The organism is Micromonospora sp. LZ37 (assembly GCF_059359015.1).
The window spans coordinates 55,488-170,330 of record NZ_JCADBL010000016.1 but is presented as its reverse complement, the minus strand read 5'-3'; the positions used below and the strand labels follow the sequence as shown (position 1 = coordinate 170,330).

99 protein-coding genes (2 of these 99 running past the window's edge) are annotated in these 114,843 nt (G+C 73.5%); 63 read left to right on the top strand and 36 right to left on the bottom strand.

The window, feature by feature from the left end; translation table 11 throughout:
• The 3 genes from AC5L3Z_RS27430 to ilvA form a co-directional block, all read left to right on the top strand.
• Positions 1-668, top strand: partial view of a cystathionine gamma-synthase gene (locus AC5L3Z_RS27430; protein WP_494846061.1) — the 3' portion only. Its footprint begins 475 nt before the window's first position; 668 of the gene's 1,143 nt are visible here — the last part of the coding sequence; the start codon falls outside the window, past its left edge; its stop codon occupies positions 666-668.
• A 16-nt stretch (positions 669-684) separates the two neighbouring features.
• On the top strand, positions 685-2,094 hold the full coding sequence (locus tag AC5L3Z_RS27425; RefSeq protein WP_494846060.1) for an amidase: 1,410 nt from the start codon (positions 685-687) through the stop codon (positions 2,092-2,094).
• A 103-nt stretch (positions 2,095-2,197) separates the two neighbouring features.
• On the top strand, positions 2,198-3,418 hold the full coding sequence (gene ilvA / locus AC5L3Z_RS27420; protein ID WP_334519894.1) for a threonine ammonia-lyase: 1,221 nt from the start codon (positions 2,198-2,200) through the stop codon (positions 3,416-3,418).
• A gap of 71 nt (positions 3,419-3,489) precedes the next feature.
• Here ilvA and greA read toward each other — a convergent pair whose 3' ends face one another.
• Both greA and AC5L3Z_RS27410 read right to left on the bottom strand, forming a co-directional pair.
• Positions 3,490-3,990: a transcription elongation factor GreA gene (gene greA, locus AC5L3Z_RS27415; RefSeq protein WP_494846058.1), complete on the bottom strand. Its 501-nt coding sequence runs from the start codon at positions 3,988-3,990 to the stop codon at positions 3,490-3,492.
• Positions 3,991-4,134: 144 nt separating this feature from the next.
• Entirely contained in the window at positions 4,135-4,569 is a 435-nt protein-coding gene (locus tag AC5L3Z_RS27410) for a DUF4307 domain-containing protein (protein WP_494846056.1), read from the bottom strand.
• A gap of 203 nt (positions 4,570-4,772) precedes the next feature.
• Between AC5L3Z_RS27410 and mca the strand changes: the two genes are divergently transcribed.
• The 3 genes from mca to AC5L3Z_RS27395 all read left to right on the top strand — a co-directional run bounded on the left by mca (position 4,773) and on the right by AC5L3Z_RS27395 (position 8,703).
• A complete protein-coding gene (mca, locus tag AC5L3Z_RS27405; protein WP_494846054.1) occupies positions 4,773-5,654 on the top strand; it encodes a mycothiol conjugate amidase Mca in 882 nt (293 codons plus the stop codon).
• 48 nt (positions 5,655-5,702) lie between these two features.
• Positions 5,703-5,996, top strand: coding sequence for a hypothetical protein (locus AC5L3Z_RS27400; protein ID WP_494846053.1), 294 nt, complete (start codon positions 5,703-5,705; stop codon positions 5,994-5,996).
• Between the two features lie 238 nt (positions 5,997-6,234).
• Positions 6,235-8,703, top strand: coding sequence for a putative bifunctional diguanylate cyclase/phosphodiesterase (locus AC5L3Z_RS27395; protein ID WP_494846090.1), 2,469 nt, complete (start codon positions 6,235-6,237; stop codon positions 8,701-8,703).
• A 140-nt stretch (positions 8,704-8,843) separates the two neighbouring features.
• On the opposite strand, the gene AC5L3Z_RS27390 is transcribed toward AC5L3Z_RS27395, so the two are convergent.
• Positions 8,844-9,875, bottom strand: a complete 1,032-nt coding sequence (locus AC5L3Z_RS27390; RefSeq protein WP_494846052.1) for a phosphatidylinositol-specific phospholipase C domain-containing protein — start codon at positions 9,873-9,875, stop codon at positions 8,844-8,846.
• Between the two features lie 133 nt (positions 9,876-10,008).
• On the opposite strand from AC5L3Z_RS27390, the gene AC5L3Z_RS27385 reads away from it, so the two are divergent.
• The 3 genes from AC5L3Z_RS27385 to purE all read left to right on the top strand — a co-directional run bounded on the left by AC5L3Z_RS27385 (position 10,009) and on the right by purE (position 13,909).
• Positions 10,009-12,045: a thioredoxin domain-containing protein gene (locus tag AC5L3Z_RS27385; protein ID WP_494846051.1), complete on the top strand. Its 2,037-nt coding sequence runs from the start codon at positions 10,009-10,011 to the stop codon at positions 12,043-12,045.
• A gap of 158 nt (positions 12,046-12,203) precedes the next feature.
• Positions 12,204-13,364, top strand: a complete 1,161-nt coding sequence (locus tag AC5L3Z_RS27380; RefSeq protein ID WP_494846049.1) for a 5-(carboxyamino)imidazole ribonucleotide synthase — start codon at positions 12,204-12,206, stop codon at positions 13,362-13,364.
• A 53-nt stretch (positions 13,365-13,417) separates the two neighbouring features.
• Positions 13,418-13,909 carry a 5-(carboxyamino)imidazole ribonucleotide mutase gene (gene purE, locus AC5L3Z_RS27375; protein ID WP_494846047.1) on the top strand — a complete coding sequence of 164 codons (492 nt, stop codon included), beginning with the start codon at positions 13,418-13,420 and terminating at the stop codon, positions 13,907-13,909.
• Between the two features lie 380 nt (positions 13,910-14,289).
• Here the strand turns inward: purE and AC5L3Z_RS27370 are convergent, their stop codons facing one another.
• Both AC5L3Z_RS27370 and AC5L3Z_RS27365 read right to left on the bottom strand, forming a co-directional pair.
• Positions 14,290-19,200: an SCO7613 C-terminal domain-containing membrane protein gene (locus AC5L3Z_RS27370; RefSeq protein ID WP_494846046.1), complete on the bottom strand. Its 4,911-nt coding sequence runs from the start codon at positions 19,198-19,200 to the stop codon at positions 14,290-14,292.
• 159 nt (positions 19,201-19,359) lie between these two features.
• Positions 19,360-20,787 (bottom strand): UDP-glucose dehydrogenase family protein, encoded by a 1,428-nt coding sequence (locus tag AC5L3Z_RS27365; RefSeq protein ID WP_494846044.1) that lies wholly within the window; start codon positions 20,785-20,787, stop codon positions 19,360-19,362.
• A gap of 248 nt (positions 20,788-21,035) precedes the next feature.
• Here AC5L3Z_RS27365 and AC5L3Z_RS27360 point away from each other — a divergent pair, with 248 nt between their 5' ends.
• On the top strand, positions 21,036-22,199 hold the full coding sequence (locus AC5L3Z_RS27360; protein WP_494846043.1) for an acyl-CoA dehydrogenase family protein: 1,164 nt from the start codon (positions 21,036-21,038) through the stop codon (positions 22,197-22,199).
• Positions 22,200-22,308: 109 nt separating this feature from the next.
• Here AC5L3Z_RS27360 and AC5L3Z_RS27355 read toward each other — a convergent pair whose 3' ends face one another.
• Together AC5L3Z_RS27355 and AC5L3Z_RS27350 are read right to left on the bottom strand one after the other, a co-directional pair.
• Positions 22,309-22,449 carry a hypothetical protein gene (locus AC5L3Z_RS27355; protein ID WP_494846042.1) on the bottom strand — a complete coding sequence of 47 codons (141 nt, stop codon included), beginning with the start codon at positions 22,447-22,449 and terminating at the stop codon, positions 22,309-22,311.
• 385 nt (positions 22,450-22,834) lie between these two features.
• A complete protein-coding gene (locus tag AC5L3Z_RS27350; protein ID WP_494846040.1) occupies positions 22,835-23,407 on the bottom strand; it encodes a TetR/AcrR family transcriptional regulator in 573 nt (190 codons plus the stop codon).
• 153 nt (positions 23,408-23,560) lie between these two features.
• Between AC5L3Z_RS27350 and AC5L3Z_RS27345 the strand changes: the two genes are divergently transcribed.
• The gene (locus tag AC5L3Z_RS27345) at positions 23,561-24,520 is read left to right on the top strand and encodes an SDR family NAD(P)-dependent oxidoreductase (RefSeq protein WP_494846039.1); all 960 of its coding nucleotides are present in this window, start codon (positions 23,561-23,563) and stop codon (positions 24,518-24,520) included.
• Between the two features lie 85 nt (positions 24,521-24,605).
• The gene (locus AC5L3Z_RS27340; RefSeq protein ID WP_494846038.1) at positions 24,606-25,535 is read left to right on the top strand and encodes an SDR family NAD(P)-dependent oxidoreductase; all 930 of its coding nucleotides are present in this window, start codon (positions 24,606-24,608) and stop codon (positions 25,533-25,535) included.
• A gap of 52 nt (positions 25,536-25,587) precedes the next feature.
• Here AC5L3Z_RS27340 and AC5L3Z_RS27335 read toward each other — a convergent pair whose 3' ends face one another.
• On the bottom strand, positions 25,588-26,247 hold the full coding sequence (locus tag AC5L3Z_RS27335; RefSeq protein WP_494846036.1) for a hypothetical protein: 660 nt from the start codon (positions 26,245-26,247) through the stop codon (positions 25,588-25,590).
• A 23-nt stretch (positions 26,248-26,270) separates the two neighbouring features.
• Here AC5L3Z_RS27335 and AC5L3Z_RS27330 point away from each other — a divergent pair, with 23 nt between their 5' ends.
• Positions 26,271-26,789, top strand: a complete 519-nt coding sequence (locus tag AC5L3Z_RS27330) for an acyl-CoA thioesterase (protein ID WP_334519843.1) — start codon at positions 26,271-26,273, stop codon at positions 26,787-26,789.
• A gap of 156 nt (positions 26,790-26,945) precedes the next feature.
• Positions 26,946-28,937 (top strand): acetoacetate--CoA ligase, encoded by a 1,992-nt coding sequence (locus tag AC5L3Z_RS27325; protein WP_494846035.1) that lies wholly within the window; start codon positions 26,946-26,948, stop codon positions 28,935-28,937.
• Positions 28,938-29,049: 112 nt separating this feature from the next.
• Here the strand turns inward: AC5L3Z_RS27325 and AC5L3Z_RS27320 are convergent, their stop codons facing one another.
• A complete protein-coding gene (locus AC5L3Z_RS27320) occupies positions 29,050-29,730 on the bottom strand; it encodes a TIGR03089 family protein (protein ID WP_494846033.1) in 681 nt (226 codons plus the stop codon).
• 151 nt (positions 29,731-29,881) lie between these two features.
• Between AC5L3Z_RS27320 and AC5L3Z_RS27315 the strand changes: the two genes are divergently transcribed.
• Positions 29,882-31,027, top strand: a complete 1,146-nt coding sequence (locus tag AC5L3Z_RS27315; RefSeq protein WP_494846031.1) for a glycosyltransferase family 4 protein — start codon at positions 29,882-29,884, stop codon at positions 31,025-31,027.
• Between the two features lie 64 nt (positions 31,028-31,091).
• The gene (locus AC5L3Z_RS27310) at positions 31,092-32,183 is read left to right on the top strand and encodes a mannose-1-phosphate guanylyltransferase (protein WP_494846029.1); all 1,092 of its coding nucleotides are present in this window, start codon (positions 31,092-31,094) and stop codon (positions 32,181-32,183) included.
• Positions 32,184-32,243: 60 nt separating this feature from the next.
• Here AC5L3Z_RS27310 and AC5L3Z_RS27305 read toward each other — a convergent pair whose 3' ends face one another.
• Positions 32,244-32,792 (bottom strand): NUDIX hydrolase, encoded by a 549-nt coding sequence (locus AC5L3Z_RS27305; RefSeq protein WP_494846089.1) that lies wholly within the window; start codon positions 32,790-32,792, stop codon positions 32,244-32,246.
• 141 nt (positions 32,793-32,933) lie between these two features.
• Between AC5L3Z_RS27305 and AC5L3Z_RS27300 the strand changes: the two genes are divergently transcribed.
• Both AC5L3Z_RS27300 and AC5L3Z_RS27295 read left to right on the top strand, forming a co-directional pair.
• The gene (locus tag AC5L3Z_RS27300; protein ID WP_494846028.1) at positions 32,934-33,971 is read left to right on the top strand and encodes a hypothetical protein; all 1,038 of its coding nucleotides are present in this window, start codon (positions 32,934-32,936) and stop codon (positions 33,969-33,971) included.
• A gap of 266 nt (positions 33,972-34,237) precedes the next feature.
• The gene (locus tag AC5L3Z_RS27295; protein WP_494846026.1) at positions 34,238-35,242 is read left to right on the top strand and encodes an ArsR/SmtB family transcription factor; all 1,005 of its coding nucleotides are present in this window, start codon (positions 34,238-34,240) and stop codon (positions 35,240-35,242) included.
• Positions 35,243-35,319: 77 nt separating this feature from the next.
• Here the strand turns inward: AC5L3Z_RS27295 and AC5L3Z_RS27290 are convergent, their stop codons facing one another.
• The gene (locus AC5L3Z_RS27290; RefSeq protein ID WP_494846025.1) at positions 35,320-36,408 is read right to left on the bottom strand and encodes a coenzyme F420-0:L-glutamate ligase; all 1,089 of its coding nucleotides are present in this window, start codon (positions 36,406-36,408) and stop codon (positions 35,320-35,322) included.
• Positions 36,405-37,352: a 2-phospho-L-lactate transferase gene (cofD, locus tag AC5L3Z_RS27285; RefSeq protein ID WP_494846024.1), complete on the bottom strand. Its 948-nt coding sequence runs from the start codon at positions 37,350-37,352 to the stop codon at positions 36,405-36,407. Before cofD ends, AC5L3Z_RS27290 begins: the two co-directional genes overlap by 4 nt.
• A gap of 97 nt (positions 37,353-37,449) precedes the next feature.
• On the opposite strand from cofD, the gene AC5L3Z_RS27280 reads away from it, so the two are divergent.
• The 6 genes from AC5L3Z_RS27280 (at position 37,450) to AC5L3Z_RS27255 (ending at position 44,179) form a co-directional block, all read left to right on the top strand.
• Complete coding sequence (locus tag AC5L3Z_RS27280; RefSeq protein WP_494846023.1) at positions 37,450-38,319, top strand: hypothetical protein; 870 nt, start codon at positions 37,450-37,452, stop codon at positions 38,317-38,319.
• 337 nt (positions 38,320-38,656) lie between these two features.
• Positions 38,657-41,188, top strand: coding sequence for a bifunctional FO biosynthesis protein CofGH (locus AC5L3Z_RS27275; protein WP_494846021.1), 2,532 nt, complete (start codon positions 38,657-38,659; stop codon positions 41,186-41,188).
• Between the two features lie 127 nt (positions 41,189-41,315).
• Entirely contained in the window at positions 41,316-41,594 is a 279-nt protein-coding gene (locus AC5L3Z_RS27270) for a hypothetical protein (RefSeq protein ID WP_334519810.1), read from the top strand.
• A 97-nt stretch (positions 41,595-41,691) separates the two neighbouring features.
• Positions 41,692-43,089 (top strand): DUF4331 domain-containing protein, encoded by a 1,398-nt coding sequence (locus AC5L3Z_RS27265; protein WP_494846020.1) that lies wholly within the window; start codon positions 41,692-41,694, stop codon positions 43,087-43,089.
• Positions 43,090-43,105: 16 nt separating this feature from the next.
• Entirely contained in the window at positions 43,106-43,450 is a 345-nt protein-coding gene (locus AC5L3Z_RS27260; protein WP_494846019.1) for a phospholipase, read from the top strand.
• Between the two features lie 471 nt (positions 43,451-43,921).
• Positions 43,922-44,179, top strand: a complete 258-nt coding sequence (locus tag AC5L3Z_RS27255; RefSeq protein ID WP_007455784.1) for a WhiB family transcriptional regulator — start codon at positions 43,922-43,924, stop codon at positions 44,177-44,179.
• Positions 44,180-44,260: 81 nt separating this feature from the next.
• On the opposite strand, the gene AC5L3Z_RS27250 is transcribed toward AC5L3Z_RS27255, so the two are convergent.
• Complete coding sequence (locus AC5L3Z_RS27250) at positions 44,261-44,710, bottom strand: metallopeptidase family protein (RefSeq protein ID WP_088963879.1); 450 nt, start codon at positions 44,708-44,710, stop codon at positions 44,261-44,263.
• Between the two features lie 153 nt (positions 44,711-44,863).
• Between AC5L3Z_RS27250 and AC5L3Z_RS27245 the strand changes: the two genes are divergently transcribed.
• Both AC5L3Z_RS27245 and AC5L3Z_RS27240 read left to right on the top strand, forming a co-directional pair.
• The gene (locus tag AC5L3Z_RS27245; protein ID WP_334519803.1) at positions 44,864-45,232 is read left to right on the top strand and encodes a DUF3499 domain-containing protein; all 369 of its coding nucleotides are present in this window, start codon (positions 44,864-44,866) and stop codon (positions 45,230-45,232) included.
• A 241-nt stretch (positions 45,233-45,473) separates the two neighbouring features.
• The gene (locus AC5L3Z_RS27240; RefSeq protein ID WP_494846017.1) at positions 45,474-48,146 is read left to right on the top strand and encodes a hypothetical protein; all 2,673 of its coding nucleotides are present in this window, start codon (positions 45,474-45,476) and stop codon (positions 48,144-48,146) included.
• Between the two features lie 30 nt (positions 48,147-48,176).
• Here the strand turns inward: AC5L3Z_RS27240 and AC5L3Z_RS27235 are convergent, their stop codons facing one another.
• The 4 genes from AC5L3Z_RS27235 to AC5L3Z_RS27220 all read right to left on the bottom strand — a co-directional run bounded on the left by AC5L3Z_RS27235 (position 48,177) and on the right by AC5L3Z_RS27220 (position 52,272).
• Positions 48,177-49,556, bottom strand: a complete 1,380-nt coding sequence (locus tag AC5L3Z_RS27235) for an NAD(P)/FAD-dependent oxidoreductase (RefSeq protein ID WP_494846016.1) — start codon at positions 49,554-49,556, stop codon at positions 48,177-48,179.
• Positions 49,550-50,248, bottom strand: coding sequence for a pyridoxamine 5'-phosphate oxidase family protein (locus AC5L3Z_RS27230; RefSeq protein WP_494846015.1), 699 nt, complete (start codon positions 50,246-50,248; stop codon positions 49,550-49,552). The genes AC5L3Z_RS27235 and AC5L3Z_RS27230 overlap by 7 nt, the downstream gene beginning before the upstream one ends.
• Positions 50,233-51,579, bottom strand: a complete 1,347-nt coding sequence (locus tag AC5L3Z_RS27225; RefSeq protein ID WP_494846013.1) for an aspartate aminotransferase family protein — start codon at positions 51,577-51,579, stop codon at positions 50,233-50,235. The genes AC5L3Z_RS27230 and AC5L3Z_RS27225 overlap by 16 nt, the downstream gene beginning before the upstream one ends.
• A 180-nt stretch (positions 51,580-51,759) precedes the next feature.
• Positions 51,760-52,272, bottom strand: a complete 513-nt coding sequence (locus tag AC5L3Z_RS27220) for an Lrp/AsnC family transcriptional regulator (protein WP_494846012.1) — start codon at positions 52,270-52,272, stop codon at positions 51,760-51,762.
• A 209-nt stretch (positions 52,273-52,481) separates the two neighbouring features.
• Between AC5L3Z_RS27220 and AC5L3Z_RS27215 the strand changes: the two genes are divergently transcribed.
• From AC5L3Z_RS27215 to AC5L3Z_RS27175, 9 genes are all read left to right on the top strand, one after another.
• Entirely contained in the window at positions 52,482-53,666 is a 1,185-nt protein-coding gene (locus AC5L3Z_RS27215) for a polyamine ABC transporter substrate-binding protein (protein ID WP_494846011.1), read from the top strand.
• A 5-nt stretch (positions 53,667-53,671) separates the two neighbouring features.
• Entirely contained in the window at positions 53,672-54,823 is a 1,152-nt protein-coding gene (locus AC5L3Z_RS27210) for an ABC transporter ATP-binding protein (protein ID WP_494846087.1), read from the top strand.
• Positions 54,820-55,731 carry an ABC transporter permease gene (locus AC5L3Z_RS27205; protein ID WP_494846009.1) on the top strand — a complete coding sequence of 304 codons (912 nt, stop codon included), beginning with the start codon at positions 54,820-54,822 and terminating at the stop codon, positions 55,729-55,731. Before AC5L3Z_RS27210 ends, AC5L3Z_RS27205 begins: the two co-directional genes overlap by 4 nt.
• Entirely contained in the window at positions 55,732-56,574 is an 843-nt protein-coding gene (locus AC5L3Z_RS27200; RefSeq protein ID WP_494846007.1) for an ABC transporter permease, read from the top strand. It begins immediately after the preceding gene.
• Entirely contained in the window at positions 56,571-57,992 is a 1,422-nt protein-coding gene (locus tag AC5L3Z_RS27195) for an NAD(P)/FAD-dependent oxidoreductase (RefSeq protein WP_494846006.1), read from the top strand. Before AC5L3Z_RS27200 ends, AC5L3Z_RS27195 begins: the two co-directional genes overlap by 4 nt.
• Positions 57,992-59,194, top strand: a complete 1,203-nt coding sequence (locus AC5L3Z_RS27190; RefSeq protein ID WP_494846005.1) for a saccharopine dehydrogenase family protein — start codon at positions 57,992-57,994, stop codon at positions 59,192-59,194. The genes AC5L3Z_RS27195 and AC5L3Z_RS27190 overlap by 1 nt, the downstream gene beginning before the upstream one ends.
• Positions 59,191-60,204: an agmatinase gene (gene speB, locus AC5L3Z_RS27185; protein WP_494846003.1), complete on the top strand. Its 1,014-nt coding sequence runs from the start codon at positions 59,191-59,193 to the stop codon at positions 60,202-60,204. The genes AC5L3Z_RS27190 and speB overlap by 4 nt, the downstream gene beginning before the upstream one ends.
• 155 nt (positions 60,205-60,359) lie before the next feature.
• On the top strand, positions 60,360-60,977 hold the full coding sequence (locus tag AC5L3Z_RS27180) for a hypothetical protein (protein ID WP_494846001.1): 618 nt from the start codon (positions 60,360-60,362) through the stop codon (positions 60,975-60,977).
• Between the two features lie 150 nt (positions 60,978-61,127).
• Positions 61,128-63,062, top strand: a complete 1,935-nt coding sequence (locus tag AC5L3Z_RS27175) for a HEAT repeat domain-containing protein (protein WP_494845999.1) — start codon at positions 61,128-61,130, stop codon at positions 63,060-63,062.
• Here AC5L3Z_RS27175 and AC5L3Z_RS27170 read toward each other — a convergent pair.
• The 3 genes from AC5L3Z_RS27170 to AC5L3Z_RS27160 are packed head-to-tail and all read right to left on the bottom strand — an operon-like array spanning position 63,030 to position 66,287.
• On the bottom strand, positions 63,030-63,464 hold the full coding sequence (locus AC5L3Z_RS27170) for a DUF779 domain-containing protein (protein WP_494845998.1): 435 nt from the start codon (positions 63,462-63,464) through the stop codon (positions 63,030-63,032). The genes AC5L3Z_RS27175 and AC5L3Z_RS27170 overlap by 33 nt on opposite strands.
• Positions 63,464-64,969: an aldehyde dehydrogenase gene (gene adh / locus AC5L3Z_RS27165; RefSeq protein WP_494845997.1), complete on the bottom strand. Its 1,506-nt coding sequence runs from the start codon at positions 64,967-64,969 to the stop codon at positions 63,464-63,466. The genes AC5L3Z_RS27170 and adh overlap by 1 nt, the downstream gene beginning before the upstream one ends.
• Positions 64,970-65,009: 40 nt before the next feature.
• Positions 65,010-66,287, bottom strand: coding sequence for a GAF domain-containing protein (locus AC5L3Z_RS27160; protein WP_494845996.1), 1,278 nt, complete (start codon positions 66,285-66,287; stop codon positions 65,010-65,012).
• 155 nt (positions 66,288-66,442) lie between these two features.
• Here AC5L3Z_RS27160 and AC5L3Z_RS27155 point away from each other — a divergent pair, with 155 nt between their 5' ends.
• The gene (locus tag AC5L3Z_RS27155; protein ID WP_494845994.1) at positions 66,443-66,634 is read left to right on the top strand and encodes a hypothetical protein; all 192 of its coding nucleotides are present in this window, start codon (positions 66,443-66,445) and stop codon (positions 66,632-66,634) included.
• Between the two features lie 203 nt (positions 66,635-66,837).
• Entirely contained in the window at positions 66,838-67,539 is a 702-nt protein-coding gene (locus AC5L3Z_RS27150; protein WP_494845993.1) for an RlpA-like double-psi beta-barrel domain-containing protein, read from the top strand.
• 97 nt (positions 67,540-67,636) lie between these two features.
• On the opposite strand, the gene gabT is transcribed toward AC5L3Z_RS27150, so the two are convergent.
• Together gabT and AC5L3Z_RS27140 are read right to left on the bottom strand one after the other, a co-directional pair.
• Positions 67,637-68,905: a 4-aminobutyrate--2-oxoglutarate transaminase gene (gabT, locus tag AC5L3Z_RS27145; protein ID WP_494845992.1), complete on the bottom strand. Its 1,269-nt coding sequence runs from the start codon at positions 68,903-68,905 to the stop codon at positions 67,637-67,639.
• 66 nt (positions 68,906-68,971) lie between these two features.
• Positions 68,972-70,408 carry a gamma-aminobutyraldehyde dehydrogenase gene (locus tag AC5L3Z_RS27140; protein WP_494845991.1) on the bottom strand — a complete coding sequence of 479 codons (1,437 nt, stop codon included), beginning with the start codon at positions 70,406-70,408 and terminating at the stop codon, positions 68,972-68,974.
• 140 nt (positions 70,409-70,548) lie between these two features.
• On the opposite strand from AC5L3Z_RS27140, the gene AC5L3Z_RS27135 reads away from it, so the two are divergent.
• A complete protein-coding gene (locus AC5L3Z_RS27135) occupies positions 70,549-71,994 on the top strand; it encodes an aldehyde dehydrogenase family protein (protein ID WP_494845989.1) in 1,446 nt (481 codons plus the stop codon).
• A gap of 13 nt (positions 71,995-72,007) precedes the next feature.
• Here AC5L3Z_RS27135 and AC5L3Z_RS27130 read toward each other — a convergent pair whose 3' ends face one another.
• Entirely contained in the window at positions 72,008-73,240 is a 1,233-nt protein-coding gene (locus AC5L3Z_RS27130; protein WP_494845988.1) for an SUKH-3 domain-containing protein, read from the bottom strand.
• A 74-nt stretch (positions 73,241-73,314) separates the two neighbouring features.
• Here AC5L3Z_RS27130 and AC5L3Z_RS27125 point away from each other — a divergent pair, with 74 nt between their 5' ends.
• Genes AC5L3Z_RS27125 through AC5L3Z_RS27110 form a run of 4 tightly spaced genes read left to right on the top strand, consistent with a single transcriptional unit; the run spans position 73,315 to position 78,975 of the window.
• Positions 73,315-73,746, top strand: a complete 432-nt coding sequence (locus tag AC5L3Z_RS27125) for a YbaB/EbfC family nucleoid-associated protein (protein WP_494845987.1) — start codon at positions 73,315-73,317, stop codon at positions 73,744-73,746.
• On the top strand, positions 73,739-74,083 hold the full coding sequence (locus AC5L3Z_RS27120; RefSeq protein WP_494845985.1) for a hypothetical protein: 345 nt from the start codon (positions 73,739-73,741) through the stop codon (positions 74,081-74,083). The genes AC5L3Z_RS27125 and AC5L3Z_RS27120 overlap by 8 nt, the downstream gene beginning before the upstream one ends.
• Before the next feature lie 18 nt (positions 74,084-74,101).
• Positions 74,102-78,532 carry a toxin glutamine deamidase domain-containing protein gene (locus AC5L3Z_RS27115; protein WP_494845984.1) on the top strand — a complete coding sequence of 1,477 codons (4,431 nt, stop codon included), beginning with the start codon at positions 74,102-74,104 and terminating at the stop codon, positions 78,530-78,532.
• Positions 78,533-78,537: 5 nt separating this feature from the next.
• A complete protein-coding gene (locus AC5L3Z_RS27110) occupies positions 78,538-78,975 on the top strand; it encodes a hypothetical protein (RefSeq protein WP_494845983.1) in 438 nt (145 codons plus the stop codon).
• 182 nt (positions 78,976-79,157) lie between these two features.
• Here AC5L3Z_RS27110 and AC5L3Z_RS27105 read toward each other — a convergent pair whose 3' ends face one another.
• Both AC5L3Z_RS27105 and AC5L3Z_RS27100 read right to left on the bottom strand, forming a co-directional pair.
• On the bottom strand, positions 79,158-79,532 hold the full coding sequence (locus AC5L3Z_RS27105) for a hypothetical protein (RefSeq protein ID WP_494845982.1): 375 nt from the start codon (positions 79,530-79,532) through the stop codon (positions 79,158-79,160).
• A gap of 104 nt (positions 79,533-79,636) precedes the next feature.
• Entirely contained in the window at positions 79,637-79,864 is a 228-nt protein-coding gene (locus tag AC5L3Z_RS27100) for a winged helix-turn-helix domain-containing protein (protein ID WP_494845980.1), read from the bottom strand.
• A gap of 181 nt (positions 79,865-80,045) precedes the next feature.
• On the opposite strand from AC5L3Z_RS27100, the gene AC5L3Z_RS27095 reads away from it, so the two are divergent.
• The 10 genes from AC5L3Z_RS27095 (at position 80,046) to ahcY (ending at position 90,615) form a co-directional block, all read left to right on the top strand.
• Positions 80,046-80,621: a DinB family protein gene (locus AC5L3Z_RS27095; protein ID WP_494845979.1), complete on the top strand. Its 576-nt coding sequence runs from the start codon at positions 80,046-80,048 to the stop codon at positions 80,619-80,621.
• Positions 80,618-81,262 carry a tetratricopeptide repeat protein gene (locus AC5L3Z_RS27090; RefSeq protein ID WP_494845978.1) on the top strand — a complete coding sequence of 215 codons (645 nt, stop codon included), beginning with the start codon at positions 80,618-80,620 and terminating at the stop codon, positions 81,260-81,262. The genes AC5L3Z_RS27095 and AC5L3Z_RS27090 overlap by 4 nt, the downstream gene beginning before the upstream one ends.
• 184 nt (positions 81,263-81,446) lie before the next feature.
• Positions 81,447-82,145, top strand: a complete 699-nt coding sequence (locus AC5L3Z_RS27085) for an endonuclease V (RefSeq protein WP_494845977.1) — start codon at positions 81,447-81,449, stop codon at positions 82,143-82,145.
• A 220-nt stretch (positions 82,146-82,365) separates the two neighbouring features.
• Complete coding sequence (locus AC5L3Z_RS27080; protein ID WP_494845975.1) at positions 82,366-83,454, top strand: hypothetical protein; 1,089 nt, start codon at positions 82,366-82,368, stop codon at positions 83,452-83,454.
• Between the two features lie 269 nt (positions 83,455-83,723).
• The gene (locus AC5L3Z_RS27075) at positions 83,724-85,106 is read left to right on the top strand and encodes a phosphomannomutase/phosphoglucomutase (protein ID WP_494845974.1); all 1,383 of its coding nucleotides are present in this window, start codon (positions 83,724-83,726) and stop codon (positions 85,104-85,106) included.
• Between the two features lie 62 nt (positions 85,107-85,168).
• Positions 85,169-85,354, top strand: a complete 186-nt coding sequence (locus AC5L3Z_RS27070) for a Trm112 family protein (protein WP_334519725.1) — start codon at positions 85,169-85,171, stop codon at positions 85,352-85,354.
• On the top strand, positions 85,351-86,547 hold the full coding sequence (locus AC5L3Z_RS27065) for an SIS domain-containing protein (RefSeq protein ID WP_494845973.1): 1,197 nt from the start codon (positions 85,351-85,353) through the stop codon (positions 86,545-86,547). Before AC5L3Z_RS27070 ends, AC5L3Z_RS27065 begins: the two co-directional genes overlap by 4 nt.
• Before the next feature lie 76 nt (positions 86,548-86,623).
• On the top strand, positions 86,624-87,631 hold the full coding sequence (locus tag AC5L3Z_RS27060) for a cation diffusion facilitator family transporter (RefSeq protein ID WP_494845971.1): 1,008 nt from the start codon (positions 86,624-86,626) through the stop codon (positions 87,629-87,631).
• Positions 87,632-87,633: 2 nt separating this feature from the next.
• The gene (manA, locus tag AC5L3Z_RS27055) at positions 87,634-88,812 is read left to right on the top strand and encodes a mannose-6-phosphate isomerase, class I (RefSeq protein ID WP_494845970.1); all 1,179 of its coding nucleotides are present in this window, start codon (positions 87,634-87,636) and stop codon (positions 88,810-88,812) included.
• 315 nt (positions 88,813-89,127) lie between these two features.
• Positions 89,128-90,615: an adenosylhomocysteinase gene (gene ahcY, locus AC5L3Z_RS27050; RefSeq protein WP_334519713.1), complete on the top strand. Its 1,488-nt coding sequence runs from the start codon at positions 89,128-89,130 to the stop codon at positions 90,613-90,615.
• Between the two features lie 181 nt (positions 90,616-90,796).
• Here ahcY and AC5L3Z_RS27045 read toward each other — a convergent pair whose 3' ends face one another.
• Complete coding sequence (locus AC5L3Z_RS27045) at positions 90,797-91,108, bottom strand: hypothetical protein (RefSeq protein WP_494845968.1); 312 nt, start codon at positions 91,106-91,108, stop codon at positions 90,797-90,799.
• A 253-nt stretch (positions 91,109-91,361) separates the two neighbouring features.
• On the opposite strand from AC5L3Z_RS27045, the gene efeO reads away from it, so the two are divergent.
• Entirely contained in the window at positions 91,362-92,495 is a 1,134-nt protein-coding gene (gene efeO, locus AC5L3Z_RS27040) for an iron uptake system protein EfeO (RefSeq protein ID WP_494845967.1), read from the top strand.
• Between the two features lie 23 nt (positions 92,496-92,518).
• The gene (efeB, locus tag AC5L3Z_RS27035) at positions 92,519-93,823 is read left to right on the top strand and encodes an iron uptake transporter deferrochelatase/peroxidase subunit (RefSeq protein WP_494845966.1); all 1,305 of its coding nucleotides are present in this window, start codon (positions 92,519-92,521) and stop codon (positions 93,821-93,823) included.
• Between the two features lie 16 nt (positions 93,824-93,839).
• Here efeB and AC5L3Z_RS27030 read toward each other — a convergent pair whose 3' ends face one another.
• Entirely contained in the window at positions 93,840-94,844 is a 1,005-nt protein-coding gene (locus AC5L3Z_RS27030) for an RDD family protein (protein ID WP_494845965.1), read from the bottom strand.
• A 41-nt stretch (positions 94,845-94,885) separates the two neighbouring features.
• On the opposite strand from AC5L3Z_RS27030, the gene AC5L3Z_RS27025 reads away from it, so the two are divergent.
• Entirely contained in the window at positions 94,886-95,941 is a 1,056-nt protein-coding gene (locus AC5L3Z_RS27025; protein ID WP_494845963.1) for a stage II sporulation protein M, read from the top strand.
• 85 nt (positions 95,942-96,026) lie between these two features.
• Here the strand turns inward: AC5L3Z_RS27025 and AC5L3Z_RS27020 are convergent, their stop codons facing one another.
• From AC5L3Z_RS27020 to AC5L3Z_RS27000, 5 genes are read right to left on the bottom strand one after another with little or no spacing between them, the layout of a single operon-like run.
• The gene (locus AC5L3Z_RS27020; RefSeq protein ID WP_494845962.1) at positions 96,027-97,334 is read right to left on the bottom strand and encodes a DUF58 domain-containing protein; all 1,308 of its coding nucleotides are present in this window, start codon (positions 97,332-97,334) and stop codon (positions 96,027-96,029) included.
• A complete protein-coding gene (locus AC5L3Z_RS27015) occupies positions 97,331-98,260 on the bottom strand; it encodes an AAA family ATPase (RefSeq protein WP_494846086.1) in 930 nt (309 codons plus the stop codon). The genes AC5L3Z_RS27020 and AC5L3Z_RS27015 overlap by 4 nt, the downstream gene beginning before the upstream one ends.
• 56 nt (positions 98,261-98,316) lie before the next feature.
• The gene (locus AC5L3Z_RS27010) at positions 98,317-99,714 is read right to left on the bottom strand and encodes a DUF4350 domain-containing protein (protein ID WP_494845960.1); all 1,398 of its coding nucleotides are present in this window, start codon (positions 99,712-99,714) and stop codon (positions 98,317-98,319) included.
• Entirely contained in the window at positions 99,711-100,391 is a 681-nt protein-coding gene (locus AC5L3Z_RS27005) for a DUF4129 domain-containing protein (protein WP_494845958.1), read from the bottom strand. Before AC5L3Z_RS27005 ends, AC5L3Z_RS27010 begins: the two co-directional genes overlap by 4 nt.
• A 2-nt stretch (positions 100,392-100,393) precedes the next feature.
• Positions 100,394-101,245 carry a hypothetical protein gene (locus tag AC5L3Z_RS27000; protein ID WP_494845956.1) on the bottom strand — a complete coding sequence of 284 codons (852 nt, stop codon included), beginning with the start codon at positions 101,243-101,245 and terminating at the stop codon, positions 100,394-100,396.
• Between the two features lie 221 nt (positions 101,246-101,466).
• Between AC5L3Z_RS27000 and mtrA the strand changes: the two genes are divergently transcribed.
• From mtrA to hpf, 5 genes are all read left to right on the top strand, one after another.
• Entirely contained in the window at positions 101,467-102,156 is a 690-nt protein-coding gene (gene mtrA / locus AC5L3Z_RS26995; protein ID WP_494845954.1) for an MtrAB system response regulator MtrA, read from the top strand.
• Positions 102,157-102,228: 72 nt separating this feature from the next.
• Positions 102,229-103,923, top strand: coding sequence for an MtrAB system histidine kinase MtrB (gene mtrB, locus AC5L3Z_RS26990; protein ID WP_494846085.1), 1,695 nt, complete (start codon positions 102,229-102,231; stop codon positions 103,921-103,923).
• Complete coding sequence (locus AC5L3Z_RS26985) at positions 103,920-105,743, top strand: LpqB family beta-propeller domain-containing protein (protein ID WP_494845952.1); 1,824 nt, start codon at positions 103,920-103,922, stop codon at positions 105,741-105,743. Before mtrB ends, AC5L3Z_RS26985 begins: the two co-directional genes overlap by 4 nt.
• 7 nt (positions 105,744-105,750) lie before the next feature.
• On the top strand, positions 105,751-106,455 hold the full coding sequence (locus AC5L3Z_RS26980; protein ID WP_494845950.1) for a ComF family protein: 705 nt from the start codon (positions 105,751-105,753) through the stop codon (positions 106,453-106,455).
• Positions 106,456-106,704: 249 nt separating this feature from the next.
• A complete protein-coding gene (gene hpf, locus AC5L3Z_RS26975) occupies positions 106,705-107,343 on the top strand; it encodes a ribosome hibernation-promoting factor, HPF/YfiA family (protein ID WP_494845949.1) in 639 nt (212 codons plus the stop codon).
• Between the two features lie 120 nt (positions 107,344-107,463).
• Here the strand turns inward: hpf and AC5L3Z_RS26970 are convergent, their stop codons facing one another.
• Positions 107,464-108,666, bottom strand: a complete 1,203-nt coding sequence (locus tag AC5L3Z_RS26970) for a GNAT family N-acetyltransferase (RefSeq protein ID WP_494845947.1) — start codon at positions 108,664-108,666, stop codon at positions 107,464-107,466.
• A gap of 168 nt (positions 108,667-108,834) precedes the next feature.
• On the opposite strand from AC5L3Z_RS26970, the gene secA reads away from it, so the two are divergent.
• Entirely contained in the window at positions 108,835-111,753 is a 2,919-nt protein-coding gene (gene secA / locus AC5L3Z_RS26965; protein WP_494845946.1) for a preprotein translocase subunit SecA, read from the top strand.
• Between the two features lie 96 nt (positions 111,754-111,849).
• Here secA and AC5L3Z_RS26960 read toward each other — a convergent pair whose 3' ends face one another.
• Both AC5L3Z_RS26960 and AC5L3Z_RS26955 read right to left on the bottom strand, forming a co-directional pair.
• Positions 111,850-112,443 (bottom strand): Rv3235 family protein, encoded by a 594-nt coding sequence (locus AC5L3Z_RS26960; RefSeq protein WP_494845944.1) that lies wholly within the window; start codon positions 112,441-112,443, stop codon positions 111,850-111,852.
• A gap of 102 nt (positions 112,444-112,545) precedes the next feature.
• A complete protein-coding gene (locus AC5L3Z_RS26955; protein ID WP_334519641.1) occupies positions 112,546-112,773 on the bottom strand; it encodes a helix-turn-helix domain-containing protein in 228 nt (75 codons plus the stop codon).
• Between the two features lie 183 nt (positions 112,774-112,956).
• Between AC5L3Z_RS26955 and AC5L3Z_RS26950 the strand changes: the two genes are divergently transcribed.
• Complete coding sequence (locus tag AC5L3Z_RS26950) at positions 112,957-113,466, top strand: DUF6912 family protein (protein WP_494845943.1); 510 nt, start codon at positions 112,957-112,959, stop codon at positions 113,464-113,466.
• 23 nt (positions 113,467-113,489) lie between these two features.
• Here the strand turns inward: AC5L3Z_RS26950 and AC5L3Z_RS26945 are convergent, their stop codons facing one another.
• Positions 113,490-114,503 (bottom strand): hypothetical protein, encoded by a 1,014-nt coding sequence (locus tag AC5L3Z_RS26945; RefSeq protein ID WP_494845941.1) that lies wholly within the window; start codon positions 114,501-114,503, stop codon positions 113,490-113,492.
• Between the two features lie 339 nt (positions 114,504-114,842).
• Between AC5L3Z_RS26945 and pruA the strand changes: the two genes are divergently transcribed.
• A protein-coding gene (gene pruA, locus AC5L3Z_RS26940) for an L-glutamate gamma-semialdehyde dehydrogenase (protein ID WP_494845940.1) crosses the window boundary here: on the top strand, position 114,843 shows a 1-nt sliver of it. The gene runs 1,628 nt beyond the window's last position; only 1 of the gene's 1,629 nt is visible here; the start codon is cut by the window's right edge — 1 of its three bases falls inside, at position 114,843; the stop codon falls past the right edge of the window.

Sequence of the window (114,843 nt, the reverse complement as noted above, 5' to 3'; positions counted from 1 at the left end):
CCACCCTCGCCGCCATCGCGCACGACGCCGGCGCGCTCCTGGTGGTGGACAACACCTTCGCCTCGCCGTACCTGCAGCAGCCGATCGCGCACGGCGCGGACGTGGTCGTGCACTCCACCACCAAGTACGTCGGCGGGCACTCCGACGTGGTCGGTGGCGCCCTGATCGCCGCCGACGCCGGTCTCGGCGACGAGCTGCGCTACCACCAGAACGCGATGGGCGCGATCAACGGTCCGTTCGACGCCTGGCTCACCCTGCGCGGCATCAAGACCCTCGGGGTACGGATGGACCGGCACTGCGACAACGCCGAGCGGATCGCCGGCTACCTGGACGGGCACGCCAAGGTGGGCCAGGTCCTCTACCCGGGCCTGCCCTCGCACCCCGGTCACGAGGTGGCCGCGAAGCAGATGCGCCGGTTCGGCGGCATGATCTCCTTCCGCGCGGCCGGCGGTGAGGAGCACGCGGTGGAGATCTGCAACCGGACGAAGCTCTTCGTGCTCGCCGAGTCGCTCGGTGGCGTGGAATCCCTGATCGAGCACCCGGGCCGGATGACACACGCAAGTGCTGCCGGCTCGCCGCTTGAAGTACCCGGCGATCTCGTGCGACTGTCTGTCGGCATTGAGACGGTCGACGACCTGTTGGCCGATCTGGAGCAGGCGTTGGGCTGACCGCTGCTGAGGGAGGGTGGCCGTGCAGGACATCATGCCGACCTGGGTGGGGGCGACCGCCAGGCAGATCGCCCGGGGCGTACGCCGCGGCGACGTCTCCGCCACCCAGGTCGTGGCCGACCACCTGGACCACATCTCCCGGGTCGACGCCGACCTCGCCGCGTTCCGCGTGGTACGCGGCGGGGAGGCGATCACCGAGGCCGAGAAGGTCGACGAGCAGGAGGATCTGGCCAACCTCCCGCTGGCCGGGGTGCCGGTCGCGGTCAAGGAGAACACCCCCGTCGCGGGCCTGCCCACCTGGAACGGCTCGGCGGCGGTGCGTACCCCGGTGGCCGAGGCCGACCACGAGGTGGTCCGCCGGCTGCGCGGCGCCGGGGCGGTGATCCTCGGGGCGACCCGGATGCCGGAGCTCGGCCTCTGGGGCAGCACCGACGACGAGACCGCCGTCACCCGCAATCCGTGGGACACCCGGCGCACCCCCGGCGGCTCCTCCGGCGGGGCCGCCGCCGCGGTGGCGGCCGGGCTGGTGCCGATCGCGCACGGCAACGACGGTCTGGGCTCGGTCCGCATCCCGGCGGCCTGCTGCGGGCTGCTCGGGCTCAAGCCAGGTCGCGGCGTCGTCCCCTGCCAGCTCGGCGCGGAGGACTGGTTCGGCCTGACCGAGCACGGGATGCTCACCACCACGGTCGCCGACGCGGCGGTCGGCTTCCAGGTGCTCGCCGGCCGTCGCCCGGAGAAGCTGGTCCCGCCGCCCCGGCTGCGGGTGGGCGTCTCGCTGCGATCCCCGGTGCGGGGCGTCTCGCCGGACGAGCCCAACCGGGACGCGGTGGCCGCCGCCGGCCGGCTGCTCGCCGCCGCCGGACACGACACGGTCCCCGCCGACCCGGTCTACCCGACCGCGCTCGGGTTGCAGGGCATCGCCACCTGGTTCGCGGCTGCCGCCGCCGACGTGCGCGCCGCCGGCCTGGACCGGCGCGGCCTGCAACGGCGCAGCCGCCGCCACGTCGCCCTCGGCGAGTGGGCGCAGCGGCGCGGCTACGTCCGGGAGTCCGACCGGGCCGCCTGGCGGGACCGCTCGATCGGCTTCTTCGCCGACCACTCGGTCGACCTGCTGCTCACCCCGGCGCTGGCCGGCCCGCCGCCGGAGGCGGCCAGCTGGTCCAACCGCTCCTGGCTGGCGAACGTGAAGGCCAACATCCGGTACGCCCCGTACGCCGCGCCGTGGAACATCGCCGGCCTGCCGTCGATGGTGGTGCCGGTGGGTCGCCGACCGGACGGTCTGCCGGTCGCCGCGCAGCTGATCGGCCCGCCCGGCTCGGAGCTGCTGCTGCTCGCCGTCGCCGGGGAGTTCGAGCTGCAGGCCCCGTGGTCGCGGCACGCCCCCGGCTATCCCCGCGTCGGCACGGGGTCGCCGGCGATCGCATGATCGTCGGGCAGCAGCCGGTGACCGTACCGTCGCCGCGGGTGCCGGCCGGCGCGCCCCCGGCGTCGCCGCCGGTCCCACCGGGGGCGGATGGCACGATCGGGGCATGACGGAACTGGTCGGTCTCGCCGACGTACAGGCCGCCCGGGAGCTGCTCGCGGGCGTCACCCGGACCACCCCGCTGGAGCCTTCCCGGCCGCTCAGCGCCGCGCTCGGCGGCCCGGCCTGGCTCAAGTGCGAGAACCTGCAACGCGCCGGGTCGTACAAGGTGCGCGGCGCGTACGTGCGGATCTCCCGGCTGTCGGCGCAGGAGCGCGCCGGTGGCGTGGTCGCGGCGAGCGCCGGCAACCACGCGCAGGGGGTGGCGCTCGCCGCCGGCCTGGTGGGCACCCACGCGACCGTCTTCATGCCGGTGAACGCGCCGCTGCCCAAGGTGGCCGCCACCAAGGGGTACGGCGCCCAGGTCGAGCTGGTCGGCAACACCGTGGACGAGTCCCTGGTCGCCGCGCAGACCTTCGCCGAGCGCACCGGCGCGGTCCTGATCCACCCGTTCGACCACGCCGACGTCATCGCCGGTCAGGGCACGGTGGCGCTGGAGATCCTCGAACAGTGCCCGGACGTGAGAACCATCATCACCGGTGTGGGCGGGGGTGGCCTGATCTCCGGCATGGCGGTGGCGGCCAAGGCGCTGCGCCCCGACGTACGGATCGTCGGGGTGCAGGCGGCCAGCGCGGCGGCCTTCCCGCCCTCACTGGTCGCCGGCGAGCCGGTCCGACTGCCGGCCTTCTCGACGATCGCCGACGGTATCGCCGTCGGTCGGCCCGGGGAGATCACCTTCACCCACGTCCGCAAGCTGGTCGACGAGATCGTCACGGTCTCCGAGGAGGACATCTCGCGGGCGCTGCTGATGCTGTTGGAGCGCGGCAAGCAGGTGGTGGAGCCGGCCGGCGCGGTCGGTGTGGCGGCGCTGCTGGCCGGGGTCGTCGAGGTGGAGGCGCCGGTGGTCGCGGTGCTCTCCGGCGGCAACATCGACCCGCTGCTGATGCTGCGCGTGATCGAGCACGGGCTGGCGGCGGCCGGGCGGTACCTGCGGGTCACCGTCCGCTGCTCGGACCGGCCCGGCCAGCTCGCCTCGCTGCTCACCGAGATCGCCGAGCACCGGGCGAACGTGGTCGACGTGGAGCACCAGCGGGCCAACCCGCACCTGCGGCTCGGTGAGGTCGAGGTGGCGCTGTCGGTGGAGACCCGCGGCGTGGAGCACTCCGACACGCTGATCAGCGCCCTGCGGGCCAGCGGCTACCAGGTGGTCTTCGCAGCCGAGGCGTGACACCCACGGGTGCCACGCCTCGGTCGTACGCGACGGGGGCCCGCCGGGTCGCGGACCCGGCGGGGTGGGGCTCAGCCGGAGAACGGCTCGAAGCTGACCACGGTCACCTTGATGTCGGCGCCGCTGGGCGCCGTGTAGGTACAGGTCTGGCCGGCGCGGCCGCCCAGGATCGCCTTGCCGAGCGCCGACTCGGGGCTGTAGACGGTCAGCTCGGTGGTGGCGGCGATCTCCCGGGAACCGAGCAGGAACGTCTCGGTGTCGTCCTTGTCGTCGTCGAAGTAGATCGTCACCACCATGCCCGGCGACACCGCGTCGGCGGTCGGCGCCTCGCCGACCTTGGCCGTGCGCAGCAGCTCCTTGAGGTAGAGGATGCGGCCCTCGGCCTTGCCCTGCTCCTCGCGAGCGGCGTGGTAGCCACCGTTCTCCCGCAGGTCGCCTTCCTCGCGCCGGGCGTTGATCTCGGCGGCGATGACCGGCCGGTTGGCGATGTGCTCGTCGAGCTCGGCCTGTAGGCGGTCGTACGCGTCCTGGGACAGCCAGGTGGCGGGCGCCTTGTTGTCATTGGTGGACACAGGCGTACTCCTCGGTTGTGCGGGACTGGCTGACAGGTGAGTTACCAAGTTACCAGTGCGGCACACCCGCAGGTGTCGTCGATCACCAGGGGGGTGGGTGCCCGCACCGGTCGTATCGGGCGTTTCCGCTGCTCGGCGCGGGGATCAGCCGGCCGGCCGGCAGCGCAGCACCTCGCCGATGAAGGGCCGCTGCGTGGTGGTGACCCGGTGTCGGGCGACCACCTGCCGCTCGCCGGCCGCCGCGCTGACCGTCACCTCGGCCCGGCCCACCTCGGCCCCGTCGTGCGAGCGGGCCCGCAGCAGGCACACCCCCGACCCGCCCTCGGGCAGGGTGACCCGGAAGTCCACCCGCACGCCGGAGTCGTCGATGTCGGTGTAGGTGATCACCTGGGCGTCGTACGTCGGATCGCCGTAGCGGGCGTAGAGCTGCGCCGCGGCCAGGCCCAACCCGGCGACCAGGGCGGCCACCAGGAGCCCGACCAGCAGCGGCCGGCGGCGTCCGGGTTCGCGGCGGCGGCCGTACCGACCGGGCGGGAACACCGGCGCGCCGGAGGGAATTGTGGCGTGCGTCTCGGTCACCGGCGGGTATCTCCTGGCGTTGTCGTCGGCGGCATCGGCAAGAATGGCAGAGTCCATCTTCCCAGCCCGGAGCTGAGCCAAGAATGGCAGGTCGGCGGCCACGCCGACAGGTCACCCGGTAACCGGCTACCCGCCGGGGAGATATTTCGGCAGTGCAGCCGGGCGGCCCGGGTCGGGCCGTCAGCGGGGGAGGAGCGCCCAAGTTGGCAGAGCAGCTGCGTCTGATGGCCGTGCACGCGCACCCGGACGACGAGTCGAGCAAGGGCGCCGCGACCACGGCGAAGTACGTCGCCGAGGGAGTCGACGTACTGGTCGTGACGTGCACCGGGGGCGAGCGCGGCAGCGTGCTCAACCCGAAGATGGACCGGCCGGACGTGTGGGCCAACATCGCCGACATCCGCCGCGCGGAGATGGACGCCGCGCGCGCCATCCTCGGCATCGAGCAGGCCTGGCTCGGCTTCGTCGACTCGGGGCTGCCCGAGGGCGACCCGCTGCCCCCGCTCCCGGAGGGCTGCTTCGCCCTCCAGGACGTCGAGGTGGCGGCCGGGCCGCTGGTGCGGCTGATGCGCGAGTTCCGCCCACACGTGGTCACCACGTACGACGAGGAGGGCGGCTACCCGCACCCCGACCACATCATGACCCACAAGATCAGCGTGGCGGCCTTCGAGGCGGCCGGTGACCCGGAGCGGTACCCCGAGCTGGGCGCGCCCTGGCAGCCGCTGAAGCTCTACTACGACATCGGCTTCTCCAAGGGCAAGATCCTGGCCCTGCACGAGGCGATGCTCGCCGCCGGCCTGGCCTCGCCGTACGCGGAGTGGCTCGAGCGCTGGGAGGACCGCCCCGACAAGGGGCCGCGGATCACCACCCGGGTCGAGTGCGCCGAATACTTCCCCGTCCGCGACGACGCGCTGCGGGCCCACGCCACCCAGATCGACCCGGACGGCTTCTGGTTCCACGTGCCGATGGAGCTCCAGCGGCGCGCCTGGCCCACGGAGGACTTCCAGCTGGTCCGTTCGCTGGTCGACAGCCCGCTGCCCGAGTCGGACCTCTTCGCCGGGGTCCGCGAGACGGCCCATGCCTGCTGAACGTGGCGAGGGCTACGCTGAAAGCCCACCGCACATCGGAGAAACACCATGCTGACCGTCGCCCAGGTCCTCGCGGAGAACAACTTCGGTGACACCCGCACGGGTGGGCTGGCCGGACCGACGGGCCTGTTCCTCATCCTGCTCCTGGCCACCGCCACCGTCCTGCTGATCCGCAACATGAACTCCCGGCTGCGCCGGCTGCCCGACCGGTTCCCCGCGCAGGGGTCGGCCGACGACCTCGACCGGGCCGACACGTCGACCGTCGATCCGGCCGACGGCCCCACGCCGCAGGAATCGCCTACGAACGCCCCCAACGGCCGCCAGCAGCGCCGGAACGGCTAGTCGGAGCCTGAATCACGTCGATCCGGGTCGTCGCCCCCTGTTGCGGCCACCCGGATTGGCTTAGCCTTCCGCCGGGGGGACCGAAAGTCCCTGAGCCGTGCGCGGGAGGGGGCGCCATGACCGTCGCGACAGCGCGCGTCCCCGGCACCGGTCGGACGGCGGACGGAGCGGGCCGGTGACCTCCGGCAGGGCCGGCGACGCCGTCGGCCCGCCCGACACCCGTGACACGCCGCCACGGGTGCTCCTGCTCACCGCCGCGGTCACCCTCACCGCCGTGGCGGCGGTGGCGCTCGGGCTGAGCGTCCCGGCCGTCCTGCCCCCCGACGACCCGCTTCCGGCGCCGGCCCGGTTCGGCATCGCGGTCGCGGCCTTCTCGGTCGCCCAACTGGCCCGGCTGCGGTTCCGCACCGCCACCGGCATGGTCAGCATCACCTGGGGCGAGGCCGCGCTCATCGTCTGTCTCTACCTGGTGCCGGCCGGCTGGCTGCCGGCCGCGGCGCTGCTCGGCGTCGGGCTCTCCTGGACGGCGATGTCGGTGGTGGCCGACCGCCGGCCCCCGGTCGAGGTGCTGCGGATCGCGGCGTCGATCACCGCCGCCACCGCGCTCGGCGTCGCCGTCGCCTCCGCGCTCGGCGAGCCGCTGCTGGCGGCGCCCACCCCCGGGCTCGCGTCGGCCCTGATCGCCGGCTCGGTGGCGTACCTGCTCGCCACCGCCGGGCTCGGCGGCGCCACCCTGGCGCTGCGGCACGGGGTGGCGCTCGGCCCGCCGGTGCTCACCGCGCTCCGCGGCAAGCTGCTGATGTTCGTGGGCAACGTGGCGGTCGGCCTCGCCGTGGTCGCGCTGCTCGAGGTCGACGGCCGGTGGCTGCTCCTCCTGCCACCGCTGCTCTGGCTGCTCCAGCAGACCTACCGGCACCGGCTCCGCGCCGACCAGGAGCGGCGTACCTGGCGGGCGTTCGCCGAGGCGACCGCGGCGCTCAACCAGCTCGACGAGCGGGGCGTGGCGACCGCCGCGGTGGCCGGCGCGCTGACCCTCTTCGGCGCCGAGCTGGTCGACGTCGACGTGGCCCGCGGCGACGGCCGGTGGCGGCGCTACCGGGGCGACGCCTCCGGCCAGGTGCGCGACCGGGAGGTGGGACCGCCGGCGCTCGCCCCGACCGGGGAGCACGAGCTGGTCCGCCGGCTCGCGGTCGGCGACGTCGAGGTGGGCGAGCTGCGGGTCCGGTTCCCCGCCTCCGCGCCGCCGAGCGCCCGCGAACGCGACGGCGTGGCGGCCTTCTCCGACGCTCTCGCCGCCGCGCTGCACGACGCCGCCACCCACCGGGAGCTGCGGCTGGTCAACGCGCGCTCGTCGTACGAGGCGGTGCACGACGCGCTGACCGGGCTGGTCAACCGGGCCGCCATGCTCGGCAAGGGCGACCAGGCGCTGCGCCAGCTCCCGCACGACCACCCGGTGGCGCTGCTGCTGCTCGACATCGACCAGTTCAAGGAGGTCAACGACACGCTCGGGCACGCCGCCGGCGACCAGCTGCTCCGGTTGACCGCCAACCGGCTGGGCACCCTGGCCCGCCCCGGTGACCTGCTCGGGCGCCTCGGCGGCGACGAGTTCGCCCTGCTGCTGACCTCGGTGCCGGTGATCGGCGACCGGGCCGCCCCGATGGCGTACGCGCTGCGCCAGGCACGGGAGATCGCCGAGCGGCTCGCCGCGCCGACCGAGGTGGCCGGGGTGCGGATGTCGGTCGAGGTCTCGGTGGGGGTGGTGGTCGCCGACGCGGGCACCGCCGACCTGACCGAGCTGCTGCGCCGGGCGGACATCGCCATGTACCAGGCGAAGGAGGGCGGCGGCAACGTCGCCGCGTACGACAGCTCCCGGGACGCCGCCAGCACCGACCAGCTGGCCCTGCTCGCCGAGCTGCGGGAGGCCCTCCAGGCCGACGACCAGCTGGTGCTGGCGCTGCAACCGGCGGTGGACCTGGCGACCGGGGCGCCGACCGGCGTGGAGGCGCTGATCCGTTGGCGGCACCCGCGGCGCGGCTGGCTGAACCCGGCGGACTTCATCCGGCCGGTGGAGAACAGCGAGCAGCTCGGCACCTTCACCCGGTACGTCCTGGACAAGGCGCTCGCGGTGGCCGCCGAGTGGGCCCGCGACGGCCTGGACGTGCCCATCTCGGTGAACCTGTCGGCGCGCAGCCTGCTCGACCCCCGACTGCCGAGCGAGATCGCCGAGGCGCTGCGCCGCCACCAGGTGCCACCGCGCCGGCTGGTCCTGGAGATCACCGAGACGGTGGTGATGAGCGAGCTGGAGGTCATCGACGAGGTGCTCGCCACGCTGCGGTCGATGGGGGTGCAGTTGGCCGTCGACGACTTCGGCACCGGCTTCTCGTCACTGACCTTCCTCACCCGGATCGCGGTGGACGAGCTGAAGGTGGACCGGTCGTTCGTGATCCGGATGGCCGACTCGCCGGAGGCGGCGGCGATCGTCCGGACGACGGTGGGGCTCGCCCACGAGCTGGGCCTGCGGGTGGTCGCCGAGGGCGTCGAGACCGCCGAGCAGCGGCTCGCCCTGACCGAGCTGGGTTGCACCGCCGCCCAGGGCTACCACTTCTTCAAGCCGATGCCCGCCGACAAGATCGGCGCGGTGCTCGGCTCGCTGCGCGGCGCCGCCGGCTCGAACGTCTTCCCGCTGCGCGCCGACGGCGCCTCCTGACCGCCGGGCCCGCTCCGCCCGCCCGGCGGGATGCTGCGCCCCCCGGGCTGCCCACCACGCGAGATGCGGCGTGTCGCGGTGTCCCGGCGGCGACACACCGCGACACGCCGCAAACGGTGACCCAGCGGCCTGGCTGGGGGTCAGCCGCGGGGGAGGACCTCGCCTACCACGGCGGGCAGGGCCGCCCAGTCGGCCGAGGCGACGCTGGCGTGCGCCGCCGCGAGTTCGGCGACGCGGGCGCGGGCGGCGTCCGGGTCGGTGGTCCCCACCGCCGGCGGGACGCTCTGCGCGTCGGTCATCACCAGCAGGTAGTGGTTGGCGTGGTACCAGGCGGTGTCGATGCCGCCGGTCACGTAGGCGCCGGCGTCGCCGTCGAAGACGACGAACCAGGGCCGCAGGCCGGTGTCGGCGTAGCGGGTGCGGGGGTCGCCGGCCTGGGCGTTGTGCACGGCCGGGAAGGCCTGCGCCCGGACCAGCGTGCCGGCCGCCGCCAGGGCGGACAGGTGGCGCGCGTACTCGACGTCGGTGCGCAGCGTGTCGGTCGGGTTGCCCTCCTCGACCGTGCCGGGGATCAGCTCGACGATCACCTTGCCGGCGAGCTGCTGCCGGGTCGGCCAGGCGTCCGCCCGGGCGGCGGCGTCCAGCGACGCGTACCCGCCCCTGAGGTCGGCCGGGCGGAACACCCGGTCGCCCAGGCGGGCGGCGAGCAGCGCGTCGAGCTGCGCCGGCCCCTGCCCGGTACGGGAGCTGAAACCGGTCTTCAGTTCGAGCTTCAGGATCAGTGGCCCGGCGTCCGGGTGGGCCCCGAGCCAGAGCCGGATGTCGTCCAGGCAGTGTTCGAGGTTCTTGTTGCGGGTGCCGGTGTAGAGCTGGGCGGCGCTGGTGGCGGCGACACAGTTGTTGTCGTTGCCCACCGGGTTCGAGTGGCTGACCCGCCACTGTCGAGCGAACACGTCCGGCCAGACGTCCAGCTCGATCAGGCCGGGCCGGGCGTCGAGCGACTGCGCCAGGTAGGTGTAGGTGCCCTTCTCGTAGGCGTTGTGGGTGCCGACGACCGTGGTCGCGGAGACCCGGACGGTCGGCTCCACGGCCGCCGACGCCGGTTGGCCGGTGAGCACCGCTGCGAGCACCGCGGTGCAGGTGAGGGCTGACAGGGGACGGGATCCGCGCATGTGTGCCTCCTCGGGCGCCGGCGGTCGTCGCCGAACATGCACAGATATAAATGCAGGAACGTGAACGGGGGAAGGCCCCGGGATGCCGCCGGTCCGACCGGTGGGCGGACGCGGAGCTGGATATGGTCGTCGGGTGAACCGACTCGCTCAGGCCACCTCGCCGTACCTGCTCCAGCACGCCGAGAACCCGGTCGACTGGTGGCCGTGGTGCGACGAGGCGTTCGCCGAGGCGAAGCGGCGGGACGTGCCCGTGCTGATCTCGGTGGGCTATGCGGCCTGCCACTGGTGCCACGTGATGGCGCACGAGTCGTTCGAGAACGAGCACGTCGGCGCCCTGCTCAACGACGACTTCGTGGCGATCAAGGTGGACCGTGAGGAGCGGCCGGACGTCGACGCGATCTACATGACCGCCACCCAGGCGATGACCGGGCAGGGCGGCTGGCCGATGACGGTCTTCGCCACCCCGGACGGCACCCCGTTCTTCTGCGGCACCTACTTCCCGCGGGCCAACTTCGTCCGGCTGCTGGAGTCGGTGGCGACCGCCTGGCGGGACCAGCGGGAGGCCGTGCTGCGCCAGGGCGCCGCGGTGGTCGAGGCGATCGGCGGCGCCCAGGCCGTCGGCGGCCCGACCGCCCCGCTCACCGCCGAACTGCTCGACACCGCCGCCGACCAGCTCGCCGGGGAGTACGACGCGACGAACGGCGGCTTCGGCGGGGCGCCGAAGTTCCCGCCGCATATGAACCTGCTCTTCCTGCTGCGCCACCACCGGCGCACCGGCGCGGAGCGGAGCCTGGAGATGGTCCGGCACACCTGCGAGGCGATGGCCCGCGGCGGCATCTACGACCAGCTCGCCGGGGGCTTCGCCCGCTACTCGGTGGACGGGCACTGGACGGTGCCGCACTTCGAGAAGATGCTCTACGACAACGCGCTGCTGCTGCGGGTCTACACCCAGCTGTGGCGGCTGACCGGTGATCCGCTGGCCCGGCGGGTGGCCCGGGACACCGTCCGGTTCCTCGCCGACGAGCTGCACAAGCCGGGGGAGGGCTTCGCCTCCGCGCTCGACGCCGACACCGAGGGCGTCGAGGGGCTCACCTACGCCTGGACGCCGGCCCAGCTGGTCGAGGCGCTGGGCGAGGAGGACGGCCGGTGGGCCGCGGACCTCTTCGCCGTGACCGAGGCGGGCACCTTCGAGCACGGCATGAGCGTGCTGAGGCTGGCCCGGGACGTCGACGACGCCGACCCCGACGTGCGCCGCCGCTGGCAGGAGGTCGTGGGGCGGCTGCTGGCCGCCCGGGACGCCCGGCCCCAGCCGGCCCGCGACGACAAGGTGGTGGCCGCGTGGAACGGCCTGGCGATCACCGCGATCACCGAATTCCTCCAGGTCGCCGCCCTGTACGCGTCCCCCGACGACGAGGACGCGAACCTGATGGAGGGCGTCACCATCGTCGCCGACGGCGCGATGCGGGACGCCGCCGAGCACCTGGCCCGGGTGCACCTGGTGGACGGACGGCTGCGCCGCGCCTCCCGCAACGGCGTGGTCGGCGAGCCGGCCGGTGTGCTGGAGGACCACGGCAGCGTCGCCGAGGCGTTCTGCGCGATGCACCAGCTGACCGGCGAGGGACGCTGGCTGGAGCTGGCCGGGCAGCTGCTCGACACCGCGCTGGACCGCTTCGCCGCGCCGGACGGCGGCTTCTACGACACCGCCGACGACGCCGAGCGGCTGGTCGCCCGTCCGGCCGATCCCACCGACAACGCCACCCCGTCCGGCCGCTCGGCGATCGTGGCGGCGCTGGTGACGTACTCCGCGCTGACCGGGGTGAGCCGGTACCGGGAGGCGGCCGAGGCGGCCCTGTCGACCGTCGCGCCGATCGTCGGCCGGCACGCCCGGTTCACCGGCTACGCGGCCGCCGCGGGGGAGGCGCTGCTCTCCGGACCTTACGAGATCGCGGTGGCGACCGACGACCCGGCGGGGGATCCGCTGGTCGCCGCCGCCCACCGGCACGCCCCGCCGGGCGCGGTGGTGGTGGCCGGCCGGCCCGACCAGCCAGGGGTGCCGCTGCTGGCGGACCGGCCACTGGTAGACGGGCGGCCCACCGCGTACGTCTGCCGGGGTTTCGTCTGCCAGCGGCCGGTGACCTCGGTCGACGACCTGGTCGCCCAGCTCACCTGAATCGCCCTCAAGATCGCGCTGAAACCAGGAAAGAGGGGCCTCCTGTCGCCGTGGAGGCCACTACTTCCGTGACCCAGCACGATCTTGAGGGACGGCCGGGCCGGGGTGCCGGCCCTCCGGGTCGGGGCCGTCGACCGCCCGGATAGGCTGGCGGCGCTATGGATTCCCGTACCGGTCTGCCCGTCGTCGGCATGGTGGGCGGCGGCCAGTTGGCCCGGATGACCCACCAGTCCGCCATCGCCCTCGGCCAGTCGCTCCGCGTGCTGGCGCTCGCCCCCGACGACGGCGCGGCCCTGGTCGCCGCCGACGTCCAGTACGGCGACCACACCGACCTCGCCGCGCTGCGCACCTTCGCCAAGGGCTGCGACGTGGTCACCTTCGACCACGAGCACGTGCCGACGGAGCACATCCGCGCTCTCGCCGCCGAAGGGGTGAAGCTCTTCCCGCCGGCCGACGCGCTGCTGCACGCCCAGGACAAGCGGGTCATGCGGGAGCGCCTGGCCGAGCTGGGCGCGCCGAACCCGGCCTGGCGCCCGGTCGCCACCCCCGAGGACCTGGTCGCGTTCGGCGACGAACAGGGCTGGCCGGTGGTGCTCAAGGCCGCCCGCGGTGGATACGACGGCCGGGGTGTCTGGATGGTCGACGACGCGGCCCAGGCCGCCGAGCTGGCCGCCACGCTGCTCGCCGGCGGCACCCCCCTGATCGTCGAGGAGCGGGTGGCGCTGCGCCGGGAGCTGGCCGTGCAGGTGGCCCGCTCGCCCTTCGGGCAGGTCGCCGCGTACCCGGTGGTCGAGACGGTGCAGCGCGACGGCATCTGTGTCGAGGTGCTCGCCCCGGCTCCCGGCCTGTCGGAGGAGCTGGCGGTCGCCGCCCAGCAGCTCGCCATCGACCTGGCCACCGCGCTGGGCGTGGTCGGTCTGCTGGCGGTGGAGCTGTTCCAGACCGACGCCGGTCTCGTCGTCAACGAGCTGGCCATGCGGCCGCACAACTCGGGGCACTGGACCATCGAGGGCGCCCGTACCTCCCAGTTCGAGCAGCACCTGCGGGCGGTGCTCGACTACCCGATGGGGGACACCTCGCTGACCGCGCCCGTCGTGGTGATGGCGAACGTGCTCGGCGGCGAGCCGGGCGGGATCTCCATCGACGAGCGGCTGCACCACCTCTTCGCCGCCGAGCCGGGCGCCAAGGTCCACCTCTACGGCAAGCAGGTCCGGCCCGGCCGCAAGATCGGGCACGTCACGGTCCTCGGAGACGACCTGGCGGACGTACGGGCCCGGGCGGCGCGGGCCGCCCGCTGGCTGCGGGAGGGACAGGCGTGAGCACGGGGAGTGAGCTTGCAAGCCCCCCGGTCGCGAACGAAGGGAAGCCGCGCGTGAGCACCGTCGGACTGATCATGGGCAGCGACTCGGACTGGCCGGTGATGAAGGCCGCCGCCGAGGCGCTGGACGAGTTCGAGGTGCCCTACGAGGTCGCGGTGATCTCGGCGCACCGGACCCCGGTCAAGATGATCGAGTACGGCCGCGACGCCGCCGACCGGGGCCTCAAGGTGATCATCGCCGGGGCGGGTGGCGCGGCCGCCCTGCCGGGCATGGTCGCCTCGGTGACCCCGCTGCCGGTGATCGGCGTGCCGGTGCCGCTGAAGCACCTCGACGGGATGGACTCGCTGCTCTCCATCGTGCAGATGCCGGCCGGCGTGCCGGTGGCCACCGTGTCGATCGGCAACGCCCGCAACGCCGGGCTGCTCGCCGTCCGCATCCTGGCGGCCGGCGACCCGGCGCTGCTCAAACGGATGACCGCCTACCAGGCGAGCCTGGAGGAGCTGGTGGCCGAGAAGGACGCCGCCCTCCGCGCCTCCCTCGCCTGACCGCTCCGCACGACGACGGCTCTCACCGTCGGTGATTCCAGGCGGAGTCACGCAGCGTATCGGGCTGTGGTGCCCCTCGGCTCCCAGGATGGCTCCCTTTGCTCTGCTGCCCCGCAGGCAACACCGCCTTGAACAGCCGGAATGCGCTGTGCCCGGGGCTCGACCACTCGCCGGGTCGTCACTCGCCGTCAGTGTTGCGTGGAGTGCAGCAGAGCAAAGGCTGTGTGGGGTGAGGCTTGCGTCGGGGTCGACCTCACTCGGGGTAGCGGCCACTTCTTGTCATGCCGGGGGATCAGCCGGGCCGGTCCCCGACCACCCGCACGCCGACCACCCCGCACGCTCTGCGCGACAGGGCACCGACGCCGCAGGGCCCCTCCGCTTCACCTCATGCCGCGCAGCGCGGTCTGCAACCGTTCCTGGGCGCGGCGGCGGCGCTCGTTGCTCGCCCCCAGCACCAGCAGGACCAGCCCGACCGGGATCAGCACCAGCCACGGGCCCAGGCTGAAGAGCGCGTGCACCGCGGCGATTGCGGTGACCGTGGCGCCCACGATCACCGGCGCCTGCTGACGGCTGCTCGACCCGAAGATCAGTACCGCCACCGCGCCGAGCAGGAGCAGCACCTGCCGCAGTGTGCTGGACTCGGTGGCCAGCACGATCGCCAGGGTGGGCACGAACGCGGCGACCAGCGCCGGCCCGTACGCCACCCAGCTCGACAGGTCCGGCCGGTGCCGCAGCTCGATCACCCCGACCAGCAGGGCGAGCGCCGCGAACGGCAGCGTGTACGCCTCGGGCAGCGCCACGTCGGCCACCCGCATCAGGATCCACCAGGCGGTGATCTCGCAGGCCACCACGGCCCAGAACAGGATCTGCCGCTCCACCGGCCGGCGCCCGGGCCGCGCCGCCGCCACCCCGAGCACGGCGCCCCAGGCGGCCAGCAGGGCGGCGATGTGCCGTGGCGAGTCGAAGGCGAGCGCCAGGGCGATCAGCGCGGCGGCGTACCCGCTCCACTCCACGGTGGCCGCCTCGCGTTGCGCCTCCGGCCGCCGCAGCCGGGGCAGCGTCGCCGCGAAGACCTGCAACGCCGCGCCGACCGCGAGCACCCCGAACGCCGACCAGACCGCGGCCAGCCCGGCCACCAGGCCGACGGTGAGCACGAAGAGCTGGGCCATCAGCGAGGCGAAGAGCCAGCCGAGGATGCGGGCCCGCTGGGTGCTGCCGAAGATCGCGGCGACCGCGCCGACGCCGACCGCGCCACCGAGGGTGAACAGGGTCAGGCCGCGGTCGGGGAGGCCGCCGGCCAGTCCGGCGCCGCCGGCGGCCAGCCCGACGAGGAAGACCAGCACCCGGGCCACCCGCAGCGAGCGGGCCCGCTCGGCCAGCGGCGGCGGCGCGGTCAGCGCGAGCCCCAGCATCGAGATCGTGAAGACCGAGAGCGCGGCCAGCGCGTTCTCCGGCCAGGCCCGGCCGAGGGCGATCGGGGTGATCAGCAGGGTGACCGCGAGCCCGGGCAGCACCACGGGTACGGCCCGGGACCGCCGCCCGCCGCTGAACCCGGTGGCGGCGAGCGCCGCGGTCGCGGTGAGCAGCAGCGCGGTCAGCACGTGCGTCGCGTCGACCGCCTCGGGGGGCGGGGTGCGCAGCTCCGGGGGTGGTCCCTGCCAGACGTGCGCGAGCATCCGGTGCGGCTCGACCAGGGCGATGTAGAGCAGCGGGGCGAGTGAGGCCAACGCCAGCAGGGTCGGCAGGGCCGCCGCGGCGAGCGCCCCGGCCGCCGGGCTGACCCGCCAGCGGCGTTCGGTGCCGTCGTCGGGCAGCCGGCGCAGCGCCCCGTCCAGCAGCACCGACCAGCGCCGCACCGGCTGCGCGGAGCCGGCGGGCGGGACGGTGGCCGCCCGGACCAGCTCGGCGAGCACCCCGAGCAGCGCCGCCGCCGCGGCGTACACGCCGGAGGGGAGTCGGGCGAAGATCGCGGCGAGTGCGCTCACGGTCGCCGCGCCGACGATCGCCGCGCTCGCATACGGCAGGTACTGCGGCACCTGCCGGCGGACCGCGGCGACGGCGGCCAGCGTGACACTGGACGTGGCCAGCGCGGCGGTCAGCACCACCTGGGCGGAGTGACCGAACTCGGCGGCCAGGGCGGCCACCGCGCCGGGCAGCGCCAGCAGGGCCGCGCCCGCCGCCGCGCCGCCGATCTGCACCAGGTGCGGCGGCATCCCCTCGGTCTCGACGTCCTCGACCAGCGACGGGGCCAGCGTCCGGGCCAGGCCGGCGACCGCCAGCCCGATCAACGCGATGCCGCCGAGCGCCAGCGCGGTGGTCCAGGGCCGGACCAGGCCGGCTCCGGCCGCGTGCAGGGCCACCGCCCCGGCGACGGTGGCCCGGGACAGCCCGGCCCGCGGGTCGACCGAGGCCACCGCGGCCGTCCCGAAGGCCGTGGCGACGGTCAGCCCGACCAGCACCGGGGACCACCAGGGCAGGTCGAACGCGGCGGGCGCGCCGATGGTGGCGAGCACCACGGCCGCGCCGGCGACGTCGTACCTCCAGGGCGTCGCCAGCAGGATCCCCGCGGCCACCGCGAGCAGCACCAGCGTGACCGGGGCCTGCCAGGTGTCGCCGCCGGTCGGGGCGGCCGGCCAGCCGGTCAGGTCGCCGGCCCAGATCGGGCCGGGCGTCGCCAGCGCGCCGATCCCGCCGCGCAGGGCCGACGCGCCGGCGAGCAGGCCGATCAGGGTGCCCCCGACGGCGATCCCGAGGACCGGCCCGCGGCGCCACTCCTCGGGCATCGCCCGCGCAGCGACCGCGACCAGCAGCACCAGCGCGGCGGCCACCACGAGCTGCCCACCGGGGGAGATCACCGCGGCGATCCGGGCCAGCGTGGCGATCAGGGCGGCGGTGACCGCGGCGGCGGCCAGGTCGGAGCCGTCGAGGGTGGCGTCCGAGCGGCGTCCCGCGTCGACCTGGCCGGCGAAGACCACCAGCAGGGTGGCGACCAGCAGCAGCGCGCCCACCCAGGCGTCGGCGGCGGTCCGGCCCGGCGCGAAGAAGGCGGCGCCGACGACGGCGAGCGCGCCCAGCCCGGTGCCGACCGCGTGCGGCAGGGTGAGGTGCCGTTGGGAGACCTGCACCAGGGCGGCGTAGCCGAGGGTTACGCAGACGGCGAGGAAGCTCGCCGCGAGGATCGGGACGGTCAGCTCCCGCAGCACCGCCGGGGTCGGCGCCGGACCGGCCGGCTCGGTGGCGGCGACGAAGGCGGCCACCGCCCCGGGCAGCGCGAACGCCGCCCCGCCGGCGGCCCAGGCGGAGAGCGTGTCGGCCGCCGCCGGGGCGATCCGCACCCGGGGCGCGAACGCCGCGAACGCCCCCGCCACGGTCAGCGTGATCAGCGCGGCGGCGGTCAGCGCGGGCCGGCTCAGCGCCGCCCCGGCACCGATGACGCCGACGACCGTCGCGGTGACGGCGTGCACCAGCGCGGTGCGGGCGGTGGGTGCGGCGAGGCCGAGCACCCCGATACCGACCGCCGCCAGCACCATCGGCCAGGGCGCCGCCGCCCAGCCCAGGCCGAGGGAGGCCGGCACGGCGAGCGCGGTCAGCCCGGCGCCGACCACCGCGAACTCCCGCCGGATCTCCGGGGGCAGGGCCAGCACCGCCGCGACGGTGAGCAGCAGGGCGCTGGCCGCGAGTTGCCAGCCCGCCGGGCCGGCCGCCGCGGCGAGTTCGGCGGGGAACCGGCTCAGGTCGGCCGACCAGGCCGGCAGCGCCGCCTGGGCCGGGGCCAGGCCGGCGCGGAGCGCGCCGCCGGCCACCACGAGGCCGCTGACCGTCAGCGCCGCCGCCGAGGCGAACTGCGGCCCGCGCCGGGCCGCCTCGGGTACGGCCCGCACGGCCAGCCCGGTCAGCGCGATGACCGCCGCGATCAGCAGCAGCGCCCGGCCGGGAAGGGCGACCGAGGCGATCCGTCCCAGCGCGCCGATCACCGCCAGGGTGAAGATGCCGGCGCCCACGTCGGGCAGCGGCGGGCGGCGCAGCACCAGCGTCCCGGCCAGCGCCACGGCGGCGGCCAGCAGCAGCACCGCGCTCGCCCCGACGGCCGCCGGTACGGTGCTCGCGCGCAGCAGCGCGGTGACCGCGTACGCCAGGGCCAGCGCCACCGCCGCCCCGTGCAGCAGCCAGGTCAGCTGGGGCAGCCACGGCACCGGGCGTACGACGTCGGTGGGCGTCGGGGCGGTCGGGGCGGCGTCGACCACCTCGCCGGACTCCTCCGGCGCCGCCTCGGGCCGGCTCTCGGTGGCCGTACGCTGCCGGGGCGCGCTCGGCGGGCCGGGCGGGGTCGGGGGGAGGTCCTCCCGGACCGGATGTTCCAGCACCACCGTGGAACGGACCAGCCAGAGGTCGAGCACGGCGACCGCGGTGAGCGCGAGCGCCCAGCCGCCGGGGCCGGTGACCCGCTCGTAGGCGAGCAGCGGCACCACCGGCTGGGCGGCGAGCACGGCGGCGAAGCGGGGTGCGCGCAGCCCCGTGCCACGGGCGTAGCCCAGCGCCACGGCGGTGGTGATCGCGAAGATCGCGGCGGAGAAGAGCGCGCCGGAGGCCCCACCGTCGCCGATGGTGTCCACCGCCCAGAGGGCGTAGCCGGCCAGCGGCACGAGCAGGAGGCCGACCGTGGCGATCGTCTCGGCCGTCGAGGTGAGCCCGCGCCGGGCCAGCACCGGCGGGGCGAGCAGCAGCAGCACGGTGGCGACCAGCAGGATGCCCAGCCGGGCCAGGGCGTCCATCGAGCTGGTCGCCACGGCGGCGAAGACCACCGCCGAGACGGCCAGCAGCAGCGCGCCCAGCCCGAGCGGGATGTTCTGCACCTCCCGGGAGGACGCCTCCGGCGGATGCTCCGGGTCGTCCGCGTCCAGCCAGGTGGCGGTGGCCCGCGGCGGCGGCGGGTCGGCGGGCCCGGGGGGCGGGGTGCCCTGCCGGGGCACCCGGGGTGGGGCGCCGGTGGTCGCGGTCGGCGGACGGCGGCCGGGCCGTCGGCGCAGCACCCGGCGGGGACGGGTGGCCTGCCGGACCCGTTCCTCACCGGCGTGGGCGAGGATGTCCCGCTGGAAGAGGGCGGCCTGCATCTTGGCGGCGATCTGCCGCTGCTCGCGGGCGATCTCGGCGTCGCGCGCCTTCATGTCCGCGATGGAGCGCTCGATCTCCGCGAGGTGCTCGCGCCACTGCGGCTGCTCGGCGCCGCAGTGCGGGCACCGTACGGCCGGCTTGATCTCCTGGCCGCACGAGGAGCACTGAAAGCTTTGCACGACACCCCTCCACCCGGCCGCCCGCGCTGTGGACTCCCACTCCTGGCAGCATGCCTTGAGCCGGCGCGGATTTCGACACCTGGCGCTCCGTCGGGGCAACAAAAAAGCGCCGGCCGGGAAGTGGTGCTTCCCGGCCGGCGCCGCAGCGCGTCGTCGTCGTCAGGGGCGGCCCATGCCCCGGTACTCCCAGCCGGCCTGCGTCCACAGTGTCGAGTCGAGGCAGTTGCGCCCGTCGACCACCTTGCGGCCGGCGGCCAGCTCGCCGAGGGCGATCGGGTCGGCGTTGCGGAAGTCGGCCCACTCGGTGAGCACGCAGACCAGGTCGGCGCCGGTCACCGCGTCGTTCATGCTGGCCTCGTAGGTCAGCTCGGGGGCCACCCGGCGGGCGTTCTCGGTGCCCTGCGGGTCGTACACCCGCACGTCGGCGCCGGCCTTGGCCAGCAGCGCGGCGACGGCGAGCGCCGGGGCGTCGCGGACGTCGTCGGTGTTGGGCTTGAAGGTGGCGCCCAGCACGGCGATCCGGGTGCCGGAGAAGTCCGGGCCGGCCGGGCCGGAGCGGCGGCCGAGCAGGTCCGCGGCGAGCTGCAGGACCCGGGTACGGCGGCGCAGGTTGATCAGGTCGACCTCGTGCAGGAAGCGCAGCGCCTCACCGGCGCCCAGCTCCTGCGCGCGCGCCTGGAAGGCGCGGATGTCCTTGGGCAGGCAGGCGCCGCCGAAGCCGAGGCCGGCCTGGAGGAACCGGTTGCCGATGCGCGGGTCGTACCCGATGGCCCGGGCCAGCTGGGTGACGTCGCCGCCGGAGGCCTCGCAGACCTCGGCCATCGCGTTGATGAACGAGATCTTGGTGGCCAGGAAGGCGTTCGCGGCGACCTTGACCAGCTCGGCGGTGGCGAAGTCGGTGACCACCAGCGGGACCTCGCGGTCCTCGGTGGCGGCCAGGTCGAAGACGCCCTTGTGGGCGGCGTAGAGCATGCCGTTGGCCCACTCGCTCTTGACGCCCACCACGATCCGGTTGGGGCGCAGCACGTCGTCGACGGCGAAGCCCTCCTGGAGGAACTCCGGGCTCCAGGCCACCTCGACGCCCAGGTCGGCCGGGGTGTGCTTGCCGACCAGCTGCTCCACCCACTCGGCGGTGCCGACCGGGACGGTGGACTTGCCGACGATCAGCGCCTTGCGGGTCAGCTGCTGGGCCAGGGCGGTCACCGACGCCTCGACGTACGACAGGTCGGCCCCCATGCCGTCGGCGCGCTGCGGGGTGCCCACGCAGATGAAGTGCACGTCGCCGAACTCGGCGGTCTCGGCGATGTCGGTGCTGAACCGCAGCCGGCCGGCGGCCAGGTTGCGCTTGAGCAGCTCGTCGAGGCCGGGCTCGTGGATCGGCACCTCGCCGGCGTTGAGCTTGGCGATCTTCTCGGCATCGACGTCGAACCCGAGGACCTCGTAGCCCAGCTCGGCGTAGCAGATGGCGTAGGTCGCGCCGAGGTAACCGGTGCCCAGGAAGGTCACCCGGGGGCGGGGCGCACCCGACGGGGGCGTCACCGGGGTGATGGCCGGCACCGGCTGGATGTTCGGGTACGGGATCGTCACGCCTGTCTTCTCCGCTCGCACTGGCGTCGCTTCGTTGCGTCGCAATCGCTGGGGCGCCATGGCCGGGCACCGAGGGAACTTCATCGTCTGGTGTGAGGGTAGTTGTGCCGGGTCGACGGCGTTCGGGCGCGAGCCTACCCGCCGGTAGGGTCGGCTCTGACCGTGGTCGCTATCCTCAAGTCTGCGGCAGTCGGCGGCCTTCGGGCGCCACAGACTGCGCATGATAGCGGTGGAAGGGGAGGGCCGACATGGCCGCAGAGCAGTCGTTCGACGTCTACCGGTTGCCTGAGGAACACGAGGCGATCCGCGAGGCGGTCCGTGAGGTCTGTGCCGCGAAGGTGGCCCCCAACGCCGCCGAGGCGGACGAGACCGGCGAGTTTCCCAAGGCGTCGTACGAAGCCCTGCGGGCCGCGGACTTCCACGCCCCGCACATTCCCGTCGAGTACGGCGGTGCGGGCGCGGACGCGCTGGCCACGGCCATCGTGATCGAGGAGGTGGCGCGGGCGTGCGCCTCGTCCTCGCTGATCCCGGCGGTCAACAAGCTCGGCACCATGCCGCTGATCCTGGCCGGCTCCGAGGAGCTCAAGCGGAAGTACCTGAGCCGGGTCGCCGCCGGTGACGCGATGTTCTCCTACTGCCTCTCCGAGCCGGAGGCCGGCAGCGACGCCGCGTCGATGACCACCAGGGCGGTCCGGGACGGCGACCACTGGGTGCTCAACGGCGTCAAGCGCTGGATCACCAACGCGGGCGTCTCGGAGTACTACACCGTCTTCGCTGTGACCGACCCCACAGCGCGCTCGCGCGGCATCTCCGCCTTCGTGGTGGAGAAGGGCGACGCCGGGGTCAGCTTCGGCGCCCCGGAGAAGAAGCTCGGCATCAAGGGTTCCCCGACCCGCGAGGTCTACCTGGACAACGTCCGGATCCCGGCGGACCGGATGATCGGCGCCGAGGGCACCGGCTTCGCCACCGCGATGAAGACCCTGGACCACACCCGGGTCACCATCGCCGCGCAGGCCGTCGGCATCGCGCAGGGCGCGCTCGACTACGCCAAGGGGTACGCGGCCGAGCGCAAGCAGTTCGGCAAGGCGATCGCGGAGTTCCAGGGCATCCAGTTCATGCTCGCCGACATGGGCATGAAGCTGGAGGCGGCCCGGCAGCTGACCTACGCCGCCGCCGGCCGGTCCGAGCGCGGCGACGCCGACCTGACCTACTTCGGGGCGGCGGCCAAGTGCTTCGCCTCGGACGCCGCCATGGAGATCACCACCGACGCGGTGCAGCTGCTCGGGGGCTACGGCTACACCCGCGACTACCCGGTCGAGCGGATGATGCGGGACGCCAAGATCACCCAGATCTACGAGGGCACGAACCAGGTGCAGCGGATCGTCATGGCACGTCAGCTCCTGAAGGGTTGATCGGAGCTCTTTCCCAGCTCGTCGCGGAGGTGGCCGGGCCGGTCGGCCCGGCCACCTCCGTAGCTATGCGCTCACCTGGCGGCTTGGCAGCCTGGCGGCGGCTTGGCGGTCAGGCGCCGGCCGAGCTCATGAAGATGTCCTGCTGAACCCATTCGCCGCCATACGCGTCGGTGGATGACGCCATGCGTTCCTCCAACTGATTCCGCCTTGCTCGGGCCCGGTCACGCCCTGCGCCGGCCGTGAGCTGCACGAACGGATCTTGGACGGTTGCCGTTCGCAGCGAACGACAACTGTCCAAGATCTGCGACTGTTCGGGCGGCGCTCGAGCGGCCGGAGACCGGTAGGTGCGGCGATCGAGGCCAGAGCCTCACCGCGGCATCTTGAACGGCAGCAGGTTCACCGATCATCGGCGGCTGGCTGAACAGGTCCGCGTTGTCCTTCAGGGCCTGGCCCACCTGGTGCCGGGTTCCGTCTCCACGAGGTTCTTCGCCTGTCGTAGCAACTCCGCGACTTCGCCCTCCTTGTCGGGCTTTACCCTGCTCCCCACCGCTCCTTCCCGGCTGTACCTGCTCCATGCCTGCCGCCTTCCTCAGGTGGTCCTGGCGCTGCCGGCGCGTCGGAGTGGCGGCCACCGCCTAGTGGCGGTGGCGCAGTCCGTCCAGGAGGAGGTCGAGCAGGCGGCCCGCCTGTCCGCGTCGGGTGGGTTCGCCCGTGGCCAGGGCGATTCCGGCGAGGGCGAAGACGACGTCTTCGGCGCTGATGTCCGTGCGTACGGTGCCGGTGGCGGCGGCTGCCTGGAGCAGTGTCCCGACCGCTGAGACCAGTCGGTCGAGGCTCTCGGCGTACGGGTCGACGCCGGATGCGATGACGGCGCGCAGCGCGTCGGCCATGCCGAACTTGGTGGTCGCGTAGTCGTAGAAGCGGTCCATCCAGGCGCGGAGCGCCTGCTCGGGTGGGAGTTCGGCGAGCAGGCCGGGGGCTGCGTCGCAGACGGCGGTCAGTTCGTTGCGGTAGGCGGCCTCGATTAGGGCTTCGCGGGTGGGGAAGTGCCGGTAGAGCGTGCCGATGCCGACGCCAGCGTCCTTGGCGATCGCGTCGAGGGTCGCGTCGAGGCCCTGTTCGGTGAAGAGCCGCACTGCGGCGGCCAGTAGGAGATCGCGGTTGCGCTTGGCATCCGCCCTCAAGGGTCGATCACTGCTTACCGCCATGCGGGCTCCTTTCCTGGCCGGGCCGGCGAAGTGACCCGGGACTCATTGGCAAGCGGAGACTCCTCCGCTTACGCTCGGTTGCGTCAGCGGAGGTTCCTCCGCTTAAAGCGTAGCGGTGTGGCCGCAGGTCGCGCCGCCGAGGATCGGAGCAGCATGGATACGCAGAACCGCGTCACCACCCCGTTCAATCGCGAGAGCACCGCCGACGAGGTCATCGCCGGGGTCGACCTGACCGGCAAGCGCGCCATCGTCACCGGCGGCGCGTCCGGCATCGGCGCCGAAACGGCCCGCGCGCTGGCCGCCGCCGGAGCCGAGGTGACCCTCGCGGTACGCAACGTCGAGGCCAGCCGGCGCGTCGCCGCCGAGATCACCGAGCGGACCGGCAACGCCAACATCCTGGTCGCCCCGCTCGACCTGGCCGACCGGGCCAGCATCGAGGCGTTCACCACCGCCTGGCAGGGCCCGCTGCACATCCTGGTCAACAACGCCGGGATCATGGCCCTGCCGCAACTGCAGCGCACCCCCGAGGGCTGGGAGATGCAGTTCGCCGTCAACCACCTCGGCCACTTCGCCCTCACCCTCGGCCTGCACGACGCCCTGGCCGCCGCCGGCGACGCCCGCATCGTCGCGGTGAGCTCCAGTGGTCACCTGCAGTCCCCGGTCGTGTTCGACGACATCCACTACCAGAACCGCCCCTACGACGAGTGGTCGGCCTACAGCCAGTCGAAGACCGCCATCGTGCTGTTCGCCGTCGAGGCGACCCGGCGATGGGCCGCGGACGGGATCACCGCCAACGCCGTCATGCCCGGCGGTATCCGGACCAACCTGCAGCGCCACCAGACCGGCGACCACGTCGACCCGGCGATCAGGGAGATTTTCGACAACTACCCGTGGCGGACGGTGGAGCAGGGTGCGGCCACCTCGGTGCTGCTCGCCGCGTCCCCACTGGTGCAGGGCATCGGCGGTCGCTACTTCGAGAACTGCAACGAAGCCAAGCCCGCCGGCTCCGCCGACGTCTCCGGCGACGAGGCCGGCGTCGCCCCGCACGCGCTCGACCCGGAAGCCGCCGAGCGGCTGTGGCAGGCCTCCCTCGACATGCTCGGCCGCCGGTAACCCACCGTCGCTACCGCCTCCCCGTACAGCAGTACCGACCGCTGGGCACCCGCGCCTACCGGCGGACCGCCAGAAAGGACGGAACATGACAGGCAGATTTCGGACGCCCTTCGGCTTCGCCTCGACCGCGGACGAGGTGCTCGCCGGAGTCGACCTGACCGGCCAACGCGCGATCGTCACCGGCGGCGCGGGCGGGATCGGGATCGAGACCGCTCGCGCGCTGGCCCGTGCCGGCGCCGAGGTGGTGCTGGGCGTGCGCCGGATCAGCGCCGGCGAGCAGGCCGCGGCGGACATCGCGGCCAGCGTCGGCGCGGACCGGGTCACCGCCCGCGAGTTGGATCTGGCCGACCAGGAGTCGGTACGCCGGTTCGTCGCCGGCTGGGAGCAGCCGCTGCACATCCTGGTCAACAACGCTGGGATCATGGCGGTGCCGGAGTTGGAACGCACCGCCGAGGGGTGGGAGATGCAGTTCGCCACGAACTTCATGGGCCACTTCGCGCTGACCGTGGGACTGCACGACGCGTTGGTCGCCGCCGGCGGCGCCCGCGTGGTGTCTGTCAGCTCCAGCGGTAACCTGCTGTCCCCGGTGATCTTCGACGACCTGCACTTCGCGTTCCGGCCGTACGATCCGCTGCTGGCGTACGGGCAGTCGAAGACCGCCGAGGCGCTGCTCGCGGTCGAGGTGACCCGCCGGTGGTCGGGCGACGGCATCTACAGCAACGCGCTGAATCCGGGTGCGATCGCCACCGGCCTGCAGAAGCACATCGGCGGTCTGCGCAGCCCCAGAGAGAAGCACAAGACCCCGCAGCAGGGTGCCGCCACCTCCGTGCTGCTCGCCGCGTCCCCACTTCTGCAGGGCGTGGGCGGCCGCTACTTCGAGGACTGCGCCGAGGCGGCGGTGGTCACCGAGCGTACGGCCGAGTGGGTCGGTGTCGCGCCGTACGCCATCGACCCCGGCAACGCCGAGCGGCTGTGGGAGGTCGCGTCGGAGCGGGTCGCCGCGGCCAACCGCTGACCTGGCGTACGGGTAGGGCGGGCGGGCCGGTCTCCCGGCCCGCCCGCGGCCGTCAACGGTTCTCGGTGCTCTCCGGCTTGGCCCCGTAGCGCGGCGGCGCCGACCACGGCGACTCGGAGTCACCGCGCCGGGGCAGCGGCTCGGTGGCGGGCTCCGGGTAGCCGAGGCTGAGCGGAGCGGTGTCCTGCTCGCTCCGTCCGCCGGCCGGCGGCCAGTCACCGAGGGTGAAGCTGTTCTCCTGCGTGGTGTCGTCGGCCGGGGTCAGCTCCGCCCCGGTCGTCGCGGGCGCCGGCCAGGGCCGCCACCGTTGCACGCTGAAGACCGCCATCAGCAGCAGCAGGCCGATCAGGAACAGGGTGCCGTCCTGCACCGGCTCACGCAGCGGCAGCGGGTCCCCGAGCACCTTCCACCCGTCCGGGATCCGGTCGAGCACGGTGAACGGGGCGATGAACATCCCGACGTACGGGGTGATCAGCAGCAGCCCCGCGATGAGGGGGCCGAGCGGGGAGATGCGCAGCGTGCCGAGCAGGCCGAGCAGGATGCCGGCGACGCCGAGGTAGACGGCCGGCTCGATCAGGTTGGGCGTGCTGTACGTGCCGATCTCCACCCAGCGGTTCACGGTCCGGCCCGACCCGTCCTGCCCGAGGGTGACCAGCACCCAGGTGATCGGCGCCACCACCAACCCGGCGAGGAAGCTCCAGAGATGTCGCATCCGCGCACCGTACCGTTTCCGTCATGACCGAGCACCCCTCCACCGCACTGCCGGGCAAGCCGACCTCGTACTCCCGGGTCACGCTGAGCCGCATCATGACCGCCGTCGATGTCAACCTGTACGGGACCGTGCACGGCGGGGTGCTGATGAAGTTCGTCGACGACGTGGCCGGGGCGGCCGCGGCCCGGCACAGCGGCGGCACGGCGGTCACCGCCTCGATCGACGAGATCGTGTTCTCCGAGCCGGTGCGGGTCGGTGACCTGGTGCACGCGCACGCGCAGGTGAACTGGACCGGGCACACCTCGATGGAGATCGGGGTGCGGGTGGTCGCCGAGCGCTGGGACTCCGCCGAGGAGGAGCCGGTCCGGGTGGCCACCGCGTACCTGGTCTTCGTCTCCGTCGACCTGGGTGGGGCGCCCCGCCCGGTCCGGCCGGTGCTGCCGGAGACCCCGGACGACGAGCGCCGGTTCCGCGAGGCGGAGATCCGCCGGGCGCACCGGCTCGCCCGGCGTCGCGCGATCCAGGCCCACCGCGCCGGCTGAGACGTACGCCGGCCCACACAGCCGACCCGTCGGGCGTGTGGGCCGGCCACGCCCCGTCACCGGCGGCCGGTGCGGAGAATGGCGCTTCGAGGTAGGGCAAGATGGCGCCACGGCCCAGGCACAGTGTGGTGCGGGCCCTCAGGGAGGGGTGGAGCAGTGGGTGACGTGCTGTGGACGCCGCCGGCGGACGTACGCGAGCGGTCCCGGATCGGGAGCTACCTGCGCTGGCTGCGGGAGCACCGGGGGCTGGACTTCACCGACTACGACGCGCTGTGGCGCTGGTCGGTCACCGACCTGGACGCGTTCTGGCGGTCGATCTGGGACCACTTCGAGGTGGTCGCGCACACCCCGCCGACGGCGACCCTGACCGACCCGGCGATGCCCGGCGCCCGCTGGTTCCCCGGCGCCACCCTCAACTACGCCGAGAACGTGCTGCGGATGCCCGGCCGGGCCGACGACGACCCGGTGGTGGTCGCGCACGGCCAGACCCGCCCGCCGGTCACCCTGACCGCCGCGCAGCTGCGCGAGCAGGTCCGCCGGGTGGCGGCCGGGCTGCGCCGGCTCGGCGTGACCGCCGGGGACCGGGTGGCGGCGTACGCCCCGAACATCCCCGAGACGTACGTGCTGCTGCTCGCCACGAGCAGCCTCGGCGCGATCTTCTCGTCCTGCGCGCCGGAGTTCGGCACCCGCAGCGTGACCGACCGCTGGCAGCAGATCGAGCCCAAGGTCCTCGTCGCCGTGGACGGCTACCGGTACGGCGACAAGCCGGTGGACCGGCGGGCCGAAGTGGCCGCCATCCGGGCCGCCCTGCCGTCGCTGGCGCACACCGTCGGCATCGCGTACCTCGACCCGGCCGGCGCCCCACCGGCGGGCGTGCTGTCCTGGGACGAGCTGGCCGCGGCGACCGACGAGCCGTTGACCTTCACCCCGGTCCCGTTCGACCACCCGCTCTACGTGCTCTACTCCTCCGGCACCACCGGGCTGCCCAAGCCGATCGTGCACGGACACGGGGGCATCCTGCTGGAGCACCTGAAGATGCTGGCCCTGCACCACGACCTGGGCCCGGCCGACCGGTTCTTCTGGTTCACCACCACCGGCTGGATGATGTGGAACTTCCTGGTCTCCGGGCCGGCGGTGGGCGCGACGATCGTGCTCTTCGACGGCAACCCGGGCCACCCGGACCTGGGCGCGCTCTGGCGGCTGGCCGAGGAGACCGGCACCACGTACTTCGGCACCTCCGCGCCGTTCCTGCTGGCCTGCCGCAAGGCCGGCCTGGTGCCGAGGGAGATCGCCGACCTCTCCGCGCTGCGCGGGGTGGGCTCGACCGGCGCCCCGCTGCCCGCCGAGGGCTTCGCCTGGGTGTACGAGACGGTCGGCGACGACCTCCAGCTCCAGTCGCTCTCCGGCGGCACCGACGTCTGCACCGGTTTCGTGGGCGGGGTGCCGCTGCTGCCGGTGCACGCCGGGGAGATCACCTGCCGGGCGCTCGGGGCGAAGGTGGAGGCCCGGTCGGCCGACGGCTCCCCGGTCATCGGCGAGCTGGGCGAGCTGGTCATCACCGCGCCGATGCCGAGCATGCCGGTGGGCTTCTGGAACGACCCGGACGGCCGCCGTTACCGGGAGGCGTACTTCGAGGTCTACCCGGGCGTCTGGCGGCACGGTGACTGGATCACCATCAACTCCCGGGGCGGCTGCGTGATCACCGGCCGGTCGGACGCCACCCTGAACCGGGGCGGGGTGCGGCTGGGCACCGCCGAGTTCTACTCCGTGGTGGAGGGGCTGGACGAGGTCGTCGACTCGGTGGTGGTGCACCTGGAGGACGACGAGGGCGGCGCCGGTGAGCTGCTGCTCTTCGTGGTGCTCGCCGAGGGCCGGGAGCTGGACGACGCGCTGCGGAAGAAGATCAGCCGCGAGCTGCGTACCGCGCTCTCGCCGCGGCACGTCCCCGACGAGATCCACCAGGTCAGAGCCGTCCCGCGCACCCTGTCGGCGAAGAAGCTGGAGGTCCCGGTCAAGAAGATCCTCACCGGCACCCCGGTGGACCGCGCCGCCGCCAAGGGCGCCCTGGCCAACCCCGACTCCCTGACCGCCTTCGCCGCTTTCGCCCAGCGCCGCGCCACCGACCAGGACACCCCCACCCCCGCCTGACCCGCCCGCGGCCCCCTGCCCGCGTCGATCATGCAGTTGTGGTGCCTGACAATAGGGACTAACCCGTCCAACCCGCCCACCACAACTCCATGATCGACCCTCGGGTGGGGGGTCAGCTCAGGGTGTGGGTGGCTTTTTCGGTGGCGGTTCTGGCGGTCAGGCGGGCGGGGTCGAGGTTGGCGCAGAGGACGATGGTCGCGCCGGCGGTCAGCGGGGCGAGCAGCCACTCGATCGGGTCGGGGTGGCGCGCCGCGTCGACCAGGACGCGGTCGCCGGGAGCGAGGCCGAGCTCGTCCGCGCGCCGCCGCGCCCGCGCCACCAGCTCCTCGCCGCCCGAGGCGTACGGGGTGAAGTGGTCGCCGTGGGCGCGGACCTCCGACACGTAGTCGGCGAAGCCGGCCGGCACCTGCCGCATCGGCAGGGCGAACGGATCCAGCGCCAGCACGTACCGCTCGCCGGCCGACCAGGCGTCCGCCCCGGCCACCCGCGCGGCGGCGGCGAAGAGCACGTCCACGTCCCCCGGGACGTCGGTCACCGTCAGCCCGGCCGACCAGCAGCCCAGCAGCACCCCGGCGGTCTGCCAGTGCGGCGGGAGCGACACGCCGGCCGTGTCGCCGGGGGAGAGGGCCAGCTCGTCGACGAGGAGGTTGGCCGTCTTGGCCACCCAGTTCGCCAGCGTCGCGCCGGAGAGTTCGGTGCGCTCGCCGGTGGCGTCGTCGTACCAGGTCAGCAGGGGGCGGGTCGGGTCGGTCGCGATCGCGTCGGCGAAGACCCGGGCAATGTTGTCGGCCATCGGGGCGAACGATACGCCGCTGCGACCCGTACTCGATGACGATGACAAGTCGGCGTACCGTCGGGTCGCAGTCAGCGTCACGACCGGGCTCCGGCGTAGGCTTGCCCGGAGTGTTGTTGCCCACAGACCCGCCAGTTCAAGGAGTTGCCCCGTGACCGCCGGTCGCCCGCCCCGCGTGCTCATCGACGCCACGAGTGTCCCCGCCGACCGTGGCGGCGTCGGTCGCTACGTCGACGGTCTGCTCGGCGCCCTCGGCGCAGTGGCCGGTCAGGGGGTCGACCTGGTCGTGGTCAGCCTCCGGACCGACCTGGAGCGCTACACCCGGATGCTGCCGGGCGCCGAGGTGATCCCCGCCCCGGCCGCCGTCGCGCACCGCCCCGCCCGGCTCGCCTGGGAGCAGACCGGCCTGCCGCTGCTCGCCCAGCAGGTCGGCGCGGAGGTGCTGCACTCGCCCTTCTACACCTGCCCGCTGCGCGCCGGCTGCCCGGTCACGGTGACCGTGCACGACGCGACCTTCTTCACCGAGCCGGAGCACTACGACAAGTCCCGGCGCACCTTCTTCCGCAGTGCGATCAAGACGTCGCTGCGCCGCGCCAACCGGGTGATCGTGCCGAGCAAGGCCACCCGGGACGAGCTGATCCGGCTGCTCGACGCCGACCCCACCCGCATCGACGTGGCGTACCACGGGGTCGACCACGGAGCCTTCCACGCGCCCGGCGAGGAGGAGAAGGCCCGGGTCCGGGCCCGCCTCGGGCTTGGGACCAGCAGCTACATCGCCTTCCTCGGGGCGAAGGAGCCGCGCAAGAACGTACCCAACCTGATCCGCGGCTGGGCCCGCGCGGTGGGTGACCGGACCGACCCACCGGCCCTGGTGATCGCCGGTGGCCAGGGCCACGACGACGACATCGACCGCGCGGTGGCCGAGGTCCCGTCGCACCTGCGGCTGCTGCGCCCCGGCTACCTGCGCTACGCCGACCTGCCCGGCTTCCTCGGTGGGGCGCTCGTCGCGGCCTACCCGTCGTACGGCGAGGGCTTCGGACTGCCCATCCTGGAGGCGATGGCCTGCGCCGCCCCGGTGCTGACCACGCCGCGGCTGTCGCTGCCCGAGGTGGGCGGTGACGCGGTCGCCTACACCAGCGAGGACCCGGACCAGATCGCCACCGACCTGGCCGCCCTGCTCGACGACGAGCAGCGCCGGTTGTCGCTGGCGAAGGCCGGCTTCGACCGGGCCAAGGAGTTCACCTGGGAGTCCAGCGCCGAGGTGCACATCGCGGCGTGGACCCGGGCCCGTTCCTGAGGCGCGACCCGACCCGGGGGACGACCTGTCGTCCGAGCTGGAACGGGTCGGGCATGATGTGCTGATGCTCTACGCCGTGATCCCGGCGGGTGGCAGTGGCACGAGGTTGTGGCCGCTGTCCCGTGCGGGGCATCCCAAGTTCCTCCACCCGCTCACCGGGACCAGCGCCTCGCTGCTCCAGGCGACCGTCGACCGGTTGGCGCCGCTGACCACACCGCAGCGCACCCTCGTGGTGACCGGGGCCGCGCACGCGGCCGCGGTGGCCCGGCAGCTCACCGGGCTGCCCGAGGAGAACATCCTGGTGGAGCCCTCGCCCCGGGACTCCTGCGCGGCGATCGCCCTGGCCGCGGCCGTGATCGCGCTGCGCGACCCGGAGGCGGTGATGGGTTCGTTCGCCGCCGACCACCTGATCGGGGACCCCGATTCCTGGGTGGAGACGGTGCGCGCGGCGGTGCGCGGCGCCGAGCAGGGCCTGCTGATGACGGTCGGGATCACCCCGACCCGTGCCGAGACCGGGTACGGCTACCTGGAGACCGGTGAGCCGACCGGCGAGGGGCCGCTGCGCCCGGTCACCGAGTTCAAGGAGAAGCCGGCCGCGCCGGTGGCCGAGGCGTACCTGCGGTCGGGCCGGCACCTCTGGAACGCCAGCATGTTCGTCTGGCGGGTCGACGTCTTCCTCGCCGAGCTGGCCCGCCAGCAGCCGGCGCTGCACGCCGGGGTCACCGCCATCGCCGCCGCCTGGGGCACCCCCGAGCAGGACGAGATCCTCGGCGCGATCTGGCCCACCCTCCAGAAGATCTCCGTCGACTACGCGGTGATGGAGGGCGCGGCGACCGCCGGCCGGGTCGCCACCGTGCCCGGTGACTTCGGCTGGAACGACGTGGGGGACTTCCACACCCTCGGCGAGGTCCTCCCCGCCGACCCGGATGGCAACGTGGTGCTCGGCACCGACGCCAAGCCGGGGGTGCTGCTGCACGACACCAGCGGGCTGGTGGTGGTGCCGCAGTCCGGCCGGCTGGTCGCCGTCCTCGGCGTACGGGACCTGATCGTGGTGGACACCCCGGACGCGGTGCTGGTCTGCCCCCGCGACCGGGCGCAGGACGTCAAGACCCTGGTCGACCAGCTCAAGGCGCGCGGCGAGGAGGGCCTGGTCTGACCGCTGCCCGCCGGTGGCCGGTCAGCCGGCCGCTGCGCGGCGGTGGTCGGGGTGGCCCGGTCAGCCGACCGAGGACCGGCGGCGCAGGGCGGCCAGCCCCGGCGCGACCAGCTGGGCGGTGCCACCGGCCAGCGGCTCGGGCAGCCGGTCCGGCGGGAACCAGCCCAACGCCTCCGACTCGTCGCTGACCTGTTCCCGCGCGCCGGCCGGGGCGAAGACCGCGAACCGCACGTCGTGGTGCAGCGAGCCGCCCTGGCAGGCCACCGGGTGGATGTCCACGTCGATCGGCACGGGGTCGACGACCAGACCGGCGATGCCGGACTCCTCGGTGGCCTCCCGCAGCGCGGCGCCGGCCAGCGTCCGGTCGGTCCGCTCGCAGTGCCCGCCCAGCTGCACCCACTTGCGGAACTTGCCGTGCAGGCAGAGCAGCACCCGGGTGCCGGTGGCGTCGAGCACCAGCGCGCTGGCGGTGACGTGCCCCGGCCGGTGCGTCCGCTGCATCGCCACCGGACCGGCGGCCAGCAGCTCGACCGTGCGGTCCCGCGCCTGCGCGGCGGCCGGGCTGGTCGCCGTCCAACCGCGCAGCACCGCGAGCGCGTCGGCGTGCAGCGCGGCGACCCCGGCGGCCCCCGCCGGTCGCGCGGGTGAGCTGTCGACCTGCCCCGGTACGACGCCGGGCGTCGACAGGGGTCCCTTCCGTCCGTTCGGCACGCCGCAACTGTACGGGCGGGGGGTCCCTACGCTGACGTGGTGACGCTGCGACTCGTCGAGTTCGTGGTCGCCGGCAACGAGGCCAGCGACCTGCTGCCGGTGCGTTCCCCGGCGTTGCTGCGCCGGCACGGCGCCCGGCGCGGCTTCTGGACGGTGCTGGACGAGGGCCCGGTGGAGCGCTGCCTGGCGCTGCTGCTGGAGCGTGCGGACGGCGACTGGGTCGCCCACCACGTGCCCGCCGACGCCGGGGCGGAGAACGGCCGCACCGAGGACGGTGAGGCGCTCGCCCACCACGACGGCTGGGTGTACGTCTTCGGCTCGCACTTCGGGTCCAAGGCCGGTCCGCTGCGGCCCCGGCGGGCCTTCGTGGCCCGGTTCCGGGAGGACGACGCGGCGGCGGAGACCCTGCCCGTGCAGGTGGTGCGCAACCGGTTCCGGGTGCACCGGGCGGCCAACGACGCCCTGCTCAAGGCGCCGTTCACCGCGCTGCCGCCCGGCGACCGGGTGCGCCGCCGGTTCATCGTCGAGACGCTGGCCCGGGGCACCGGCCGGGCGAAGAGCTGGGTGAGCCGGCTCTCCGAGGACGACCTGCCGTTGAACGTGGAGGCGGCGGCCTTCACCCCGGCGGGCACGGTGCTGCTGGGGTTGCGCTTCCCGGTGACCGCCGACGGCGAGCCGATCCTGGTCGAGCTGGCCGGCGTGCCGGAGATGTTCACCGCGGGCGGTGGATGGCCCCGCGCCGGCCGGGCGTACGCGCTGACCGGGGTGACCCCGCCGGGCGCGCTGACCGGCTTCCGCGCGGTCACCCCCACCCCTGACGGCGGGTACGCGGCGGTGACCGGCTCGATCGACGCCCTCGGCAAGGGGTCCGTGCTCCTCGACGACCACCCGACGGGCGGCGACGTCACCTCCCGGCACGTACGGTTCCGCTGGGCGCCGACCGACGACCAGCGGATCGCCGGCGAGGTGGTGGCGGAACTGGCCCCGTTCCACCACGTGGAAGGGCTGGCCGAGCTGGACGGGCGGTGCTACTACGTCACCGACGAGGACCACCGGGTCGCGCTCTGGATCGGCTGACGGGGCGACCGGAGGCACCTCTGCGGAGGTGAAGCCGCAGACCCTCGTGGTGCCGCCCGGTCGACCCGGCGCCGCCCCGGTGTCCGGGGCACCCGTGGCGTGACCGGCAGGGGACCTGCCATCACGTCCGGGCTGTTGCAGCATGCCAACCGGCGCCACGGGCGTCGAGGCTTTTCATCCCACGCTTAAAAGTGGAGGTAAGTGCCGGCCGGGTACAGTGCGAACGGTCGGTGGGCATCCCCTCTGCCCGTCACAGGAGCGTCGCCATGCTGACCATTCACTTCTCCCGGGAGGACATCCTCCGGACCCGGGTGGCCCCCGGGGCCGACCCGGTCTGGGAGCTGGTCCTCAGCCTGCACCTGCTCCAGGGACGCAGCCGCGACCCGCTGATGGCGCACTGGCGTCGGGGGGTCGCCGGCGAGCTGCGCCGCGACCCCGGCTCCGCCCAGCTGCGGCTGCTCTTCGCCCTCAACCCGCCCCGCGGCTACTTCCCCGACTTCCTCACCCCGTACGACAGCGTGCAGGGCTTCGACGCCGGCCTGGAGGCGGTCCGCTCCACCCCGGCCGAGCGGCTGCACCGGGACCTGACCGTGCTGGCCGGGGAGCACGTCCTGCCCTCGGGGGCGGCCGGGCTGGCCCGCGGCGAGCCGGAGGTGCTGCGGCAGCTGACCGACTCGATGTCGCAGTACCGGTCGATGGCACTCGAACCGTACTGGGAACGGATCGAGGCCGCCGTGGAGGCCGACCGCACCCGCCGGGCGCGGGCCCTGCTCGACGGGGGTGTGGAGGGCCTGTTGGCCAGCCTGCGGCCGGCGATGCGGTGGGAGTCGGGCGTGCTGGAGGTGCGCGACTACCCGTACAGCAGGGAGCTGCACCTGGACGGCCGGGGGCTGCTGCTGGTGCCGTCGTTCTTCTGCGCGGGCACCCCGGTCGCCCTGGTCGACCCGGCGCTGCCCCCGGTGCTGGTGTATCCGGTGGATCGGCTGGGCGGCCTGGTGCCGGCGCCCGGCGGGGGCGTCGCCCCGGCCCGGGACGGGGCCGGGCGGGAGGCGCTGGCCGCGCTGATCGGCCGAACCCGGGCGGCGGTGCTGGAAGCCACCGACGAGGGCTGCACCACCGGCGAGGTGGCGCGCCGCCTGCGCATCTCGCCGGCCGCCGCCAGCCAGCACACCACCGTGCTGCGCAACGCCGGTCTGCTGGTCAGCCAGCGGGACCGCAACCGGGTGCTGCACACGCTGACCCCGCTCGGCCGGGCCGTCCTGGACGCCTGAGCACCGGTGACGCGGCGCGCCCCCTCCGGTCCGGTTCGGTCGGGACGCCGGGCGACCGGGGCCGGGGCGGGCCGGGATCAGATCGCCAGCGCGGCGCTGGCCGTGCTCCCCGCCGGGGGCGGCAGCAGCGCGGAGCCGACCCCCTCGGCGGCCAGCGCGGCCCGCAGCCGCTGCACGTCGGCGCCGAAGCGCACCAGGTCCGCCCGGTCGACCGGGGTGGGCGCCGCGCCCAGGACCAGGCCGGTGGCGTGCTCCGGCCAGCCGGGCACGGTGGCCACCAGGCCGGCGCGTACCTCGTCGTCGGTGACGTGGGTGAAGGCCGTGCCGGGGGCGACCACCTCGGCCACGGCGGCCACCGCCCGGCCGACCGCGGCCGGGTCCACCGGGCCGTCACCGGGCCGGTCGGCCAGGGTCGCGGCGGCGCGCAGGCCGGCCACCCTCGCCTCGGCGGTGCCCAGCGAGAAGAGGTCCATGCTGGCGTCGCGGATCAGCGCGGCCGCCCCGAGACCGTCGTCCACCCGGGCGGCGGGCAGGTAGCCGCGGACCACCGCCACCGGCACCTGGTCGCGCTTGCCCTTGATCAGCTCGCCGGCGGCGGCCAGCTCGTCCACCACGGCCATCTGGGTCAGCTGGAGCTCGTTGCCGTACGGGTCGATCTCGCCCCGGTGGTCGCGGATGGCGGACATGCCGGCCACTCCGAGCGCCACGTCGGTGAGTCCGTTGCGCCACGGCCGGCCCATGGTGTCGCTGATGATCACCGCCACGTCCAGCTGGAAACGTTCGCGCAGCGCGGCGCGGAGCGCCCGGGCGGAGGCGTCCGGGTCCCGGGGCAGCAGCACCAGCCGGGTCTTGTCGACGTTGGAGGCGTCGATCCCGGCGGAGGCCATCACGAACCCGTGGTGGGTCTGCACGATCCGGGTCGGGCCGCGGCTGGCCACCACCCGGGCCGTCTCCGCCGCCAGCACCTCGTCCCGGGCGGCGAGCCGCTCCGGCCCGTCGGCCGGCACGTCCACCAGCCGACCCTCCGCCTTCGAGACGATCTTGCTGGTGACCACCAGCACGTCGCCGTCGCGCAGCCACGGCGCGGCGGTGGCGATGAGCGCCGCCAGGTCGTCGCCCTCGGTCACGTCGCCGATGCCCGGCACCGGCAGGATCTCCAGCCTCACATCAGCTCCATCGCGGCGCGGACCATCGCCGTCGTCGCCGCCTCGTCGGTCATCCGCAACGGCGCGGACCGGACCGTCACCCCGGGCACCTCGGTGCCCGCGTCCTCCGGCGCGACCAGCCAGCCGTCGAGCAGGCCGCCCTCGCCGCGCCCACCGTAGAGCCGGCCCACCCCGGTGGCGCTGCACTCGACGCCCAGCACCGACAGGCAGCGGTCGGCCATGCCCCGGACCGGGGCGCCGCCGATGATCGGCGAGATCCCCACCACCCGGGCCGGCCCTTCGGCGACCGCCTCGCGCAGCCCCGGCACGGCCAGCACCGGCGCCACGCTCACCACCGGGTTGCTCGGCGCGATCAGCACCACGTCGGCCCCGGCCACCGCCTCGGCGACACCCGGAGCGGGCTTGGCCGTCTCCGCGCCGACGAAGACGAACCGGTGGGTGGGGATGTCCGCGCGGTGGCGCACCCACCACTCCTGGAAGTGGATCGCCCGCTGTCCGCCGTCGGCGTCCACGACCACGTGCGTCTCCAGGCGGTCGTCGGTCGCCGGGAGCAGGCGTACGCCGGGCTGCCAGCGGGTGGCCAGCGCCTCGGTCACCGCCGACAGCGGGTAACCGGCGTTCAGCATGGTGGTGCGGACCAGATGGGTGGCGATGTCCTTGTCCCCGAGCCCGAACCAGGTGGGCTCGGCGCCGTACGCGGCCAGCTCCGCCTTGACCGTCCAGCTCTCGCCGACCCGGCCCCAGCCCCGCTCCGGGTCGGCGCCGCCGCCCAGGGTGTACATGACGCTGTCCAGGTCGGGGCAGACCTTGAGTCCGTGCAGGTGAAGGTCGTCGCCGACGTTGACCACGGCGGTCACCTCGGCGCCCACCTCCCGGGCGTACGCCCGGACGCCGAGCAGGAACCGGGCGCCCCCGATGCCGCCGGTCAGAACCACGATGCGCATGTCGTCCATCCTCGCGCACGCGCCGCCTGCGGTCCGCCGCCGCCCCGGGAGACTAGGCTCACGTCGGCACCTGTCCGTTTCGCCCTGAGGAGCGCCCGTGACCAGCCCCGCCGATCCCGCGTCCACCGACGCGGCGAAGGCCCGCCAGCTCACCGGACCGTTGCGGGAACTCGCCGCGCTGGTGCTGCTCGGCGCGAACGCCGTACTGCTCTTCGTCGGGTTGGTCCGGCTGCTCGCGCCGGGTGCCGGGGCGGGGCGGGCCGGCAGCGCCTACTTCTCCTTCATCGGCCTGGAGTCCGCGCTGCTGCCGCTGCTGGCCGTGCTCCTGGCCACGCACGTCTCCCCGGTGCTGCCGCGGGCGAAGCAGATCACCCAGGTCGCGGTCGGCGAGTACGCGGTCGGCGCCCTCTTCGGCGTGCTCTCCCTCCTGGTCTGGCTGGTGAGCCGGCTGGCCGAGGCGGAGCTGCTGGACGCGTTCCTCGGCATGCTGGCCCGGGTCGCCTGGCTGGCGCTCTTCGCGATCGCCGCCTTCGCGGTGTACCGGGTCTGGCGCACCCTCTACCACGTCCCGAAGCCCGCACCCCAGCCCGGCGTGTACGGCCAGCCCCAGCCCGGCTGGCCGCAGCCGGGCCCGGGCGGCTACCCGTCCGCGGGGGGTTACCCGTCGGCCGGCAGCTACCCGTCCGCGAGCCAGTACGGGCAGTCGGCTCCGCCCTTCGGCGCCGCGCCGTCCGCGCCGCCGTTCGGGGCCGTCCCGCCTCCGGCGCCGCCGTTCGGGTCAGTCCCGCAGTCCGCGCCGCCGTTCACCGGGCCGAACACCGCCCCGCCGTTCGGGCAGCCGCCGTCGGCGGACCCGACCCAGGCCATCCCGCGCCAGCCGGGCGAGGGCGGGGCGCCTCCCGCACCGCACGACGACAGCGACCGGACCCAGCGCTTCCACCGGGACGACCCGAACTCCCCCCGCTGACCCTCGCCACAAGCACCGGCCGGGCGTCTGCCCGGCCGGGTAGCGGGCGCGCGCCGACCCCCGACGCCCGCACCGGCCGGGGTTGCGCGCCGGCCGGGCAGCGGCCCACGGGAAGCGGATTCCACCGCGAGCGTGATACCGCACAGGCATCTTGATGCCTCTCAGGTATCACGCTCGCGGTGACATGTCTCCCCAGCGTGGTCACGCTGCGTGCTCGGCCCTGGCGGCAGCACCGCGCGGTACCCGGCCACCGCCCCGGTGTCGGCACTCGCGGCGCCGGTCCCACCTGCCGTCCGCTGCTCGGACGATCGGCCGGACCAACGCATAGGCTGGGCGGATGGCTGATCGCACCGACCCCGGTCCGACGACGGCGAGCATCGAGCGCGCGTTGCGCCGGGCGGCCACCGGGCGCGCCCTCGACGTGGACGAGGCCAGCGCGTTGCTGGCCGCCCGCGGGCCCGCGTTGGACGAGCTGCTGCGCCTCGCCGGCGAGGTCCGCGACGCGGGGCTGCGCGACGCCGGCCGACCAGGTGTGGTGACGTACTCCAAGAAGGTCTTCATCCCGCTCACCCGGCTGTGCCGGGACCGCTGTCACTACTGCACCTTCGCCACGGTGCCGCACCGGCTGCCGGCCGCCTTCCTCGAGCAGGACGAGGTGCTGGCGATCGCCCGGGAGGGCGCGGCGCTGGGCTGCAAGGAGGCCCTGTTCACCCTCGGCGACCGGCCGGAGGAGCGCTGGCCGGCCGCCCGGAAGTGGCTGGACGAACGGGGCTACGACTCCACCCTGGACTACCTGCGCGCCTGCGCGGTGGCGGTGCTGGAGGAGACCGGACTGCTGCCGCACCTCAACCCGGGGGTGCTCTCCTGGTCGGAGCTGCAACGGCTCAAGCCGGTCGCGCCGAGCATGGGGATGATGCTGGAGACCGCGGCCACCCGGCTCTGGTCCGAGCCGGGCGGCCCGCACTTCGGCTCCCCCGACAAGGAGCCGGCGGTCCGGCTCCGGGTGCTCGACGACGCCGGCCGGGTCGGCGTGCCGTTCACCACCGGCATCCTGATCGGGATCGGGGAGACCCCGGCCGAGCGGGTCGACGCGATCTTCGCGATCCGCCGGGCCCAGCGGGAGTACGGCCACCTCCAGGAGGTGATCGTGCAGAACTTCCGCGCCAAGCCGGACACCGCGATGCGCGGCATGCCCGACGCGGAGCTGCACGACCTGGCCGTCACCGTGGCGGTGACCCGGCTGCTGCTCGGCCCCAAGGCCCGCATCCAGGCCCCGCCGAACCTGATCGAGGGCGAGTACGACCTGCTGCTGCGCGCCGGCATCGACGACTGGGGCGGGGTCTCCCCGCTCACCCCGGACCACGTCAACCCGGAGCGTCCCTGGCCACAGCTCGACGAGCTGGCCCGGCACACCGACAAGGCCGGTTTCACCCTGCGTGAGCGGCTGACGATCTACCCGGAGTACGTCCGCGCCGGTGACCCGTGGCTCGACCCGCGGCTGCTGCCGCACGTCACCGCCCTGGCCGACCCGGAGACCGGTCTCGCGGTGGAGTCCGCCCGGCCGGTGGGCCGCCCCTGGCAGGAGCCGGAGGAGGTCTTCGGCGGGCGGACCGACCTGCACGCCACCATCGACACCACCGGTCGTACCGACGACCGGCGGGGCGACTTCGACAGCGTCTACGGCGACTGGTCGGAGGTCGCCGGCAAGGTCGCGCCGGAGGCGGTCGGCGTACCCCGGAGCGGGGCCGGGATCGGCGCGGACGCCGACCTGCGGGCGGGCCTGCGGTTGGCGGCCGACGACCCGGCCGCCCTGCTGGAGCCCGGCAACGCCGACGCGGCGCTGGCGCTCTTCGGCGCGGACGGCCCGGCGCTGGACGAGCTGTGCCGGCTCGCCGACGACGTCCGGCGGGACGTGGTCGGCGACGACGTGACCTACGTGGTCAACCGCAACATCAACTTCAGCAACGTCTGCTACGTGGGTTGCCGGTTCTGCGCCTTCGCCCAGCGGGAGCGGGACGCCGACGCGTACCGGCTCTCGGTCGAGCAGGTCGCCGACCGGGCCGAGGAGGCGTGGGCGGCCGGCGCGAGCGAGGTCTGCCTCCAGGGCGGCATCGACCCCAAGATGCCGGTGACCGGCTACGCCGACCTGGTCCGGGCGATCAAGGCCCGGGTGCCGGGGATGCACGTGCACGCGTTCTCCCCGATGGAGATCGTCACCGCCGCCGCCAAGGCCGGCGTGCCGGTGCGGGAGTGGCTCACCCAGCTGCGCGAGGCCGGGCTGGACACCATCCCCGGCACCGCCGCGGAGATCCTCGACGACGACGTGCGTTGGGTGCTCACCAAGGGCAAACTGCCCGCCGCCGCCTGGGTCGAGGTGGTCGGCACCGCCCACGAGCTGGGCATCCGGTCCAGCTCCACGATGATGTACGGCCACGTCGACCACCCGCTCCAGTGGCTCGGCCACTTCCGGGTGCTCGCGCAGGTGCAGGACCGCACCGGCGGGTTCACCGAGTTCGTGGCGCTGCCGTTCGTGCACACCAACGCCCCGATCTACCTGGCCGGCATCGCCCGGCCCGGCCCCACCTGGCGGGAGAACCGGGTGGTGCACGCGATGTCGCGGCTGCTGCTGCACGGCCGGATCGACAACATCCAGTGCTCCTGGGTGAAGCTGGGCGACGAGGGCACGGTGGCGATGCTCAACGGCGGCTGCAACGACCTGGGCGGCACGCTGATGGAGGAGACGATCTCCCGGATGGCAGGCTCCGGCAACGGTTCGGCCCGCTCGGAGGAGCAGTTGCGGGCCATCGCGACGGCCGCCGGACGCCCGGCGCGCAAGCGGACGACCGCGTACGGTCACGCCCGGAGATAGCGTCGAACCTTTCCCGGGCGCCGGCCGTACCACTGGACGCCGGCGGCGGTTGAGGCGAGGACCGCCGCCGGTGACCCCTCGCGAGCCACCCGCGGGCGCTGTGGCGCCGCCGGAGGAAAGGTGCCCCATGACGAGTGAAGAGCGGAAGCGGCCCTGGCCGCGACTGACCCGCCGGCAGACGTTGACCGCCGCGGCGAGCGCCACGCTCGGCGCGGCGGCGCTCACCGTGCCGGGCCTGTCGGCCGCGCAGAACACGTCGTCCGCCGGCGCGAAGGACGATCCGATCGTCGTCCACCTGCGCGATGCCGCCTCCGGGACGATGGACGTCTTCGTCGGCGCCTCCCGGATCGAGGTACGCGACCGCGGCCTGGCGGACCGGCTGCGCCGCGCCGCCGGCCGGCCCTGAGCCGGCCGGTCCCGCCTTCCCTCCGGCCCGGCGCGGGCTCCCGGCGCCCGGCCGTGCTCACCCGACTCCGTCCTGATCCCGCAAAGGTTGGTCCGCCATGTCCTCCCACCGCGAAGCACCGGAGATAGCCAAGGACCCGGTCGCCGACAGCTCCGACCTGTACGCCTTCGTCAGCCCCGACAAGCCCGACTCGGTGACGCTGATCGCGAACTACGTGCCGTTGCAGCTCCCCTCCGGCGGGCCGAACTTCTTCGAGTTCGGCGACGACGTGCGCTACGAGATCCATATCGACAACGACGGTGACGGCCGTCCCGACGTGACCTACCGCTTCGAATTCACCACCGAGATCACCAATCCGAACAGTTTTCTTTACAACACCGGCCCGATCGAGTCGTTGGACAGCAAAAACTGGAATCGGCGGCAGTTCTACCGGCTGACCCGGGTGGCCGACGGACGGGAACACGTGCTCGCCCACAAGCTGCCCTGCCCGCCGTGCAACGTCGGGCCGCTCTCCACTCCGCGCTACGCCGACCTGGTGCGCCAGGCGACGTACTCGCTCTCCACCGGGGAGCGGGTCTTCGCCGGGCAGCGCGCCGACGGCTTCTTCGTGGACCTCGGGGCCATCTTCGACCTGGGCACCCTGCGGCCGTTCCAGCAGCTGCACGTGGCCGGGAAGAAGGTCTTCCGGACCGAGGGGGAGCCGGTCAACGCGCTGGACCGGATGAACGTGCACAGCATCGCGGTGCAGGTGCCGCTGAACAGGGTGCGCCGCAAGGCCAACCGGTACGGCGCCGGCGACCGCGCGTCGATCATCGGCGTGTGGACCACCGCCTCCCGTCAGCAGGTCCGGGTGCTCGGCGACAAGGTGGCCGCGGACACCGCCGCCGGACCGTGGACGCAGGTGTCCCGGCTCGGCAATCCGCTCTTCAACGAGGTCATCGTGCCGATGTCCAAGAAGGACCTGTGGAACTCGCTGCCGCCGTCGGAGGACAAGCGGTTCGCCCGGTTCGTCGAGCAGCCCGAGCTGGCCGCCCTGCTCCCCGCCCTCTACCCGGGCGTCTTCCCCAACCTGGACGCGCTGAACAAGTCGCGGAAGCCGCGCGCGGACCTGGCGGCGATCCTGCTCACCGGCATCCCGGCCGGGCTGATCGACGGCTTCACCAACGCCACCGGGGACATCCAGGCCGACATGCTCCGGCTGAACACGGCGATCAGGCCGAGCGCCGAACCGGACCGGTTCGGGGTGCTCGGCGGTGACCTGGCCGGCTTCCCCAACGGCCGGCGGGTCGGCGACGACGTGGTGAGCATCGCACTGCGGGCCATCGCCGGGGTCACCGTCCCGCTGGTGGACCGGACGTTCACCCCGGACGCGGCCGCCGGCGCGGTGACCCCGGGGCTGAGCGCCGCCGACGTGACGGCGCCCTTCCTGCGCAACTTCCCCTTCCTGGGCACGCCGTACGACGGGTTCAACAATCCGCCGTCGGCGCGGTCCTGAGCGGAGGGAGTCGGGAATGCACGGATATCGACACGCGTACGGGCCGACGGAGAGCGGCACCGTCCTGCTCGATCTCGGTGGCGACACGGGTGCGTTGATCATTCACACCGGACGCGACCTGCTCGGCCGGGAAATCGAGATCGGTCGCGCCGACCGGGCCGCCGGGCCGCGCACCCACTCCGCGGTCCGTGAGCGGATCGTCCGGGACGGGGTGTTCCACAGTGCTGTCTACCCGGACCTGCCGGCGGGCCTCTATACCGTCTGGTGGGACGACAGTACGCCCGCGGGAGCGATCTCCGTCACGGGTGGCGCGATCGCCGAATTCACCTGGCCGACCAGCGCTCCACCGGGGGCGGGCTGATCGTCGCACCCCGGTCCGTCGCCGCGCCCCGTCCACATTGTGGACGGGGCGCTGTCGGCATTTCCGGCTCGACGGGCAGCCTCGACCGAACCGCGTTAACCTGTGCCCCACCGAAATCCTGATCTTGGTGGCCGGTCCACCGGAGCCTCCGCCGGCGTGCCTCGGCGGTGTCCACGATGGCGACGCCACAGCAGAAATCTCGGGCAACTCGCCGGAGAGGGCGTTACTCCTCAGGGGTCTGAATCGATAGGGCAGGTTGCGAGGCCGGGTGGTCCGAGTGGCCGTCCGGAAGCGTGTCGGGAGGGCGACTCCATTATCAAGTTCGGCTTGACGGCGCACGCATTACACGCGTGTAATTTGAATGGGGTTGTTCGCGCGGAACGCAACAAATTTGGACCGGACGGACAAGCACGCCTTTCGCGTGGGGGGTTGCAGCGGCGATGACGCCGGTGCGCGACAAGGAGGCATCTGATGGACGGCCAGCTTGAAGTGGCCGACCTGCTCGGGAACGCGCCGGAGTGGCAGGAGCGGGCGCTCTGCTCGCAGACCGACCCGGAGGCTTTCTTTCCCGAGAAGGGCGGCTCGACCCGCGAGGCGAAGCGCATCTGTTCGCGGTGCGAGGTCAAGACGGAGTGCCTCGAATACGCTCTCGGCCACGACGAGCGGTTCGGGATCTGGGGTGGGCTCTCCGAGCGGGAGCGGCGCAAGCTCAAGCGGCGGGCCGCCTGAGCTGACGCGGAGCCGGGGCGGTGGGGGCCGCCCGGCTCGCGCCCGATGGTCGGTCGCGGGGGCGGCCGACCCGGGGGTCGGTCAGGCCAGCTCGTCCGGGTCGACCCCGAGCAGGTTCGCCACCTGCTCGATGATCACGTCGTGCACCAGGTCGGCGAGGTCCTCGCGGTCCATCGCGCGGAACTCCAGCGGCCGGCGGTACAGCACGATCCGCGGCGGCACCTCCTGCCGGCCGGGACGGCCCGGCAGGAGTCGGGCCAGCGGGACCTCGCCGTCCTCCAGCACGTCGGAGTCGTAGACGTTCAGGTCCGGCGGGACGTCCTCCACGGCGAATTCGACGCCGGCCAGCTCCTTGGCGAAGCGGCGTTCCAGGGTCTCGACGGTGTCCAGCACCAGGTCGTCGAAGACCTCCGCCTTGGTCCGGGCCAGCGGGACGGTCGCCGGCACCAGCCGCCCCCGCAGGCCGCGACCGTGGCGGTCGCGGTGGGTGCGCCGGCCGGAGCCGGGGCGGCGGTGTTCCGGGCTCGTCATGAGGCCAGGGTAGCTGCCGCGCGGGCCCGGCCTGCGGCACCGCCGCCTCCGGGCGCGCCGGGATGCGACAGGCGCGAATTGTGATCACCGTGACGGGCGTGTCGGAACGCGAACCGGTGCGCCGTACCCGGTATTGGGGATACCCTGCCGCACGTGAGGTCACCACGGCGCTGCTCCCGTAACGGCTGCCCCCGGCAAGCGGTCGCCACATTGACCTATGTCTACAACGAGTCGACAGCCGTGGTCGGCCCGCTGGCGGCCTTCGCCGAGCCGCACACGTACGACCTCTGCGAGCCGCACGCCCGGAGCCTGACCGCCCCCCGGGGCTGGGACGTCGTCCGGCACGAGGGCGAGTTCGAGCCGCCCCCGCCCACCACCGACGACCTGGTCGCCCTCGCCGAGGCCGTCCGCGAGGCCGCCCGCCCGGTGGCCCCCCGGCCGCCCGAGGACGACCAGCCCGTCCACCAGGGCAACCAGACCGGCCGCCGCGGCCACCTCCGCGTCATCCCGCCCAACCACTGACCGGCGCCGGGTAGCACGTCCCGGTACCCCGCGGTCCCGACTGTCCGGAACGAGACGGATCGGGTTCTCCGCAGGCGGCCCGCACTAGGCTCCGGCGTCAGGCGGACGTGAATCACGCGCCGCCGCCCGTAACCGACGCGGCGTTCGCCCCGATGGGCGGTCACCGGCATGAGGTCGACCTGCCGTCCGCCGTCGCGTTCCCGCGGGCGCCGATGTCGACGCCGAGCCGGAGGTGCCTGGGGTGGACAGCGCCGGCGACTCGATCTTCGACCAGGCCGTGGAAGAGGCCCTGGGCCTGGACGAGGTGAGCGGCGCTTCCGTACGGGTCGGCCTGGGACCGGAGCAGATCAAGCGCCATCTCCAGCAGCTCCGTCCCCGCCTGTTGCAGCCCCATGGAGCGGAACTGGCCCAGCTGGCTGAGCTGGAGCAGGAGCGGGTCTTCATCACCACCGCGATCCGCAACGTCGTCGACCCCTTCTGGCGGGCCGTCTACCGCCGAGGCAAGGTGCCCTACGACGTCATCGACCGGGTGCTCGAGCCGCTGTGGTTCGTCGCCTGGGGCATACCGGCCGACTGGCGGCGCGGCCTCCACCCCGCCCTGGCGAAGCCGCTGGGAGTCCTGCACCTCCTCCTGCTCGTCGGGCTGTTCACGGTCCCCGTGTGGCTCGCCCAAGAGGAACTGTTGCCGACGTCGGCCGCCGTCGTGCCGATCGCGGTGGCCGGTCTCCTCGGTGCCGTGCTCGTCGTCGGCCTGGTCGTGCGGGTGCTGCGCCGACAGCGCCGCCAGTCGGAACCGAACATCCTGGACCGCCGGGCCATCGACGCCCGGGTCGCCCGGATCATCGACGACGACGTCGACTACCGCGACGTCGTCTCCCGCATCGAGGAGCTGGAGCTGCGGATCCGCCGTGCGGTCCTGGAGCAGCAGGTGCTGCCGCAGATCCGTACCTACCTGAACGAGCGGGCGAGCGGGTCGGCGGCCGCCGGACCGGTGGACCCCCGGGAGTTCACGGTCATCAGCGCGCCCGGCCTCGGGGAGGTCGACGACCAGCGGTTCGAGATCGCGACGGGGTCGATGAACCGGCTGGTCCGACTGTTGCGGCAACTGCCGGGCGGCAGTGTCGGGCTCTCCGGTCCCCGAGGGGTCGGCAAGACCACCATCCTCCGGGCACTGACCGACGAGGGTTTCGCCATCTGGGACGAGCCGCTTTTGCGGATCTACCTGTCCGCTCCGGTCCGGTACGTGGCGGTGGACTTCTTCACCCACCTGGCCCTGGAGGTGTGCACCGCGATCGGCCCGCCCGCCGGCCCGGAACCCGCTCGCCCCGGGCCGTCGCTGGCGGAGACGGGGCGCTCGGCCGACCGGCGGGTACGCCGCCTGTTCACCTCCGCGCCGGCCGGTCGGATCGCCGCCTATCTCCTCGTCGGCGGAACCGCGGTGGCCACCATCGCCGCGCTGCGGGCGACCCTGCCGGCGGCGGAGTTGCGCATCCCGCTGTCGATCGTGGCCGTGGTGGCCGCGGCGGTGGCGCTCGTGGTGCAGCTTGTCCCGGAGCGGTTGCTCGGCGCGGTGCTGGTCGTCCGCCACCTGCATCTTCATCTGGCGGTCGCCGCCGCCGCGCTCGTCGCCGTGGCCCACCAGCACTGGTGGCAGGTGGTGGTGGAGCTGCGCGAGCCCGTCCTGCGGTGGGCGCCGACCGTGGCCGGCCTCGCCCTCATCCTCGCGCTGGTCGCGGCCGGAGTCCGTCGGGCGCGGCGCACCGCCGACCGCCGGCTCGACGCGGAACTGGTCGACGCCAGCGCCCGTACGGCTGCCACCGTCCCCGACTCGCCGTGGGCACCGCTGTACGCGGACGCGGAGGCGTTGCGTAACGTGCTGGTGTACGACCAGTCCGACTCGGTGGCCCGGGCGGCCAAGGTGAGCGCCGGCGCGGGCGCCGCGGTGAAGCTCGCCGCCGAGTTGTCCCAGACCGACTCGACCCTGCTCGCGCGGCGCGCCATCACGATGCCGGAGATGGTGGCGCGGCTGCGCAGCCTGATCGAACGCGCCACGGCGCGCGGCCGGGTCGTCATCGCCATCGACGAGCTCGACAAGATCGGGGACAAGGACGACGCGCGGCAGTTCATCAACGACCTGAAGGCCATCTTCGGGGTCTACCGCAGCTACTTCATCGTGTCCGTGTCCCAGGACGCGATGATCGACTTCGAGCGGCGGGGGTTGACCGTCCGGACCGAGGTCGACAGCGCGTTCGACGAGGTCGTCTATGCCCTGCCGATGTCGCTGGACGAGACGCGTGAGCTGTTGCAGCGGCGGGTCCTCGGCCTGTCCGAGCCGTACATCCAGCTCTGCTACTGCCTGTCCGGCGGCATCCCCCGCGACTCCATCCGGGTGATGCGCTCGATCATCAACGCCGGCCTGGAGACGACCGGCAAGGCGTGGATCAGCGCGGTGACCGAGCGGGTGCTCCGCGAAGAGCTGGCCCGCTACGCCGGGGCGACCCTGGCCGGCACCCCCGGCGAGGAGGAGTGGCCGGCGGACCTGTTCGCCGTCTTCGCCCGGCTGCGTACCCGGGCGGTGCCGCCCGACCGGTTCGCCACCGAAGCGGTCGGCGTGGCGGACGACGGCTCACGAGCGGAGCCGGCAGCCGACGACCGGGTCGCCTCCGTACGCCGGGAGGTGCGCGTGGTGCTCGCCTTCCACGCCGAGGTGTGGCGGATCTTCTCCACCACCGCGTCGAGCATCGGGTCGGCCGAGGTGGAGCGGTTGGCACAGGCGCGACGCGATCTCGCGCTGAACCTGTCCTTCGTGCTGCTGTCGATCACCGACGCCCCGGCCGCTCCCCGGCCGAGGCCGACGCCGCAGGGCCGGGTGCCCGCTCCGGCGACGGAGAACGGGACGACGGACCCCGGCTGAGCCGGTCGCCGATGCGCTCGCGGGCGCCGGTCAGTGGCCGAGGAGGCGGGAGAAGGCGGCGGCGCGGCGCGAGGGGCGGCCGGAGCGCGCCTCCGCCCGGTCGGCGGAGAACATCAGCTTCAGGCCGGCGTTGACGGCGAGCCAGCGCAGCGGCTCCGGTTCCCACCGGGGGGAGCGGTGGTTCACCCAGGGGAGCCCCACCAGGTCGCTCTCCTCGCCCCGGATCAGGTCGGCCAGGGTACGGCCGGCGAGGTTGCTGGTGCCCACGCCGTCGCCGACGTAACCGCCCGCCCAGCCCAACCCGGACCGGTCCAGCCCGACCGAGGCGGACCAGTCCCGGGCCACCCCGAGCGGCCCGCCCCAGGCGTGGCTGACCGGCACCTCCGGGCCGAGCACCGGGAAGAGTTCGCCGAGCACCCGACGCAGCGCGGCGAAGACCCGCGGCTCCCGGTCGTGGCCGGGGGTGACCCGGGAGCCGAAGTGGTAGGGCGCGCCGCGCCCACCGAAGGCGAGCCGCCCGTCGGCGGTGCGCTGGCCGTAGATGATGACGTGCCGGTAGTCGGAGAAGGTCTCCCGCCCGGCCAGCCCGATCCGCGCCCAGGTCTCCTCCGGCAGCGGCTCGGTGGCCACCATCAGCGAGTAGACCGGGGCGAGCACGCGGCGCTGCCCGGGCAGCCCCGGCGTGTACCCCTCGGTGGCGCGGACCACGACCGGCGCCCGGACGGTGCCGTGCGGGGTCACCGCCGCACCGGGCCGGACCGCCGTCACCGGCGTCCGCTCGAACACCGTCACCCCGCGGCGTTCCACCGCCTCGGCCAGCCCGCGGACCAGCCGGGCCGGGTGCACGGCGGCGCAGTGCGGGGTGTACGTCCCACCGCGTACCCCCGCGGCGGCGCACCGGCCGGCGGCCCCGGCGGCGTCGAGCAGCACCAGGTCGTCGTCGTCCAGGCCGTGCTCGCGGGCCTCGGCGACGGCGGCCCGGGCCCGGCCGAGCTGGGCCTCGGTGCGGGCCAGCACCACCGTCCCGCCGGGCTGCCAGTCGCAGTCGATGCCCTCGGCGGCGACCACCCGGCCCACCTCGCGGACGGTCTCGTGCATGGCCCGCTGCATGGCCAGGGCCCGGTCCCGGCCGTGCCGGCGGGCCAGCGCGGGCAGCGAGGTGGGGAAGAGCGCCGAGCACCAGCCGCCGTTGCGGCCGGAGGCGCCGTACCCGGCGATCTCGGCCTCCAGCACGGTGATCCGCAGCGTCGGGTCGGCCACCGCCAGGTAGTACGCCGTCCACAGCCCGGTGTAGCCGGCCCCGACGATCACCACGTCCGCGTCGCGGTCACCGGGCAGCGCGCCGCGCGGGGTCAACGGCCCGTCCACGCTGGACAGCCAGTACGACAGCTCCCGGTAGCCCGTCACCATCGCGGCGCGGGCAGGTCGTGGCGCAGCCGTGGATCGGGCTGCGGAGCGCCGAGCGTCTCGACGACCGGCACCACGCCCGCCCAGACCGGCTGGTCCAGGTCGTCGTCCGGGTCGTCGGGCGGCCCGGCGCTGACCTTCACCGAGCACTCGTCCAGCGGCAGGGCGAGCACCAGCGTGGCGGCCAGCTCCTTCGCCGACGGCGGCCGGATCTCCGCCCAGCGGCCGGGCAGCAGGTGGGCGGTGAGCCGTTCCAGCGCGGCCAGCTTCTCCTCGCCGTCGAGCGCGGTCAGCGCGCCGAGCACCATGGCGCACCGGTAGTTCATCGAGGACGCGAAGGCGCTGCGGGCCAGCACCAGGCCGTCGAGCAGGGTCACGGTCAGGCAGGCCGGCGCGCCGGCGAGGAGGTGCCGGAAGAGCCGGCTGCCGGTGGAGCCGTGCACCAGCACCCGGTCGCCGTCGCGGGCGTACGACACCGGCAGCGCGTACGGCTGCCCGGCGTCGGCGATGGCCAGGTGCCCGACCCGGCCGGCGTCGAGCACGGCGTGCAGGACGGCCCGGTCCGCGACGGCGAGTTCGGGCAGCCGGCGTACCCGGGTGCGGTCGGTGGCCCCGACGGCGCGGGGCCGGTGCTCGCCGTCGCGAGACCCGGCCCCGTCCGACGTCGGCCCGTCTCCGGTCACAGGCGCGCCCATGCCTCGGTCAGCACCGCGCGCAGGATCTGCTCCATCTCGTCGAACTGCTGCTGCTCGGCGATCAGCGGCGGGGCGAGCTGCACGACGGGGTCGCCCCGGTCGTCGGCCCGGCAGTAGAGCCCGGCGGAGAAGAGCGCGCTGGAGAGGAAGCCGCGCAGCAGCCGCTCCGACTCGGCCTCGTCGAAGGTCGCCCGGGTCGCCTTGTCCTTGACCAGTTCGATGCCGTAGAAGTACCCGTCGCCCCGGACGTCGCCGACGATCGGCAGGTCGTACAGCTTCTCCAGGGTGGACCGGAAGGCGTCCTCGTTGGCGCGGACGTGCCCGATCAGGTCCTCGCGGGCGAAGACCTCCAGGTTGGCCAGGGCCACCGCGCAGGAGACCGGGTGACCGCCGAAGGTCACCCCGTGGGCGAACATGCCGGTCTCGGTGAGGAACGGCTCCATCAACCGGTCGCTGGCGATCATCGCGCCGAGCGGGGCGTACCCGGAGGTGATGCCCTTGGCGGTGGTGATGATGTCGGGCTGGTAGCCGTACCGGACGGCGCCGAAGTACTCGCCGAGCCGACCCCAGGAGCAGATCACCTCGTCGGAGACGAGCAGCACGTCGTAGGCGTCGCAGATCTCCCGGACCCGCTCGAAGTAGCCGGGCGGCGGCGGGAAGCAGCCGCCGGAGTTCTGCACCGGCTCCAGGAAGACCGCGGCGACGGTGTCGGGCCCCTCCCGCTCGATGGCCCGGCCGATCTCCTCGGCGGCCCAGCGGCCGAACGCCTCCGGGGAGTCGCCGTGCTCGGGGGCGCGGTAGAAGTTGGTGTTCGGCACCTTGATGCCGCCCGGGACCAGCGGCTCGAAGTCGCTCTTGATGCCGGGCAGCCCGGTGATCGACAGCGCGCCCATCGAGGTGCCGTGGTACGCGATGTACCGGCTGACCACCTTGTGCTTGTTGGGCTGTCCGGTGCGCTTGAAGTAGGCCCGGGCCAGCTTCCAGGCCGCCTCGACGGCCTCGGAACCGCCGGTGGTGAAGAAGACCCGGTTCAGGTCGCCGGGGGTGAGCGAGGCGATCTTCTCGGCCAGCTCGACGGCCTTCGGGTGGGCGTACGACCAGAGCGGGAAGTAGGCCAGCTCGCCGGCCTGCTTGGCGGCCGCCTCGGCCAGCTCGGTGCGGCCGTGGCCGGCGTTGACGACGAAGAGCCCGGCGAGCCCGTCGAGGTAGCGGCGGCCCTGGGAGTCCCAGACGTACGCGCCCTCACCGCGGACGATGGTCGGTACCTCGCCGGCGGAGTAGCTCGCCATCCGGGTGAAGTGCATCCAGAGGTGGTCGGTGGCGTTGGCCATGTCAGCCCCATCGGGTCTCGGGCCGGATCAGGGGGTGGCACCGGCCGCTCTGCCCACGGTTATCGCACAGTCCGACGGCGCAAAGCAAGTGGGATCGGCAGTGAATCGTCTCCGAGGCAACGAATTCGGCGACCGCCCATGGCTACCGCCACGGAATCCGTACAGGCCGGCGGCCGTCGGTCAGGCCGTGCCCCAGCTGTAGGTCTGCTTGCGCAGCTTGAGGTAGACGAACGCCTCGGTGGCCAGCACCCCTTCGACGGCGCGCAGCCGTTGCAGGATCTCCAGCAGGTGGGCGTCGTTGCGGCAGACCACCTCGGCCAGCAGATCGAACGAGCCGGCGGTGATCACCACGTAGTCGATCTCGTCGAACTCGGCCAGCCGGTCGGCCACCGCCTCCAGGTCGCCGTCGGTGCGCAGGCCGATCATGGCCTGCCGGGGGAAGCCCAGTTGGAGCGGGTCGGTCACCGCGACGATCTGCATCACCCCGGCGTCGAGCAGTCGCTGCACCCGCTGGCGTACCGCCGCCTCGGAGAGCCCGACCGCCTTGCCGATGCTGGCGTACGGCCGCCGGCCGTCCTCCTGGAGCTGCTCGATGATCTGCTTCGCCACGTCGTCGAGCAGAGCGTGACTCGCGCCCTCACGCACGGTGACGCGGCGCGCGCCGTTGCCGTTCTCCTGCTGCCGGTTGGTCATCGACCGCTCCCCATGTCCGTTTCCAGGGCTGAGCCTAGTGCCACCGCGCAGTCTGGCGTAATTCGTCGTGTGAAGCTATTCCCGCAACGGAATCCCTTGTAAGGAAGGTCACCTCATGTCAGGATCAGTCGTCCCTGGCCCCTGACCTCCCCCGCCGGCGCGTCACCCCCCTTCCCCGCCGCCGACGGACGACCCCCTAGGAGTCGTCAATGCGTACTCCCCTGAAGCCCCTCACCCGGCGCGGGCTGCTCACCGGCACCCTCTCCTCGGCCGCCCTGCTCGCCGCGGGCGGCGCGCTCGCCGGCTGCGGCACCAAGGCCGCGACCCAGACCGAGGAAGGCTGCAAGAGCGAGGACCTCTCCGGCACCGAGAAGAAGCTCGCCTTCTCCAACTGGCCGCAGTACATGGACGTGGACGAGAAGGACGAGTCGAAGCGGCCCAGCCTGGACGCCTTCATCGCCAAGACCGGCATCCAGGTCACGTACACCGAGGACATCAACGACAACAACGAGTTCTTCGGCAAGGTGCAGAACCAGCTGGCCGGCTGTCAGGCCACCGGGCGGGACATCATCGTCCTCACCGACTGGATGGCCGCCCGGATGATCCGCCTCGGCTGGATCCAGAAGCTCGACCCGGCGAAGATCCCGAACGTCACGGCCAACCTGCTGCCGTCGCTGCTCAACCGCCCCTTCGACCCGGAGAACCGGATCTCCATCCCGTGGCAGTCGGGCCTCGCCGGCCTGGCCTACAACGGCAACGTCACCAAGGAGATCCGCACCGTCGACGAACTGCTCACCCGCCCCGACCTCAAGGGCAAGGTGACCGCGCTGAGCGAGATGCGGGACACCATGGGCCTGCTGATGCAGTCCAACGGCCACGACCCGGCCAACTTCACCCCCGCCCAGTTCGACGACGCGCTCAACAAGCTCAAGAAGGCCGTCGACTCGGGGCAGATCCGCAAGTTCACCGGCAACGACTACGCCCCCGACCTGGCCAAGGGCGACATCGCCGCGTGCATCGGCTGGTCCGGCGACGTCATCCAGCTCACCGGCGAGGACGAGAAGATCAAGTTCGTGGCGCCGGAGTCGGGCGTGATGCTCTTCAGCGACAACATGATGGTGCCGAACAAGGCCACCCACAAGGGCAACGCCGAAGAGCTGATCAACTACTACTACGACCCGGCGGTCGCCGCGAAGCTCGCCGCGTACGTCAACTACATCTGCCCGGTCAAGGGCGCCCAGGCCGAGATGGAGAAGATCGACCCGGAGCTGGCCGCCAACCCGCTGATCTTCCCGGACGAGACCCTGCTGTCGAAGTCCAAGGTCTTCATGGCCCTGGACGAGAAGCAGGAGAAGGAGTACGAGTCCAAGTTCCAGCAGGTCATCGGGGCGTGAGGACGATGGGACACGAGTCACCGGCCGGCGACCTGAGGCTGGCCAACCTGACCAAGCGGTTCGGCGTCTTCACCGCGGTGGACGACCTCAGCCTGACCATCCCGCAGGGCTCCTTCTTCGCCCTGCTCGGCGCCTCCGGCTGCGGCAAGACCACCACCCTGCGGATGATCGCCGGCCTGGAGGAACCGACCAGCGGTCAGGTGCTGCTCGGCGACCGGGACATCGCCCGGTTGCGGCCGTACCGACGGCCGGTGAACACCGTGTTCCAGAGCTACGCGCTCTTCCCGCACCTCGACATCGCGGAGAACGTCGCCTTCGGACTGCGCCGGCGCGGCATCCGCAAGGTGGACGACCAGGTCCAGCGGATGCTGTCGCTGGTGCAGCTCGACGGCTACGGCCGGCGCCGCCCGGCCCAGCTCTCCGGCGGGCAGCAGCAGCGGGTCGCGCTGGCCCGCGCCCTGATCAACCACCCGCAGGTGCTGCTGCTCGACGAGCCGCTCGGCGCGCTCGACCTGAAGCTGCGCCGGCAGATGCAGATCGAGCTGAAGCGGATCCAGACCGAGGTCGGCATCACCTTCGTGCACGTCACCCACGACCAGGAGGAGGCCATGACCATGGCCGACACGGTCGCGGTGATGAACGCCGGGCAGATCGAGCAGCTCGGCGCACCGGCCGACCTCTACGAGTACCCGGCCACCGCGTTCGTGGCGAACTTCCTCGGCCAGTCCAACCTGCTCGCCGCCGAGGCCGCCGGCCCCGCCGGGTCCGAGGTGCCGGTCACCGCCCACGGCGCCCGTCTCTCCGTGCCCGCCGACCGCGCCCGCGTCGACCGGGGCCCGGTCTACCTGGGGGTACGCCCGGAGAAGCTGCACCTGGTCGGCTCCGCCGATCAGGTTCCCAGTGGCCACCAGCACGTCACCGGGGTGGTCACCGACGCCTCCTATGTGGGGGTCAGCACCCAGTACCTGGTGCGCACCGGCTGGGGGAGCGAGCTCTCCGCGTTCGCGGCCAACAGCGGGCTCGGCGGCCAGCTCCCGGTGGGCACCTCGGTGGTGGCGCACTGGGACCCGCGGCACGCCTTCCTGCTGCCCCGCGAGCCGGGCCAGCAGGACCGCACCACCCCGCTGCTCGACGAGCCGGTCGGGGCGTCGTCGTGACGGCTCTCGCCCACGTACCCACCCCGTCGGGCCCGGCGGCCCCGGCGCCACCACCCCGGCGGGGGCGGCACCGGCTGCTGCCGTACCTGCTGCTGGTGCCCGGCGCGGCCTGGCTCTTCGTCTTCTTCGCCGTGCCGCTGTTCCAGCTCGCCGCCGCCAGCCTCTACGACCCCAGCGGCTCGCTCTCCACCGGGTACGCGCTGACCTGGGCGTTCGGCAACTACCCGGAGGCGTTGCAGGCGTACTGGCCGCAGTTCGCCCGGTCCTTCGCCTACGCCGGGATCGCGCTGGTGCTGGCCCTGCTGATGGGCTACCCGCTGGCGTACGCGATCGCCCAGAGGGCCGGCCGGTGGAAGAACCTGCTGCTGGTCTGCGTGATCGCCCCGATGTTCACCAGCTTCCTGGTCCGCACCCTGGCCTGGAAGACCATCCTGTCGGACAACGGCGCGCTGGTCGGGTTGCTGCGCGACGTGCACCTGCTCGCCCCGGACGGCCGGCTGCTGGCCACCCCGATCGCGGTGGTGCTCGGCCTGACGTACAACTTCCTGCCCTTCCTGGTGCTGCCGCTGTACGCGAGCCTGGAACGGCTGGACCCCCGGCTGCTGGAGGCGGCCAGCGACCTGTACGCCAGCCCGGTGCAGGCGTTCCGCCGGGTCACCCTGCCGCTGTCGATGCCCGGCCTGATCGCCGGCACGCTGCTCTTCTTCATCCCGGCCACCGGTGACTACATCAACGCGGAGCTGCTCGGCACCCCCAACGAGTACATGATCGGCAACGTCATCGACTCGGCGTTCCTGGTCCGGCTCGACTACCCGCAGGGCGCGGCGCTGTCGTTCCTGCTGATGGCGGCGATCCTCGCGGTGGTCTTCGTCTACCTGCGCCGGGCCGGCACGGACGAGGTGGTGTAAATGAGGCTGTCCCGTTGGCTCGCCGACCGCTGGGTGATGGGTGTCGCCCTGCTGGTCCTCGGCTATCTCGCCCTGCCGATCCTGGTGGTCGCCGGCCTCTCCTTCAACCGCCCGTCCAGCCGCCTGTCGTACGACTTCCACGAGTTCACCCTGGGCAACTGGCGGCAGCCCTGCGCCAGCTCGGAGATGTGCGACGCGGTGCTGCGCAGCGTGCAGATCGGCTTCATCGCCACGCTCGTCGCCACCGTGCTCGGCACCCTGATGGCCTTCGCCCTGGTCCGGCACCGGTTCCGCGGCCGGTCCGGGCTCAACGTGCTGATCTTCCTGCCGATGGCCACCCCGGAGCTGGTGATGGGCACCTCGCTGCTCGCCCTCTTCGTCTCCGCCGGGGTGCCGCAGGGCTTCTGGACCATCGTCATCGCCCACGTCATGTTCTGCGTGTCGTTCGTGGTGGTCACGGTCAAGGCCCGGCTCGCCGGGATGGACCGGCGGCTGGAGGAGGCCGCGATGGACCTCTACGCCAGCGAGTGGCAGACCTTCCGGCGGATCACCCTGCCGCTGGTGCTGCCCGGGATCGTGGCCGCCGCGCTGCTGGCCTTCTCGCTCAGCTTCGACGACTTCATCATCACGAACTTCAACGCCGGCACCACCGTCACCTTCCCGATGTACGTCTGGGGCGCCGCCCAGCGGGGCATCCCGCCGCAGGTCAACGTCATCGGCACGGCGATGTTCGGCATCGCGCTGCTGCTGGTCGGGGTCAGCTCGCTGCGCGGCCGGCGGACCCGGCGCGGCCACCTCGCGGCCGTCCCGGCGCCCGGCCAACCGGCGAAGAGCCCGTCATGACCCTCCCGCATACCGGCCGGGCGCTCGCCGACGCGGCGCCCGTACCCTACTGGCTCGACCGCCCGGAACGGCCCGACCCGCTGCCGCCGCTGCACGGTACCCACACCGCCGACCTGCTGGTCGTCGGCGGCGGCTACAGCGGACTCTGGGCGGCGCTGCTCGCCAAGCAGGACCACCCCGACCGGGACGTGCTGCTGGTCGAGGCGGGCACCTGCGGCTGGGCGGCGTCCGGGCGCAACGGCGGCTTCTGCGCCGCCTCGTTGACGCACGGGCTGGCCAACGGGGTGGACCGGTTCCCCGACGAGATCGACCGGCTGGAACGGCTCGGCCGGGAGAACCTGGACGCGATCGGGGAGACCGTCGCCCGGTTCGGCATCGACTGCGACTTCGAGCGCACCGGCGAGCTGGCGGTGGCCCTCGCCCCGTACCAGCTCGCCGGGCTCGCCGAGGACGCCGAGCTGGCCCGCCGGTACGGCCGCCGGGTCCGGCTGCTCGACGCCGACGAGGTGCGCGCCGAGGTCGACTCGCCGACGTACCTCGGCGGGCTGTGGGACACCGACCGGGTGGCCATGCTCGACCCGGCCCGGCTGGCCTGGGGCCTGCGGCGGGCCTGCCGGGAGCTCGGCGTGCGGATCCACGAGCACACCCGGGTCACCGGCCTGCGCCGCGAAGGGTCCGCGCTGCGCGCCAGCACGGCCGGTGGACCCGACGGCGCCCCCGGGTCCGTGCGGGCCCGACAGGTGGTGCTGGCCACCAACGCCTTCCCGCCGCTGCTGCGCCGGCTGCGCGCCTGGATCGTGCCGGTGTACGACTACGCGCTGATGACCGAGCCGCTCACCGCCGCGCAGCGGGACGCGATCGGCTGGCGGAACCGGCAGGGCCTCGCGGACACCGCCAACCAGTTCCACTACTACCGGATCACCGCCGACGGGCGAATCCTCTTCGGCGGCTACGACGCGGTCTACCACTACGGCAACCGGATGGCGCCGGAGCTGGAGCAGCGCCCGGCCACCTTCACCGCCCTCGCCGACCACTTCTTCACCACCTTCCCGCAGCTCGCCGAGGTGCGCTTCAGCCACCGCTGGGGCGGGGTGATCGACACCTGCACCCGGTTCTGCCCCTTCTTCGGCACCGCGTACGACGGCCGGCTGGCGTACGCGGCCGGCTTCACCGGGCTCGGCGTCGGCGCCACCCGGTTCGGCGCCCGGGTGATGCTCGACCTGCTCGGCGGCGCACCGACCCCGCTCACCGGGCTCGACCTGGTCCGCAGCACGCCGCTGCCGTTCCCGCCGGAGCCCGTCCGGGCCGCCGGCATCAACCTCACCCGCTGGTCGCTGGCCCGCGCCGACGCGCGCGACGGCCGGCGCAACCTGTGGCTCCGTACTCTCGATCGTCTTGGTTTGGGGTTCGATTCCTGATGCGCATCCTGCTCGTGGGCGCCGGCGGCGTCGGCTCCGCCGCGGTCGCCATCGCCGCCCGCCGCTCCTTCTTCGAGACCATGGTCGTCGCCGACCACGACCTGAGCCGCGCCGAACGCGCCGTGGCCGGGCACGGTGACCGGTTCGTCGCCGCGAGGGTCGACGCCTCCTCGGCCGACGCGGTCGCCGCGCTCTGCCGGGAACACCGGATCACCCACGTGCTCAACGCGGTCGACCCGCGCTTCGTCATGCCGATCTTCGACGGCGCCTTCGCCGCCGGGGTCGACTACCTGGACATGGCGATGTCGCTGTCCCACCCGCACCCCTCGCGGCCCTACGCCGAGATCGGGGTGAAGCTCGGCGACGAGCAGCTCGCCGCCGCCGACCGCTGGTCCGCGGCCGGGGGCCTGGCGCTCTGCGGCATCGGCGTCGAACCAGGCCTGTCGGACGTCTTCGCCCGCTACGCCGCCGACGAGCTGTTCAGCGAGATCGACGAGATCGGGGTACGCGACGGCGCGAACCTCACCGTCGACGGGTACGACTTCGCGCCGTCCTTCTCCATCTGGACCACCATCGAGGAGTGCCTCAACCCGCCGGTGATCTGGGAGGAGGGGCGGGGCTGGTACACCACCGAGCCGTTCAGCGAGCCGGAGGTCTTCGACTTCCCGGCGGGAATCGGCCCGGTCGAGTGCGTCAACGTGGAGCACGAGGAGGTGCTGCTGATACCGCGCTGGGTCAAGGCGAAGCGGGTCACCTTCAAGTACGGCCTCGGCGACGAGTTCATCGAGGTGCTGAAGGTGCTGCACAAGCTCGGCCTGGACGCGGTGGCTCCCGTGCGGGTCGGGGGCGTCCCGGTCTCCCCGCGGGACGTCGTCGCGGCCTGCCTGCCCGACCCGGCCACCCTGGGCGACCGGATGCGCGGCAAAACCTGCGCCGGGACGTACGTGACCGGCCTCGGCACCGACGGCGCCCCGCGCCGGGTCTACCTGTACCACGTCGTCGACAACGAGTGGTCCATGCGGGAGTACGGCCACCAGGCCGTCGTCTGGCAGACCGCGATCAACCCGGTGGTGGCCCTGGAGCTGCTCGCCGACGGCGCCTGGTCCGGCGCCGGGGTGCTCGGCCCGGAGGCGCTGCCGCCGCGTCCCTTTCTCGACCTGCTCACCGCGTACGGCTCGCCGTGGGGAATGGAGGAGCGATGACCCGCTACGGCCCGATGTTCGGCCCCGACATCACCTTCCTCGGGGTGGACCGCTGCACCCTCGACGACCCGTCGTCGTACGCCGACGCCGACATCGTCGTCGTGGGGGCGCCCTTCGACGGCGGCACCTCGCACCGGCCGGGCACCCGGTTCGGCCCGTCCGCCATCCGCCAGGCCTGCTACCTGCCGCACGACGGCTCCCGCCCGTCCCTGGCGCTGCGCGTCGACGCGCTGCGCGACCTGCGCGTCTACGACGCCGGTGACGTGGAGATGTTCTCCGGCGACATCGAACGGTCACTCGCCGCGTTGGAGTCCGCCGTCTTCGCGGTCGCGCGCGCGGGGGCGATCCCGGTGGTCCTCGGCGGCGACCACTCCATCGCCCTGCCCGACGCCACCGGCGTGGCGCGGCAGCACGGGCTCGGGCGGGTGTCGCTGGTGCACTTCGACGCGCACGCCGACACCGGGCACATCGAGTTCGGCTCCCTGCACGGGCACGGCCAGCCGATGCGCCGGCTCATCGAGTCCGGCGCGGTACGCGGCGACCGCTTCCTCCAGATCGGCCTGCGCGGCTACTGGCCGGACCCGGAGACGTTGGCGTGGATGGCGCAGCAGCGGATGCGCTCCTACGAGATGACCGAGCTGGTCTCCCGGGGGCTCGACACCTGCCTCACCGAGGCGTTCGAGATCGCCACCGACGAGTGCGAGGGCGTCTTCCTCTCCGTCGACGTGGACGTGGTCGACCCCGGCATGGCACCGGGCACCGGCACCCCCGAGCCGGGCGGGCTGACCTCGCGCCAGCTGCTCGACGCGGTCCGCCGGGTCTGCTACGAGCTGCCGGTCGTCGGGCTGGACGTGGTGGAGGTCGCCCCGCCGTACGACCACGCCGACATCACCGCGTACCTGGGCAACCGGGTGGTCCTGGAAGCGCTGTCGGCCATTGCCCGCCGCCGCCGCGACGCCGCCGGCGGCCCACCCTGGGATCCACGTCAGCCCCTGCTGGACGCCCGCTGAGGGAGCGACCGTCGATGGCGACGAACCGGGAGGACGGGATCCACGGCCTCCTGCTGAGAAGCATGCTGCCACTCCTGGTCACGACGCCGGGTTCCTCGCCGTCGCGCGCCCCGAGGCTCCGCGGAGTGGTCCGCTCGCGCCGGGCGCATTCGCGGGTGGCCCTGTCCACGGACGAGCGGATGACGACCGGGGTGGCGGCGGAGTTCGCGCTGCCGGACCTGGTCCGGGACGGGCGACTGGTCGGCGTCGGCGCCGCTGTCGACCTGATCAGAACCACGTTCGCGGTCGGCCTGGAGCAGTACCTGGTGACGCCGACGCTGGTGCGGGACAGTCACCACAATGTCATCGTCCCGGTCTCGGCGGCCCAACTGGCCGAGAGCATGGAGGCGGACGTGCCCGACCTCGGCCTGTTCCAGTTGTTCAGCCAGTTCGCCCACGGCGGCGACCCGCCCTGGTTCGACGACGTGTACGAGTTCACCGGGTTCATGCTCCAGCCGAACGACAGGTGCCGGATCTACCTCCGGGTCGGTGGAAACGGGGAGGTCCACGGAATCGACATTCCCCTGACGCACGCCGACGGGAGAGCCATCTACGGCCTCGCTGGAAGCCTCGTCCAGGAGCTGGCGACTCTCGTGCGAGTGGGGGACCTGTCGATCCAGCCGAAGATCGACCGCCACGACGACTACTGCGGCGCCGTGTTCGACATGTCCGAGTGGGTGGATCCCCCCGCCCCCGCCTTCCCTCCTTCGGGCGCGGTCTCCGACTCGAGCTGACTGCGGTCGCCCACCACAAACTGCATGATCGACAGCGCCGCTGTGGGGACGTAGGGTGCGGCGGTGCTGAGTGGTCTGGACGGGGTTGAGTGGGCGGGGCTGTTTCACGCTTACGGGGCGGCCGACGATACGGCTGGGTTGCTGCGGGCGATGGCGTCGACCGACGAGGACGAGGCGAGCGAGGCCCTTGAGGAGTTCGTGGGCAGCGTCTTCCACCAGGGCACCGTCTACCCGGCCACCGTCCCGGCCGTGCCGTTCCTGGCCGAGCTGGCGGTGACCGCCCCGCACCAGCGGGCGTCGCTGGTCGCCACCGTGGGCATGCTCGCCGACCCGCACCACGCCCACGGCGACGAGCAGGCCGAGGTGCGCGCGGCGGTACGCGCGCAGGCGGAGCGCTTCCCGCCGCTGCTCGCCGATCCCGACCCCGAGGTCCGGATGTGCGCGGCGTACACCGTGGCGCAGTGCGGCGACCGTCTCCCGGTCGCCCTGCTGCGCGCCCGCTGGACCACCGAGCAGGACCCGGGCGTCCGCGCCTCCCTTGCGCTCGCCCTCGGCCTGCGCGACGCCGCCGGCCACGCCGGCCTGCTGGCCGGCGCGCTGCGTGGCGAAGCGCCGGTGGTAAGCGTCGCCGCCGCCGTCGCGCTGCTGCGGGCCGGCCTGCCCTGGCCCGCCGACGCGGTCGAGGCTCTCGCCGACGCGCTCGGCCAGGGTGCGGAGCTCGACTACGTGTGGCAGCACCACAACGAGGCGGTCGCCGAGCTGGCGCTCGACACCGACGACGAGGTCGTGGCCGATCTGTTCCGGCGGATGCTCGACGCCGGCCCGGACGCCCGCCGCGCCGCCTGTTACGGCATGGGCGTGCGGTGCCGGGCGCGCCGATCCGCCCCCGCCCTGCTGCTGCCCCTGGTGGGCCGGCTGCTCGACGACCCGGACGAGGACGTACGCGGTGACGCCACCGGCGTGCTCCGCCTCGCCGGCGCCGGCGCCGGCGCGTACGCCGACGGGCTGGCCCGGATCGCCGCCGGCTACCCGGAGGTGGCCGACTCGGTGGGCTTCACCCCGCCGCAGCGGGCGATGGAGACGCTGGCCATGCTGGCCGATCCCCGGTGGATCGACGTGATCTGCGCGGCCTGGACGGCGGGGCACGACGTGCGAATCCCCTACGGCGAGCTGCCCTTCGGTACGGCGGTGCTCGCCGCCGCCCGGGAGCGGCTCGCCGCCGGCGGTCCGCCGCCGCTGGTCGCCGGGCTGGCCACGCTCATCGGAGGGTGGGGGCCCGCCGCGGCCGCCGCCGCACCGGAGCTGACCGCCGCGCTGCCGGTCGCGCCGGCCCAGGTGTCGGCCGCGCTCGCCGCAGTCGGCGTGCTCCCACCGGCGGCCCTGCCCGAGCTGCGGGCCGCCGCGTCGGCCGGCGACCTGACGGCCGGGGTGGCGCTGTGGCGCCTCGCCGGTGCGGCCGACCCGCTGGTGGCCGCCGTCGAGGCGCTACTTCACCGGGGTCGGATCGGCAACGACCGCCAGCTGGTGCGGGTCGCCGAGACCGCGGCGGCGGCGCTGGTGCCGCTCGCGCCGAAGCTGCGGCCGTACCTGACCGGGGTGGCGCTGCCCACGTACCCGGAGCGGCACGTCCAGGTGGTGGCGGCGCGGATCGTCCACGCGGCCACGGGGGACACCGCCGCCGTGCTGCCCACCCTCCGGGCGGTGCTGGCCGGCGGTGCCCTGCCCGCGAGCGCCGCCGCCGAGCTGGCCGCCGACCTGGCCGAGCCGTCGCTGGACCCGGTGCTGAGAGAGCTCCTCGCCGACCAGTGGGCCCGGGTGGCGGCGGTGCGGGCGCTCTGGCGCCTCGGCGTGCCACCGGGCGAGCTCGCCCCGGTGCTGATCCGCGCCTTGAATGACGAGTACGGCGCCCGTGGCGCGCTGCCGCTGCTGGTGGAGATGGACGCGCGCGGCGCGGTGCCGGCGCTGCGCGACCTGGCCGAGCGCGACCGCCGCCTGGTGACCTCCGGCATCGAACACAACACCGCGTGGCAGGACGACCACCTCCGCCAGGAGCTACACGAGGCCGTCGCAGTCCTCACTGGCTGACCCCACCGGGGCGAGGTGGGAGCGGATGAGGAAGCGGACGCCGTCGGGGGCCTCCAGGGAGAAGCCGCTGCCTCGGCCGGGGACCACGTCGACCGTGAGCACCGTGTGCCGCCAGAGCTCCCACTGGGCCTTCGACATCCAGAACTCGACGGGTTCGGGCACTCCGTCGACGGCGAGCGAGGCCAGCAGGACGTCGGACGATCCGGTGCGGAACTCGCCGGCCGGGTAGCACATCGGGGCGCTGCCGTCGCAGCAGCCGCCGGACTGGTGGAACATCAGCGGCCCGTGCCGCGCGGAGAGCGACCGGATCAGCTCCGCCGCCGCGGCGGTCAGCGAGACCGGCGGCGGGCCCGCGGCCCCCGGTGCACCGGGAGCCGCGGCACCGTCGGAGGCGGTGGCCATCAGAAGAAGCCGAGCTTCTTGGTGGAGTAGCTGACCAGCAGGTTCTTGGTCTGCTGGTAGTGCTCCAGCATCATCTTGTGGTTCTCCCGGCCGATGCCGGACTGCTTGTAGCCGCCGAACGCGGCGTGCGCCGGATACGCGTGGTAGCAGTTCGTCCAGACCCGTCCGGCCTGGATGGCGCGTCCGGCCCGGTACGCGGTGTTCATGTCCCGGGTCCACACGCCCGCGCCGAGCCCGTAGAGCGTGTCGTTGGCGATCTTGACGGCGTCGTCGAGGTCGGCGAAGGAGGTCACCGACACCACCGGACCGAAGATCTCCTCCTGGAAGATCCGCATCGAGTTGTCGCCCTCGAAGATCGTGGGCTCGACGTAGTACCCGCCCGACAACTCGCCGCCCAGATCCGCCCGTGATCCGCCGGTCAGCACCTTGGCGCCCTCCTGCCGGCCGATGTCCAGGTAGGACAGGATCTTCTCCAACTGGTCGTTGGAGGCCTGCGCGCCGATCATCGTGTCGGTGTCCAGCGGGTGCCCCTGCTTGATCCGGCCGGTGCGCGAGACGGCCGCGGCCAGGAAGTCCGAGTAGTGGCCCTGCTGGATCAGCGCCCGGGACGGGCAGGTGCAGACCTCGCCGGAGTTGAGGGCGAACATGGTGAAACCTTCGAGCGCCTTGTCGAGGAAGTCGTCCGCGGCGAGGCTGACGTCGTCGAAGAAGATGTTGGGGCTCTTGCCACCCAGCTCCAGGGTGACGGGTCTGATGTTCTCGCTGGCGTACTGCATGATCAGCCGCCCGGTGGTGGTCTCGCCGGTGAACGCCACCTTCGCCACCCGGGGCGAGGACGCCAGCGGCTTGCCCGCCTCGACGCCGAAGCCGTTGACGATGTTGACCACGCCGGGCGGGAGCAGGTCGGCCACCAGCGACAGCCAGTAGTGGATCGACGCCGGGGTCTGCTCGGCCGGCTTGAGCACCACCGCGTTGCCGGCGGCCAGCGCGGGGGCGAGCTTCCAGGTGGCCATCAGGATCGGGAAGTTCCACGGGATGATCTGCCCGACCACGCCGAGCGGTTCGTGGAAGTGGTACGCCACGGTGTCGTCGTCGAGTTCGCCGAGGCTGCCCTCCTGGGCGCGGATCGCCCCGGCGAAGTACCGGAAGTGGTCGATCGCCAGGGGGATGTCGGCGGCCAGGGCCTCCCGTACCGGCTTGCCGTTCTCCCAGGTCTCGGCGACCGCGAGGGACTCCAGGTTCTCCTGCATCCGGTCGGCGATCCGGTTGAGGATCAGCGCCCGCTCGGCGACCGGGGTGCGGCCCCACGCGTCGGCGGCGCCGTGCGCGGCGTCGAGGGCCCGCTCGACGTCCTCGGCGGTGCCCCGGGCCACCTCGCAGAAGGTCTGCCCGGTGACCGGGGTGGGGTTCTCGAAGTACCGCCCACCGTGCGGCCTGACGTACTCGCCGCCGATGAAGTGGTCGTAGCGGGACTGCCAGTGGGTGGGGGCGTCGTAGCGCGTCATCGGGTTCCTCCGCCGTCGGTCGCAGGTGTTGGCGGGGAGGCTAGTTCCGTGGACGTTGCAGCGACGTTGCGCGCGTCAGGTCGTACTCGGCGGAGAGCTGGCGGATGCGCGCGACGGCGAGGGGCCGGCGCGGCGCGCCCGGCGGCAGGGCCCGCGCCAGGGCCTGCCACGCGGTCAGGTCGTCGGCGCCGGCGGGCGTCGCGGTCCAGGCCGCGAGCAGGCCCGCGTCCGCGGCGGCCAGCACCGCCGCGCGCAGCTGCCCGTCGACCAGGCGGCGCAGTCGCGCCACTCCCGGCGCGTCCGAGCCGGGCAGCAACGGCCCCGGGTACGCCTCGAGCGCGCCCGCCACGTCGCCGCGTTCGAGCAGTTCGCCGACGGTACGGAAGTCGGCGCGGACGGTCCCGCGCAGCCGGTAGGGGCGGGAGTCGAGCAGTTCCGGGCCGAGCGCCCGGCGCAGCCGGGACAGCTCGGCGCGCAGGGTGACCGGGTGCAGCCGGTCGTCGCCGTAGAGGTCGAGGCCGAGCTGTTCGCCGGTGCGCCCCTCCGGGTGGTCGAGGAGCAGCACCAGCAGCTCGCTGTGCCGTCGACCGAGCCGTACCCGGCGGCCGCCGACGCGCAGCTCCGCCTCGTCGCGGCCGAGCGCGTTGACGGTGACCACGTCCGGGTCGACCGGTTGGGCCAGGAACGCCTCGGCGGCCCGGGCGGTGGCCCGGACCAGGGCGAGGCTCTGCGGGTTGGCCAGGTGGTCGCCGCCGGTGATGTCGACCGCCCCGAGCAGCCGCCCGCTGACCGGGTCGTGGATGGGGGCGGCGGCGCAGGTCCAGCGCTGCACCGGCCGGACGAAGTGCTCGGTGGCGAAGATCTGCACGCTGTGGTCGACGGCGAGGGCGGTGCCGGGGGCGTTGGTGCCGGCGTGCGCCTCGTCCCAGCGGGCGCCGGGCACGAAGTTCATCCGCTCGGCGTGCCGGAGCACCCCCGGATGCCCCTCCACCCAGAGCAGCCGCCCGTACGCGTCGCAGACCGCCATCAGGTGCGCCCCGTCCTGGGCGATGCCGCCGAGCAGGTCGCGGAAGAGCGGCAGCACCCGGGCGAGCGGGTGGGTGGCCCGGTAGTCCGCCAGCGCGTCGTCGGTCAAATCGACGGGGGCGGTGGCCTCCGGGTCGAGCCGCGCCGAGCGTTCCCACGACCGCCGGACCACCTCGCGGACCCGCCCGGGGGCGGTGCCGCCGGTGAGGAACGCCTCGTGGGCGGCGCCGACCTGCGCGATCCGCTCGGCCGGATCGGCGCCGAACTCCAGGGCGAGCCACGGGTCAGCCATCGGCGACCTCCTCGCGCCCATCGTGACCCAGGCCACCCTCGATCGCCAATACCGGTTGCCCGGCGGATAGGTGTCCGTCCATCCTGGGCGTCGCGCAGGGTGCGCGTGACGGCACGGGAAGGGCGGTCGTGATGGTCGGGACGCGGGAACGGATGATGGTGCAGCTTCAGCTGGTCAGCGGTGACCGCCACCTGGTCGCCTGGGTCGCCGACGATCGTCGGGTGCGGGTCGGCGTCGAGCTGTCGCTGCGTGACCACGCCGAGCCGGGGCGGTTCTGGCGGGTGGTCGCCAAGGGCGAGCCGCGCCCGGCCGGCGAGATCAGGCGCGGCTGGCACAACGACATCTGACGCTCCGGGGGCCGCTGCGAGCGTGACGTGCGGGGCGGCTGCGCGAGTGGAACGCCGTTGCTGTCAAACGCCCGCCATGACGTACCTGGTGTTCCGCTCGCGGGTGCCGGGGCGGTGCCGCGCGCTTCCGGAAACTTTCCTTCTAGTGACGCTGAACCTTGTAGCGCTCCTGAGTCGTACCACCTTCCACAGAGCGTCGGACGATGGGAGATGCGGTGAAGGTGCAGCGGAAGCACGTGCTGGCGGCTGGCGTGGCGGTGGTCGCCACGGCGGTGGTGGCGGTCGGGACCGGGTTCGGCTTCGCCGACACCACCGCCGCCCGACCGAGCGCCTGCCCGGGGTCGGTCACCTTCTCGGCGGAGGGCGGTGAACCTGCGGCGACCAGCAACCGCTTCCCGGTGGGGACGCGGCTGCGGGTGACCAACCTGGACAACAGCAAGGTCGCCACGGTGACGGTGACCGGCCCGTCGGGCAGTTGCGTGCTGCTCAACGCCGCCGCGATGGACCTGGTCCGCGAGCCCGGCAAGAATGTGATCCGGCGCAACGTGGTGGAGCGCCTCGACGGTGGGGCGGCGGCGCCGCCGGCGCGGCCCGGCGCTCAGCCCGGGGAAACCCGACCGGGTGACGCGCGCCCGGGTGCCGGAGCGGCCCGGCCGCCGGCGGCCAGCGCGTGCACCGGCGCGATCACCTTCTCCGCCGAGGGCGGCGCGCCCGCCGCGACGAGTGGACAGTTCCCGGTCGGCACCCGGCTGCGGGTGACCAACCTGGACAACGGCAAGGTCGCCACGGTGACGGTGACCGGCCCGTCGGGCAGTTGCGTGCTGCTCAACGCCGCCGCGATGGACCTGATCCGCGAGCCGGGCAAGAACCTGGTCCGCCGCAACACGGTCGAGCTGCTGCGCTGAGCGGGCTCGGCCTGACACGATCGCGCTCGATCGGGGAAGTAGTGGCCTCCGCCGCGAGGGGAGACCACTACTTCCCGGTTGTTGCGCGATCTTCCCCTCAGCCGAAGGCGGCGTCCAGGATGTCCAGACCGCGGGACAGCTCGTCGTCGGAGATGGCCAGCGGCGGCAGGAACCGCAGCACGTTGCCGTACGTGCCGCAGGTGAGGGTGAGCAGGCCGGCGGCGTGGCAGGCCGCCGAGACCGCCGCCGTGGCGGCCGGGTCGGGGGTGAGCGTGCCGGGTCGGACGATCTCCACGGCGAGCATCGCGCCCCGGCCGCGTACCTCGGCGACGCGCGGGTCGCGGGCGGCAATGGCCCGCAGCCGGTCGCCCAGCACCCGCCCGATCCGTCGGGCGGCGCCGGCCAGGTCCAGCTCGTGCATGGTCTCGATGGAGGCGAGCGCGGCGGCGCAGGCGATCGGGTTGCCGCCGTACGTGCCGCCGAGACCGCCGACGTGCACGGCGTCCATCAGCTCCGCCCGACCGGTCACCGCGGCCAGCGGCAGGCCACCGGCGATGCCCTTGGCCAGGGTGATCAGGTCCGGCTCGACGCCCTCGTGCTGGCAGGCGAACCAGTCGCCGGTGCGGCAGAAACCGGTCTGGATCTCGTCGGCGATGAAGACCACCCCGGCCGCCGTCGACCACTCGCGCAGCGCCGGCAGGAACCCCTCCGCCGGTACGACGAACCCGCCCTCGCCCTGGATCGGCTCGATCAGCAGCGCGGCGACGTTCTCCGCGCCGACCTGCTTCTCCACCATCTCGATCGCCCGGGCCGCCGCCTCGGCCCCGGAGAGACCCCCGTCCCGCAGCGGGTACGACATCGGCACCCGGTAGATCTCCCCGGCGAACGGCCCGAACCGGTGCTTGTACGGCATGTTCTTCGCGGTCAGCGCCATGGTCAGGTTGGTCCGGCCGTGGTACGCGTGGTCGAAGACCACCACCGCCGGTCGCCCGGTGGCGTGCCGGGCGATCTTGACGGCGTTCTCCACCGCCTCGGCGCCGGAGTTGAACAGCGCCGAACGCTGCTCAAAGTCGCCGGGGGTGAGCGCGTTGAGCTGCTCGCAGACCGCCACGTACGACTCGTACGGTGCGACCATGAAGCAGGTGTGGGTGAAGCGCTCGACCTGCGCCCGCACCGCCTCGACCACCTTCGGGGCGGAGTTGCCGACGTTGGTGACGGCGATGCCGGCGGCGAAGTCGATCCACTCCCGCCCGTCGACGTCGGTGATGGTGCCGCCGCTGGCGCGCTCGACGTAGGACGGGATGACGCTGCCGACGCCGCGCGCGACCGCTGACCCGCGCCGCTTGTGCAGTTCCTCGCTGGACAAGGCTCAGCCCTCTCTCGTTCGCGACTGCGGGGCTCGCAGGCCCGGCTCACTCCTCGCGCTCACCAGTCAGCCCTCGATGTTGTGCATGACGTGCTTGATCCGGGTGTAGTCCTCCAGGCTGTAGACCGAGAGGTCCTTGCCGTGCCCGGAGTGCTTGAAGCCGCCGTGCGGCATCTCGGAGACGAACGGGATGTGGGTGTTCACCCAGACGCAGCCGAAGTCGAGGCGGCGGGTCATCCGCATCGCCCGGCCGTGGTCGCGCGTCCACACCGAGGCGGACAGGCCGTAGTCGACGCCGTTGGCCCAGCGCACCGCCTCGTCCTCGTCGGAGAAGCGCTGCACGGTGATGACCGGGCCGAACACCTCGTCCTGGATGATCTCGTCGGCCTGGCGCAGCCCGGAGACCACGGTCGGGGCGTAGAAGTAGCCGCGCTCGCCCTGCCGAGAGCCGCCGACCTCGACGCTGGCGTGGTCGGGCAGCCGGTCGACGAAACCGCTGACCCGGGCGAGCTGGTTGGCGTTGTTCAGCGGCCCGTAGAGCACGTCGGCGTCGTCCGGCGCGCCCGTCTTGGTGTTGCGGGCCTGCTCGGCGAGGGCGGCGACGAAGTCGTCGTGGATGCCGGGCCCGGCGAGCACCCGGGTCGCGGCGGTGCAGTCCTGGCCGGCGTTGAAGTAGCCGCCGACCGCGATCGCCTCGGCCGCCGCCGCGACGTCCGCGTCGTCGAAGAGCACCACCGGGGCCTTGCCGCCCAGCTCCAGGTGGGTCCGCTTCAGGTCGGGGGCGGCGGCGGAGGCCACCTCCATGCCCGCGCGGGTCGAGCCGGTGATCGACACCAGCTGCGGGGTCGGGTGCGCCACGAGGGTACGACCGGTGTCCCGGTCGCCGCAGACCACGTTGAACACGCCCGGCGGGAAGAACTCCGACGCGATCTCGGCCAGCAGCAGCGTCGACACCGGCGTGGTGTCGGACGGCTTGAGCACCACCGTGTTGCCGGCGGCGAGCGCCGGGGCGATCTTCCAGACCGCCATCATCAGCGGGTAGTTCCAGGGCGTCACCTGCGCGCAGACGCCGATCGGCTCCCGCCGCACGTACGAGGTGTGCCCGGCCATGTACTCGCCGGCGGAGCGCCCTTCGAGCAGTCGGGCGGCGCCGGCGAAGAAGCGGAACTGGTCCACCGCCGGCGGCAGCTCCTCGTCGGCGGTGAGCTGACGCGGCTTGCCGGTGTTGCGTACCTCGGCGTCGACCAGCTCGGCGGCGCGGGCCTCGACCGCGTCGGCGAGCTTGAGCAGCGCCTTCTGCCGCTCCCCAGGGGTGGCATCCCGCCAGCCCTCGAAGGCGGTGGCGGCGGCCTTCATGGCCGCGTCCACGTCGGCCGCCCCGCTGACGGGCGCCTGGGCGAAGACCTCGCCGGTGCAGGGGTCGATCAGGTCGGCGTAGCCGCCGTCCACCGGGTCGACGTACTCGCCGTTGACGAAGTTGCGCAGCTGCTGCTGGTCGCTCATGGGGATGTCTCCGAGGGGTGGCCGGGGGATGGTCAGCGGAGGTATTCGCAATCTAGGTGCCATCTTGGCTACTGAATTCGCGGCCCACAAGGCCTGTGGCGACTGTTTCCGTGTGGGTGCCCGTCGTCTAGGCTGCCGACGTGGAGCCGAGAGCCTTCTATGTCGCCGGCCGCCCCGTCCACGGCAAGGGCGAGGGCGAGCTGACCGTGACCCACCCGTACGACGGCCGGACGGTGGGGCGTACCACGCTCGCCACGGCCGACCAGGTCGAGGCCGCCGTCGCGGCAGCCGCCGGGGTGGCCGCGGCGGCCGCGGCCCTGCCCGCGCACGCCCGGGCGGCGGCCCTGGACCACGTGTCCCGCCGGCTCGCCGAGCGGGCCGACGAGGTCGCCGAGCTGATCACCGGCGAGAACGGCAAGCCGATCAAGTGGGCGCGGGCCGAGGTGGGGCGGGCGGTGTCGACGTTCCGCTGGGCGGCGGAGGAGGCCCGGCGCTTCTCCGGCGAGCTGCAACGCCTCGACACCGACCCGGCGGCCGACGGCCGGATCGCCCTGGTGCGGCGGGTGCCCCGGGGCCCGGTGCTGGGGATCGCGCCGTTCAACTTCCCGCTGAACCTGGTCGCCCACAAGGTCGCCCCGGCCATCGCGGTGGGCGCGCCGATCATCGTGAAGCCGGCCCCGGCGACCCCGCTGTCGGCGCTGCTGCTGGGGGAGATCCTGGCCGAGACCGAACTGCCGGAGGGGATGTTCTCGGTGCTGCCGCTGCCCAACGAGCGCGCCGCCGAACTGGTCGCCGACCCGAGGCTGCCGGTGGTGTCGTTCACCGGCTCCGGACCGGTCGGCGCGGCGATCCGCCGGCAGGTGCCGGAGAAGCACGTGACGCTGGAGCTGGGCGGCAACGCGGCGGCGGTGATCTGCGAGGACTGGGCCGGTGACGAGGACCTGACCTTCGCCGCGCACCGGATCGCCACGTTCTCCAACTACCAGGCCGGGCAGTCCTGCATCGCCGTGCAGCGGGTCTTCGTGCACGAATGGCTCTACGACGGCTTCCTGCCCCGGCTGGTCGCGGCCGTGCAGGAGTTGCGCACCGGCGACCCTTCGTCCGAGCACACCGACGTCGGGCCGCTGGTCTCCGTCGAGGCGGCCCAGCGCGTCGAGGCGTGGGTGGACGAGGCGGTGGTGGCCGGGGCCACCATCGAGGTGGGCGGCCGGCGTGACGGCGCCACCTACCCGCCGACCGTGCTCTCCAACGTGCCCGCCGACGCGAAGGTCTGCACCGAGGAGGTCTTCGGGCCGGTCCTGGTGGTCGCGCGCGTGCAGAGCGACCAGGACGCGTTCGCCGCCGTCAACGACTCGGCGTACGGGTTGCAGGCGGGGGTGTTCACCCACCGCCTCGACGTCGCGTTCGCGGCGTCGCGGGTACTGGAGGTGGGCGGGGTGATCGTCGGGGACGTGCCCTCCTATCGCGCGGACCAGATGCCCTACGGCGGGGTGAAGGGAAGTGGCGTCGGGCGCGAGGGGCTGCGCAGCGCGATGGAGGACTACACCGAGCCGCGGGTGATGGTGCTGACCGGCATGGCGTTGTAGCCGCCGTGCGGCGTCACCAGGTGCCGTCGTCGCGGACCCGGGCCGGGGCCAGGCCGAGCAGGAGCGTGGTGAGCGCGGCGTCGATGTCGTCGCCGAGGAACCACTCGCCGGCCTGATCCAGGGCGAAGATCCGGCCGTGCTCATCCACGGCGAGGATGCTGTCCTGCCGTTCGGAGCCGATCGGGAAGAGCCGTACGCCGAGGACGGCTGCGAAGTCGGCGAGGGTGTCAGCGGTGTGCGCCGCCTGCATCGGGTCGATGCCGAACCAGGAGATCCAGACCTCCCTGCCGGGGCCCCGCCTTCCGCATGCCAGTGCCGGAAACCTCGTCAGTGCCTCCTGTGCGGCCGGAATCTCCGGGTGTGCTCCTCCGCCTCCGCGTACTTTCAGCGCCTCTGAGATCGCGGCGCGGGCGAGGAACTCGTCGGCCCGATCGGGGCGCCAGCCGCCGTCGACCAGTGCGCTCGCCACCTCCGCCGGGAATCGGCCCGTCTCGGGCGAGGTGTTGGGCTCGGGATGTATCTCCCTGGTGAACGCCAGATCCGACCAACCGATCACCGCGAAGTGCACCAGGAAGTTGACGCACGAGTCGCAGGGGCGCTCCGCCGCTCCGCCGGCCGGGTCGCCCGTTTCGCGGACGCGGAACGCCTGGAACGGGGACTCGAAAAGGAGCAGCTCCGCCTCTCGCATGGTCAGCGGGGCCTGGCCGGCGGCGGCGCGGCGGTGGTCGTAGTCGTGAAGGACGTCGGAGACGACGACCAGCTCGGCGTGCCGGTCGCCGCCGCGGACCAGGTGCCCGGCCGGCAACTCGTCAAGGTACGCGCGGACCAGCGGGTGGTGGTTCAGCTCGACGTCGCCCTTGGCGCCGTGGCCGACGTATGTGCGGCCCCCGACGGTCAACTGAGCGACGGTGGCCGGCGTTGGCAGACGGCGGATCTCGCGGAGCAGTTGAGCGGCCGGGTCCACGGTGCGCGGCGCTGGCGCTCCGGCGGGGCGGCTGCGGCGGTACATCTGCTCGACGACCGCCAGCGGCACGCGGGGCCAGGTGGAGACCTCGCCGGTCTCCTTGTCGACGACGGTTGTCGGCAGGTCGCCCGGATCGGTGTCGACCTCACGCTCCACCATGGATCGGATGACGTAACCGAGCTCGAACTCGTCGAGCCTCGGACGGCACTCGTAGCCCAGACGTCGTGAATCGCGGCGGGCCCACACCAGGGCGAGTTGCTCGGCCTGCTGACGATCGATCACGGTGTGAAACTACCGGACCCCCACGGATTCGTGGCGCCCGGTATGGTTCGGCTGACTGACGGTGACCGGGGAGGGTGACGTTGGCCGGAGATTCGGACCGGGACGCCAATCGCGCGCTCCGGGAACGGTTCGACGATGTGTACGGCCGGTACCAGCGGCTCCGGTCCGGATTGGACGAGTTGCAGGTCCGGATTGCCGAGCTGCGGGTGACTGAGCGCTCGGACGACGGCCAGGTGACTGCCGTGGTCGGGGCCCGCGGCGAGCTGATCTCGGTGGAGCTCGACCCGGCCGTCTATCGGGATCGGGACCATCAGGCACTCAGCCGCAAGATCACCGCCACGGTGCGCGGTGCCACCGCCACCGCCATGGCGGCCACACGTGATCTCGTGTCTGGCTACCTCCCGCCCGGGTCTGGATCGATGGAGTTCCTGCGTAACGGTGACTTCGCGGCGCTGCTGGGCCGCGCCGACGAGGTGCTGCGGGGCGAGGGTGAGCGGCGTGGCTGACGGGCAGCTCTGGCTCGACCCGGACCGTGCCCGGCGGGGCGGCACCGACCTCCACCTCGCAGGTGCTGCGATCAGCAGCCGGCGTGACCAGCTCGGCGGGCAGATCAGCGCCGCCAGCGGAAGTCGCCCCTGGGGTCGGGACGACATCGGCACCGCGTTCGAGCAGCGGTACCGAGGCTACGAGCAGACGCTGCTGCGAGCCTGGGCAGGCGTCGGGCGGTCGTTGGAAGCACTCGGTGCCGACGTCGTCGCCTCGGTAGAGGCCAACGTGGAAACTGATGTCACCAGCGGACGGCGATTCGACGGGGTGGCCGGCGCGCCCGGCCATCGGCGCTGACCTGCGGAGGACGCTCCCGTGACTCTGCTGCCAAGCCCGATCCCGCACCCGCTCGACTACAGCCCCTGGGAGCTGCCGGGCTGGGCCTACGAGGCGCTTGACTGGGTGGTCGGGGTGGAGTGGCCGGAGGGCGACGAGCGCGCCGTCTGGAACCTCGCCGACCAGTGGTACGCGGTGGCGCGGGCCCTGGCCGGTCCGCGCGACGACGCGATCGCCGCCGCCGCCGAGGTACGCAATGGGTACGGCGCCATCGGCGCGGTGGCCGAGGCGTTCGACACCGCCTGGCGGCGGGTGGCCGAGGGCGACGAGGCGCCGCTGCCCGTACTGCTCGCTGTCAGCAACGACCTGGGCCGGCTCGTGGAAGAGTGCGGCTGCGACATCGAAGGCGCCAAGCTCGAGGTCTGGATTGAGTTGGGCATCCTCGTCATCGAGCTGCTGTCGCTGGCCGTGGCCGCCGCGCTGACCGCCGGCGCCGCCTCGGCCGCCGCTGGCCCCGTCATCGCCGCCAGCCGAATGGTGATCCAACGGATCTTCCGGCAGCTGATGGCCCAGATGGGCCGCAAGGCGCTCCGGCAGGGCCTGAAGGAGGCAGGGGAGCGGGCCGCCAAGGAGACCGTCGAGGGTGGTGCGGCAGGGCTTGGCCGACGCGCCCTCAGAGGCGGACTGTCGGAGGCGGGGGAGGAGGCCGGAGTCAGTCTCGCTACGCAGACGTACCAAAACTCCACCGGCCGTCGCGAGGGCCTCGACCTGGCCGAGCTCGGCACCTCAGCAGTCGGGGGCCTGGCCGGCGGCGCGGTGGCGCCGCTGGCGGGTCTGGGCCGGCACGCCACCGGGCGGGGCGCCCGGATCGGGGAGCACTTCGCCCGGGAGATGACCGGCGAGGTGCTAGCGGAGGGTGCCGCGCGCCTGGCCACCGGGCAGGGTGCCATGTCGTTGGAGGATGCCGCCCGCGCTGCGGTCTCCGGCTCGACCGGGTCCGCGGCCAGCCAGGCCGATGCGGCGCTGCATGCTCGCCTCGACGCTCGGCTGCAGGGGCTCGCCGGTTCGCCGCCCGCCCCGCTCGACCTGTCCGTCCCACCGCCGGCGGTGAGTACCGGAGTCCCGTCCAGCGACGGCCCGACGTCGGCCGACACCGGGGTGGAATCCGGGCCGCCCACCCACATCGGGTCAGGTGACTCGCCAGCCGCGGCAGCCGCCAGCGTCTACGATGGTCACGACTTGCCGGCCCGCGTCACGGCCCGGCCCCTCGGTGACGTCGGCGACGCCCTTCCACCCACTCTGGCCCACGGGCATGGCGCTCCGCTCTCCGCCGCTGGCGGCGAGACTCCCACGGCGACCGTGGGCACCGGCGCGGCCCCTACTCTCCCGTCGGTCGCGGCCGACCCGGTCGCTGGTGTGTCGGGTGCCGTCGAGCCGGTGCCGGAAGATGGCTTTTCGCTTCCGACGGCCACGGCCCACCATGCGCCGGCTCCGCAGGTCGCCGGAGCGCCCCCAACACCGTCCGACCCAACCCTGGCCGGTAATCCGACCACCGGCGTGCAGGCCGCCGCACCGGTCAACCCGGCCACGCCGTCACCGGTGGCAACGGCCGGGGCCGCCGGCACGGCAAGCGGGACGGTCCCGACGACAGGCGTCCCAGCGGTGAGCGGCAGTCCCTACCCGGCGCCGGTTCGTGCGGCGTACGGGGGGACTCCGGTGTTCGCGCCCGCCCCGACATCGCAGCCGCCGCCACTGGTGGGCACCGGACCCCCGCCGGAGCGAGGCACTGGCGTGCCGGAGCAGCGCGTTGACGGTGCGAACGCGCCGAGGACGAGCCGCTTCCCGTCGCTGGAGGTGCTCGCCCCGGGCCCGGCGACATCGTCCCAGCCGCAGACGCGGCCTGCTCGACTGCCGCGGCCAGCGCCCGAGACCGGGGAATCGACGCTCCGACCACGGACGCCCGAGTGGTACGCCGCCAGGTGGGCAGCGGATCGGGAAGCCCTCGAAAGGCGGCGCTACCAGGGCTACTTTGACTCGCAGCGGGCCTGGTACGAGGACAAGCGGCGCACTGACGCGGCCAACCGGCGCAAGGTGATGGCACAGAATCACGAGCTGCGCTCAGACCGCTTCGCCGAACAGGCGGTCGAGCTGGAACGCGAGGGCCGGACCGCGATGGCGGACTGGCTGCGAGTGCTGGCCCGCCGGGAACGGGGTGATGTCCAGGACGAGCAGCAACTCGCCGCGGACATCATGGCCGGCCGGGTCGTACCAGACGAAGTACTCGTCGACGACGCGGCGGACTTCCGGCGGATCAACGACGACGTGGCCGACCTGGCCCTCGGGGCAGTCGAGACCGCTGACCGGTCGGCTCTGACCGGCGACGACGACCCGCCACCGATCGACCGGTCCCGCCGGTATGGCCAGTGGGGCGGGCTGCGTCCGCCACTGGCGCTACACCAGACCGACCTCGAACGGCAGATGCCCCGCAACCCGGACGGCAGCGTCGTCCGTACCGCCGATCCTCGCCACGGGGGCTGGTTCGCCCTTGCCAACGACGGTGGCTCGCAGGCCGACCCCACCCGTGGCATCAACTGCCTCGACTGCACGCTCTCCCTCTTCGAGACCTGGGTGCACGGCCGCCCGCGGGTCTCCGCGCCGCGAACCTTCGACGGCTATCTGGAGGGCGACATCCGGCGTCCGATCCTGGGGGAGAAGGGCGGGCCGGGCCGGGTAGAGGAGGCCACGGGTGGCCGGTTCCAGAAACTCGTCGCGCCGCGCGACGGTGAGCAGCCAGGACCAGCACAGCTGCGACACTCGGTCGACCGGGGATTCGGGAACCTGCACGACCAACTGCTCATCGGTGGCCACGGCAGCTTCGCCTTCCTGATCACCGAATGGGAGGACGGCGGCTCGCACGCCTGGGTGGCCCTGAACCAGAACGGCACGATCCTCTACCTCGACCCGCAGAGCGGCCTGATCCACGACCGACCGCTGTACGCGCACCGCGGGGTCCGACACCCGGACAACGTCGTCGGCATCGACGCTCTGGTGCTCGGTCGGGACGGCCGGCCGATGCCGCTGGGCGGGCTGGCCCGCGGACGGTTCAGCGTCCTGCCCGACCTGCCGCAGTATCCGTCGGTTCCGGACGACGAAGCGGGGTACGGCGACCCGTACCTCAATCGCCTGCACCTGCTGGAAGACAGCTCGCCCAGCTCTCCCGCTCAGCCAGATGCACCGACAGGCGTCAGCAGGTCTGGTGGCAACGATGAGAGGGGCGACTCGGGCGACGCGCAGGATCGCCTGCGTCGAGCGCGCAACCTCGCGGCATCGCGCCGCATCGCTGCCGGTGTCGGGCCGAGTGATCTCGTGGTTGCGAGTGGAGATCTCGAATCGCTCTTTGCGGCAGGAGTGGCACCGGCGGAAGCGGCGGTTCACCTTGATGGGCCAGCGCTGTCCCGGCTCGCACCGCATCTTGACTCCACGCAGGCCAACGATGTGGCCCACCTGCTCGCCGATGCCCGGGTCGTGAGCATGCTCGACGAGACGTGGCAGACGCCACCACGCGGCGAGGCGATGCTGGCCGAAACTCTGGTGTGGCGACTGGCGCAGCGCCCCGAACTGGCCCGAATGATCCTCTCCACGCCCGAGCTCATGAGTGCGCTCACGGCGCGTCCGGCAACGCTGCATCACCTGACCGAGCATGATCAAGCAGTTGGTGTGTTGGGATCGACGCTGGACGAAATTGCTGTGCGGGGGCCGGTAGCGGTCGCCGCCGGTGATCCGCCAGTGCCCCGTGCGACACCACTGACCGTTGGCCAGCGCAGCATCTCAGAGCAGATCAGGTCGCGCAGGCAGCCTGTCTTCCAGCCCGGCTTCGATCTCGCGAGGATGCATGAGACCCGGTACAGGGAGGACTATATCGATAGGCTGTACGACGATGCTGACGTAGCGCAGCGTGAGTTAAACCAGCTTGCGTCGTTCCTGGCGGGTGAGCGCGGGCGGCCGGGCTGGCGTGCGCAGCGCAAGGGGTACCGTCGGGTACTCGACAAGCTTGTCGAATACGACAATGACGCGTCCAAGTTGAAGGACCTGGCCGGGGCCAAGATTCAATTCGACCGGCTGGAAGATGTCTACGAGGCTCTCCGGCAGGTCGGCGAGATGGATGGCGTCGTCGTACTCGACCTCAAGGATCGCTTCATCAAGCCCCAATTAAGTGGCTACCGCGACCTGTTGTTGAATCTGAGAATGTCAAACGGCCACGTCGCGGAGTTGCGCCTACATCTCGCTGCGGTCGATCGGGTCGCCCTGTGGGAACATGCTCTCTACCAGGTCCGGCGGGACCTGTTGGCGATCGCCGAGGCTGAAGGTCGAGCGTTGACGCCGATGGAGAGCGCGGTGTGCAGAGGTCTACTCAAGAGGGAGCAAGAGGCCTTCTGGTTGGCTCTGCGTAATGACGAAGGGATGGGCTAGCTGCCTTGGACGGGGTTGAGGGGCTGAAGCTTCCTGCCTTCTTCAGCTACTACGAGAAGCCGGTGAAGTTCGTGACGGCGGCGGACGGTGGCATGACTGCATGGAAGCTGGACAGGGACAATGGCGGCTGGCAACCGGCGGATGAACTGATCGAAAGAATCCTCTTCGCTGGTGGGGATGACATCGACTCTCTCAGTCGCGAGGAATTCATTCAGCTCACCGAGTACGAGAGAGGGCGCTACCTCCGAGGAGAAGGCCCTGTCTTTGCGCTCTACGAGACGGTCAGTGCTATCAACGATGTGTGGGTCCGCGAGCGAAGGTACCCGACTCAGGATGAGGTAGCCCTGGTGCGCGGGATTCAGCGCAGGACCTTCGTGATGTTTGAGGAGGAGCTTCAGCGGGCGGGAGATCCGGGAGCGGACCCATCCCTTTCGGACAATTGACAGCCTCCTGCTCGGTGAGGGCCCTGCCGATGGGAAGGTAGATCCGGAATTCGCCCACGGTCGCCTTGAGTAGCCCCTGGCTGCGTCGAGGCGGCGATCCGTACTGATCGGTCCGGCGAGCAAACGTCAGCTCTTGGAGCGCTGCTCTCGTACAGGCTCTGGAGGGAGTCGAGGCCCGAGGATCATTGGCCGAAGACCTTCCTGGCCACGATGAACGCCGTCAGGCCCATCGCCGTGAAGATCAGGGCGCCAGCCAGCACTCGCCAGCCGCCCGGTCGGTTCTGCACGAAGTAGTAGGCGATCCCAAGCGTGCCGCCGAGGAACGTCACCACGAGCGGGGCGAGTGTCACCGGCGTGACGTCGCCAAGCGCGATCATCCAGGCTGAGATGAAGGCGAAGAAGATCGACACGTTCGCCGTTGCCTGCCGAAGGTTGCGGTACGGCGAGTTGTGCAGCGCGAGCGTGTCCTTGCGGTAGTCCTCGAGGGCTTGCTCAGTGTGCGCTTGAGTCGTCCGTCGCCGCCGCAACAGGTTGCCGACCCGCCACACCCCGTTCATGCCGGGGAATCTATCAACGAGGGTCATCGTCCCGCTGCCCTGAGTGATCGTCAGGGGTGGACGGGTGACCGACGCGACGAGGACGGTTGGCGTCCGACCCGGTACTAAGCCCGAGGGGTGCGGTCGGTGACGTAGACGCCCTTGCCTTGCCGGCCGTCGATGAGGCATTCGGCCTTGAGCAGGATCATCGCCGTCCGGATCACGGTTCCGCTCACCTGGTACTGCTCGCAGAGAGCCTTGAACGAAGGCAGCTTGTCGCCGGGCTTCAGTTCCCCGGACGCGATCTGCTCCCGAATATTTCGGGCGACCTGTAGATACGCGGCTTCAGACATCGTTGGTGCTCCCAGTTCGGCGACGGGGACACGGGGACCACACGGACGAAGGCAAGGTACAACACAATGTGTTGCGGGCGGGACCGGCCGGGCATCAGGTTGAAGGCCGCCAGGCGCGTCGACCGTAGATGCAGTTGGAAACCCCTTGCGGCGCGGCGGTGCCTGGGTCAGGGTCGCGAGCATGACGGAACTCGACGCCACCGACCTACCCACCCGCGTCTTCGGCTGGTCGGACATGTTCCTCAAGCCGGAGGACGACCCGCGTTCCGACGGCGGCTTCGACGACGAGCGGTCGATCCTCGTCAACTACCTGCGTGACCACCGGCTGACCCTGGAACTCAAGTGCGCCGACCTCGACGCCGAGGCGCTGGCCCGGCGCAGCGTTCCGCCGTCGACGATGTCGCTGCTCGGCCTGGTCCGGCACATGGCCGAGGTGGAGCGCGGCTGGTTCCGCCGGGTCATGGCAGGCGAGGACGCGCCGCGGATCTGGTGCACGGAGGAGGAGCCCGACGCCGACTTCGACGGCGCGGTGGCCGACCCGAAGGTGGTCGAGGAGGCGTGGGCGGCCTGGCGTGCGGAGGTCGCGTACGCCGAGCGGTTCGTCGCCGAGGCGTCCGACCTGGGGGTCGAGGGGCACCGGGAGGACCTGACCATCTCGCTGCGCGAGCTGCTGGTGCACATGATCGAGGAGTACGCCCGGCACAACGGTCATGCCGACCTGCTGCGGGAGCGGATCGACGGGCGGGTCGGCCAGTGACCGACGTCCGGATCGTGCTGGCCGGGGAGGCGTACGAGCGGGCGGTCTTCGGCGGTGACCCGGGCGGGCTCGCCGAGGCGGAACGGGACCTCGACGCCGTCGAGGCGGATCTGGTGCTCGCCCGGGGTCGTCTCCTGCACGCCCGCTACCTGGACGACCGGGTCGAGGATCCGCGGGAGTTGTCGCTCTTCGAGCGGGCCGTGGCGCTCTACCGGGAGTTGGGTGACGAGCGCGGCGAGGCGGAGGCGCTGTTCTGGGTGGGCTGCGTCCACCAGGTCGTCCGGCAGGACGAGGCGGCCGCCGCTCCGGCGTACGCCCGGGCCCGCGAGCTGGCCGGCCGGGCCGGCGACCGGCTGACGCTGTCGTACGTGCTGCGGCACCTGGCCTTCGCCGAGCAGGCGGCCGGCCGGATCGACGCCGCCCGGGAACGGATGACGGAGTCCACCCGGCTGCGCCGGGACATCGGCTTCCGGCCGGGTGTCGCGGCGAACCTCGTCGCGCTCGCGTTCTTCGCCCTCGGCGACGGCCGGCGGGACGAGGCCGCCGCGCTGGTCGACGAGGCCGAGACCACCGCCCGGGCGGCCGGCGCCGACGGCATCCTGCGCTGGGTCGAGCAGGCCCGCGCCGCGTTGAGCGAGTGATCGGGGCAGCCGACGGCATCGCCTGGTCCGAATAGGATGAGGCGATGACGAAAACGGGTCGCCGGCCACCGGGGACCGCCACGTCGCCGACCCGGGGTCGATCGCGCCGGGCGACCCGAGCCTGTCGGCGCCGAGCCCGGGGGAGTCAGCCGCGGCCGGCCCGGCACGGTGGAACGGGACCGGGATGACCGTCGCGCCGCGGACGGTCGCGGAGGCGGTGGCCGTACAGGATCGGTTGCGACCGCTCGCGGACCTGGTCGGGCCCGGCCCCCGCCGGCCCGCGACGGTGGCCGGCCTCGACGTCGCGTACGCGGAGAGCGGCGACCTGCTCGCGGCGGCCGTGACGGTGCTCGACACGGCGACCCTGGCCGTGGTCGACCGGGCGGTCAGCGTGGGCCGGCCCGCCTTCGACTACGTGCCCGGGCTCTTCGCCTTCCGGGAGCTGCCGGCGCTGCTGGCCGCGCTCGGGCGGCTGGCCGTCCCGCCGGAGCTGCTGGTCTGCGACGGGCACGGGCTGGCCCACCCGCGCCGCTTCGGGCTGGCCTGCCACCTCGGGGTCGTCACGGGGCTGCCCGCGATCGGGGTGGGCAAGACGCCGCTGGTCGGCGAGTGGGTCGAGCCGGGGCCGCGCCGGGGCGACGGCAGCGCGCTGGTCGATGGCGGCGAGACGGTCGGGCGGGTGTTGCGTACCCGGGACGGGGTGCGGCCGGTCTTCGTCAGCGTCGGGCACCGGATGAGTTTGGACAACGCCGTCGCGCAGGTGCTCGCCCTGACTCCGCGGTACCGGCTGCCGGAGACCACCCGCACCGCCGACCGGCTCTGCCGCGACGCACTGGCCGAAGCGATCCGCGACGCCACGCGTGGAGACCATCGTCACTCGTGACGTTCCGCGTCCTGACTGTCGCCATTGGTGACGATAGGGTGACCGGGGTCGATGCTCGTGACGGCGCGGCCGGTGCCCCGCCGTCGCGGGTGGAGGCATGCCAGGGGTGCCGCGAGGGTAATGCGGCGCACATGCGGGGCTCTCGATGACCCGGTCAGGACATGGCCCGGTAGTAATCTGACCGGTCGGGCCCCGTCGGGGCGGAGACGGTGAGGTGGACATGTCCGTGCGTCGGCACGTGGCGCGACTGGTGACGGCCGGCGCGCTGCTGGGCGGCCTGGTGGCCGTCGGGGCGGCACCCGCGCACGCCGACGGGGACCGGGTGGGGGTGCGCGCGGCGGGCGGCTTCGCCGCCGGCGGTTCCCCGGGCGGGATCGTCGTGGAGGTGCGCCGGCGCACCGACGGATGTGTGCAGCTGCGGACCGCGCTCGGACTGCGCCTCAACGGCGTCTCCGCGGATCAGGTGCGGGTCGAGATGAACGCCGGCGGTCGATGGCTGCCGGTGCCGGTCTCCGGTGGCGGTGGCGGCGTGGCCACCGCCCGTACCTCCCCGGCTGATCCGACGTTGTGCAAGGGGAAGAGCATCACCGTCCGGTACCGTGTCGCGTTCCTCACGGGTGCCCCGGCCGGGCGACTGGAGGTGATCGGCGAGGCGACCAACGCTCGCGGCCAGATCCTCGGCCGCGGCGCCGACACCTCCCGGGTCGGTGGTCGTGCCGCCGGGAGCGCGACACCGACCGGGAGGCCCAGCCCGACGCCCAGCGCGGTCCCGACCGAGACCGTGGCGGCCGTTACGGAAGAGCCCACCCAGGCCGTTCTCGCCGCCCCGTCCGCCGGCGAGGTCACCGCCGCTGCCGAAGCATCCTCCGGAGGAAACATGATCATGTTCTTCGGCATCGCCATGGTCGCCGTCGGCGCCGGGCTGATCGCCCTGCTCATCCGCAACAACCGCAAGGACAAGGTGCGCCCGGAACTGGGCGGCTACTCGGGCGTCCCGCTGCCGCGCAACCCCGGTCCGACCACCTACCGCTCCGGCGGCGGGGCGCCGGGCGCGCCCTCCGCGCCGCCCGGCCCGGTGTACGGCCAGCAGCCGCCGCCGCAGGCGGGCCGCCCCAGCGGGCTCTACGGCCAGCCCGGCGCCTACCCGACGATCACCCCCACGTCCGCCCCCCGCCCGTCCGGCGGGGTGTACGGCGCCCCCACCTCCGCGCCGCCGGCCCAGAACCGTCCCGCCTCGGCGCCGCCGGCGGGTCGGCAGGACGGCCCCGGCGACGACGCGACCCGGTTCGTGCCCCGCCTCCCCCGCTGAGCCGGAGCGGCGGCGGCTGCTCCGACCCGCGGTTCTCGGCGACACTCGTGTCGCCGTGCCGGTCCCGGCGGCACTCCGGTCAAGGTCGCGCTGCATGCTGGAAGCAGTGGGTTCCGGGTCGGGGCGAGGCCACCACATCCAGGAAACAGCGCGACCAAGCTGCGGGCCGAGCGGTTTCCCCGCCTCGCCTGACCGGCTAGTACGGGGCGCGGCCGGCTGCTCCGATACGCTCAGGGTCGTTGACGGCCCGTTGTCGAGGAGCGAACCCGGTGTCTGACCTGTCCCAGATCGTGAAGGCGTACGACGTCCGGGGCACGGTGCCGCAGCAGTGGGACGCGCGCACCGCCGAAGCCCTCGGCGCCGCCTTCACCCAGGTCCTCAACGCCGCCGGTGAGCCGGGCGAGGCGGTGCTGATCGCGCACGACATGCGGGCCACCGGCCCCGAGCTGGCCGCCGCCTTCGCCGCGGGCGTCCGCGCCGAGGGACGTACCGTGATCGAGCTGGGGCTCGGCTCCACCGACATGCTCTACTACGCCTCCGGCGCGCTGGACCTGCCCGGGGCGATGTTCACCGCCAGCCACAACCCGGCGCAGTACAACGGCATCAAGATGTGCCGCTCGGGTGCCCGCCCGATCGGGCAGGACAGCGGCCTGGCCGACATCCGGGACCGGGCCCAGGCCATGCTCGACGCGGGCGACCGCCCGGCCGGTGAGCCGCAGCGCCCGGCCGAGCGGCGGGACCTGCTCCCCGACTACGCGGCCCACCTGCGCAAGCTGGTCGACCTCTCCACCATCCGGCCGCTGAAGGTGGTCGTGGACGCCGGGAACGGCATGGGCGGTTACACGGTGCCCAGCGTCCTCGGCGACGCCGCGCTGCCCCCGCTGCCGCTGGAGATCGTGCCGCTCTACTTCGAGCTGGACGGCACCTTCCCGAACCACGAGGCCAACCCCCTGGACCCGAAGAACCTGGTCGACCTCCAGCGGGCGGTGGTGGAGCACTCCGCCGACATCGGGCTCGCCTTCGACGGCGACGCCGACCGCTGCTTCGTGATCGACGAGCGGGGCGAGCCGGTCTCCCCGTCGGCGATCACCGCCCTGGTCGCGGCCCGTGAGCTGGCCAAGCACCCCGGTTCCACGGTGATCCACAACCTGATCACCTCCCGCGCGGTCCCGGAGATCATCCGGGAACACGGCGGCGAGCCGGTGGTGGCCCGGGTCGGCCACTCCTTCATCAAGGCCGAGATGGCCCGCACCAACGCGATCTTCGGCGGGGAGCACTCCGCGCACTACTACTTCCGCGACTTCTGGTTCGCCGACACCGGCATGCTCGCCGCCATGCACACCCTGGCCGCCCTCGGCGAGCAGTCCCAGCCGCTGTCGATCCTGGCCAGCGTCTACGAGCGGTACGTCGCCTCCGGTGAGATCAATTCCACGGTGGCCGACCAGGCGGCCAAGGTCGCCGAGGTGCGCGCCGCGTACCCGGACGCGGAGGCCGACGAGCTGGACGGGCTCACCCTGCGCTTCCCCGACGGGGCCTGGTTCAACCTGCGGGCGTCCAACACGGAGCCGCTGCTGCGGCTCAACGTGGAGGGCCCCACCGAGGAGCGGATGATCTCGCTGCGCGACGAGGTGCTGGAGCGGGTTCGCCGATAAGATCCCTGCGCCGGTCGGCACCGCCGACCGACGGAGACCGCACACGTGGAAGGAGCCGCGCCGTGGCCCTGGACCCGCAGTTGCTCGAGATCCTCGCCTGTCCCGACACGCACCACGCCCCGCTGGACTACGACGCCGAGGCGCAGACCCTGACCTGCACCGAGTGCGGCCGGGTCTTCGAGGTCCGTGACGACGTGCCGGTGCTGCTGCTGGACGAGGCGCGCGGCGGCCCCGAGGCGCAGCGGTGATGGACGGTACCGCCGGCGTCAGTGGCCGGCGGGTGGCCGACGAGTCCGTCCTCGACGACCCGGAGACCTTCGCCGAGCAGGATCCGGGCGGCATGCTGCGCTTCACCGCCTCCGCCGGCGCCCAGGTACGCGAGTCGGCCACCCTGGCCGCCGAGGCGAACCTGGCGCTGCTGGAGGACGGCGGCCGCCCCCGGGCGGTCGTCATCGCCGGCATCGGCACGGCGGGACGCACCGGCGACGTGCTCGCCACGGTCGCCGGGCCGCGCTGCCCGGTGCCGGTCATCCCGCACCGCAGCGCCGGCGTGCCCGGCTGGGTCGGCGCGGCCGACGTGGTGATCGCGGTCAGCGCCTCCGGCCGCAGCCCCGAGGCGCTCGGCGCCGCCGAGGCCGCGCACCGCCGGGGCGCCCGGCTCGTCGCCGTCGGCGCCCCCGACTCGCAGCTCCAGTCGGTCGCCGAGCGGGCCCGCGCGCCGTTCATCCCGGTGCCCCGGCGGGCCCCGGCCCGGGCCAGCCTCTGGGCGCTCACCGTGCCGGTTCTGCTGGCCGCCCGTACCCTCGGCCTGGTGAAGGTCAACGAGGCGGATCTGGCGGAGACCGCGGCCCGGCTGGACGCCGACGCCGACCGGTGCCGGCCCACCGCCGAGTCCTTCGTCAACCCGGCGAAGTCGCTGGCCCTGGGGCTGGCCGGGTCGATCCCGATCGTCTGGGGATCGTCCCCGCTGGCCACCGTCGCCGCCCGGCGCTTCGGCGACACCCTCTCCGCCAACGCCCGCTACCCGGTGGTCACCGGGGCGCTCGGCGAGGCGGGTCGGGGTCGGGTGGGCCTGCTCGACGGCGCCTTCGGTGGTCTGGTCGAGTCGGCGCGGGACATCTTCGCCGACCGTGACGAGATCGAGGGCGACCCGACCCGGCTGCGGCTGGTGCTGCTGCGCGACGGTGGCCTCAACGCCGAGGACGACACCGACGAGCCGCTCGCCGTCGAGGAGCGCCGCGCCGACGCGGTGCAGACCCTCGCCGAGCGCCGGGGGGTGCGCTGCGACGTGGTGACCGCCGAGGGTGGCTCCGCGCTGGAGCGGCTCGCCTCGCTCGTCGCGGTGCCCGACTTCGCCTCGGTGTACCTTGCCCTGGCCCATGGTCTGGACCCGATGGCGGTCCCGGCCATCACCGAGATGAAGGAGCTGTCGAACCAGTGAGCGAACGCATGGGACGAACCGTCCGGCTCAGCGGCGTGGCGACCGACGCCCGCGCGCGGCGCGAGGGAGCGGGGGCGTGAGCGCCAGTGGCGGGACGAAGGCCATCGTCGCAGCCCTGCTGGCCAACATCGGCATCGCCGTCACCAAGTTCATCGCGTTCCTCCTGACCGGCTCATCGTCGATGCTGGCGGAGTCGATCCACTCCGTCGCCGACTCCGGCAACCAGGGCCTGCTGCTGCTCGGCGGCAAGCGGGCCAAGCGCGAGGCCACCCCGCAACACCCCTTCGGGTACGGCCGGGAGCGCTACATCTACGCGTTCATCGTGTCGATCGTGCTGTTCAGCGTCGGTGGCCTCTTCGCGCTCTACGAGGCGTACCACAAGTGGCACGAGGGGGGTGCCATCGAGAAGTACAAGGCGGTGCCGGTCGTCGTGCTGGTGGTCGCGATCATCCTGGAGTCGTTCTCCTTCCGCACCGCGATCAAGGAGTCGAACCACGTCCGGGGCAACCAGTCCTGGGTGAAGTTCGTCCGCCGGGCCAAGGCGCCCGAGCTGCCGGTGGTGCTGCTGGAGGACCTCGGCGCGCTGGTCGGTCTGATCCTCGCGCTCTTCGGCGTCAGCATGACCCTGATCACCGGTGACGGCGTGTGGGACGCCCTCGGCACCGCGATGATCGGTGTGCTGCTGGTGGTCATCGCGATCGTCCTCGCCATCGAGACGAAGAGCCTGCTGCTCGGCGAGGGTGCCGACCCGCACGAGGTCGCCGCCATCGAAAAGGCGATCATTGAGGGCCCCGAGGTCGAGCGGATCATCCACATGAAGACGCTCTACCTCGGCCCCGAGGAGCTGATGGTGGCCGCGAAGATCGGCGTGCCGGCGTGCGACACCGCCGAGGCGCTGGCCCGCGGCATCAACACCGTCGAGGCCCGCATCCGCACCGCCGTGCCGATCGCCCGGGTCATCTACCTGGAGCCGGACATCTACTCCGCGGCTGCGGCGGGTGCCGGCGAGGGCAGCGCCTCACGGACCGCCGTGGCGCAGCCGCAGTCCTCGTCCGGCGGGGTGGCCGGCCACGCCGGAGGCTGACGGTGGAACTGCTGTACGGGCCGATCCGCGACTACGCCTGGGGGTCCCGCTCGGCCATCGCCGAGTTGCAGGGGCGTCCGGTGCCCAGCGACGGGCCGGAGGCGGAGCTGTGGCTGGGCGCCCACCCGGGCGCCCCGGCCACGGTCGACCGGGACGGCGTCCGGGTCAGCCTGGTCGACCTTCTGCTCGCCGAGCCGGATCACTGGCTCGGCGAGCGGGTGGTCGGCCGGTTCGGCTGCCGGCTGCCCTTCCTGCTGAAGGTGCTCGCCGCGGACGCGCCGCTCAGCCTTCAGGCGCATCCGGATTCGGAGCAGGCCCGCGCGGGGCACGCCGCCGACGCGGCGCGCGCCGACGGGCAGCGCAACTACGTCGACCCGTACCACAAGCCGGAGCTGCTGGTGGCGCTTTCGCCGATGGAGGCGCTCTGCGGTTTCCGTGACCCGGCGCGCTCGGCGGAGGTGCTCGCCGGCTTCGGCGTACCGGCGTTGGAGCCGGTGGTGGCCGCGCTGCGCACCGGGCCGGCGGGGCTGCGCGAGGCCGTACGCGCGCTGCTGACCTGGCCCGCGGACCAGCGGGACGGGCTGGTGGCGGCCGTGCTGGCGGCGCAGGTCGCCGGCCCGGACGCGGAGCTGGCGCGGTCGCTGGCCGCCGGCTACCCGGGCGATCCGGGGGTGCTGGTGGCGCTGCTGCTCCACCACGTGCGGCTGGCGCCGGGGGAGGCGATCTGGATGCCCGCCGGCAACCTGCACGCCTACCTGCGCGGGACCGGCGTGGAGATCATGGCGGCCAGCGACAACGTGCTGCGCGGCGGACTCACCCCGAAGCGGGTGGACGTGGACGAGCTGCTGCGGGTGCTCCGCTTCGAGGTGCTGCCCGACCCGGTGGTGCGGGCGCGGCCGGTGGTGCCGGGGGTGGTCTGCTGGCCGGTGCCGGTCGAGGACTTCGCGCTGCACCGGGTGACGGTGGAGCCGGGCGGTCCGGCGATCCCGTTGCCGCTGCCCGGGCCCCGGGTGGTGCTCTGTCGCGCCGGCAAGCTCACCGTGGACGACGGGGCGGGCACCGTCACGCTGGGGCCGGGGCAGGCGGCGATCGGCACGGCGACGGCGGAGCCGCTGGTCTTCTCCGGCGAGGGGGAGGCGTACGTCGCCACCTGCGGTCCGTCCGGTCAGCAGCTCGGCTGAACGCTGCACTCCGCGCGGCTCCCCATCGGCGTCGACGCGGGGCACCCGCGCCTCCGACACGAGTCCGACTTTTCCGAAATAGCTTGACGCGCCCCTAGCGGAGTGTGACTCTATGGGTACGCAGCGTTGTCGCGACGAAGGTCCGGCGGCGCGCGGGGGAAACCAAACCGGGGGGATGCGCGGGGCGGCCGGTGTGTGGGCGGGAGACCGTCCACCACCGACCGCCCCGTGCGCTGCCCACGACCGCCCGGAGCGGCGCTGCGGCGCGCGCGTAAGGTGGAAGGTCGCGCAGCACATCGTCCGACAGGAGCCTTTATGACCAGCACCCTCCCGGCGTCCACCAGCGGCGCGCGGCCGAGCACCCTCGCCGAGGGCGACTACAAGGTGGCGGATCTGTCGCTCGCCGAGTTCGGCCGCAAGGAGATCCAGCTCGCCGAGCACGAGATGCCCGGCCTGATGGCGATCCGTCGCGAGTTCGCCGACGCCCAGCCCCTCGCCGGCGCCCGCGTCACCGGCTCGCTGCACATGACCATCCAGACCGCCGTCCTGATCGAGACCCTGGTCGCGCTCGGCGCGCAGGTCCGCTGGGCGTCGTGCAACATCTTCTCCACCCAGGACCACGCCGCCGCGGCGATCGTGGTCGGCCCGACCGGCACCCCCGAGGCGCCCGCCGGCGTCCCGGTGTACGCCTGGAAGGGCGAGAGCCTCGAGGAGTACTGGTGGTGCACCGAGCAGGTGCTCACCTGGCCCGACGGCCACGGCCCCAACATGATCCTCGACGACGGCGGTGACGCCACCCTGCTCGTCCACAAGGGCGTCGAGTTCGAGAAGGCGGGGGTCGTCCCGCCGGTCGAGTCCGCCGACTCCGAGGAGTACGCGGTCATCCTCGGCCTGCTGCACCGCTCGCTGGCCGAGGACGGCCAGCGCTGGACCCGGATCGCCTCGGGGATCAAGGGGGTCACCGAGGAGACCACCACCGGCGTGCACCGGCTCTACGAGATGCACCGCGCCGGCACCCTGCTCTTCCCGGCCATCAACGTCAACGACTCGGTGACCAAGAGCAAGTTCGACAACAAGTACGGCTGCCGCCACTCGCTGATCGACGGCATCAACCGGGCCACCGACGTGCTCATCGGCGGCAAGATGGCCGTCGTCATGGGCTACGGCGACGTGGGCAAGGGCTGCGCGGAGTCGCTGCGCGGCCAGGGCGCCCGGGTCGTGGTGACCGAGGTCGACCCGATCTGCGCGCTCCAGGCGGCGATGGACGGCTACCAGGTCGCCACCCTGGACGACGTGGTCGAGCAGGCCGACATCTTCATCACCGCGACCGGCTGCTACGACGTCATCACCAACGAGCACATGGCCCGGATGAAGCACCAGGCCATCGTCGGCAACATCGGCCACTTCGACAACGAGATCGACATGGCCGGCCTGGCGAAGCGTCCGGACGTCGAGCGGGTCAACATCAAGCCGCAGGTCGACCTCTGGAAGTTCGCCGACGGTCACGCCATCATCGTGCTCTCCGAGGGCCGTCTGCTGAACCTGGGCAACGCCACCGGGCACCCGAGCTTCGTGATGTCGAACTCGTTCTCCAACCAGACCATCGCCCAGATCGAGCTGTACACCAAGACCGAGGAGTACCCGATCGGCGTGTACGTGCTCCCGAAGGCCCTGGACGAGAAGGTCGCCCGGCTGCACCTGGACGCGCTCGGCGCGAAGCTGACCCAGCTGACCAAGGAGCAGGCGTCGTACCTCGGCGTCTCCGTCGAGGGCCCGTTCAAGCCGGAGCACTACCGCTACTGAGTTCCCCGTCGAAGGACCGGGTCGGCCGCCGCGCGGCCGGCCCGGTCCTTTTTCGCGTACGCCGCCCGCCCGCCCGACCGCCCGCCCGACCGCCCCGTTTGCGGCGTGTCGCGGTGTCGGGAGGCGGGGATACCGCGACACGCCGCAGGTCGTGCGGCGTGGGCCCTGGGGCGCGGCGGACTCAGCGGGGTGGACGGCGGGCGGGGCGGATCCAGGTCCAGACGCACCAGGCCAGCCAGGTCAGCGACACCGCGACGGCCAGCGGGCGCATCCGCAGCTCGCTGAGGACCACGACCAGCGCCAGCACCGCCAGCCACGGCAGCAGGCTCTTCATGCCCGACGCCCGACGGCGCGGGGGCGGGCGGGCGGGGACGGACGCCACCGGGCCACGCCGGGGCGGGCCGCCGGCGACCGACCGGGCGTCCGCGCCGATGACGGGCCGGACCGCTGCGCGGGTGCCGGGCTGCACGTCCGCGCCCGTGCCGGGCTGCACGTCGCTGGCAGTGGCGCGCCGGCCGGGTCGACGATGGGAGTGATCAAGGTGGCCTCGTCCGTCCGTGAAGGGTGGACCGATCCTGTCACGGGACCGACGGGTGAACACGCGCCGATCGACTTGACGGACCCCGGTTACAGGAGCAAGGTAAGTCTGCCCTAAGTTAGCTGAGGCAACCCTTAGTTAGGTGCGCCCGCCGCCGCCCGCCCGGTCACCGCGCCTGAACCCAGCTGCTCCGAGGAGACACAGACCGATGCGTACCAGCCGCTTCCTGGTGCTCGCCGCCGCCGGCGTACTGACCGTCACCGGCGTGACCGCCTGTGGCGACGGCAAGGAGCAGGACGGCCCGCAGGGCGCCAACACGGTGAAGGTGAAGGCCAGCGACACCGCCTGCGAGGTGGACCTCACCGCCCTCGACGCTGGCCAGGCCACCTTCACCGTCACCAACTCCGGCAGCAAGGTCAACGAGTTCTACGTCTACGCGGCCGGCGACCGGGTGATGGGCGAGGTGGAGAACATCGCCCCCGGTCTGAGCCGGGAGCTGCGCGTCGAGCTGCCCGCCGGGACGTACGAGACCGCCTGCAAGCCCGGGATGAGCGGCCGGGGCATCCGCGGCGCGCTGAAGGTCAGCGGCGCCGCCGCGACGGTGGCCCCAGACGCCGCGCTGGCCCAGGCCACGGCGAGCTACCAGCGGTACGTGACCAGCCAGACCGGCGCCCTGCTGACGAGGACCGAGGAGTTCGTGGCCGCGGTCAAGGCCGGCGACGCGGCGCGGGCCAAGGCTCTCTACCCGGTCGCCCGCACCTACTGGGAGCGGATCGAGCCGGTGGCGGAGACCTTCGGCGACCTCGACCCGAAGATCGACGGCCGGGAGGAGGTCGTCGAGGAGGGCATGGAGTTCACCGGCTTCCACCGGATCGAGAAGGACCTCTGGACCACCGGCGACATCAGCAAGGACGGTCCGATCGCCGACCGGCTGCTCGCCGACGTCAAGGAGATCGTGGCGAAGGCCAACGCCGAGAAGCTCACCCCGCTCCAGCTCGCCAACGGCGCCAAGGCCCTGCTCGACGAGGTCGCCAGCGGCAAGATCACCGGCGAGGAGGAGCGCTACTCGCACACCGACCTCTGGGACTTCAACGCCAACCTGGAGGGCTCGAAGGCCGCCATCGCCGCCCTGCGGCCGGCCCTGGAGCAGCGCTCGCCGGAGCTGGTCGGGCAGCTCGACACGGAGTTCGCCAACGTCGAGAAGACGCTCGGGCAGCACCGGGCCGGCGACGGCTGGAAGCTGCACACCGAGCTGAGCAAGAGCCAGCTCAAGGAGCTCTCCGACAGCATCAACGCCCTCGCCGAGCCGGTCAGCAAGGTCGCCGCCGTCGTCGCCCGATGAGCGCCGGCCGGACAGGAGAAGCGATGAGCGAGCAGCGCGGCGCGTCCACCCCGCCCGCTCGGGGCCGGCTGTCCCGACGGCGGGCCATCACCCTCGCCGGGGTCGGGGTTGCCGGGGTGGCCGGGGCCGCCGCCGGTGCCGGTGCGCTGGTCCGGGACGCCGACCACGCGGTCGCCGACAACGTGGCGGCCGGGGCGGTGCCGTTCCACGGCGCGCACCAGGCCGGCATCACCACCCCCGCCCAGGACCGGCTGCACTTCGTCGCGTTCGACGTGATCACCAAGGACCGGGCCCGGCTGGTCACGCTGCTCCAGGAGTGGACGGCCGCCGCCGCCCGGATGACCGCCGGGAAGGACGCCGGCGTGATCGGCGCGGTGGACGGCATGCCGGAGGCCCCGCCGGACGACACCGGCGAGGCGCTCGGCCTGCCACCGTCCCAGCTCACCCTCACCATCGGCTTCGGCCCGACCCTCTTCCGCGACGCGCAGGGCCGGGACCGGTTCGGCATCGCCGACCGGCGCCCGGCCGCGCTGGCCGACCTGCCCCACTTCGCCGGGGACGCGCTGCGCCCGGAGATCTCCGGCGGCGACCTCTGCGTCCAGGCCTGCGCCAACGACCCGCAGGTGGCGGTGCACGCCATCCGCAACCTGGCCCGGGTCGGCATGGGCGTGGTCAGCGTCCGCTGGTCCCAGCTCGGCTTCGGGCGTACCTCGTCGACCTCGCGGGACCAGGCCACGCCGCGCAACCTGTTCGGCTTCAAGGACGGCACGGCCAACCTCAAGGCCGAGGACGCCGGGCTGCTGCGGGAGCAGCTCTGGGTCCAGCCCGGCGACGGTCCGGACTGGATGACCGGCGGGTCGTACCTGGTCACCCGCAAGATCCGGATGCTGGTGGAGACCTGGGACCGCAGCTCGCTGGCCGAACAGGAGCAGATCGTCGGGCGCACCAAGGGCAGCGGCGCGCCGCTGACCGGCGGGGCCGAGTTCGACGAGCCGGACTTCGCGGCGCGCGGCGACGACGGGGAGCCGGTGATCGCCGAGACGGCGCACGTCCGGCTCGCCCACCCGAGCCGCAACGACGGCGCCCGGCTGCTGCGCCGCGGCTACAACTACGTCGACGGCTCGGACGGGTTGGGCCGGCTCGACGCCGGGCTGTTCTTCATGGCCTACCAGCGGGATCCGCGCCGGCAGTTCGTGCCGGTCCAGACCCAGCTCGCCCGGCACGACGCCATGAACGAGTACCTGCGGCACGTCTCCAGCGCGGTCTTCGCCTGCCCGCCCGGGGTCCGCGACGCCGCCGACCACTGGGGACGCGCGCTCTTCGACTGACCCGGGCCGCCCGGCCTCAGGGGTGGTCGGGGGCTCCGGGGCGTACCGGAGCGGGAGTGGCGGCGCGGGCGGCCGGGACCGCCGGGCGCAGGCCCGCCGGCACGGGCGCCGGCTCCGGCGCGGGGCCGGCGGGCGGTGCCGGGGCCAGCTCGGGCCAGAGGGTCGCGGTGACCGCGCGGGTACGCCGCAGCTGGAGCGCGCCGCGCCGGTTCCGTTCGGCCAGCACCGCCCCCAGCAGCAGGTACTCCGGTACGCCGGCCGGCGGCGGCGGGGCCGTCACCGCGGCCACCTCCTGCCACAACCCACCGGCCAGGCGGGTCCGGGACGGCTCGACGAGCTGCCGCTCCCGGGTCAGGTACTGCCGCACGGCCAGCGCCAGCGCGTCGTCGAGCCGGGTCAGGTCGAGGGTGACCGCCCAGGGGACCAGCGGTGGCATGATCATCGGGGCGGGGCGCCAGGGCTGCGTGGCGCGGGTGTGCACGACCATGGTGCCGGCCACCAGGTCGCCCAGCCGCCGCCCGCGCGGGTCGGTCAGCATCACCGCCACTCCCGCCACCCAGCTCAGCAGGGGCAGCACCAGCCCCGGCCACTCCACGGCGACGCCGACCAGCGCCCGCATGAGCGACTGCCGCAGCCCGACCGGCCCGCCGTCCGCACCGACCACCCGCAGCCCGACCGCCATCTTGCCGACCGTGCGGCCGTGGTTGAGGCGTTCGCAGAGCACCGGGTAGCCGACCAGCAGGAGCACCAGACCGGCGGTGCGCAGGCCGTTCTCCAGGGCCTGGTCCACCACGAGGTCGGGCAGCAGGAGCAGCGACAGCGGGATCAGCACGCCCAGCAGCAGCACCGCCGTGACCGCCTGCACCAGGATGTCGAGCAGCAACGCCAGCACCCGCGAGCCCAGCCGGGCGGCCCGGACGTCCAGCCGTACCGCCTCGCCACTGACCAGACCGGCGTCCGCCCAGCCGGCGGCGCGGTCGGCCGTCGCGGCGGCGGCGGGCACCGGAGGTTGCGCTCTCACCCGGACAGTGAACACTATGGGCGCCGGACGGGGGAGGACCAGTGGATCTCGACGCGTACGTCGCCGAGCACGGGCACGAGTGGCGGCGGCTGGAACAGCTCTGCGACCGGCGACGGCTCGACGCCGACGAGATCGACGAGCTGATCGCGCTCTACCAGCGCGCGGCCACCCACCTCTCCGTGCTGGCCAGCCGCCTGCCCGATCCGGCGCTGGTCACCCGCCTCTCCCAGTTGGTGCTCCGGGCGCGGGCCCGGATCACCGGGCGACGCCGGCCGTCGGTGGCCGCGGTCGGCCGGTTCCTCACCGTCGGCTTCCCGGCCGCCGTCTACCGCGCCTGGCCCTGGTGGTGTGCCGTGGCGACCGGGTTCAGCCTGCTCAGCGGCTTCCTCATCTGGTACGTCTCGGACAACCCGAACACCGCGGCGGCGTTCATCGGCCCGGAGGCGGCCGCCGATCTGGTGGACTCCGGCTTCGCCGGCTACTACACCGAGTTCGCCGCGCCGACCTTCGCCTTCCACCTGTGGACCCACAACGCCTGGATCGCCGCGCAGTGCCTGGCCTCCGGGGTGCTGGTGGTGCCGGTGTTCTACCTGCTCTGGGAGAACGCGCTCAACGTCGGCGTGGTCGGCGGAGTGATGGTCTCCTACGGCCGGGCGGACGTCTTCTTCGGCCTGATCACCCCGCACGGCCTGCTGGAGCTGACCGGGGTCTTCGTCGCCGCCGGGGTGGGCCTGCGTACCGCCTGGGCCTGGATCGCCCCGCCGCCGGAGCTGAGCCGGGGCCGGGCGGTCGCCGAGGCGGGCCGCTCGGCGGTGCTGGTCGCGGTGGGCCTGGTCGGGCTCTTCGCGGTCTCCGCGCTGGTGGAGGCGTTCGTGACGCCGGCGCCCGTGCCGGTCGCGCTGCGGGTGGGGCTCGGGGCCGCGGTCTGGCTGGCCTTCCTCGGGTACGTGGTGGTCCTGGGCCGCCGCGCGGTCGCCGCCGAGTCGGCCGCCGCCGAACGCACCGACCCCTGGCTGGCCGAGCTCTGGCCCTCCACCGACCCGGCCCGCGCCTGGCACCCGCCCACCCCCACCGCACCCACCCCCGCACCTCGCTGATCATGAAGTTGGCGGCACCGGAGGAGATCGACTACGCCGCCAACTTCATGATCAACGGGGCGGAGGCGGGGGAGTCGGAGTCGGGTCAGAGTTGGCCGAGGGCCTTCATTCGGAGGTAGGTGTCGGCGAGGGTGGGGGCGAGGCGGTCGGCGGGAGCGTCGACCACCGTGACGCCGTAGCGGGCCAGGGCGGTGCGGACGCGGTCCCGTTCGGCCAGCGCCCGCCAGGCCGCCGCCGCCGCGTACACGTCCGCGCGCCGGACCGGGGCCGCGCCGGTCAGCCGGGTCAGCACCGGGTCGTGCACGGCCGCCACCACCACCCGGTGCCGGGCGGCGAGCCGGGGCAGCACCGGCAGCAGCCCCTCGCCGAGCGCGCCCGCCTCCAGGGCGGTGAAGAGCACCACCAGGCTGCGCTGTCGCTCCCGGCGCAGGATCTCCCCGACGACCAGCGCGAAGTCCGTCTCCACCAGCGCCGGTTGCAGCGGCGCCAGCGCGGTCACCACCCGATTGAGCAGGGCCGGCCGGCTGCCGGTCACGGTGGCCCGGATCGCGGCGTCCGCGGCGATCAGGTCCACCCGGTCCCCGGCCCGGGTGGCCAGCGCGGTGAGCAGCAGCGCGGCGTCGATCGCGGTGTCCAGCCGGGGCTCGTCGCCGACCCGGACGGCCGAGGTCCGGCCGGTGTCCAGCACGCAGACCAGCCGCCGGTCCCGCTCCGGCCGCCAGGTGCGCACCAGCACGTCGGACCGGCGGGCGCTGGCCCGCCAGTCGATCGACCGGACGTCGTCGCCGACCACGTACTCGCGCAGCGTGTCGAACTCGGTGCCCTGCCCCCGGCCCCGGCTCACCTGCATGCCGTCGATCACCCGCAGCCGGGAGAGCTTCTCCGGAAGGTGCCGGCGGGAGTCGAAGCGGGGCAGCACCCGCAGGGTCCAGGCCGGCACGGCGGGCCGCCCCGCCCGCTGCCGGAACGCCAGCCCCAGCGGGCCCAGCGACCGCACCGCCAGGGCCACCGCCGGCCGGTCGCCGCGCCGGGTGGGGGTCAACCGGGTGGGCAGCACCGCCACGCCGCCGGGCCCGACCCGCACCGGCCGGTCCGGTGGTACGTCCGGCCGGGCCTCCGCCGAGGGCACCCAGGCGTCGCGCACCTGGGCGCGCAGCGTACGGGTGGAGGTGTTGGTCAGGCGCAGCGTCACCGTGGCGGTGCCGCCGAGGCGTACCGTCCGGTCGCCGTCGCGGCCGGCGGTCACCGCGTGCAGCGGCACGGCCAGCGCCCAGTCCACGGCGCAGAGCAGCAGCACGGCGCCGGTCATCACCGCGACCCCGACGAACGGCGCCGGCCAGGCCGGCAGGGTCAGCGCGCCCACCAGCAGCAGGACGGCCGCCCGCCAGGTCATCGCGGCGTCGGCACGGTGGCCAGCACCGTGTCCAGCACCGTGTCCACCCCGACACCCTCCAGCTCCACCTCGGGCCGCAGCCGCAGCCGGTGCCGCAGCGTCGGCCGGGCGGTGGCCTTCACGTCGTCCGGGGTGACGTGGTCCCGGCCGGCCAGCCACGACCACGCCTTCGCCGTGTTGAGCAGCGCCGTCGCGCCCCGGGGCGAGGCGCCCAGCTCCAGCGCCGGGGTGGCCCGGGTGGCCCGGCACAGGTCCACGATGTAGCCGAGCACCGGCTCGGCCACGTGCACCCGGCCCACCGCGGCGCGGGCCGCGGCCAGGTCGGCGGCGTTGGCCACCGGCCGTACGCCGGCGGCGGCCAGGTCGCGCGGGTCGAAGCCGGCGTGGTGCGCGCGCAGCACCCCCAGCTCCTCATCCCGGTTGGGCAGCGGCACCGTCAGCTTGAGCAGGAACCGGTCCAGCTGCGCCTCGGGCAGCGGATAGGTGCCCTCGTACTCGACGGGGTTCTGGGTGGCGGCCACGATGAACGGGTCGGGCAGCGCTCGGCGGGCGCCCTCGACGGAGACCTGACGCTCCTCCATCACCTCCAGCAGCGCCGACTGGGTCTTCGGCGGCGTCCGGTTGATCTCGTCGGCGAGCAGCAGGTTGGTGAAGACCGGACCTTCCCGGAAGGTGAACGCGGCGGTGTGCGGGTCGAAGATCAGCGACCCGGTGACGTCGCCGGGCATCAGGTCGGGGGTGAACTGGACCCGCTTCGAGCCCAGGTCCAGCGCCGCCGCGACGGTGCGGATCAGCAGCGTCTTGGCCACCCCGGGTACGCCCTCCAGCAGGACGTGGCCGCGGCAGAGCAGCGCGATCACCAGCCCGGTGACCACGGCGTCCTGCCCGACGACCGCCTTCGCCACCTCGGCGCGCAGCCGGTGCAGGGCGGCCCGGGCGTCCTCCGGGCCGGCCGTCGTCTCGGCGGTCGTGGCGGGTCGGGTCACCGGTGGTCTCCTTCGGTCGGGTGGTCGGGGTGCGCGGTCACCGTACGGGTCAGTTGGTCCAGGGACCGGGCCAGCGCCAGCAGTTCGGCGTCGGAGCCCGGCTCCGCGCCGTACAGCAGCTCGCGGATCTCCTCCGGGGTGCCGCCGGCCCTTGCGGCGACCCGGCCGGCGACCTCGGCCTCCGGTGTGGTGGCGGGCAGTTGGAGCCGGGTCCGCAGCCGGTCCAGGGCGGCTGCGCGCAGCGTCCCGGCCGCCGCGGCGTGGGCGTGGGCACGCCGGTACAGCCGGGCCCGGCCGAGGACGGTCTCGGCGGAGCGGACCCGGACGGGCAGGGGCTCGGTGACCGGCGGGCCGAGCCGGCGGGCACGCCAGAGCACCACCAGCAGCGCGGCGAGCGCGAGCTGCACCAGCAGCGCCCAGAACCAGGCGGGGAAGGCCGCCCAGAGCGGGTTCGCCGGGTCGGGCCGCTGGGCCTGCTCGGACTGTTCGCCCTCGCTCTCACCGGCGCTGCCCTCGCCTCTGTCGCCCGGCTCGCCGGAGCCGTCGCCCCCGCCCGTGGAATCGTCGGTGCCGCCCGGGGTGGTGCGGTCGTCCGGGGAGGGGGACCAGGCGGGTGGGCCGCTGCTGCCGGTGCCGACGCGCGGAGGCGGCGCGGGGCCGTCCAGGTCGAGCCAGACCACCCGACCCGACCCGCCGAGCAGCCCGGTGGCCAGGGCCCGGTTGCCGTGCTCGCCGATCCGGTCGTTGCGGAACGGGTCGCTGGCACCGATCACCACGACGTCGCCGGGCAGGCGGACCAGGCCGTCGGCGTAGCAGCGGTCGAGCGGGACCGAGCGGTCGGGCGCGGCGGCGTAGCGCTGCCGCTCGGCGGCGGCGGTGCCGGCCCGTACGGCCTCCGGGAGCGGACAGGCCCGGCCACCGGCGGCGGGCCCGACGGCCCGGGTGGCCCACCGCCGGTCGGTCGGCACCAGCGGAACCCCGGCCGACTCCAGCACCCGGCGGGACGGGTCGACCAGGACCAGCCGGCGACCGGCCGGCAGCTCGCCCAGCGCGTGGACGGTGTCCTGGTGCAGCAGCTCCGGCGCCGGCACGAAGAGCGTGGCGGGCCGGTCGTCGAGCGCGATCAGGGCCGGCAGGAGGTCCGTCTCCCGCTGCACGGTGACGCCCTGCGCCCGCAGCGCCTCGGCGAGCCGGCTGCCCCCGTCGTCACCGGCGGCGACCGGGGAGAGGAAACCGCGGTCGGTCGGGTCGGGCTGGTCCACCGCTTGGGCGATCAGGGTGCCGGTGAGCAGCGCGGCAGCCAGCGCGAGGGGGACGAGCACCCGGTGCCGGCGACGGCGGCGGGCCGGGCGGGCGGCCGGCGCGGCGGTCGCGGCGGTGGCGGTGGCGGTCATCGGGCGGCACCGTCCTCGGGGTGGCCGGCGAGCACCCGGTCCAGCTCGTCGGCGAGTTCCCGCATCCGCCGGTCGTGCTCGGCGGAGGCGGGACGCTGGGCGTACCAGAGTTCGGAGAAGATCGCGCCGGCCGCGCGCAGGGTCGGGGCGACCGGCGGACGGCTGCGGGCCGCCGCCGTGGTCAGCTCGGTGACGGTCATGCCGGGGCGCTGCTCGACGGCGCGGGACGCGACCAGCGCCCGGACCATCCCGCGCAGCCGTTCCCGGACGGCCTCGGCGAACCGACCCTCGGCGGCGAGCCGGTCGGCGAGGGAGACCGCCGGGGCGACCGGCCCGTCGGCCCCGTCGCCCACCCGGGGGCGCGGCGGTCGGGGCGTCTCGGCCGGGCGGGGGTCGGTACGGCGTACCCGTCGTCGCCACCGGGGCCACCGCAGCCGCAGCCTCGGCCACCGCAGCCGGGGGAGGCGGAGCGCGCGCCGCCGGATCCGGGGGAGGCGCATCCGGGGCAGGCGGACCCGGGGCAGGCGGACCCGGGGCAGGCGGCGCGGCACCCAGGCCGGGAAGTGGTACCAGGCCAGCGCGGCGAGGATCGCGACGCCCAGCAGCAGCAGCGCCGCCAGCGGCAGCGGTACGACGTCACCGAGCGCGGCCACCGCCTCGGTCCACCACCGGCTCACGCTCACCCGTCGGCCGCCAGCAGGGCGGGCTCCGGGGTGCCGGCCGGCGCCCGGGAGAGGCGGATGTCCAGCCCCTCGGTGCGCATCCGGGCGTCCAGGTGGGTCACCGCGTCCAGGCAGGCCAACGCCGGATAGGCGACGCTGTTCACGGCGGCCCAGACCACCATGGCGGCGACCGGGGCCACCGCCGGATCGTTGAGGTCGACCAGTCCGAGCCGGTCGACGCCGTAGAAGAGACCGAGCGCCACCCCGACCCGCAGGATCCACCATCCCAGGTAGCCCAGCACCCGGACGTTGCCGACCCGCCCGCCGCTCCGGACGGCGACCCGCGCGGAGCGGGACAGGGCCTGCCCGGCCGGCACCCGGTCCAGCACCAGCGCCGGCGCCACCGACCCGTGCAGGCCGTACCCGACGATCCAGAGCGGTCCGAGGAGCGCGGCCAGCGCGACCAGCAGGCCCACCACCGGCGCGAGGAGCAGGGCGGCGCCCCACCGGACCCCGGCGGGACGGAGCAGTTCGGGTACGCCGGCCCGGCGGCCCAGCAGCGCGGCGCCGGCGGCCCGGGCGGCGGGGGCGCCGAGCAGGGTGACGACCACCGCCTCGGTCCCGGCGCCCACCGCGAGCAGCAACCACCAGCCGCCGAACGCGCCCCACTCGGTCCACCAGATCGGCGGCACCACGTCGGTGAGCAGCCGCAGCGGGTAGAGCAGGAGCTGCTCGCCGACGGCCAGGACGGCGGCCAGCGGAATCAGCAGCCGGCCGTGGCCACGCAGCAGCAGGACGGCGGAGTCGAGCAGCTCGCCGACGGTGAGCGGGCGCCTCGGGAGCACCGCGGTCGGGCCGACGTCGGGCACGCGTACTCCTGAACGGGGTGGTGGGGGCGGGCGGCGGGCACCCGGGGATCATGGTGACACGCCCGGTCCGATCGGGTGGACCCGCACGCCGCGCGGTCGGTGCCGGCCACCCCCGCCGCCGATCTTCCGCGTCGGAACGTGCGGTGACGCCACCCACCGCAGTACGGTGCCGGGTGACGCCGATCCCACCGAGACTGAACGGGGATGGAAACATAAATCCCATGAGAGCCCGGGTACTGGTGGTCGACGACGACCCCGCGCTCGCCGAGATGCTCGGCATCGTCCTGCGCAGCGAGGGCTTCCTGCCCTCCTTCGTCGCCGACGGGGAACGGGAAATCGCCGCGTTCCGGGACAACCGGCCCGACATCGTCCTGCTCGACCTGATGCTGCCCGGAATGAGCGGTATCGACGTGGCCCGGGCGATCCGGACCGAGTCCGGCGTGCCGATCGTGATGCTCACCGCCAAGAGCGACACCGTGGACGTGGTGCTCGGGCTGGAGTCCGGCGCGGACGACTACGTGGTCAAGCCGTTCAAGCCCAAGGAGCTGGTCGCCCGGATGCGGGCCCGGCTGCGCCGTGGCGAGGACGTCGCCCCGGAGATGCTGACCATCGGGCCGCCCGGCAACCAGATCACCATCGACGTGCCGGCGCACACCGTCAGCCGGGACGGCGAGGAGGTGAAGCTGACCCCGCTGGAGTTCGACCTGCTGGTCGCGCTCGCCCGCAAGCCGCGCCAGGTCTTCACCCGCGAGGTGCTGCTGGAGCAGGTCTGGGGCTACCGGCACGCGGCGGACACCCGCCTGGTCAACGTGCACGTGCAGCGGTTGCGCGCCAAGATCGAGCCGGATCCGGAGCGGCCGGAAATCATCCTGACCGTGCGGGGCGTGGGCTACAAGGCGGGTACCGGATAGCCTGGTCGCACTGTGGCCAACTCCTCGAACCCACCCCCCGAGCACCCCGCCGGCTGGCGTTCCGCCGCGCGGGTGCTGGGGCGTGTGCTGGCCGGCCGGTTCGTCCGGTTCGGCGCCGGCCTGCACCAGACCTGGCGCCGCTCGTTGCAGGTCCGGGTGGTCACCATCACGCTGGTGGCGTCCAGCCTGCTGGTGGGTGGCTTCGCGTACGTGATCGCCGACAAGATCACCAGCATCCTGCTGGAGAACGCCGAGACCGACGTGCTGCTGCGGCTGCGCAACGGCAGCGACTATTCGGCCAAGCAGTTCAACCTGTACAGCCAGGCGCAGGACGCCCAGCTCCAGAACACCATCGAGGGCACGGTCAACTACCTGGCCGGGGGTGATCCGCAACAGACAAGCGGCGTCGTCGTGGCGATCACCGCCGACAACTACGCGGGCATCATCGAGACCCGGACCTCGCCGGCGGTCGACGTCCGACCGCTGATCAGCCGGGAGCTGCGGGCGGCCGTCGCCGACGGCAAGGTGGCCCACCAGATCCGCACCGGCCGGCTTACCGGGGCCAGGACGAAATACCTGGTGTACGGCTCGCCGGTGCCGACCCAGTTCGGTCAGGTGGAGCTCTACTACCTCGTGCCGCTCGACCGGCAGGACGCCACCGCCATCGACGCCCGGGCCACCGTGCTGGCCACCGGGGTGGCCCTGGTGCTGCTGCTCGGGCTCCTCGCGGCGCTGGTGACCCGGCTCGTGGTGACCCCGGTCCGGGTGGCCGCCCGGACGGCGCAGCGGCTCTCCGCCGGCCTGCTCGACCAGCGGATGGTGGTCAACGGTGAGGACGACCTGGCCCTGCTCGCCGCCTCCTTCAACCAGATGGCGACCAACCTCCAGCGGCAGATCCTGCGGCTGGAGGAGATGTCCCGCCTCCAGCGCCGGTTCACCTCGGACGTGTCGCACGAGCTGCGCACCCCGCTGACCACGGTACGGATGGCGGCCGACCTGATCTTCGCCGAGCGCGACGAGTTCGACCCGGCGGTCGCCCGCAGCGCCGAGCTGCTCCAGGCCGAGCTGGACCGGTTCGAGGAGTTGCTCACCGATCTGCTGGAGATCAGCCGCTTCGACGCCGGCTTCGCCATGCTCGACGCCGAGCCGACCGACCTGGTGCCGGTGGTGCACCGCGTCGCCGACCGGCTGGCCGGCCTCGCCGAGCGGGTGGGCGTGACCATCGAGCTGGACGTGCCGTCCACCCCGGTGATCGCCGAGGTGGACCCGCGCCGGGTCGAGCGGGTGCTGCGCAACCTGGTCGGCAACGCGGTCGAGCACGGCGAGGCCAAGCCGGTGCTGATCACCCTCGGCATGGACCAGACCGCGGTCGCGATCACCGTGCGCGACCACGGCGTCGGGCTCAAGCCGGGGGAGGAGAAGCTGGTCTTCAACCGGTTCTGGCGGGCCGACCCGTCCCGGGCCCGGCAGACCGGCGGCACCGGGCTCGGCCTGTCGATCAGCCTGGAGGACTCCCGGCTGCACGGGGGCTGGCTGGAGGCGTGGGGCGCACCCGGCCAGGGCGCCCAGTTCCGGCTCACCCTGCCGGCCCGCGCCGGGGACCGGCTCACCACCTCACCGCTGCGCCTGGTGCCGGCCGACGCCACCCTGCCCTTCGGCGGCCCCCGCCACGGCGAGCTGCTGGCCCTCGGGCCGGGCGACGGGGGTGCGCTGGCCATCGGTCCGGGCCCGGCCACCGACGACGACCGGGCGGAGGTGCGTTCATGAGGCTGCGGGGACCGGGTCGGCGGCGGACGCTGGCCGGCGCGCTCTGCGCCGCGCTGCTGGCCCTCGCGACGGCCGGTTGCGGCATCCCGGAGAACTCCGAGGTCAAGGTCGACGGCTCCGGGCCGGCGGCGGAGGCGGGCTCGTCCAGCTTCCGCCGGGACGAGCCGCCGTCCCGGACGGCCAGCGGGACCGACCGGGAGGCGTTCGTCAACAACTTCCTGGCCGCCGCGGCGGGGGAGCCGGACGGGGCGTACGCGCGGGTGCGGCTGTTCATCGCGCCGGAGAGCAACGACCGGCTGCAGAAGAAGCCGGGCAAGGAGACCACCGTCAACGTGGTCCGGCTGAGCGAGAAGCCGGTCATCACGGAGAACGCCAGCGGCCTGTTCACCGTCCGGCTGGCGGTGCAGCAGATCGGCCAGCTGCGGGCCGACGGCGTGCTCGGCCCGCCGGTGGTCGCCGAGACGGAGTACCGGTTCTCGCTGCGCGGCGCCGGGCAGGAGGGCGCTGGCGGGTCGGGTTTCTACGTCGTCGACCCGCCCAACGTGCTACTCCTCAGCGACCGGGCGCTGCGGCAGTACTACCAGACCCGCCCCGTCTACTTCTGGAACTCCGACCAGACCCGCCTGGTCGCCGACCAGCGCTATCTGCCGCTGGTCGTCCCGGACGAGCGGTTGGTCAGCGAGGTGGTCAAGTGGCTCGTCGGCGGCCCGTCGGAGTGGCTCAGCACCGGCGTCAGCCGGCTGCCCAGCGGCACCGCCCTGATCAACAACGCGGTCGAGACGGACGATCGCTGGGAGGTGACCGTCGACCTGCCCGGTGACGACAAGAGCAAGTTGGAGAAGCTCGGCATCCAGCTCGCCTGGTCGCTGCCGGAGCTGGACGGGCAGCTCCAGATCACCACCCGCAACCAGTCCCGGGTGCGCATCGACGACGTGGACCGGCACCGCCTCGCCCAACCGCTCTACCCGCTGCCGGAGAGTCCGCAGCGCTTCACCGTCTACAACGGCGCGATCCACGCGCTGGACTTCCCGGACGAGGCGGGCGGCACGGTGCCGGTGGCGGAGGCGGCCAATCGCGACGTGGTCACCGCGAGCGTCAGCCGCGCGGAGGACAAGCTCCTCGCCGCCCTGGTGGTGACCGCGCCGGGCGGCCGGCAGCGGCTGACCGCCGGGGTCGGCGCCGACCCGGTGCCGGTGCTGCACCCCGGCCCGCAGACGTTCGGCCAGATCGGCCGGCCGGCCTGGCTGCGCTCCCTCGGCGCCGACCAGCCGTTCGGGCTGGTGGTGGCCGACAGCCGGCTCTACCGCTTCGACGACCGGGCCCGGATGTTCCCGGTGCCGTTGAACGTCTCCGGCCCGGTGACCGCGGTCGCCGCCTCGCTGGACGGGCACCGGATCGCCCTGATCATCGGTGGCCTGCTCTACGTGGCCGCGGTGAACCTGGACGGCGGGGTGGCCTCGCCGGGGTTGGTCCGGCGGGTGCCGACCTCGCTGACGGAGCTGTCGGCGGTGGAGTGGGCGGGCGAGAACGCGCTGGTCCTGGCCGGCACGGCCGGGCGTCCCGCGGTCTACGAGGTCAGCGTCGACGGGTCGCTGGAGACGGCGCTGGTGGCCGACGTGGGCGCCCGGGTGACCCACCTCTCGACGTACCCGACGAACCCGGTGCGCCCGTTGCCCGGCGTGCCGATCATGTACGAGGCGAACGGCGTCGCCTACCGCTACCCGCTGGTCGACACCATCCGTCGTAACCAGGTGCGGGCCGCGTCACCGGCGGCGGGCGTCCGGCCCGGCAGCCCGACCGCGCCCTTCTTCCTGTTCTGAGCGGCTCGTGCGGGACGTCGGCGGGCTCTGGGCGGACCTGACCGATCTGGTGCTGCCGGCCCGGTGCGCCGGCTGCGATGGTGCTCCGGCGACCCGTCGCGGCTTCTGTCCGGCCTGCGCCGGCGAGTTGGCGGCGCTGCGCCCCGGGCCGGTACGGCCCACCCCCGCCCCGCCGGACCTGCCGCCCTGCCACGCCCTCGGCCCGTACGCCGGCACGTTGCGCCAGGCGCTGCTGGCGTACAAGGAACGGGGCCGGCACGGGCTGGCCCGGCCGCTGGGCGCACTGCTGGCGGAGGTGGTGGCCGGGGCGGTGGGCGGTGCCGGGCCGGTGCTGCTGGTGCCGGTGCCGGACACCGCGGCGGCGGCCCGGGCCCGGTACGGCGACCATCTGTCCCGGTTGGCCGGGCACGCCGCGGCCCGGCTGCGGCGGGCCGGGTGGGACGCGCGGACGGCCCGCCCACTGCGCGCGACGCCCCGAGCCGACTCGGTGACGTTGGACCGCGCCGGTCGGGCGGCCGCCGCGGCGTCGGCGTTCCGGGCGCGGGGCGGACGGCCCGGGCGGGACGCCGCCGGTCGGACCGTGGTGGTGCTCGACGACATCGTCACCACCGGCGTCACCCTTGCGGCCGTCAGCCGGACTTTGCGCGCCGCGGGAATGACGCCAAAGGTCGCGGCGGTGCTCGGTGCAACGCAAAAGCGGCGCCACTGGTGACGCTTCGTGTTTCCGTTTCACCCCTTGGTGTATGAGGTGTGAAAATTTGTGATCCTTATCCGCGACCGGGGGTGACTGTCGGCCGAACAGGAGTTAGCGTTTTCGTGTCGGGGGTAGGAGGTCCCACATCCACCCCGACGGTGGAAGGAGGCGTAGCCGTACCTGACCGGTCGACGCCCACCGGGAACTCCCCGAGGTCGCCTCGACCGGATTCGAAGATCAGACGACCATCCGAAAAAGGGAGGTCACGTGGACATCGTGGTCAAGGGCCGAAACGTCGAAGTGCCGGACCATTACCGGGTGCACGTAGCTGAGAAACTCGCCAAAATCGAACGCTACGATCACAAGCTCATTCGTGTCGATGTGGAGTTGTTCCACGAGCGCAATCCGCGCCAGTCCGACACCTGCCAGCGGGTGGAGATCACCTGCGTTTCCCGTGGACCGGTGATCCGGGCCGAGGCGTGCACGAGCGACTTCTACAGCGCGCTGGACGCCGCCATCGCCAAGCTCGACACCCGCCTGCGTCGGGCGGCTGACCGGCGCCGCGTGCACCGGGGCCGGCACGCGCCGCTCTCCGTCGCCGCCGCCACCGCCGGCCTGCCGGTGGCCGACCTGCCGGTGGCCGAGCTCGCCGCCCGCCCGGCCGGCACCGCCACCGCCGTGGCCGAGCGCGACGAGGAACCGGCCGACGAGTACGACGACCAGCCCTGGCACATCGCCCGGGCGAAGGTGCACCCCGCGGAGCCGATGACGGTGGACGACGCGCTGTTCCAGATGGAACTGGTGGGGCACGACTTCTACCTGTTCCACGACAAGGAGACCGGCCGGCCCAGCGTCGTCTACCGCCGGCACGCGTACGACTACGGCATCATCGCGCTCGACGTCTGATCGCTGACACCCCTTGTGGCCGGCCACGGAGCCGGGCGGGACCACCCGCCCGGGTTCCGTGGCCGACGCGCGTTCCCCGTCGGCCGCACCGCTGTCGTGCGCCCGCCGGCTCCGGCCCGGTCAGCTCGCCCCGGCCAGCGGCTCCGCGCCGCTCGGTTCGGGCTCGGGCGCGATCAGGTCCTCGGCGAGCAGCGCGCCCACCCAGGCGTCGGTCCGGTCGCCCCGGTGCTGCAGGGCGTTGCGTGCGGTGCCCTCGAAGGTGAAGCCGGCCTTCTCCGCGACCCGGCGGGAGGCGACGTTGCCGACGTTGGCCCGCCACTCGATCCGCGCCAGACCGAGGGTGGTGACGCCCCAGGCGGTGAGCGCGGCCAGCGCGGCCGGCAGGTAGCCGCGGCCCCGGGCGTGCGGCGCGGTCATGAAACCCACGTCGGCCAGGAGCGGATCGGCCGGGTTCAGCCGCAGGTCGATGCTGCCGGCGTAGCTGTCGTCGACGTCGGCGAGCACGAAGCACGCGCTGGTGCCGCGCGCCCAGGCGGCCCGGCAGTGGTCGAGGTACCACTCGGCGTCAGCCGGCTGGTACGGGTGCGGCACGGTGGTCCAGCGGACCGTCTCGGCGTCCCGGCAGGTGGCGACGACCGCGTCCAGGTCGCGCTCCTCCATCCGGCGCAGCCGCAGCTCGGTCTCCCCGACGGTGGCGAAGAGGACCGGTTGCGGCCGGCCGAAGATGGCGGCCCGGCGGGCCGCGAGCGTGCCGGGGCCGGCCGGGCCCGGCTCGCCGGGGGCGGGGACCTCGCCGGGGAACAGGGAGCCGATCCAGCCCTCGGGCCGGCCGCCGGCCGCCGGCTGGGCCAGCCGCAGCTCGCCCTCTACCCGGAAGCCGGCGCGCAGTGCGACCAGTCGGGAGGCGTGGTTGCCGATCTCGGCCTGCCAGACCAGCCGGCGCAGCTTCAGCGCGTCGAAGGCCCACCGGGCGACGGCCCGGGTGGCCCGGACGGTGACGCCCCGTCCGCGCGCCCAGGGGGCGGTCCAGTAGCCGATCTCGCCCGTGTCGTGGGCGCGGTCGATGGTGACCAGGCCGCAGGAGCCGAGCAGCTCGCCGGTGCCGGCGTCGCAGACCGCGAAGGGCGCCCCGGTGCCCCGCGACCAGGCCGACGCGCTGACGTCGGTGACGAAGCCGTGGGCGTGTTCCGGCAGGTACGGGCGCGGTACGGTGGTCCAGCGCTGGATGTCCGGGTCCTGGCAGGCGCGGTGCACGGCGTCCGCGTCGCTCGCCCGCCAGGGGCGCAGCAGCAGGCCGTCCTCGGTGATCTCCGCGGGCTCCATCGCGCCATCGTGCCGGATCGTTCGCGGTGGGCGTAACCGGATTCTCGCCGGTGGCGGCACCGCTGGCGCGATATGTCGGTTTTGCTGGGCCGGACCGACGCCACCAGTGACCATCACGCCGATGGAGCGCCTACGATGGTTCGAGACTGTCTAGGGGAGCGTTGATCCGTGTCGATTCTGGAAAAGGTCCTCCGCGCGGGCGAGGGCCGTATGGTGCGTCGGCTCAAGGCCATCGCCGCCGCCGTCAACTCGATCGAGGACGACTACGTCAACCTCACCGACGAGGAGCTGCGGGGTCTGACCGAGCAGTACCGTGAGCGGCTCGCCGACGGTGAGACCCTCGACGACCTGCTGCCGGAGGCGTTCGCCACGGTGCGCGAGGCGGCCGCCCGGGTGCTCGGCCAGCGCCCGTACGACGTCCAGGTGATGGGCGGCGCGGCGCTGCACTTCGGCAACATCGCCGAGATGAAGACCGGTGAGGGCAAGACCCTGACCTCGGTCATGGCGGTCTACCTCAACGCGCTCTCCGGCAAGGGCGTGCACGTGGTCACGGTCAACGACTACCTGGCCCAGCGCGACGCCGCCTGGATGGGCCGGGTGCACGAGTTCCTCGGCCTCACCGTCGGCGTGGTGCTGCCCAACCGGCCGGCCGCCGAGCACCGCGCCGCGTACGAGTGCGACATCACCTACGGCACCAACAACGAGTTCGGCTTCGACTACCTGCGCGACAACATGGCCTGGTCGCGGGACGAGCTGGTCCAGCGCGGCCACAACTTCGCCGTGGTCGACGAGGTCGACTCGATCCTCATCGACGAGGCGCGCACGCCGCTGATCATCTCCGGTCCGGCCGAGCACTCCGCCCGCTGGTACTCCGAGTTCGCCGGGGTGGTGGCCCGGCTCCAGGCCGGCAAGGACGGCGAGGGCGACTACGAGGTCGACTACGCCAAGCGCACCATCGCGGTGACCGAGCGCGGCGTGGCCAAGGTCGAGGACCGGCTCGGCATCGACAACCTCTACGAGTCGGTGAACACCCCGCTGGTCGGCTACCTCAACAACGCCCTCAAGGCCAAGGAGCTCTTCAAGCGCGACAAGGACTACATCGTCAGCGACGGTGAGGTCCTGATCGTCGACGAGTTCACCGGCCGCATCCTGCACGGCCGTCGCTACAACGAGGGCATGCACCAGGCGATCGAGGCCAAGGAGGGGGTGGAGATCAAGCAGGAGAACCAGACCCTGGCCACCATCACCCTCCAGAACTACTTCCGCCTCTACGAGAAGCTCTCCGGCATGACCGGTACCGCCCAGACCGAGGCGGGCGAGTTCAACAAGGTCTACAAGGTCGGCGTCGTGTCCATCCCGACGCACCGGCCGATGGTCCGGCTGGACCGGGCCGACGTCATCTACAAGACCGAGAAGGCCAAGTTCAACGCGGTCATCGAGGACATCGCCGAGCGGCACCAGGCCGGCCAGCCGGTGCTGGTCGGCACCGTCTCGGTGGAGAACTCCGAGATCCTCTCCCAGCTGCTGCGTCGCCGCGGCATCCCGCACTCGGTGCTGAACGCCAAGTTCCACGCCCGCGAGGCGGAGATCGTCGCCCAGGCCGGCCGCAAGGGCGCGGTCACCGTCGCCACCAACATGGCCGGCCGGGGCACCGACATCCTGCTCGGCGGCAACGCCGAGTTCCTCGCCGCCAACGAGCTGCGCCAGCGCGGCCTCGACCCGGTGGAGCAGGAGGAGGAGTACGCCAAGGCGATGGAGGAGGTCCTGCCCACCTGGAAGCAGGCCTGCGAGGCCGAGGCGGAGGAGGTCGCCGCCGCCGGCGGCCTGTACGTGCTGGGCACCGAGCGGCACGAGTCCCGCCGGATCGACAACCAGCTGCGCGGTCGGGCCGGCCGGCAGGGTGACCCGGGCGAGTCGCGCTTCTACCTCTCCCTCCAGGACGAGCTGATGAAGCGCTTCCGGGCCGGTGCGGTCGAGGCGGTGATGGAGCGCTTCAACATCCCGGAGGACGTGCCCATCGAGTCGAAGATGGTCACCCGCCAGATCAAGAGCGCCCAGGCCCAGATCGAGGGTCAGAACGCCGAGATCCGCAAGAACGTCCTGAAGTACGACGAGGTGCTCAACAAGCAGCGTCAGGTGATCTACGCCGAGCGGCTGCGCGTGCTCAACGGCGAGGACCTCTCCGACCAGGTCCGCAACATGATCGACGACGTCGTCACCGCGTACGTCGTCGGGGCGACCAGCGACGGGTACGCCGAGGACTGGGACCTGGAGCAGCTCTGGGCCAGCCTCAAGCAGCTCTACCCGGTGGGCGTCACCATCGAGGAGCTGGAGGAGGAGGTCGGCGCCCGTGCCGGCCTGGACCAGGACTTCCTGCTCGCCCGCCTCAAGGACGACGCGCACGCGGCGTACGACCGGCGTGAGGAGAGCCTCGGCGAGGAGGCGGTGCGCCAGCTGGAGCGGATGGTGCTGCTCCAGGTCATCGACCGCAAGTGGCGTGAGCACCTCTACGAGATGGACTACCTCCAGGAGGGCATCAGCCTGCGGGCGTACGCCCAGCGCGACCCGGTCATCGAGTACCAGCGCGAGGGCTTCGACATGTTCGCCACCATGATGGACGGCATCAAGGAGGAGACGGTCGGCTTCCTCTACAACCTGGAGGTGCAGGTCCAGGAGCCGGAGCCCGAGGAGGTCCAGCTGCTGGAGAAGCCGGTGGAGATCCGCGCCAAGGGCCTCAACCGGGCGCCGCAGCAGCAGGGCCTGCAATACTCCGCCCCGACCATCGACGGTGAGGCCGGCGCGGGTGCGGTCGCCCTCAAGCGGCCCGAGGAGGAACCGCCGACGCTGGGTGTCGGGCGTACCGAGACGCCGGCCCGGCCGGCCGCGTCCGGCTCTCCCGCCGCCGCGCGTCGCCCCGCCGCCGCGCCGGGCGCGAGCGGTCAGGCCTTCGCGGCGAGCACCGCCCGGCGGGCGACGCCCGGCGCGGACGCCGAGTCCGCCAACGGCCCGTCCCGCAACGCGCCCTGCCCGTGCGGCTCCGGCCGCAAGTACAAGCGCTGCCACGGCGCGCCCAACGGCGGCGCCTGACCCTCCCGGGGCGCGTGCGCCCCACAGCGATCCGATCGAGCCGCGGTCCCGTCCGGGACCGCGGCTCGACCCGTCCCACCCGGTGAGGGCGGCGGGTCAGAGGACCTGGAGCGTGGTGCAGAGCCAGTTGCCCCGGCGGTGTTCCAGGCGCAGCGCCATCGCCCACGTCCGGCCGGGGCCGGCGACCACGGCGGCCACCTCGACCGCCGCCGCCCGTGGTTCGCAGACCCGCAGCCGCCGCAGGCGCACGGTGGGACGGGTGGAGCGGCGGCGGACCGGGCCGGTGCGGTGCAGCGCCCGCGCCAACTCCTCGGTCACCTCGGTCGAGTGCGCCGGTGCGATCAGGGATCGGAGCTGCCCGGGCGGGCGGTAGCCGTTGAGGATCTCCAGGCAGGTGCCGACGAACCGCTGTGCCGCGCGGGTGGCCTCGGGCGTCGCGGTGGCCAGGGCGGCGGCCGGTGGCCGGGACGACGGCCGGAGCGACCCCGGCCGCGTCCCCGGTCCGTCGCGGCGGCCGGGCGGGCGGCCGGCGGGCTGATGGTCCGGGCCGGACAGGTCGAGGGCGAGCTGCCCGGTCGGGCGGGGCCACAGATCCGGTGACTCGTCCACGAACGGCGGGTCGCTGACCGGTGCGGGCCGCAGGCGGATCGGGGGGCGGGACGGCCCGGGGCGGCGGCGGATGTCGGCCATCTCTCAGCCCTCACTCCTTGCGTTTGCCTTCGTTTGCCTCCGACAGGGATCGATTTTCGGGCACGAAAGAGCCCGTCGTCAATGGGTGGCGGTGCGGTCCGGCTACTCGGGGTCGCGGTCGGTCAGCGGGTTGCCCCGCACCCACTCGGCGGTCTCGGCGTACTTGCGCTCGATGTACTCCTCCAGCCGGGCGCGCTCCACGCGCCACTGGCCACGGCCGCCGATCTTGATCGCGGGCAGCTCGCCGCTGCGCACCATGTGGTAGACCTGCGAGTCCGACACGTTCAGCTCGGCGGCCACGTCGGAGAGCAGGAGAAACCTCGGCTCCACGGAAAACCCCCGGGGTTGGCGTCGTTCGGCTCAGTTTGCCACCGTCGACCGACACCGCCCACCCCGCCGGACGGTGCGACGCCCTCCACCGCGGCGGTGCGCGGTGCGTGACGGTCTCGACGTGAGGCATGATCGGCCGGGACCGGGCGACCCGCCGGTCCGTGAGCGATCGGGGGAACGACGGTGAGCGACGAGCTGGTCCGGGTGTACGTGCCGGCGACCGTGCCGATGCTGGCCCGGCTGCGGGAGCAGGGCCTGTCGGCCCCGGAGGGGCACGCGGTCACCCCCGCCCTGCGGGAGTGGTACGCCGAGGGCGACGAGGAGGAGCTGGAGTACGTGGCCTTCACCCGTGCCGCCCAGGACGCACTGGGCCTGCTGCGGGAGGACCCGGCCGCGCCCCGGCGGCGGGTGGTGGTCTCGGTCGACCTGCCCCCGGCGGCGGTGGCCCGCGCCGAGGGTGAGCTGGGCTCCAGCACCGTACGGCTCACCGCCGCGGTGCCCGCGTCGGCGGTCGCCGCGCTGCACGTCGACGGGGCCGAGGCGGTCGACGACGTCGCCGCCGCCGCCGAGGTGGTCGCCGAGGCGCTCGCCGGCGATCCCGACGCGCAGTTCACCGTCGACGGGGCCGAGGACCACGAACTGGAGTGGTACGACCCCTCCGAGCTGGACCTGCTGCTGCGCGCCGCTTCCTGACCGGCCGCCGGCCGGCGCGGAGCTCAGCGCCCGGCCGGCTCCGGTTCGTCGTCGTCGCGGGGGGTCGGGCCGAGGGTGCGGCCGAAGGCGACGAGCGCGGTGAGCGCGCCCACGAAGAGCACCCAGATGCCGTTGTCCAGCCGGGAGGTGCCCAGGCTGGTCTGGGCCACCGCGTCCGCCTCGCTGAGCGCGCCGGCCAGGTCGAGCAGCGTCCGGCCGCCGATCCGGATGACCACCTCGGCGAGCAGCAGGAGCAGCCCGGGCCCGGCCCCGGCCAGCAGGTACGCCGGCCAGCGGAGCGCGGGGGTGGCCGGATCACGGCGGACCGCACGGCGGCGGGCCCAGGTCAGATAGCCGAAGGCGAGCAGGCCGGCGAGCAGGCCGGCGAGCAGTGACTCGGTGCGCGAGACCCACTTGGCGGCGTCGACCAGCGACGCCTGGGACCCGTCCGCGCCGAAGAGCTCGAAGAGCGGGTCCCGGGCCCGGCTGAACGCCACCACGAAGAGCAGCGTGCCGAGGGCGGCGGCGACGATCGCGCCGACGGGGGCGGCGTTGCGGGCGCCGGCGAGGGCGCCGCCGATGATGGCCGCCGCGGCGCTGGTGCCGGCGATCGTGTTGGTCGTCGCGTTGTCGGCGTAGGTGAGGTTGACCGCGACGGCCGTGCCGAGGCCGACCAGCAGGCCGGTGCCGACGGCCGCGACGAAGCGCAGGGTGGCCCGGTCGCTGCGCCGGGCGAGCAGCTCGGCCACGGCCAGCGCGACCGCGGCGCCGGCCACCAGGGCGGCCGAGATCACCCCGGGCAGGGCGAAGGCGGAGAGGCTGATCGCGGTGACGCCGGCCGCCGCCGAGCTGATCGCCTCCCGGGTCGACCAGAGCATCGCCGCGAGCCAGCCGACCGCCAGCAGCGCCAGCACGCCGGTGCCCGGCGCGCCCGCCGGCCGACCCGGGCCCGCCGACGGCGGCGCCTGGTCGGCCGGCTCGGCGGTGTCCGGCTGGTCCGGCTCCGCGGCCGTCGGGCTGCCGGGCTGGTTGCTCATCGTCTCCCCTTCGACGTCTCGCCCGCGGGCGCGGGCGGGCACATCACCGGCAACCCAGCGTACGCGCCCGTCCGGGGATCGGTTCCCGCCGACGCCGCCCTGCTTTCCTTCGGCGAAAGGCGACATCCGGGTACGGATCCGCGCCGAGCGGCGGCTCAGGCTTCTCATTCAATGGTTTCCGGACGGGCGGCGCGTGAGCGTCGGGAAGGGGGCATGGGAGAATCGGCCGAGGTCCCGCCGCCGTACCGTTCACCCGGGCGGCGTCCGGCGTCCGACCGTCCGGTCGGTGCCCGCGGGTCCGATTTCGCCACCGCCGTCGAGATCGCACAGGAGCCTGTGA

Bases quoted from the DNA above. Each gene is read 5' to 3' on its own strand.
- AC5L3Z_RS27220 (WP_494846012.1), bottom strand. From the start codon at position 52,272: ATGACCAACCGGCAGCAGGAGAACGGCAACGGCGCGCGCCGCGTCACC.
- AC5L3Z_RS27230 (WP_494846015.1), bottom strand. From the start codon at position 50,248: ATGGGCGCGCCTGTGACCGGAGACGGGCCGACGTCGGACGGGGCCGGG.
- AC5L3Z_RS27190 (WP_494846005.1), top strand. From the start codon at position 57,992: ATGCGCATCCTGCTCGTGGGCGCCGGCGGCGTCGGCTCCGCCGCGGTC.
- AC5L3Z_RS27155 (WP_494845994.1), top strand. From the start codon at position 66,443: ATGGTGCAGCTTCAGCTGGTCAGCGGTGACCGCCACCTGGTCGCCTGG.
- AC5L3Z_RS27100 (WP_494845980.1), bottom strand. From the start codon at position 79,864: ATGTCTGAAGCCGCGTATCTACAGGTCGCCCGAAATATTCGGGAGCAG.
- AC5L3Z_RS26985 (WP_494845952.1), top strand. From the start codon at position 103,920: ATGAGGCTGCGGGGACCGGGTCGGCGGCGGACGCTGGCCGGCGCGCTC.
- AC5L3Z_RS27275 (WP_494846021.1), top strand. From the start codon at position 38,657: ATGGCTGATCGCACCGACCCCGGTCCGACGACGGCGAGCATCGAGCGC.
- AC5L3Z_RS27330 (WP_334519843.1), top strand. From the start codon at position 26,271: ATGACCGAGCACCCCTCCACCGCACTGCCGGGCAAGCCGACCTCGTAC.
- AC5L3Z_RS27175 (WP_494845999.1), top strand. From the start codon at position 61,128: ATGGCGTCGACCGACGAGGACGAGGCGAGCGAGGCCCTTGAGGAGTTC.
- AC5L3Z_RS27020 (WP_494845962.1), bottom strand. From the start codon at position 97,334: ATGACCTGGCGGGCGGCCGTCCTGCTGCTGGTGGGCGCGCTGACCCTG.
- AC5L3Z_RS27310 (WP_494846029.1), top strand. From the start codon at position 31,092: ATGCTCTACGCCGTGATCCCGGCGGGTGGCAGTGGCACGAGGTTGTGG.
- AC5L3Z_RS27270 (WP_334519810.1), top strand. From the start codon at position 41,316: ATGACGAGTGAAGAGCGGAAGCGGCCCTGGCCGCGACTGACCCGCCGG.
- AC5L3Z_RS27255 (WP_007455784.1), top strand. From the start codon at position 43,922: ATGGACGGCCAGCTTGAAGTGGCCGACCTGCTCGGGAACGCGCCGGAG.
- AC5L3Z_RS27350 (WP_494846040.1), bottom strand. From the start codon at position 23,407: ATGGCGGTAAGCAGTGATCGACCCTTGAGGGCGGATGCCAAGCGCAAC.
- AC5L3Z_RS26960 (WP_494845944.1), bottom strand. From the start codon at position 112,443: ATGGCCGACATCCGCCGCCGCCCCGGGCCGTCCCGCCCCCCGATCCGC.
- AC5L3Z_RS27215 (WP_494846011.1), top strand. From the start codon at position 52,482: ATGCGTACTCCCCTGAAGCCCCTCACCCGGCGCGGGCTGCTCACCGGC.
- AC5L3Z_RS27200 (WP_494846007.1), top strand. From the start codon at position 55,732: ATGAGGCTGTCCCGTTGGCTCGCCGACCGCTGGGTGATGGGTGTCGCC.
- AC5L3Z_RS27380 (WP_494846049.1), top strand. From the start codon at position 12,204: ATGGATTCCCGTACCGGTCTGCCCGTCGTCGGCATGGTGGGCGGCGGC.
- AC5L3Z_RS27390 (WP_494846052.1), bottom strand. From the start codon at position 9,875: ATGCGCGGATCCCGTCCCCTGTCAGCCCTCACCTGCACCGCGGTGCTC.
- AC5L3Z_RS27085 (WP_494845977.1), top strand. From the start codon at position 81,447: ATGACCGTCGCGCCGCGGACGGTCGCGGAGGCGGTGGCCGTACAGGAT.
- AC5L3Z_RS27295 (WP_494846026.1), top strand. From the start codon at position 34,238: ATGCTGACCATTCACTTCTCCCGGGAGGACATCCTCCGGACCCGGGTG.
- AC5L3Z_RS27235 (WP_494846016.1), bottom strand. From the start codon at position 49,556: ATGGTGACGGGCTACCGGGAGCTGTCGTACTGGCTGTCCAGCGTGGAC.
- AC5L3Z_RS27265 (WP_494846020.1), top strand. From the start codon at position 41,692: ATGTCCTCCCACCGCGAAGCACCGGAGATAGCCAAGGACCCGGTCGCC.
- AC5L3Z_RS27400 (WP_494846053.1), top strand. From the start codon at position 5,703: ATGCTGACCGTCGCCCAGGTCCTCGCGGAGAACAACTTCGGTGACACC.
- AC5L3Z_RS27140 (WP_494845991.1), bottom strand. From the start codon at position 70,408: ATGAGCGACCAGCAGCAGCTGCGCAACTTCGTCAACGGCGAGTACGTC.
- ahcY (WP_334519713.1), top strand. From the start codon at position 89,128: ATGACCAGCACCCTCCCGGCGTCCACCAGCGGCGCGCGGCCGAGCACC.
- AC5L3Z_RS27210 (WP_494846087.1), top strand. From the start codon at position 53,672: ATGGGACACGAGTCACCGGCCGGCGACCTGAGGCTGGCCAACCTGACC.
- AC5L3Z_RS27335 (WP_494846036.1), bottom strand. From the start codon at position 26,247: ATGCGACATCTCTGGAGCTTCCTCGCCGGGTTGGTGGTGGCGCCGATC.
- AC5L3Z_RS27225 (WP_494846013.1), bottom strand. From the start codon at position 51,579: ATGGCCAACGCCACCGACCACCTCTGGATGCACTTCACCCGGATGGCG.
- AC5L3Z_RS26945 (WP_494845941.1), bottom strand. From the start codon at position 114,503: ATGAGCAACCAGCCCGGCAGCCCGACGGCCGCGGAGCCGGACCAGCCG.
- AC5L3Z_RS27105 (WP_494845982.1), bottom strand. From the start codon at position 79,532: ATGAACGGGGTGTGGCGGGTCGGCAACCTGTTGCGGCGGCGACGGACG.
- AC5L3Z_RS27160 (WP_494845996.1), bottom strand. From the start codon at position 66,287: ATGGCTGACCCGTGGCTCGCCCTGGAGTTCGGCGCCGATCCGGCCGAG.
- AC5L3Z_RS27195 (WP_494846006.1), top strand. From the start codon at position 56,571: ATGACCCTCCCGCATACCGGCCGGGCGCTCGCCGACGCGGCGCCCGTA.
- speB (WP_494846003.1), top strand. From the start codon at position 59,191: ATGACCCGCTACGGCCCGATGTTCGGCCCCGACATCACCTTCCTCGGG.
- AC5L3Z_RS27320 (WP_494846033.1), bottom strand. From the start codon at position 29,730: ATGGCCGACAACATTGCCCGGGTCTTCGCCGACGCGATCGCGACCGAC.
- cofD (WP_494846024.1), bottom strand. From the start codon at position 37,352: ATGCGCATCGTGGTTCTGACCGGCGGCATCGGGGGCGCCCGGTTCCTG.
- AC5L3Z_RS27010 (WP_494845960.1), bottom strand. From the start codon at position 99,714: ATGACCGCCACCGCCACCGCCGCGACCGCCGCGCCGGCCGCCCGCCCG.
- mtrA (WP_494845954.1), top strand. From the start codon at position 101,467: ATGAGAGCCCGGGTACTGGTGGTCGACGACGACCCCGCGCTCGCCGAG.
- AC5L3Z_RS27095 (WP_494845979.1), top strand. From the start codon at position 80,046: ATGACGGAACTCGACGCCACCGACCTACCCACCCGCGTCTTCGGCTGG.
- AC5L3Z_RS27250 (WP_088963879.1), bottom strand. From the start codon at position 44,710: ATGACGAGCCCGGAACACCGCCGCCCCGGCTCCGGCCGGCGCACCCAC.
- adh (WP_494845997.1), bottom strand. From the start codon at position 64,969: ATGACGCGCTACGACGCCCCCACCCACTGGCAGTCCCGCTACGACCAC.
- AC5L3Z_RS27150 (WP_494845993.1), top strand. From the start codon at position 66,838: ATGGGAGATGCGGTGAAGGTGCAGCGGAAGCACGTGCTGGCGGCTGGC.
- AC5L3Z_RS27080 (WP_494845975.1), top strand. From the start codon at position 82,366: ATGTCCGTGCGTCGGCACGTGGCGCGACTGGTGACGGCCGGCGCGCTG.
- AC5L3Z_RS27170 (WP_494845998.1), bottom strand. From the start codon at position 63,464: ATGGCCACCGCCTCCGACGGTGCCGCGGCTCCCGGTGCACCGGGGGCC.
- AC5L3Z_RS27340 (WP_494846038.1), top strand. From the start codon at position 24,606: ATGACAGGCAGATTTCGGACGCCCTTCGGCTTCGCCTCGACCGCGGAC.
- ilvA (WP_334519894.1), top strand. From the start codon at position 2,198: ATGACGGAACTGGTCGGTCTCGCCGACGTACAGGCCGCCCGGGAGCTG.
- AC5L3Z_RS26970 (WP_494845947.1), bottom strand. From the start codon at position 108,666: ATGGAGCCCGCGGAGATCACCGAGGACGGCCTGCTGCTGCGCCCCTGG.
- efeB (WP_494845966.1), top strand. From the start codon at position 92,519: ATGAGCGAGCAGCGCGGCGCGTCCACCCCGCCCGCTCGGGGCCGGCTG.
- AC5L3Z_RS27260 (WP_494846019.1), top strand. From the start codon at position 43,106: ATGCACGGATATCGACACGCGTACGGGCCGACGGAGAGCGGCACCGTC.
- efeO (WP_494845967.1), top strand. From the start codon at position 91,362: ATGCGTACCAGCCGCTTCCTGGTGCTCGCCGCCGCCGGCGTACTGACC.
- AC5L3Z_RS27345 (WP_494846039.1), top strand. From the start codon at position 23,561: ATGGATACGCAGAACCGCGTCACCACCCCGTTCAATCGCGAGAGCACC.
- AC5L3Z_RS27360 (WP_494846043.1), top strand. From the start codon at position 21,036: ATGGCCGCAGAGCAGTCGTTCGACGTCTACCGGTTGCCTGAGGAACAC.